Source organism: Huintestinicola sp. (assembly GCF_050874005.1).
GTDB lineage: Bacteria > Bacillota > Clostridia > Oscillospirales > Ruminococcaceae > Huintestinicola.
This window is the reverse complement of record NZ_JBNMJV010000002.1, coordinates 56,771-149,477: the sequence shown is the minus strand read 5'-3', so window position 1 is coordinate 149,477 and position 92,707 is coordinate 56,771. Positions and strand designations below refer to the sequence as shown.

General features: G+C 47.2%; 89 protein-coding genes (1 of these 89 only partly in view). 52 read left to right on the top strand and 37 right to left on the bottom strand.

Annotated elements, in window-relative coordinates; translation table 11 throughout:
- Positions 1 to 321: 321 nt before the first annotated feature.
- Genes ACR0QN_RS01720 through ACR0QN_RS01705 form a run of 4 tightly spaced genes read left to right on the top strand, consistent with a single transcriptional unit; the run spans position 322 to position 2,204 of the window.
- A complete protein-coding gene (locus ACR0QN_RS01720; protein ID WP_432649458.1) occupies positions 322 to 621 on the top strand; it encodes a DUF2087 domain-containing protein in 300 nt (99 codons plus the stop codon).
- Positions 614 to 1,603 (top strand): phosphotransferase enzyme family protein, encoded by a 990-nt coding sequence (locus tag ACR0QN_RS01715; protein WP_432649457.1) that lies wholly within the window; start codon positions 614 to 616, stop codon positions 1,601 to 1,603. The genes ACR0QN_RS01720 and ACR0QN_RS01715 overlap by 8 nt, the downstream gene beginning before the upstream one ends.
- Before the next feature lie 6 nt (positions 1,604 to 1,609).
- Positions 1,610 to 1,849 (top strand): hypothetical protein, encoded by a 240-nt coding sequence (locus ACR0QN_RS01710; RefSeq protein WP_432649456.1) that lies wholly within the window; start codon positions 1,610 to 1,612, stop codon positions 1,847 to 1,849.
- Positions 1,850 to 1,901: 52 nt separating this feature from the next.
- The gene (locus ACR0QN_RS01705) at positions 1,902 to 2,204 is read left to right on the top strand and encodes an NUDIX domain-containing protein (RefSeq protein WP_432649455.1); all 303 of its coding nucleotides are present in this window, start codon (positions 1,902 to 1,904) and stop codon (positions 2,202 to 2,204) included.
- A 148-nt stretch (positions 2,205 to 2,352) separates the two neighbouring features.
- Here the strand turns inward: ACR0QN_RS01705 and ACR0QN_RS01700 are convergent, their stop codons facing one another.
- The 3 genes from ACR0QN_RS01700 to ACR0QN_RS01690 all read right to left on the bottom strand — a co-directional run bounded on the left by ACR0QN_RS01700 (position 2,353) and on the right by ACR0QN_RS01690 (position 4,854).
- Positions 2,353 to 2,769, bottom strand: coding sequence for a hypothetical protein (locus tag ACR0QN_RS01700; protein ID WP_432649454.1), 417 nt, complete (start codon positions 2,767 to 2,769; stop codon positions 2,353 to 2,355).
- 173 nt (positions 2,770 to 2,942) lie between these two features.
- Positions 2,943 to 3,122 carry a hypothetical protein gene (locus ACR0QN_RS01695; protein ID WP_432649453.1) on the bottom strand — a complete coding sequence of 60 codons (180 nt, stop codon included), beginning with the start codon at positions 3,120 to 3,122 and terminating at the stop codon, positions 2,943 to 2,945.
- 46 nt (positions 3,123 to 3,168) lie between these two features.
- The gene (locus tag ACR0QN_RS01690) at positions 3,169 to 4,854 is read right to left on the bottom strand and encodes a GspE/PulE family protein (RefSeq protein WP_432649452.1); all 1,686 of its coding nucleotides are present in this window, start codon (positions 4,852 to 4,854) and stop codon (positions 3,169 to 3,171) included.
- A gap of 247 nt (positions 4,855 to 5,101) precedes the next feature.
- Here ACR0QN_RS01690 and ACR0QN_RS01685 point away from each other — a divergent pair, with 247 nt between their 5' ends.
- The 5 genes from ACR0QN_RS01685 (at position 5,102) to ACR0QN_RS01665 (ending at position 9,160) form a co-directional block, all read left to right on the top strand.
- Entirely contained in the window at positions 5,102 to 6,283 is a 1,182-nt protein-coding gene (locus tag ACR0QN_RS01685) for a type II secretion system F family protein (protein WP_432649451.1), read from the top strand.
- A 25-nt stretch (positions 6,284 to 6,308) separates the two neighbouring features.
- Positions 6,309 to 7,220 (top strand): type IV pilus biogenesis protein PilM, encoded by a 912-nt coding sequence (pilM, locus tag ACR0QN_RS01680; protein ID WP_432649450.1) that lies wholly within the window; start codon positions 6,309 to 6,311, stop codon positions 7,218 to 7,220.
- A gap of 51 nt (positions 7,221 to 7,271) precedes the next feature.
- Entirely contained in the window at positions 7,272 to 7,892 is a 621-nt protein-coding gene (locus tag ACR0QN_RS01675; RefSeq protein WP_432649449.1) for a hypothetical protein, read from the top strand.
- Between the two features lie 15 nt (positions 7,893 to 7,907).
- Positions 7,908 to 8,582, top strand: a complete 675-nt coding sequence (locus tag ACR0QN_RS01670; RefSeq protein ID WP_432649448.1) for a hypothetical protein — start codon at positions 7,908 to 7,910, stop codon at positions 8,580 to 8,582.
- 125 nt (positions 8,583 to 8,707) lie between these two features.
- Positions 8,708 to 9,160: a helix-turn-helix domain-containing protein gene (locus ACR0QN_RS01665; RefSeq protein ID WP_432649447.1), complete on the top strand. Its 453-nt coding sequence runs from the start codon at positions 8,708 to 8,710 to the stop codon at positions 9,158 to 9,160.
- Positions 9,161 to 9,208: 48 nt separating this feature from the next.
- Here the strand turns inward: ACR0QN_RS01665 and ACR0QN_RS01660 are convergent, their stop codons facing one another.
- The 8 genes from ACR0QN_RS01660 to ACR0QN_RS01625 form a co-directional block, all read right to left on the bottom strand.
- Positions 9,209 to 10,453 (bottom strand): galactokinase, encoded by a 1,245-nt coding sequence (locus tag ACR0QN_RS01660; protein ID WP_432649446.1) that lies wholly within the window; start codon positions 10,451 to 10,453, stop codon positions 9,209 to 9,211.
- 16 nt (positions 10,454 to 10,469) lie between these two features.
- Positions 10,470 to 11,033, bottom strand: coding sequence for a DUF4364 family protein (locus ACR0QN_RS01655; protein WP_432649445.1), 564 nt, complete (start codon positions 11,031 to 11,033; stop codon positions 10,470 to 10,472).
- 40 nt (positions 11,034 to 11,073) lie between these two features.
- Positions 11,074 to 12,165: a chorismate synthase gene (gene aroC, locus ACR0QN_RS01650; protein WP_432649444.1), complete on the bottom strand. Its 1,092-nt coding sequence runs from the start codon at positions 12,163 to 12,165 to the stop codon at positions 11,074 to 11,076.
- Between the two features lie 30 nt (positions 12,166 to 12,195).
- A complete protein-coding gene (gene aroA, locus ACR0QN_RS01645) occupies positions 12,196 to 13,422 on the bottom strand; it encodes a 3-phosphoshikimate 1-carboxyvinyltransferase (RefSeq protein WP_432649443.1) in 1,227 nt (408 codons plus the stop codon).
- 25 nt (positions 13,423 to 13,447) lie between these two features.
- The gene (aroB, locus tag ACR0QN_RS01640; protein ID WP_432649442.1) at positions 13,448 to 14,503 is read right to left on the bottom strand and encodes a 3-dehydroquinate synthase; all 1,056 of its coding nucleotides are present in this window, start codon (positions 14,501 to 14,503) and stop codon (positions 13,448 to 13,450) included.
- Between the two features lie 96 nt (positions 14,504 to 14,599).
- Complete coding sequence (locus tag ACR0QN_RS01635; RefSeq protein WP_432649441.1) at positions 14,600 to 15,640, bottom strand: leucine-rich repeat domain-containing protein; 1,041 nt, start codon at positions 15,638 to 15,640, stop codon at positions 14,600 to 14,602.
- Positions 15,641 to 15,821: 181 nt separating this feature from the next.
- Positions 15,822 to 16,097, bottom strand: a complete 276-nt coding sequence (locus ACR0QN_RS01630; protein ID WP_432649440.1) for a zinc-ribbon domain containing protein — start codon at positions 16,095 to 16,097, stop codon at positions 15,822 to 15,824.
- Positions 16,098 to 16,235: 138 nt separating this feature from the next.
- Positions 16,236 to 16,844 carry a sigma-70 family RNA polymerase sigma factor gene (locus tag ACR0QN_RS01625; RefSeq protein ID WP_432649439.1) on the bottom strand — a complete coding sequence of 203 codons (609 nt, stop codon included), beginning with the start codon at positions 16,842 to 16,844 and terminating at the stop codon, positions 16,236 to 16,238.
- Between the two features lie 299 nt (positions 16,845 to 17,143).
- Between ACR0QN_RS01625 and ACR0QN_RS01620 the strand changes: the two genes are divergently transcribed.
- On the top strand, positions 17,144 to 17,869 hold the full coding sequence (locus ACR0QN_RS01620) for a tRNA threonylcarbamoyladenosine dehydratase (protein ID WP_432649438.1): 726 nt from the start codon (positions 17,144 to 17,146) through the stop codon (positions 17,867 to 17,869).
- A 386-nt stretch (positions 17,870 to 18,255) separates the two neighbouring features.
- The gene (locus ACR0QN_RS01615; protein WP_432649437.1) at positions 18,256 to 20,001 is read left to right on the top strand and encodes an ammonium transporter; all 1,746 of its coding nucleotides are present in this window, start codon (positions 18,256 to 18,258) and stop codon (positions 19,999 to 20,001) included.
- Positions 20,002 to 20,054: 53 nt separating this feature from the next.
- On the opposite strand, the gene ACR0QN_RS01610 is transcribed toward ACR0QN_RS01615, so the two are convergent.
- The 4 genes from ACR0QN_RS01610 to ACR0QN_RS01595 form a co-directional block, all read right to left on the bottom strand.
- On the bottom strand, positions 20,055 to 21,998 hold the full coding sequence (locus ACR0QN_RS01610) for a M56 family metallopeptidase (protein WP_432649436.1): 1,944 nt from the start codon (positions 21,996 to 21,998) through the stop codon (positions 20,055 to 20,057).
- 106 nt (positions 21,999 to 22,104) lie between these two features.
- Complete coding sequence (locus ACR0QN_RS01605; protein ID WP_432649435.1) at positions 22,105 to 22,458, bottom strand: BlaI/MecI/CopY family transcriptional regulator; 354 nt, start codon at positions 22,456 to 22,458, stop codon at positions 22,105 to 22,107.
- A gap of 155 nt (positions 22,459 to 22,613) precedes the next feature.
- On the bottom strand, positions 22,614 to 23,285 hold the full coding sequence (locus ACR0QN_RS01600; RefSeq protein ID WP_432649434.1) for a phage head-tail adapter protein: 672 nt from the start codon (positions 23,283 to 23,285) through the stop codon (positions 22,614 to 22,616).
- Between the two features lie 9 nt (positions 23,286 to 23,294).
- Positions 23,295 to 23,921: a hypothetical protein gene (locus ACR0QN_RS01595; RefSeq protein WP_432649433.1), complete on the bottom strand. Its 627-nt coding sequence runs from the start codon at positions 23,919 to 23,921 to the stop codon at positions 23,295 to 23,297.
- A 188-nt stretch (positions 23,922 to 24,109) separates the two neighbouring features.
- Here ACR0QN_RS01595 and ACR0QN_RS01590 point away from each other — a divergent pair, with 188 nt between their 5' ends.
- The 4 genes from ACR0QN_RS01590 (at position 24,110) to ACR0QN_RS01575 (ending at position 28,471) form a co-directional block, all read left to right on the top strand.
- Positions 24,110 to 24,553, top strand: coding sequence for a hypothetical protein (locus ACR0QN_RS01590; protein WP_432649432.1), 444 nt, complete (start codon positions 24,110 to 24,112; stop codon positions 24,551 to 24,553).
- A 444-nt stretch (positions 24,554 to 24,997) separates the two neighbouring features.
- Complete coding sequence (locus ACR0QN_RS01585) at positions 24,998 to 26,260, top strand: hypothetical protein (protein ID WP_432649431.1); 1,263 nt, start codon at positions 24,998 to 25,000, stop codon at positions 26,258 to 26,260.
- 426 nt (positions 26,261 to 26,686) lie between these two features.
- Positions 26,687 to 27,712, top strand: coding sequence for a glycoside hydrolase family 130 protein (locus ACR0QN_RS01580; RefSeq protein ID WP_432649430.1), 1,026 nt, complete (start codon positions 26,687 to 26,689; stop codon positions 27,710 to 27,712).
- A gap of 147 nt (positions 27,713 to 27,859) precedes the next feature.
- Complete coding sequence (locus ACR0QN_RS01575) at positions 27,860 to 28,471, top strand: helix-turn-helix domain-containing protein (RefSeq protein WP_432649429.1); 612 nt, start codon at positions 27,860 to 27,862, stop codon at positions 28,469 to 28,471.
- Positions 28,472 to 28,545: 74 nt separating this feature from the next.
- On the opposite strand, the gene ACR0QN_RS01570 is transcribed toward ACR0QN_RS01575, so the two are convergent.
- Both ACR0QN_RS01570 and ACR0QN_RS01565 read right to left on the bottom strand, forming a co-directional pair.
- Positions 28,546 to 28,986, bottom strand: coding sequence for a nucleoside deaminase (locus ACR0QN_RS01570; RefSeq protein ID WP_432649428.1), 441 nt, complete (start codon positions 28,984 to 28,986; stop codon positions 28,546 to 28,548).
- Between the two features lie 5 nt (positions 28,987 to 28,991).
- Positions 28,992 to 30,194, bottom strand: coding sequence for a signal peptidase I (locus tag ACR0QN_RS01565; RefSeq protein WP_432649427.1), 1,203 nt, complete (start codon positions 30,192 to 30,194; stop codon positions 28,992 to 28,994).
- A gap of 230 nt (positions 30,195 to 30,424) precedes the next feature.
- Here ACR0QN_RS01565 and ACR0QN_RS01560 point away from each other — a divergent pair, with 230 nt between their 5' ends.
- The 3 genes from ACR0QN_RS01560 (at position 30,425) to ACR0QN_RS01550 (ending at position 34,094) form a co-directional block, all read left to right on the top strand.
- Positions 30,425 to 31,663: an alanine/glycine:cation symporter family protein gene (locus tag ACR0QN_RS01560; RefSeq protein ID WP_432649426.1), complete on the top strand. Its 1,239-nt coding sequence runs from the start codon at positions 30,425 to 30,427 to the stop codon at positions 31,661 to 31,663.
- Between the two features lie 254 nt (positions 31,664 to 31,917).
- Entirely contained in the window at positions 31,918 to 33,609 is a 1,692-nt protein-coding gene (locus ACR0QN_RS01555) for a [Fe-Fe] hydrogenase large subunit C-terminal domain-containing protein (RefSeq protein ID WP_432649425.1), read from the top strand.
- A gap of 92 nt (positions 33,610 to 33,701) precedes the next feature.
- Positions 33,702 to 34,094 carry a hypothetical protein gene (locus tag ACR0QN_RS01550; RefSeq protein WP_432649424.1) on the top strand — a complete coding sequence of 131 codons (393 nt, stop codon included), beginning with the start codon at positions 33,702 to 33,704 and terminating at the stop codon, positions 34,092 to 34,094.
- Positions 34,095 to 34,214: 120 nt separating this feature from the next.
- On the opposite strand, the gene ACR0QN_RS01545 is transcribed toward ACR0QN_RS01550, so the two are convergent.
- The 12 genes from ACR0QN_RS01545 to ACR0QN_RS01490 form a co-directional block, all read right to left on the bottom strand.
- Positions 34,215 to 35,492 carry a permease gene (locus ACR0QN_RS01545; RefSeq protein WP_432649423.1) on the bottom strand — a complete coding sequence of 426 codons (1,278 nt, stop codon included), beginning with the start codon at positions 35,490 to 35,492 and terminating at the stop codon, positions 34,215 to 34,217.
- Positions 35,493 to 35,799: 307 nt separating this feature from the next.
- The gene (locus ACR0QN_RS01540) at positions 35,800 to 37,401 is read right to left on the bottom strand and encodes an FAD-dependent oxidoreductase (RefSeq protein WP_432649422.1); all 1,602 of its coding nucleotides are present in this window, start codon (positions 37,399 to 37,401) and stop codon (positions 35,800 to 35,802) included.
- A gap of 15 nt (positions 37,402 to 37,416) precedes the next feature.
- A complete protein-coding gene (locus tag ACR0QN_RS01535; protein ID WP_432649421.1) occupies positions 37,417 to 38,082 on the bottom strand; it encodes a 4Fe-4S dicluster domain-containing protein in 666 nt (221 codons plus the stop codon).
- A gap of 28 nt (positions 38,083 to 38,110) precedes the next feature.
- On the bottom strand, positions 38,111 to 38,938 hold the full coding sequence (locus ACR0QN_RS01530; protein ID WP_432649420.1) for an FAD/NAD(P)-binding protein: 828 nt from the start codon (positions 38,936 to 38,938) through the stop codon (positions 38,111 to 38,113).
- Positions 38,939 to 38,944: 6 nt separating this feature from the next.
- On the bottom strand, positions 38,945 to 39,964 hold the full coding sequence (locus ACR0QN_RS01525; protein WP_432649419.1) for a 4Fe-4S dicluster domain-containing protein: 1,020 nt from the start codon (positions 39,962 to 39,964) through the stop codon (positions 38,945 to 38,947).
- Positions 39,964 to 40,941 (bottom strand): 4Fe-4S dicluster domain-containing protein, encoded by a 978-nt coding sequence (locus tag ACR0QN_RS01520; RefSeq protein WP_432649418.1) that lies wholly within the window; start codon positions 40,939 to 40,941, stop codon positions 39,964 to 39,966. The genes ACR0QN_RS01525 and ACR0QN_RS01520 overlap by 1 nt, the downstream gene beginning before the upstream one ends.
- A complete protein-coding gene (locus ACR0QN_RS01515) occupies positions 40,926 to 41,372 on the bottom strand; it encodes a hydrogenase iron-sulfur subunit (protein WP_432649417.1) in 447 nt (148 codons plus the stop codon). Before ACR0QN_RS01515 ends, ACR0QN_RS01520 begins: the two co-directional genes overlap by 16 nt.
- Positions 41,363 to 43,375 (bottom strand): 4Fe-4S binding protein, encoded by a 2,013-nt coding sequence (locus ACR0QN_RS01510; RefSeq protein ID WP_432649416.1) that lies wholly within the window; start codon positions 43,373 to 43,375, stop codon positions 41,363 to 41,365. The genes ACR0QN_RS01515 and ACR0QN_RS01510 overlap by 10 nt, the downstream gene beginning before the upstream one ends.
- Positions 43,376 to 43,390: 15 nt before the next feature.
- On the bottom strand, positions 43,391 to 43,768 hold the full coding sequence (locus tag ACR0QN_RS01505) for a 4Fe-4S dicluster domain-containing protein (protein ID WP_432649415.1): 378 nt from the start codon (positions 43,766 to 43,768) through the stop codon (positions 43,391 to 43,393).
- Between the two features lie 12 nt (positions 43,769 to 43,780).
- Entirely contained in the window at positions 43,781 to 44,563 is a 783-nt protein-coding gene (locus tag ACR0QN_RS01500) for a CoB--CoM heterodisulfide reductase iron-sulfur subunit B family protein (protein WP_432649414.1), read from the bottom strand.
- 21 nt (positions 44,564 to 44,584) lie between these two features.
- Complete coding sequence (gene fumC / locus ACR0QN_RS01495) at positions 44,585 to 45,961, bottom strand: class II fumarate hydratase (RefSeq protein ID WP_432649413.1); 1,377 nt, start codon at positions 45,959 to 45,961, stop codon at positions 44,585 to 44,587.
- A gap of 134 nt (positions 45,962 to 46,095) precedes the next feature.
- Positions 46,096 to 47,037 (bottom strand): L-lactate dehydrogenase, encoded by a 942-nt coding sequence (locus ACR0QN_RS01490; RefSeq protein WP_432649412.1) that lies wholly within the window; start codon positions 47,035 to 47,037, stop codon positions 46,096 to 46,098.
- Positions 47,038 to 47,571: 534 nt separating this feature from the next.
- Between ACR0QN_RS01490 and trkA the strand changes: the two genes are divergently transcribed.
- The 3 genes from trkA to ACR0QN_RS01475 are packed head-to-tail and all read left to right on the top strand — an operon-like array spanning position 47,572 to position 50,686.
- The gene (gene trkA / locus ACR0QN_RS01485) at positions 47,572 to 48,933 is read left to right on the top strand and encodes a Trk system potassium transporter TrkA (RefSeq protein ID WP_432649411.1); all 1,362 of its coding nucleotides are present in this window, start codon (positions 47,572 to 47,574) and stop codon (positions 48,931 to 48,933) included.
- Between the two features lie 11 nt (positions 48,934 to 48,944).
- Entirely contained in the window at positions 48,945 to 50,378 is a 1,434-nt protein-coding gene (locus tag ACR0QN_RS01480; RefSeq protein ID WP_432649410.1) for a TrkH family potassium uptake protein, read from the top strand.
- The gene (locus ACR0QN_RS01475) at positions 50,378 to 50,686 is read left to right on the top strand and encodes a DUF1294 domain-containing protein (protein ID WP_432649463.1); all 309 of its coding nucleotides are present in this window, start codon (positions 50,378 to 50,380) and stop codon (positions 50,684 to 50,686) included. Before ACR0QN_RS01480 ends, ACR0QN_RS01475 begins: the two co-directional genes overlap by 1 nt.
- Positions 50,687 to 50,761: 75 nt before the next feature.
- Here the strand turns inward: ACR0QN_RS01475 and ACR0QN_RS01470 are convergent, their stop codons facing one another.
- Genes ACR0QN_RS01470 through ACR0QN_RS01460 form a run of 3 tightly spaced genes read right to left on the bottom strand, consistent with a single transcriptional unit; the run spans position 50,762 to position 55,718 of the window.
- Complete coding sequence (locus ACR0QN_RS01470) at positions 50,762 to 51,040, bottom strand: hypothetical protein (protein ID WP_432649409.1); 279 nt, start codon at positions 51,038 to 51,040, stop codon at positions 50,762 to 50,764.
- 56 nt (positions 51,041 to 51,096) lie between these two features.
- On the bottom strand, positions 51,097 to 53,766 hold the full coding sequence (locus ACR0QN_RS01465; RefSeq protein WP_432649408.1) for an ABC transporter permease: 2,670 nt from the start codon (positions 53,764 to 53,766) through the stop codon (positions 51,097 to 51,099).
- Between the two features lie 26 nt (positions 53,767 to 53,792).
- On the bottom strand, positions 53,793 to 55,718 hold the full coding sequence (locus ACR0QN_RS01460) for an NAD(+) synthase (RefSeq protein WP_432649407.1): 1,926 nt from the start codon (positions 55,716 to 55,718) through the stop codon (positions 53,793 to 53,795).
- Positions 55,719 to 56,007: 289 nt separating this feature from the next.
- Between ACR0QN_RS01460 and ACR0QN_RS01455 the strand changes: the two genes are divergently transcribed.
- The 18 genes from ACR0QN_RS01455 (at position 56,008) to tsf (ending at position 72,143) form a co-directional block, all read left to right on the top strand.
- The gene (locus ACR0QN_RS01455; RefSeq protein ID WP_432649406.1) at positions 56,008 to 56,886 is read left to right on the top strand and encodes a YicC/YloC family endoribonuclease; all 879 of its coding nucleotides are present in this window, start codon (positions 56,008 to 56,010) and stop codon (positions 56,884 to 56,886) included.
- Between the two features lie 15 nt (positions 56,887 to 56,901).
- The gene (locus ACR0QN_RS01450; RefSeq protein ID WP_432649405.1) at positions 56,902 to 57,171 is read left to right on the top strand and encodes a DUF370 domain-containing protein; all 270 of its coding nucleotides are present in this window, start codon (positions 56,902 to 56,904) and stop codon (positions 57,169 to 57,171) included.
- A 28-nt stretch (positions 57,172 to 57,199) separates the two neighbouring features.
- Positions 57,200 to 57,802, top strand: a complete 603-nt coding sequence (gene gmk, locus ACR0QN_RS01445) for a guanylate kinase (RefSeq protein ID WP_432649404.1) — start codon at positions 57,200 to 57,202, stop codon at positions 57,800 to 57,802.
- A gap of 67 nt (positions 57,803 to 57,869) precedes the next feature.
- Positions 57,870 to 58,100, top strand: a complete 231-nt coding sequence (locus ACR0QN_RS01440) for a DNA-directed RNA polymerase subunit omega (RefSeq protein ID WP_432649403.1) — start codon at positions 57,870 to 57,872, stop codon at positions 58,098 to 58,100.
- Positions 58,101 to 58,107: 7 nt separating this feature from the next.
- Entirely contained in the window at positions 58,108 to 60,540 is a 2,433-nt protein-coding gene (priA, locus tag ACR0QN_RS01435; RefSeq protein WP_432649402.1) for a replication restart helicase PriA, read from the top strand.
- A gap of 28 nt (positions 60,541 to 60,568) precedes the next feature.
- Positions 60,569 to 61,102, top strand: coding sequence for a peptide deformylase (def, locus tag ACR0QN_RS01430; protein WP_432649401.1), 534 nt, complete (start codon positions 60,569 to 60,571; stop codon positions 61,100 to 61,102).
- An 18-nt stretch (positions 61,103 to 61,120) separates the two neighbouring features.
- Positions 61,121 to 62,038, top strand: a complete 918-nt coding sequence (gene fmt, locus ACR0QN_RS01425) for a methionyl-tRNA formyltransferase (RefSeq protein ID WP_432649400.1) — start codon at positions 61,121 to 61,123, stop codon at positions 62,036 to 62,038.
- Positions 62,039 to 62,050: 12 nt separating this feature from the next.
- A complete protein-coding gene (locus ACR0QN_RS01420; protein ID WP_432649399.1) occupies positions 62,051 to 62,731 on the top strand; it encodes a zinc metallopeptidase in 681 nt (226 codons plus the stop codon).
- A gap of 21 nt (positions 62,732 to 62,752) precedes the next feature.
- The gene (rsmB, locus tag ACR0QN_RS01415; protein ID WP_432649398.1) at positions 62,753 to 64,081 is read left to right on the top strand and encodes a 16S rRNA (cytosine(967)-C(5))-methyltransferase RsmB; all 1,329 of its coding nucleotides are present in this window, start codon (positions 62,753 to 62,755) and stop codon (positions 64,079 to 64,081) included.
- On the top strand, positions 64,071 to 65,105 hold the full coding sequence (gene rlmN / locus ACR0QN_RS01410) for a 23S rRNA (adenine(2503)-C(2))-methyltransferase RlmN (RefSeq protein ID WP_432649397.1): 1,035 nt from the start codon (positions 64,071 to 64,073) through the stop codon (positions 65,103 to 65,105). The genes rsmB and rlmN overlap by 11 nt, the downstream gene beginning before the upstream one ends.
- Before the next feature lie 32 nt (positions 65,106 to 65,137).
- On the top strand, positions 65,138 to 65,857 hold the full coding sequence (locus ACR0QN_RS01405) for a Stp1/IreP family PP2C-type Ser/Thr phosphatase (protein ID WP_432649396.1): 720 nt from the start codon (positions 65,138 to 65,140) through the stop codon (positions 65,855 to 65,857).
- Positions 65,858 to 65,904: 47 nt separating this feature from the next.
- Positions 65,905 to 68,166: a Stk1 family PASTA domain-containing Ser/Thr kinase gene (gene pknB, locus ACR0QN_RS01400; protein WP_432649395.1), complete on the top strand. Its 2,262-nt coding sequence runs from the start codon at positions 65,905 to 65,907 to the stop codon at positions 68,164 to 68,166.
- Between the two features lie 79 nt (positions 68,167 to 68,245).
- Positions 68,246 to 69,106, top strand: coding sequence for a ribosome small subunit-dependent GTPase A (rsgA, locus tag ACR0QN_RS01395; RefSeq protein WP_432649394.1), 861 nt, complete (start codon positions 68,246 to 68,248; stop codon positions 69,104 to 69,106).
- On the top strand, positions 69,085 to 69,711 hold the full coding sequence (locus ACR0QN_RS01390) for a thiamine diphosphokinase (protein ID WP_432649393.1): 627 nt from the start codon (positions 69,085 to 69,087) through the stop codon (positions 69,709 to 69,711). The genes rsgA and ACR0QN_RS01390 overlap by 22 nt, the downstream gene beginning before the upstream one ends.
- 68 nt (positions 69,712 to 69,779) lie before the next feature.
- Entirely contained in the window at positions 69,780 to 69,872 is a 93-nt protein-coding gene (spoVM, locus tag ACR0QN_RS01385; protein WP_432649392.1) for a stage V sporulation protein SpoVM, read from the top strand.
- A 57-nt stretch (positions 69,873 to 69,929) separates the two neighbouring features.
- Complete coding sequence (locus tag ACR0QN_RS01380; RefSeq protein WP_432649391.1) at positions 69,930 to 70,217, top strand: YlmC/YmxH family sporulation protein; 288 nt, start codon at positions 69,930 to 69,932, stop codon at positions 70,215 to 70,217.
- Positions 70,218 to 70,379: 162 nt separating this feature from the next.
- Positions 70,380 to 71,114 (top strand): 30S ribosomal protein S2, encoded by a 735-nt coding sequence (rpsB, locus tag ACR0QN_RS01375; protein ID WP_432649390.1) that lies wholly within the window; start codon positions 70,380 to 70,382, stop codon positions 71,112 to 71,114.
- A 105-nt stretch (positions 71,115 to 71,219) separates the two neighbouring features.
- Positions 71,220 to 72,143: a translation elongation factor Ts gene (tsf, locus tag ACR0QN_RS01370; RefSeq protein WP_432649389.1), complete on the top strand. Its 924-nt coding sequence runs from the start codon at positions 71,220 to 71,222 to the stop codon at positions 72,141 to 72,143.
- 66 nt (positions 72,144 to 72,209) lie between these two features.
- On the opposite strand, the gene ACR0QN_RS01365 is transcribed toward tsf, so the two are convergent.
- The 3 genes from ACR0QN_RS01365 to ACR0QN_RS01355 form a co-directional block, all read right to left on the bottom strand.
- Positions 72,210 to 73,121, bottom strand: a complete 912-nt coding sequence (locus ACR0QN_RS01365; RefSeq protein ID WP_432649388.1) for a hypothetical protein — start codon at positions 73,119 to 73,121, stop codon at positions 72,210 to 72,212.
- A gap of 13 nt (positions 73,122 to 73,134) precedes the next feature.
- Positions 73,135 to 73,593 (bottom strand): hypothetical protein, encoded by a 459-nt coding sequence (locus tag ACR0QN_RS01360; RefSeq protein ID WP_432649387.1) that lies wholly within the window; start codon positions 73,591 to 73,593, stop codon positions 73,135 to 73,137.
- Positions 73,594 to 73,667: 74 nt separating this feature from the next.
- A complete protein-coding gene (locus tag ACR0QN_RS01355) occupies positions 73,668 to 74,480 on the bottom strand; it encodes a DUF6597 domain-containing transcriptional factor (protein WP_432649386.1) in 813 nt (270 codons plus the stop codon).
- A 215-nt stretch (positions 74,481 to 74,695) separates the two neighbouring features.
- Between ACR0QN_RS01355 and ACR0QN_RS01350 the strand changes: the two genes are divergently transcribed.
- From ACR0QN_RS01350 to ACR0QN_RS01335, 4 genes are read left to right on the top strand one after another with little or no spacing between them, the layout of a single operon-like run.
- Positions 74,696 to 75,601: a carbohydrate ABC transporter permease gene (locus ACR0QN_RS01350; protein ID WP_432649385.1), complete on the top strand. Its 906-nt coding sequence runs from the start codon at positions 74,696 to 74,698 to the stop codon at positions 75,599 to 75,601.
- A complete protein-coding gene (locus ACR0QN_RS01345; protein ID WP_432649384.1) occupies positions 75,598 to 76,503 on the top strand; it encodes a carbohydrate ABC transporter permease in 906 nt (301 codons plus the stop codon). Before ACR0QN_RS01350 ends, ACR0QN_RS01345 begins: the two co-directional genes overlap by 4 nt.
- A 17-nt stretch (positions 76,504 to 76,520) precedes the next feature.
- Positions 76,521 to 78,440, top strand: coding sequence for an HlyD family efflux transporter periplasmic adaptor subunit (locus ACR0QN_RS01340; protein WP_432649383.1), 1,920 nt, complete (start codon positions 76,521 to 76,523; stop codon positions 78,438 to 78,440).
- 10 nt (positions 78,441 to 78,450) lie between these two features.
- The gene (locus ACR0QN_RS01335; RefSeq protein ID WP_432649382.1) at positions 78,451 to 79,518 is read left to right on the top strand and encodes an ABC transporter permease; all 1,068 of its coding nucleotides are present in this window, start codon (positions 78,451 to 78,453) and stop codon (positions 79,516 to 79,518) included.
- A gap of 115 nt (positions 79,519 to 79,633) precedes the next feature.
- On the opposite strand, the gene ACR0QN_RS01330 is transcribed toward ACR0QN_RS01335, so the two are convergent.
- Both ACR0QN_RS01330 and mtaB read right to left on the bottom strand, forming a co-directional pair.
- Complete coding sequence (locus ACR0QN_RS01330) at positions 79,634 to 83,341, bottom strand: phosphoribosylformylglycinamidine synthase (RefSeq protein WP_432649381.1); 3,708 nt, start codon at positions 83,339 to 83,341, stop codon at positions 79,634 to 79,636.
- A gap of 20 nt (positions 83,342 to 83,361) precedes the next feature.
- Positions 83,362 to 84,690: a tRNA (N(6)-L-threonylcarbamoyladenosine(37)-C(2))-methylthiotransferase MtaB gene (gene mtaB / locus ACR0QN_RS01325; protein ID WP_432649380.1), complete on the bottom strand. Its 1,329-nt coding sequence runs from the start codon at positions 84,688 to 84,690 to the stop codon at positions 83,362 to 83,364.
- A 223-nt stretch (positions 84,691 to 84,913) separates the two neighbouring features.
- Here mtaB and ACR0QN_RS01320 point away from each other — a divergent pair, with 223 nt between their 5' ends.
- From ACR0QN_RS01320 to plsY, 9 genes are all read left to right on the top strand, one after another.
- Positions 84,914 to 85,144, top strand: coding sequence for an HPr family phosphocarrier protein (locus ACR0QN_RS01320; RefSeq protein WP_432649379.1), 231 nt, complete (start codon positions 84,914 to 84,916; stop codon positions 85,142 to 85,144).
- A 116-nt stretch (positions 85,145 to 85,260) separates the two neighbouring features.
- Positions 85,261 to 86,415 (top strand): D-alanyl-D-alanine carboxypeptidase family protein, encoded by a 1,155-nt coding sequence (locus tag ACR0QN_RS01315; RefSeq protein ID WP_432649378.1) that lies wholly within the window; start codon positions 85,261 to 85,263, stop codon positions 86,413 to 86,415.
- Between the two features lie 143 nt (positions 86,416 to 86,558).
- A complete protein-coding gene (locus tag ACR0QN_RS01310; RefSeq protein WP_432649377.1) occupies positions 86,559 to 87,899 on the top strand; it encodes a glucose-6-phosphate isomerase in 1,341 nt (446 codons plus the stop codon).
- 153 nt (positions 87,900 to 88,052) lie between these two features.
- Entirely contained in the window at positions 88,053 to 88,463 is a 411-nt protein-coding gene (locus ACR0QN_RS01305; protein ID WP_432649376.1) for a hypothetical protein, read from the top strand.
- A gap of 85 nt (positions 88,464 to 88,548) precedes the next feature.
- Positions 88,549 to 88,992, top strand: coding sequence for a YceD family protein (locus tag ACR0QN_RS01300; protein WP_432649375.1), 444 nt, complete (start codon positions 88,549 to 88,551; stop codon positions 88,990 to 88,992).
- Positions 88,993 to 89,092: 100 nt separating this feature from the next.
- Positions 89,093 to 89,275 carry a 50S ribosomal protein L32 gene (gene rpmF, locus ACR0QN_RS01295; RefSeq protein ID WP_178724691.1) on the top strand — a complete coding sequence of 61 codons (183 nt, stop codon included), beginning with the start codon at positions 89,093 to 89,095 and terminating at the stop codon, positions 89,273 to 89,275.
- Between the two features lie 74 nt (positions 89,276 to 89,349).
- Positions 89,350 to 90,663, top strand: coding sequence for a DUF512 domain-containing protein (locus tag ACR0QN_RS01290; protein WP_432649374.1), 1,314 nt, complete (start codon positions 89,350 to 89,352; stop codon positions 90,661 to 90,663).
- A gap of 30 nt (positions 90,664 to 90,693) precedes the next feature.
- Complete coding sequence (gene der / locus ACR0QN_RS01285; protein WP_432649373.1) at positions 90,694 to 92,022, top strand: ribosome biogenesis GTPase Der; 1,329 nt, start codon at positions 90,694 to 90,696, stop codon at positions 92,020 to 92,022.
- A 188-nt stretch (positions 92,023 to 92,210) separates the two neighbouring features.
- On the top strand, positions 92,211 to 92,707 hold the 5' portion of the coding sequence (gene plsY, locus ACR0QN_RS01280; protein WP_432649372.1) for a glycerol-3-phosphate 1-O-acyltransferase PlsY. 211 nt of this gene lie beyond the right edge of the window; only the first 497 of its 708 coding nucleotides appear in the window; its start codon is at positions 92,211 to 92,213; its stop codon lies beyond the right edge, outside the window.

The window sequence follows — 92,707 nt, the reverse complement described above, 5'->3', positions numbered from 1 at the left end:
CCCTCCGCAGAGGGCGAAATCCCCTTTTATCCTTCAAAAACGGTGCAAGGGGTGAGAAATGCGACAGCATTTCGAGGGGAGGCGGACACGACCGCCTCCCCTTGTAGAGCGCTCAAGCACACTTACCCTCAAAAACGTTCCGGTGGAACGTTTTTGACAAAGCAAATTCCTTATAAGTTTGTGCAGATTATACAATTGTCATTTCTTTTTCGACAGACTGAGTTTGAAAATCAAAGATTTTCAAAACGAGTTTTGTTTCTTCGGCTGTCGCCTCGATTTGCTTCGAAAACACAAAACTCTCATAAAAGGATGGCTATAAAAATGACTGAAATACTAAGAAGCTTTCTTGATGAAAACGGGGTGCTGACCGCCTATCCCGCCAAACGGAAAATGAAGCTTTATGCGCTTATCTACCTGTCGAAAAAGATTGAAGCGGACAGGATATATACGGAAAAGGAAATAAACGAGCTTCTTAACAGGTGGCACAGCTTCAATGACCCCGCCACCCTCCGCAGGGAGCTTTTCACTCACCGTTTCATAACCCGAACTCCCGACGGCACGAAATACAGCCTTGAAAAGGTGCAGCCTACAATAGAGGAGCTTGAAAAAAGATATGGATAAGCTTCTGAAAAAAATGTATGGTCTTAATGTGACAAAGCTTGAGCGCTCAGCTAACGGTGCAGGCTCCGAAACCTTTTTTGCAGACTGCCAAGAGGGAAAATTCGTTGTAAAATTCCCGTCACTAAGCGAGATGAACGACCCCTGCGCCGAGCCTGCCCTTTGCGAATATCTGCAAAATAAGGGAATAAGCGTCTGTCGGTTTGTAAAGAACAAAAACGGGGAATATATCAGCACCGATGAAAAAGGGCGGCTCTTTCACGTTCAGGAATACATTTCGGGACAGGTTTTCGATTGGAACACCGCCCCGCTTTCTATTCTACGGGAGTCAGCGGAAACTCTGGGCAGAATACACGCCGCTCTGAAAAATTACAGCAGACTGAAATCGGGGATCGGCGAGGACTTTTTCAGATATATGACCCCCGAAAATGCCCTGCGCTCCTATGAAATCACCCTACTGACCGCCGAAGCACGAAGTGATGAAAAAACGGCAGAGAAACTGAGATACCGTATCGAAATGATAAAGCGTTTCCCGAGCTTCACCTTTGACCTTCACAGGCTCACCCTGACGCCCACTCACGGCGATTATTTCATCAGCCAGCTCATCTGCTCCGAGAATAAGATAAACGCCGTTATCGACTGGACAACAGCCTGCATTCACCCTGCCGTATGGGAAATAGTCCGTTCCTATGTCTATGCCGCACCCGAGTGTGCTAAGGGCGAGATATCTCCCGAGGGACTTCGGGATTATTTTTCTCATTATCTTTCCTTTGGGGAGCTTAATGAGTATGATATAAAAATGTCGGTAAAACTTTTTTATTATCAGCTTGCGGTATGCGATTATTATGCACAGTATTATGCATCTGATTCCCGAAACAGCGTGATATATCTCAGACAAGCAGAATTTTCCACCGCCCTTCTGAGGTGGTTTGAAAAGAATGAAGAAATGCTTACGGAACACCTTGAAAAAAATTTAAGGAGCTGAGTAACAATGCCCGAGCTATGGGATCTATACAATGAAAAACGTGAACCCTTAGGTGAGACCCACGAAAGGGGAAAGCCACTTCCCGACGGCAAATTCCATATTGTGGCAAATGTCCTGCCTGTAAACCTTGATGGAAAAATACTTATCACCAAGCGCAGCCCGGAAAAAAATTTCGGCGGAATTTGGGAGACCACGGGCGGGGAACCCCCGCTGGTAAGTCGTTTATACTTTTGTATGGACTGTTAGTTTGTGGCTCGGTAATGAAAATTAGGTGTGCAGAGGGAAGTTAATAGGAGCGGTGATATCGGGAGAAACACCTCTTGAAGCCGCAGTAAGGGAGCTATATGAGGAAACGGGACTTTCCGCCGCCTCCGAGAGCCTTGAATATCGGGGCGAGATAGTGAGACGGGGAAGATTCGGCGGCAATGCCATTCACCTTTTCTATCTATTCCGAGGGGACTTTTCGGAAAAGGATATCAGACTGCAGGAGGGGGAGACCTGCGATTTCAAAATATGCACACCCGCCGAAATAAAGTCAATGACCGACAGCGGCGAATTTATTTCCCACGTATATGACAGAAACAGGGCAATGTACCCTTAGGAGACGGAAATGTAAATCGAATAAACGTTCCTCACAAATATATTATAGCACAAATATTCTAATTTGTCAAGCCTTTTTTCAAAAAAACAGAACAAAAAAATCAAGCCTGTTCCGCTCCTTTTTTACGGAGCGGAACAGGCTTTGCTGTTTAATTAAATTCAACCGAGTTTAAAACGCCGAAAGCATTTTCGGGGGAGCTTACCGTCATATTCAGATAATATGGCGTGTCAAGGTCGTTCTCATTAAAGAACATAAAGAATACGCTGTAACAAGTGTCGCCGCTTTCCCCGTCGTTTTTGTAACTCCGAGCCTCATTTATGGAAACAATACCCTTCACATTCCCACGTTCATAAACAAAATTTTCCTCTCCCTCGCCGCCGCCGAAATATATTCCGCCCAATTCGGCAAGCTTGCAGAAAGCAAGAGCCTTGTCAATATCCCAGAAGCTGTAATCTGATTTTTTTAGGAGAACAGCGCTCTTGAGGGAGCCGAAAACCGTATCTCCGCCTCCTGCGCCCACCGCTCTGTACGCTTCGGAAAGGTCATTCCTTTCGGGAAGCTTCACATCAAAAAACTCACTCAGATCAATTGTATCAAGGGTCTCGGGCAGCTCGGGAGACTCGGACGAGATCTCGACATATTCGCCCTTCCCGTTTGAATAATTTCCCTCATCATCGGGGGCGTAGCCTTCGGGCAGCGTCAGACGGAAAATATCGTTCTGTACTTCCGTACCCGAAATTATCTCTGCCCCGTAATCCTCAAAATATCCGCCGCTTTTAGGTGTAATCTCAAAGGTGGGAAAAATGTAATCTTCCGCAAGATTTTTATCTGTATCCTCGGCAGCAGTATGAATATCCCTGCGGCGATAAGAACAATAATTGCGGAAATAACAGTTAAAAGCACGGTCTTTTTCTTCATATCACATATGTCCTTTCAAATGACGAAAATTTTTGTAAAGTAATTATCAGTCCACCGAATATGTCACTCTCAGAAGTTCCTCCACCGATGTAATGCCCATACTTACAAGTTCTGCGGCACTTTCTTTAAGTGGCTTCATACCCTGAACGGTCTTTGCATACTCCTCAATTTCCTCTCTGGGGGAGCCTTCGGTTATCATACGGCGTATCTCGCTGTCCACCGTAATCATTTCGTGGATAGAAGTTCTGCCCTTGTAGCCCGAGTTGTTGCATTGGCTACAGCCACGGCTCCTGCGTATTTTGAGGACTTCTCTGCCTCCAAGCGCCGCAAGCTCTTCTTTGGTGGGAGTGTCGTAATAGCCGCAGTTTGGGCATATCCTGCGCACAAGCCGCTGAGCCACAACGCCCACCAATGTGGCGGATATCATATACTCGGGGATACCCATTTCCCTGAGCCTGATAATTGAGGATACAGCGTCGCCGGTGTGCAGGGTGGACAGCACCAGATGACCCGATACCGCTGCCCTTACGGATATCTGAGCAGTCTCCTCATCACGGGTCTCGCCCAGCATAATAATGTCGGGGTCCTGCCTCAGAAGCGCTCTCAGACCCTTTTCAAAGGTCAGACCCGCCTGATTGTTCACCTGCATCTGGTTTACTCTCGGGATAGTCCTTTCCACCGGGTCCTCAATTGTGGAAATGTTCACCTGCTGCTTAGCAAGATGCTCGAGAGCCATATAAAGCGTGGTGGTCTTGCCCGAACCGGAGGGACCCGTAATGTAGATAATGCCGCCGGGGGAGCGGAGCATTTCAAGGAATTTTTCGCTGTTCTCATCTGACATACCGAACCGTCCGCTGCTGTCGGAAACAACTTCGTTGGAGAGAAATCTCAGCGCCGCCTTTTCACCGAATACCGTAGGTATCACCGAGACTCTGACGTTCATCATATATCCCTCGATAACAGTCTTGAAATGCCCCTCCTGGGGAAGCCGCTTTTCGGCAATGTCAAGATTTGCCATAATTTTGAGCCTTGAGATAAGAGCGGCGTGAACGGCGGCGGAGATATCCACATAATCAAGCACTACGCCGTCAATTCTCATACGCACCGAGGTGCTTTTCTCAAACGGCTCAATATGAACATCGCTTGCCCCCGTGGAGCAAGCCTTCACAAGCAGACTGTTGATAAGTTTCACAACGGGAACATCGCTGTCTGTCTCGAGATCCTCAAACACACCTTTGGGTGGAATGTAAGAAGCGTCGGGGAGCCTGTCGGCAGCCATAGCCGCAGAACGGGCATTCACATCGGTGTAATTGTAGTCGATGGCTCTTTTTATCTGGTCGGACTCCGCAAGGACTATCTCAAGCTGAGCGCCCGTTATCTGACGGATATCCTCGATAGCATAGAGGTTTAATGGGTCGCTGACAGCCACAATAAGCCTGCCCCCCGCAGTATCTATAACGAGAGCGCAGTATTTTTCAGCAAGCTGTCTCGGAAGCTTGCCCACCACCTTGGGATTTACCTTTGTGGCGTCAAGATCAATGACCTTGCAGCCAAGCTTTTTTCCCATAGCGTCCAGTATCTGTCCCTCGGTAACGAAGCCCATATCCAGCAGTACCGTTCCCAGACGGCGTTTGCCGTCCTTTTTCTGCTCTGAAAGAGCCTGAGAGAGCTGTTCTTCTGTAATATAGCCGTACTCCTTGAGGACCTCGCCTATGGGGATAATTTTGCTCATTCACGGCACACCCTTTATGAAAAAATTTGATATAGTTTTATTATAAAATATTTTTGTACAGATTTCAATATGCAGGAGCAAAATTTATGAGAAAATTAAATTTTTCTGACGTGAATGTGTAAAAATACCCGAAACTTATTCAAGGGTATTGACGATTTATGGGGAATGTGGTAAAATTATATTCAGAAAATTTTTGACAAAAATAGCCGTATATCGGGAGATGTCCATCGGTGGGAAAGGAGTTTTTATGCCTGCCTATAAATACAAGGCTGCCGCACTGAACGGCAGGGCTGTCAGCGGCAGGCGTGAAGCCGCCGATGAAAGTGATCTGAGAGATGTTCTGAAAGATGAACAGCTTTTTCTTATAAGCTGTACGGAAGCAAATGAAAAACATTCATCAAAGAGGCTGACCTCGGCGGAGCTTATTGATCTTTTCCGTCAGACAGGCTCAATGCTTTCCGCAGGGCTTACTCTCACAACAGTCCTCGGCATAATGCTGAAAGAGGAAATGAGCAGCAATATGCAGCTTGCGGTAAAGAGCGTTTTCCAAAGCATAAAGCTTGGCGCACCCTTGTCGGAAGCAATGAGCTACACAGGCGGAGCTTTTCCTCGGGCTGCCTGCCGTATGATAGCCGCCGCAGAGGAAAACGGCACCGTTCCCGAAGCCTGCAAACGGCTTGCAGAGCATTACGAAAAAGACGAAAAAAGCAGGTATGATATCAAAAGCCGCCTGGCATTTCCTTTAGCGCTTCTCGGACTTCTTGTGCTTCTGCTTTTTGCAGCGCTGATATTTGTTATCCCCGTGTTTGCCGAGATGTACGGCGGAGATACCTTTCCGCCATTTACGGCATTTCTGCGGCAGATCAGCAGCTTTCTCAGAGACAGATGGCTGTATGCCCTGCTTATTATCGGTGCAGCGGCGGCGGTCATACGGCTTACCTTTGCAATTCCCTCGGTGGAGATGTATTTTTCAAAACAGCTTGTTACAAGGAAAAGGGCAGGCAGGCTTTTTCGGATAATATACACATCACGTTTCTGCCGCACCTTTTCGGCAATGTACAGCGGAGGACTTCCGGTGATCTCCGCCTGCACCGCCGCAAAGGAAGATATCGGAAATGCGTATATCGAAAAGCAGGTGGACGAAGCAATAAAGTCTGTACGCCGTGGCAGCACCCTTCGTGCGGCATTTGAAAGTGCCGACGGCTTTGACGGAAGGCTCAGATCTGCTGTGCTTGCAGGAGAAGAATCGGGCAGACTGGGAGATATGCTTTCAGCGGCGGCAGAGGCGTTGGAGCACGAATCGGAACGTGCGGTAAAGAAGCTGTCTGAGAATGCGGAGCGTGTGATATTCGGTTTGGCAGCGTTTCTGACCCTGCTGATATTTGCTTCGATAATGCTCCCCGTTTACGAGCTTTATCTTACAATCTGAATCCATAAAAGGAATGATCGTGAAAATGGATATATCGGTTTATTTTTCTCCCGGAGGAATACGTATCGCAGCGGGCAGCTTTTCAAAGGGCACCATTGTCCTGAAACGGCTCATTACCGTCCCCACCGAGCGGGACGCCATTATCGGCGGAGTTATCACCAACGACAGGGCGTTGAAGAACGCTCTTGCCGACGCCTGGAGACAGTATAAGCTCCCCAGAAAGAATATAAGGCTCACAGTAGACGGGGGAGCCGTTCTGTTAAAGCCAATGACAGTACCCGTCACAAGCGAAAAAAATCTCCTGAGCATTATCAGAGGGGAATTTTCCGATGTTGAAAATGCGGACGATCTGCTTATCGACTACACGGTGGACGAGCCTTCGTTAAAGGAGGGGGGAGCTTCGGTTTTCGCCTATGCCGCAGGACGGAAGTTCATCGGCAGCTATGTTGACCTTTTTTCCGAGATAAAGGGCAGTATAAAGTCTATAAACACCGCTCAGAACTGCTGTATAAGCTATATGAAGTTCACGGGAGCGGCGGAGGGCGGCACTTTTGTTCTCGCCTGCGCCGACGGGAATATTCTTCTGCTTCTGCTCTTTGTTAACGGTAAATACAGCTTTTCAAACAGGGTGCGCCTCTTTTCCGAGAGCGGAACACGGGAATATGCCGAGGAGATCTGTGCGGCAGTTTCTTCAATGATACAGTTTCATAAAGCACAGAGATACGGCACGGAGCTTCGTGACATTTTCTTCTGCGGTCTGGGAGAAGATCACGCAGAGGTATTTCACGCCGCCGAATCGGTATTTGAAAATCAGAAAATATCCGATCTGCCCATACCTGTGGGCTGTATCGTCAGAAGAGGAAACGGCATTTCCGATGTGGACGCCGGCTCAATGGCGGATTATATTTACTGTCTTGGAAATCTCATTTCATTATGACAGGCGGCTTTTTCAACAGATGTCAGCCGCAGGAAAGATGGTAGCTAAATTATGAGAACGCTTAAAAAGCACGAACTGAATTTTTATACAAAATATCTTGAAGATCCGAAAAAGAAGCGGCGCAGGAGAGAATTTGCCGCAGCATTTTTCCCTGCTCTGGGAATTGCCCTGCTCATAATCGGCTCTGCCCTTTCCCTTAAAATTCAGGAAAGGTCTCTTACAGAGCAGATAGCACAGCAGCGTGCGGCAGCTGAGGAGAGGAGAGATACGGCAAGAGCGGCGGAGGAGTATGCTTCGGGAGCAAGTGTCCTGCAAACTGAAACGAACAGGGTATCACTTTTCAAGCTTATCAGAGAGTCATACCCTGTTATCGGAACAAACGAGATAGAAACGGTCATATCCTGTTCGTCTCCGGATATGAGCGTTACCGATATTTCCTGCACCCAGAGCGAGGGCGAGATGATTTTTACTCTGCAGGTACGGAATGTCGCAAATATCCCCGATTATGTGAGAAAGCTCAAGGCAACGGAGCTTTTCAGCCAGGTCACATACAGCGGATATTCCGAAAGGGCGGACGGCTCATACACCGTTGAAGCGGTAATGAAGCGGCAGCCTGTTTACGATGATTCAAGCTTTTACGGATACATTAACGAGTCGGTGAAAAACCGATGAGAAAGGGGAATTGAAATGGCACTTACAGGCAGCGACAAAAAGCTGATATATTTCGGAGCGCTGCTGGCGGCGGCTTCGGCGTCCTATCTGCTGCTTATTTCCCCTATGGCAGACAGGGTGAATTCGCTCCGCCACGAGCTTGACAAATGCTCCGATGAGGCAAGCGTTCTTATCTCACGCAGCGAGGAGTATGACAGATCGAAGAAAAACTATGAAAGAGCAGAGGATGATTATAACGATTCTTTCTCGGGATTTTGCCGGGCAGGAAACTATGAGTCCATTGACGAGCTGCTTACAGACAGGCTTCTGAATATGAATTTATCGCCCGTTTCTCTAAATATGAGCGACAGCGAAAGCGGTGCCCTTATCCCATATAATTTCGCAGGCAACAAGCAGGCGGAGGACTATGCCTTTGACTACTCAAGCTACATCGTGCCCATTGATGTGGAGCTTTCCTTTGAAGGCTCATTCAGCGGCTCCCTGAGATATGTGGATCTCTTAAACGAAACGGAAGGCGTTTCCGTCCGTTCGGTAAGCTTTAAGGAGCTGTCTCCGAACGGCGCATATTCCTCGGGGCTTATCGGTTCAATGGTTCGCACGGATATCGTTCTCACTGTTTATACATATGACAGCGACAGCTTTTTTAAAAGCGTAAGCCCTGTTGACAAAAAGGAAGATATTGTAAATTAGTGCAGGAATTTTCCGAAAAATGCCCTGTGCAACCTGCAGTTTGCAAAAAGAACGCCCCGATCTATAGCCATTTTCCGAGAATATGGTATGATAAGAGCATAATAAAAATTCAGGAGGCGTTTTATATGACCATAGGCGAAAAAATTTCCAAGCTCAGAAAAGAGAACAATTACACCCAGGAGCAGCTTGCAGAGATACTTAACGTATCAAGGCAGTCCGTATCAAAATGGGAGACCGACCTGACATATCCGGAGACCGAAAAGATAATAGCACTCAGCAAGCTATTTGACTGCTCTGCCGATTATCTTCTCAAGGAGGACGCAGACGAAAGCGGACGGGAGGTAAAGGTCAGGATAGTCGAGGTGGATTCGTCAGCAAAGAACCGTGAATATTTAAATTCGGTAATGCTCACGTATTTGTCCTTTCCGCCGCTGTTCGGATTTATAGTGGCGTTCTTTGCGGTAAAAAATGCCGAAAGGATCGGCTCTAAAAAAATGAAGATACTTTCATTTGTGGGAATGGCGGTGTCGCTTATTCTGACAGCGCTGATGGGAATAGGGATCATTTTTGAACTATAATGCAAAAAAGCGGTCTGCATTCGGTTTTGAATGCAGACCGCATATTTTTTACTTTACCTCGGTTCCGCCTACGGGACGGATATACAGCTTGTAGCAGCTGCCCTTTCCGAAGACCTTTTCCATTGCTTCGGAATATGTATCAAGCAGATCGTGTGGAACGAATGCCTGGATAGTGCCTGCAAAGCCGCCGCCGTGAACTCTCACAGCGCCTCTGCCCCGAAGCAGATCTTCGGAAATGTACAGACCCATAACAAGTCCCTGCTCTGAAGGAGTCTTTACAGCGAAAACATTCTGAAGATATTTGAAGGAGCTGTTTCCGCTTTCGCTTACAAGCTTCAGGAAGCTGTCAATATCGCCGCTTCTGAGCGCCGCCGCTTCTTTTCCAACTCTTTCGTTGTCATCAAAGAAGTGGAATGCCCTTGCCACAGCTCTGTCGCCGCAAGCCTTGCGGACCTCCGCAATATTATCAAGAAGCTGCTTCTTTGTGATATCACGAAGCTCCGACTTTCCGAAGAATTTTGCAACTGATTTCATTTCCACGGGAATAGCAGCATATTCGGGGGTAAGGTCGGCGTGATTTCCCTTGGTGTCCACAATGCAGAGAGTGTAGCCAGAGGACGCAAAATCGTAGGAGATTGAGTCGATAACGGGATTTTCGGTATCCTTGAAATCAATGGTGATAAATCCGCCTACCGATGAAGCCATCTGATCCATAAGACCCGAGGGCTTGCCGAAATATACATTCTCGGCGTACTGTGCTATCTGAGCGATCTTCACTGCCGAAACGCTTCCTTCATTGCAGAGATAGGAGAATATTGTCCCGATAAGCACCTCAAATGCCGCCGAAGAGGAAAGACCGCTTCCTTTCAGCACATTTGATGTTGTATAAGCCTTAAAGCCGCATACCTTGAGACCTGCATTCTTAAATCCTGCCGCAACTCCTCTGATAAGGGAGGCGGAGGAGTTTTTCTCGTTTTCCTTAACGGAAAGGTCGGAGATGTCCACTACGTCCTCGGGGAAGCCCTCTGATTTTACCGATACAATATTTCCCTCGCAGGGGGAAACAACGGCGATAACATCAAGTCCCACCGCCGCTGCCATAACGCAGCCTCTGTTATGGTCGGTGTGGTTTCCGCCTATCTCGGTACGTCCGGGAGCGGAGAAAAGCCTGATGTTTTCCTGCTTGCCGTAAATATCTTCAAAGCTTTTAAGAGCGTTCTCATATCTGCCTTTCTGCATAGAAACTGCGTTTGCTCCGTAGAGCTTTTCAAGTGTGCTTTCGCTGACAGTCATAGTGATTTTCCTTTCATCAAAGGTATTTTTCAACGTCTATTTCTTCCTCGGGATTATCAAGAAGAAAGCCCAGTATTTTTTTGTATGCGCCGGTGGGATTAGATTTTATCTTTTCGGCGATAAGGTCGCCCTGTGACATATCGGGTGCAAAGAAGCTCATATTTATAAGCTCTCTGCCGCCGTCCGAGAGCACAAAGTTTACCCTGCACCCGTCGTCGGTCTCGGAGACGGTGCAGGAGCACATATCCTCGTTCTGTTCACGGATAAAAAATCCGAACGCCGCTTTCAGAAGCTTTTTTCTGAAAACAAGGGGAATGTAGCGGTTAAAGTATTCCGAGCCCAGCCTGCCCTTTTCGGTAAGCACAATGCTTCCGCTTACCGAAATGACAGAGCCGTTTTCGGTAAGCTCTGTAAGAGCGTCGGAATAGTAAAAGTAGTTTATAACGCCGCTGTCCTCCGAAATGAGTCTGAGCTGCTCCTCGGTGACGGGGCGGTTAAGCTTTTCTAAAATATAGCACAGCAGAATTTTAACGCTGTGAACGGAGTTAAGCTCCGGGTTTGTCATCTGCTGACCCGACATTTTTCTTTTCTCCTTTTTCCTCTGTGCTATCCTTACCCTTTCAGAAGTTGGGGTAATCCAGCATATGCGAAAGTATTGCGATATTTGCCGCCGCCTCCACTACAGGCACCGCTCTCAGCACAACGCAGGGATCGTGTCTGCCTTTGATCTCAATGGTGGAATTTGTGAGATTTGAATAGTCAATGGTGTCCTGAGGCTGGGCGATGGAGGGGGTGGGCTTGAATGCCACTCTGAAAATTATGGGCATACCGCTTGAAATTCCTCCGAGAATACCGCCGTGATTATTGGTCTTTGTCTTGACGTGACCGTGGTCGTCAACGTAGAAATCGTCATTATTCTGGCTTCCCAGCATTTTTGAAGCATTGAAGCCTGCTCCGAATTCGATGCCCTTTACCGCAGGGATACCGAAAACCAGCTGTGCAATGGTGTTTTCAAGTCCCTCGAACATAGGTGAGCCTATGCCCGCAGGAACGTTTGTAATGGCACATTCCACTATACCGCCCACGCTGTCGAGACATTCTCTTGCCTTGGCGATGTCGTTGTACATTGCCGTACCCTTTCTGTCATTGATAACGGGAATTTTTTTGTGACGGATATTGATAATTGTCTCCCTGTCAATATTGCAGGGGTCGAACATGGTATCCTTGATATTGTGTATCTGAGCGATGTGAGCGCCTGTGTAAATGCTTCTGCGCTCGAGTATCTGACCGCAGACTGCTCCTGCGAACACGATAGGAGCGGTGAGTCTGCCCGAGAAATGACCGCCGCCTCTCACATCGTTAAATCCCCGATAACGTACAGCACCCGTATAATCGGCGTGACCCGGACGGGCAAGGTGGGACACGTTTTTATAATCATTTGAGTGCTGGTCGGTGTTCTGAATGAGCGCCATAAGGGGAGTGCCGGTGGTGCGGTTATTGAGCATTCCCGACATAATGCTGGGCATATCCGCCTCTTTGCGGTGGGTGGAGGTTGCATCATTGCGGGGAGCACGGCGAGCCATAAACTCCTTGAGCTGCTCTAAGTCGATATATTCCCCGGGGGGAAGATTATCAATGGTCACGCCAATAGCAGGACCATGGGATTCCCCGAAAAGGGAAATGCTGATATTGTGGTTCCAAAATGAGGACATCGGTTAGTTTCTCCTTCCTTTTCAAACGGCTTACAATATTTCAAACTGTCCGCCGAGCGACTTGAAGTCGTCAAAGAATCGGGGATAGCTTTTTTTTACGTCCTCCGCACCGTGAATGATTACGGGGGAATCTGAGGCTGTGGCGGCAATGGCGGCTGCCATTACGATACGGTGATCCTTGCAGGAATCCACCTCGCCGCCTGTGAATGTATCAATATGCTCCATTGTGAGAAAATCGTCTCCTGCGGTGACTTTGCCGCCTATGGCGTTGAGTGCGTTTGCCACGCAGGTGAGACGGTCGCTCTCCTTGAGCTTTAAGCGAGCGGCATTAACGATTTTTGATGTTCCCTTTGTGAATGAGCCTAAGACCGCAAGAATGGGAACAAGGTCGGGAATATCGGCAACATCGGCGGTGAAAGGCTTCATATCATCGCCGCAGGAAGAGATAATGTCAAGTATCGCCTTGTCGCCCTGAACGGAATTTGGGTCAAGGTTTGTGACCTTTACCTCCGAGCCAAGCGCATTTGCGGTGAAGAAGAACGCCGCCTGTGAATAATCGCCCTCAACGGCTGTGCGGCAGGGCTTGTATTTCTGACCGCCCTTGATAAGATAAATGGGCAGACTGCTTAAAGACATTTCTCTTATGTCAATGCCGAATTTTTTCAGCGCCGCAATGGTCATATCCGCATAGGGCTTTGACTGGAGAGGGGAGGTGAGCTTTATCACCGAGTCCTCCTCACACATAGGCAGCGCCAGCATAAGACCTGTTATAAACTGTGAGGAAACGTCTCCCTCAAGGTTGTATTCGCCTGCTCTCAGCTTTCCCGTCAGGGTAATTGGCAGACCGCTCTGAGGCTCAAAGGTAACGCCCTTTGAGGGGAATTCCCTTGTGTAGGGGGTAATGGGTCTCTGAGGGAGCTTTGCGTGACCGTTTAAGGTCGCTGTAGTTCCCAGGGCTGCCGCAACGGGTATGATAAATCTAAGGGTCGAACCGCTTTCGCCGCAGTCTATCTCGGCTTTTTCAGCAGGAGTTTTTATGCCTCTGACGGTGTATGTGCCGCTGTCGGCAAGCACATTCGCTCCGAGAGCCTCCATTGCTTGAGATGTGACGGTGATGTCATTGGAGTCGGTGACGTTTGATATTTCCGAGACACCGTCCGCAAGGGCGGCGGCAATTATCATACGGTGGGAATAGCTTTTCGAGGAGGGGGCGCTTACCGTTCCGATAAGCTTTGAGGGGTAGATCTTAACGTCCATAAGAGACCTGCTTTCAAGGAAAATTTTACTTTAAGAAGCTTTCAAAATCATCAACTGTCATTTTTACTGCCGAGGAAACGCCGATATCCGAGCAGATTATTACACTTATGCTGCTGCCTGCTCTTTTTTTGTCATTAAGACAAGCGCCGCCCAGGTCCTTTGCTTCCGGTTCAACGGTAATGTCAAGGCAGTATTTTTTGAGAGCTGTCAAAAGCTCGTCCGTAAGACCGCTTCTGCACATATTTTTGCTCTCGGCAAGACGGGTGATCATTTCCATTCCCTTTGCCACCGCTCTGCCGTGGGAAATTCCTGTGTAATGGTAATACTGTTCTATGGAGTGACCGAGGGTGTGACCAAAATTGAGGAGCATTCTCTCGCCCTTGTCAAATTCGTCCGCCTCCACCACGTCACGCTTTATTGAAACGCAGCGGGCAATGATATCCTCCATAACCTCCCAGATGCTGTCAATATCGTGATTTAAAAGGATATCGAAAAGAGGTGCGGACTTTATCATTCCGTATTTAACGACCTCGCCCATTCCGTCAATGAGAAAATCACGGGGGAGAGTCCTGAGGGCTTCGGTATCGCATAAAACAAGCTTGGGCTGCTTGAACGCACCCACAAGATTTTTTCCCTCGGGAATGTCGATGGCGGTCTTTCCGCCGACGGAAGAATCCACCTGTGCAAGGAGAGAGGTGGGGAGCTGTATAAAATCCATTCCTCTGAGGTATGTGGCAGAAGCGTAGCCTGCCATATCGCCCGTAACGCCACCGCCAAGGGCTATGATGCAGTCTGTTCTTGTGAAATGATTTTGTGCAAGGAAACCGTAAATCTTATTTAATGTGTCCGAGCATTTTGAAGCCTCCCCGTGAGGAAATACAAAGCTGCAAACGTCAAATCCCGCTTCGCTGAGGGATTTTTTCACCTTGTCCGAATGTATCCCGCTTACGTTGTCATCGGAAATGAGGGCTATCTTTTCGGCTTTTGTGACCTTTCTTACGTATTCACCGCAGTTTTTCAGCAGTCCGCCGCCGATGATAACGTCGTATTTTTCGGAGGCGTTCACGGTAATGGTTTCCATAAACTAATAACATCCTTTCGGAAAAAATCAAGTGATTTTGAAAAAAATCAAGTGACTCTGTTAAAGCGGGCAGAGTCACATTTTTATCTCATAAAGCTAATTTGTCACAATAACACAGTCGGGAAGATGAGTTTCCAGATACTCATACTCGTTGAAATCAGATGTGTATCTGAGGTCAACGTTGATGATGTACAGCTTTTTAAGACTGTCAAGCTCATAAACGGGACTGAGATCTTCGATGGGATTGTCGGAAAGCTTGAGCCAGCCCATAGTTTTAAGCTCCGCAAGGGGAGTGATGTCGGTTATCTGATTGCCGTCTATGTATATTTCGGTGACAGCATTCATACGCCACAGAGGGAAAATGTCGGTGATGTTATTATTCTGCAGATGGAGACGATCCATCATCACCATACCCTCAAGGGGCGATATATCGCTTATCTTATTATCGTTTAATTTAAGGAGCTTCATACCCTTCATACCCTCGAGAGCGGAAATGTCCGTTATCTCGTTGTCGGAAAGGTCAAGATTGGTAAGATTTACCAGATTTTTCAGGGGCGAAATATCCTTTATCTCGTTATCTCTCAGATAAAGAGTGCGGAGATTTGTAAGCCCTGCGATTGGAGTAAGGTCGGAAATGTTATTCTTGAAAAGAGAAAGGGTCTGGAGATTGGTAAGACCCATTATGGGGGTAAGGTCGCTGATGTTGTTCTGGTAAATGTGAAGCTCGGTGAGGTTCAGCATATATTTCAGATCGGCTATATCCTCGTTGGTAAGCCCCATATTGTTCAGAGTAAGAGATGTGAGAGATGTGGAATACTCCACGCCTTTTATGGTGATGGTCTCGGGGATATCCGCCATAGCGCTTTCTTTGGCGCTGACAGCGGCGCTGACCTCGGGAAGGTCGGAGCCGTTCAGATAATCAAGCTTTGACTTTGGTATCAGAGTGGGAGCAGCTTCGGTCTGAAGCTCGGCAAGCTGACTTTCAAGGCTGTCAACCTTGGACACAAGCTCGTCCTTGGAAAGCTCCGCATTGCCTGCCTCTGCGGCGGAAACATCGTTGGAGTCAGAACAGCCTGTGAAAAGGAAAAGCATTGATATGACCGTAAGAGCAGTCAGAACAAGATATCGTATTTTCACCCGGAGCACCGCCTTTCTCACTTGATAATTCCAGATATAAGCAGACACCTATACAAGTTTATTATAAAATATTTTTTCCTCATTGTCAATAGTTTTGAAAGATAAAAATCAAAACAAAAAACCCGACCTGCCGCCACAAGACGGCAAATCGGGCAAGACTCACAAATAAAGTCCTCCGGAATTATTCTTCCTTCATCTTAGCGAAGCACTCGCTGCAGTAAACGGGACGATCTTCTCTGGGTCTGAAAGGAACTCTTGCTACTCCTCCGCAGGAAGCGCAGGTAGCCTCGAACATCTCTCTTTCACCCTTTGCGCCGTTCTTGCGTGCGCTGCGGCAGCTCTTACATCTCTGAGGCTCGTTCTCAAAGCCCTTTTCAGCGTAAAATTCCTGCTCGCCTGCAGTGAATACGAACTCCTGGCCGCATTCCTTGCATACTAATGTCTTGTCTTCGTACATTTTAATTTCCCTCGCTTAAATAAATTTTGATTGGACCTGAGGACGGACTCGCACCGACACCTTTGATAAACAACGCTCTGAATGATTAAGCTACTTGGCCGCATATATACAGATGAGCATTGCTCAAATGCACGTAAATTATCCGTCGTTTCCGACGAGCTTCCCACGAAGCTTTGCTCCTGCACGGCTTTCGGCATTTTTTGCGGATCTTTCCGAAATCCCGAGCCTTGCTCCGATCTCCTCAAAGGACAGCCCCGAGAGGTGAAGGAGAAAGCAGCGCTTTTCCATAGGAGATAATGTGTTTTCAAGCTCCTTGAAGATCTCCCTCTGAATGATGATGCTTTCGGGAGTGAGAGAGCTTGCAGGTTCTTCGCTGTCGCTGTTATCCTCGGCAAATTGCTGACCTCTCAGCTTTGCCGCCGCAGTCTTCATACGGTTCACAACGCAGGTGTAGGCATATGAGGAAAATTTTGAGCTTTTATCGTCCTTGAAGCTTCTGACTGCGCTCAGCAGCCCGAGCATACCCTCCTGAATAAAATCGTCATAGGCGGAAGGATCGGGACATATTGCCGCCGCTTTGCTCTTTACAAGAGGAAAATAGCGGTAGACAAGCTCGCTGTAACAGGAAACGCAAAGCTTGTTTTCACGGCAGAGCATTACCAGCTCCTCGTCGGAGCGCTCGGACAGCACATCGCATCGTTCTGCGCCGCACAGATTATCGTTATTATCGCTGCGGTCAGCAGTCATAGCATTGCCCCCGTGAAAAAACACATTGACAGCAAAAGGGTATAACCTTTGCTTTTTCTTATTCTAACCTATTTATTCCTTTTTGTCAAGAGCCTTTTTAATAAATTTTAAACGTAATACAAATATTTGTTATAAAAGTTATTATTTATACATTGCTTTTGTGCATATTGCTGATAGAAAAGGCGTATGTTACATATTTTCTTTTATAAAATGCAAGAGGACATTATAAAACATTGACAAAGTTCTGAAAAGAATGATATACTATATTAAAGTAAATCAAAGAAAGAGGACGAATGAAAATGCTGAATGAATTTTCAAGGACGGAGCTGCTGCTGGGCGGCAAAGCTATGGACAGGCTGAAAAATTCACGTGTGGCTGTGTTCGGTGTAGGGGGAGTGGGCGGATATGTGGTCGAAGCCCTTGCACGAAGCGGAGTGGGAGCAATTGACCTTATTGACAGCGACAGGGTGAGCCTTACAAATCTGAACAGGCAGATAATAGCCCTGCAAAGCACCGTAGGAATGCTCAAGACCGACGCTGCCGAGGCTCGCATCAAGGATATTGCTCCCGAATGCAAAGTGGTGAAGCGCCCTGTTTTCTACACTCCCGAGACTGCAGGAGAGTTTGATTTTACGGAGTTTGATTATGTGGTGGACGCCATTGATACCGTTTCTGGTAAAATTGAACTTGTGATGAATGCGGACAGGTGCGGCACGCCTATCATCAGCTCTATGGGTGCAGGCAACAAGCTTGATCCCACAGCTTTTGAGGTGGCGGATATTTACAAGACCTCCGTATGTCCCCTTGCAAAGGTTATGAGATATGAACTTCGCCGCAGAGGGATAAAGCACCTCAAGGTGGTTTATTCAAAGGAAATTCCCGTTACACCCAACGGAACTTCCGACTGTGAGGAAGAGGACTGCAAAAAGAGAATGATACCCGGGTCGGTGGCTTTTGTACCCTCGGTGGTGGGGCTTATTATTGCGGGGGAGGTCATTAAGGATATTGCGGGTATTAAGAAATAACAGGTGAAATTTGATAAATGCCGTAATAGTATAAAACTGCTCTGCTAAAAATGCAGGGCAGTTTTATTTTGCTTGCAACCAAGACTATATCAAGCACATTTATGCGGATCTGCAGGAAAAGACTTCAAAATATGCAATTTATCAAAATACAAAATTCATAAAATATCATAAAAGTGTGAAAATGCAATAATAGCAGATATAAAATGCAGGAACAAATATGATTTATTGCATAAATTTTCAAAAAGCCCTTGACAAACGGTAAATAACAATGTATAATTAAACCATAGAAAAAACAGCAACGGCGCTGTAAAAAATGCAAGAGCAATCTCAGGGAATTGCATTTTTTATATCGCCGTTTTTGTTTTAAAAAATGGAGGGTGATTTTTATGACAGAAGAACTTATGACCGTTCAGGAGTCCGTTCTGGGCGAAGTGTTCGGTATCTGGTTCCTCATCGGCGCTGCATTGGTATTCTTTATGCAGGCAGGCTTCGCAATGGTAGAAACGGGCTTCACAAGAGCCAAGAACGCAGGAAACATCATAATGAAAAACCTGATGGATTTCTGTATCGGTACGGTAATGTTTATTGCGATAGGCTTCAGTCTTCTCCTCGGTGAAGACTATATGGGTCTTATCGGAAAGCCCGGCTTCGATATTTTCACAAGCTATGAAAATTTCGACTGGTCCAATTTCGTTTTCAACCTTGTGTTCTGTGCGACCACAGCGACTATCGTTTCGGGTGCAATGGCTGAAAGAACCAAGTTCCTTTCCTACTGCATCTATTCAGCAGTTATCAGCGGTCTGATTTATCCCATTGAAGCACATTGGATATGGGGCGGCGGCTGGCTCGCACAGCTTGGCTTCCACGATTTCGCAGGCTCCTGTGCAATTCATATGGTCGGCGGTATCTCCGCTCTCATCGGCGCAAAGATCCTTGGCCCGAGAATCGGTAAATTCGTTACCGACAAGGACGGCAAGGTTACAAAGGTAAACGCTATCCCCGGACATTCACTTACAATAGGTGCTCTCGGCTGCTTTATTCTCTGGTTCGGCTGGTACGGCTTCAACGGCGCAGCAGCAACCACAGGTTCTCAGCTCGGCTCCATCTTCCTTACAACAACAGTAGCTCCCGCAGTTGCAACAGTTGTATGTATGATCTTTACTTGGTTAAAATATGGCAAGCCCGATGTTTCAATGTGCCTTAACGCTTCTCTTGCAGGTCTTGTTGGTATCACAGCAGGCTGTGATGTAATGGACTGCTTCGGTGCTGCAATGGTCGGCGTTGTTTCGGGTCTCTTAGTAGTATTCGGCGTATGGCTCCTTGACCACGTTCTCCACATTGATGACCCCGTTGGTGCGGTTGCCGTACATATGATGAACGGTATCTGGGGTACTCTTGCAGTTGGTCTTTTCGCAACAGAAACTGCTCCCGAGTGCACAATGAATGGTCTGTTCTACGGCGGCGGATTTGGACTTCTCGGTCTCCAGGCACTTGGTGTTGTATCGGTTGCAGCTTGGACAGCAGTTACCATTACAATTACTTTCATCATCATCAAGTCCACTATCGGTCTCAGAGCTTCCGCAGAGGAGGAGACAAGAGGTCTCGATATCACAGAGCACGGTCTTCCTTCCGCATATGCAGACTTTATGCCTGCTAACTCGTCCATCTCCATCTTCACAGGCAAGTCTACAGTTGAGGATCCTGCTCCCGTTGCAGCGGCTGTTCCCGTTGTGGAGAACCGTCCTCATATCGAGAGAGATCCCAACGCAAAGAACAAATACACCAAGGTTTCCATCGTCTGCAAGCAGGGCAAGTTTGATGACCTCAAGAATGCTCTCAGCGATGTTGGTGTAACAGGCTTTACAGTAACCAATATCCTTGGCTGCGGCACTCAGAAGGGTGCAGGCGAAATGTATCGTGGTGTTCCCATCGAGACCACGCTCCTGCCTAAGATCAAGGTCGAGGTAGTTATCTGCAAGGTTCCCGTTGAAACAGTCGTTGAAGCCGCAAGAAAGGCTCTCTACAGCGGTCATATCGGAGACGGTAAGATATTCGTTTACGATGTTGAGGACGTTGTAAGAGTAAGAACAGGCGAGAATGGCTATGACGCTCTTCAGGACGCTGAAAACTGATAAAACTTAAAAGTTTGCTCCCTCTGTCAATACAGGGGGAGCTTTTGCATTTGCTATCTGATATTTTCTCTTGCTTTTATAATATCAACATATTGCAGGTCGGAAGGTTCATCATATATTCCTTCAATTCCCAATTCTTCAAGCCACGCACCCCACATATCATATTGACGGTAAACTTTCATATCATCTCCCGAGCCTTCAAGCTCGAAATAAACGGTATAGCAGTTATAGTGTTCATTGTCTGTGCTTCCGTCCTCAAGGGTAGGCTCTAAATCGTATGTAAATGAAAGCCATACTCTTCCCTCGTAGGTTATTCCGCTGCGGACCTTTCCAATGCTGCTTTTTGCTTCAAGCGATTTTACCCCACGTCCAAAAGTGTCTTCATTGACTTTCTTTTTTGCATTGGCATACATGATCATATCGTGGTCGGAGATGTATTCCTCGGGAGCAAAATCGCCTATCTTCATAAGGTCATTCCAGTAATCGGTGAGGTAGCTTAAGCAGAATTCAAGCTGCTGCTCAAGCTGCCGTTCAAGCTGCCGTTCAGTCTCCTGTTCACGCTGCCGTTCAGTCTCCTGTTCACGCTGACGTTCAATCTCCTGTTCACGCTGATGTTCAAGCTCTTCTCGTTCACGCTGCCGTTTAGTCTCCAGCTCAAGCTGTCGTTCAAGTTCCTCATTCCCGGGCGCATCTGAGAGCAGTCCGCAAAGCTCATTATAGCACTCCTCCGACATCTTATAATATTCCGTACTGCCCTCCGACTCATAGACCGCATAAAATACATCTCCCAAGCGGCATACGGTAAGGCTGTCATATTCTCCCGTGAAGTCTGAGCTTTTGTACATTCTGAAAGCGTAGTCAAGATATATGCCGCCCGAAGTGTCGGGCAGATCGCTTTCACGTATTTTTTTAAGCCTTGCTCCGTTTATATTGTCTATCACCTTTTGTATATATACACCGTCGGAAAGCTTTGTCTCGGTTTCACCATTATAGGTTATCGCCGCCACAGAATATGAGCCTGCATTATTTTCAAGAGTAATTCCCGATTTTTTCGCATTCGTAAGCAGGCAGACCGCCGCAGCGGCAAGAAGTATCACAGCGGATATTGTTGCAATGACCGTAGGCTTTTTAAGGCTCAGAACGCCCTTTATCCTTGACTTGATACCCGTCTCCCCGAACCCGAGCAGACCGTAAAGCCTGTTCTGCCGCAGAGACATATTCAGAAGTGCATTTGCGTATTCCCGCCTTACGTCTCCCTCAAAGCTTCTTACCGCCCTTTCGTCGCAGGAAAGCTCCATATCCTTTGACATAAGCCTGTAAGACAGCCACACCATTGGATTGAACCAATGAATGCTCAGAGCCGCAGTTGCCAGAAGCTTGATGATGTGGTCGCCCCGCTTTATGTGAGTGTTTTCGTGGGCGGCAATGTATTCTATGTCCTTTTCCGAAACGCCTTTGGGAATATATATCTTCGGTCTTATATATCCGAAAACAAAGGGCGAGCCGATATTATCGCAGAGATAAATATTGTCCCTGAGATTTTCGCTGTCCCTTACAAGCCGCCATACCTTTATAAATGATACAGCTGTATATATAAGCATTGCCGCCACGCCGATAAGCCATATTACAGAGCAGACGGACATTATTATCTGCATAGGGTCTGCGCTGTATTCGGGGACGGGCGCAGGCAGGGAATTATTTATGGTGTCGTTAACCTCGGATACGGAAACCGTAACCGCAGGAGATGGGGAATGTGCAATATCATCGGGGATATAAGTCATACGGCTCTCTTTTGTCTCGGTGCGGATAAGATTAAAAAGGCTTGCCGCCGACGAAAAGGAAAAGGGGCAGAGCAGTCGTATGCCTAAAATGCTCCAGAGAGCATAGGAATATTTTTTCGGCAGCTTTTTCATAAAAAGCCTTATGACCATAATTGCGGCGGCGATATATGCCCCCGTAATGCTCATATTAAGTATTGTTCTGAAAATGCTTTCCATTATACTACGATCCTTTCTTGAGAGTTTTGTGGTTTTCGTCAGAAAATTTCGGACGGCAGTCCGAAAAACAAAACTCGGGTTGAAAATCTTTGATTTTCAACCATCATCACTCCTCTGTATGTTCGTCAATAAGTTTTTTAAGCTCCTCGGCTTCTTCCTTTGTGAGCTTTTCACGGCTGAGGAAAGCGGTTAGAAACATAGGCAGAGAGCCGCCGCATACCTTGTTTACAAGGCTCTCCGACCTCTCACCGATAACCTCTCCCCGAGGGCGCAGGGAGGTTATGACCGCATTCTCGTTTTTTATCGCCTGCTTGTCAGTAAGCTTTTTTATAACGGTGTAAACGGTGGATTTTTTCCAGCCAAGCTTTTCAAAGGCAAGGCTTACAAGCTTTCCCGATTTGACAGGCTCGTTGTCCCAGATTATTTCAAGCAATCTCTGCTCGCTGTCGGATATGTTCATTTGTGTGACCGCCCTTCTTTTATTTTGCCGGTCTATATCTATAGACCTTGATGCTTATACATAGTCTATCACAATAGACCAAAAATGTCAAGGGTGAAAATAAAAAATCTGCATTATGCCGTAAAAGCATAACGCAGATCTGAAATATAATATTATCAGCCTTTGAGCCACAGCTTTCTGAGCCTATCCTCAATTCTGAGACAGGCTTCAATGTGCATTATCCAGTGCCTTGACAGAGGCATTTTAATAAGTCCGCAGATGTCCTTGCCGCACCAGTAATCAATGAGCCACAGGGCATTTTCCGAGCTGCTGACTACGTTCAGATTTTCGAGTGCAGTTCTTCTTTCATCTGTGACCTTTTTCTTTAGATCATCAAAGGACAGAGAGCTCAGAAGCTTTGATGTTGATTTGTCCACCTCGGATATGTAAGCATACAGCTCATCAATATCCAGAGCCTCGGAAAATCGGACTATTTCCTCTTTAATAAGCTCGTTGCCCGTTGTTATGATAGGAGAATTTATCCTCTTTTGGAAATCCTGCTTAAAAAACACCTGCTCGTCTCCTGCAATAAGAGTGTGGGCTGTGATATCCTCAATTCGGAAAATGTGCCACAGGGAATATGCGATAGTCTTGCTGTGATATCCGTCGGCGTTTATAAAAGGAGCGGCGCAGAATTCCACGCCGGAAAGCTCGTCCTTAAAACGGAAAATTTCCTTTTTCAGCTCGCTTCTGAGCGTAAGAAGCGTTTCAATGCCCTGAGAAAATGTCTCACGCTTTTTTAGCTGCCCCTGCATAGTTTTGTTAAACTCGGACCATTCCTTATTCATTGCGGCTCCTTATTCGGGTCTGAGAACGCTCGTATCAATTGCGCCGATGTCTATCTCGGAAATATTTCCAAGTCCCTCGGTGACTATTCCCGTCTTGTCAATAAGCCCGTCGGTGCTTACATCGGCAATATTTCTTATTGCGCTGTCGGGAGGCGGCAGGGGAGCCTCTCGCAGCCCCGTTACCTCGGGAACGGCAATATCCGACTTAACTCTGTTTCGCCTCTTGTCGATGTCTTTGAAGAAATCATCGGGGTTCTGAGAGGCAAGGAGTTTTTCTTCTTTAAGGCGTGCCTTTTCCGCCTTTTCCCTTGCGAGAGCGTCATCAACATCAATAACATCTGTGTTTACGGTAACGATATTTCCGTGAATAAAGCTGTCGTCAAAGCCTGATTTGTCGGCAAGTCCGTCGGTGCTCATCTCGGCTATATTTTTAATTGAGCTGCCCGGAGGAGGGAGAGGCTCTTCTCTCAGACCCACGATCTCGGGACAGTCTATATTTACATCCGTCTCACGCTTTTTCGGCTTTCTGCCCATATCCTTGAAAAAATCGTCGGCGCTTACAGGCTGATTGAGTCCGGGAGCGGGAGAGGGGCTTACAGAGGCGGTATCATTTTTTTTAGTTCCGAAAAAAAGCATTATTCATCTTCCTTTTATATTTATTTTGCAGGAAATTTCGTCTGTGATATTATGATTTATGTAAATTATACCATATATTTCAAAAATGTGCAATAGTTTTTGGCAAATTTCTTTAATGACCTTTTGTGATAATTATTTAAATCAAGAAAGGGTAAAATAACCGTAAATAAATGGGGAGGAAATAAAGTATGCCTTATGAAAACGAACACGATACCTCAAAGCTTCTGAGAGAATGTGACGCAGGGATAAAAATGGGCATCACGTCCCTTGAAGATGTGATACCGCAGACCGACGATCCGAGGCTTGAGCATATACTGAAGCAGAGCAGGCAGGAGCATATACGACTCAGAGCCGAGGCGGAAAGGCAGCTTAACCGCATAAAGGATAAGGGAAAGTCGCCCGCTGCAATGGCTAAGTCAATGTCATCGCTCAAAACGCAATTTACAATGCAGACAGGGGACGATACCGATGCCGCAAGGCTTGTGACAAAGGGCTGTGAGAAGGGTATCGGTTCTCTTAACAAGTACCTGGACAAATACCGCTATGCCGACGAGAAAAGCAAGCGGCTCACAAATGAGCTGATCGCTGCAGAGCAGAAGCTTGTTTCCGAGCTGAACAGGTTCAAAAGCTGAGATTTTAGTAATGTGAAATTCTGCCGGAAATTTGTAATAGCAGGATTTGAACAAAAAAACTCCTCTGATCATGCGTACCTGAAGCGCTGATATGGGGAGTATTTACATAAAAAATAATAGATCATACGGTTTTTCAGAACAATATGACCAAACAGCGGACGTTATGTGCCGGTATCCCAAAAAGGACATATATAGTATTTGAAAAATAATTGTACATATGAATGTCTAAATTTGTGTATATTGTACGTCATATCAAAATATAGGGATATATAATTGTAATTCCTGCCCAAAAAAATGACGACAAGTTTATGCATATTTTTTTTCGGAAATTGGTTGCTGTATTTTGAACAATGTGTTATAATAGAAATATAGTAACAGCAGACCATACATATTCGCTGTAAAGCTTCTGCGTCTGCTAAGTTTATTTTTTGGAGGTATCATACCATGGCAGAAAACGGATTCCTTAAAACGGTCAATTTCGGCGGATTTGACAAGAAGGATGTACTTGCATACGTAGATCAGCTCAATACTAAGATATATACGCTTGAGAACGAGCTTGAGGAAAAGAAAGCCCTCCTCGAGAACAGCGGCGGAAATATGGAGGACAAGGAGAAGTATGAAAAGCTTCTTGAGTCCGACAAGGCTAAGATCACCGAGCTCCAGACAAGCAATGAGTCCCTCAAGAACCAGCTCTCCAACGCCGAGGCAGAGGCAGCCGAGAAGGACAAGGAGATCGCAGATCTGAAGAAGAAGATCAGCGATATGGAAAATGAGCTTATCGAGGCAAAGAACGCAGCTGCTGCAGCTTCTCCCGCAGAGAGCAGCGCAATGGACCTCACAAACGTATTTATGGAAGCTCAGAGAACCGCTACCACTATCGTTACCACCGCCAAGGAAAATGCGAGAAAGATGGACGAGGACGCAAAGAAGCTTGCTAATCAGGTCGTTGACGACGCTAACAGCAAGGCTTCCACCATCGTTAAGACTGCAGACGAAAAGGCTAACAAGATACTCACCGATGCTGAGGATAAGTCCTCCAAGATGATGAGCGACGCCGAGGGCAAGACCTCCGAAATGAGACGTGCTGCCGATAATATGAAGGCAGTAGTTCTTGCAGAGATCACCGAGATCGAGGGTCAGGTAAATTCCATCAAGGAAATGCTGGAAAATATCTCCAAGCAGAGCCTTACCGAAAGCATTGCAAAGATCACAGAGACAGCAGGTCTCCTTACAAATACCCAGGATACTCTCAAGAAGGACGGTATTCCCGAGTTTACTCCTCCTAAAGGCGTAAAGATGGCTGCATCTGCTCCTACACCTGCACCTGCGGCAGCAAAGCCTGCACCTGCACCCGCACCTGCGGCAGCAAAGCCCGCACCTGCTCCTGCACCTGCAGCAGCAAAGCCTGCACCTTCTCCCGCACCTGCAGCAGCAAAGCCTGCACCTTCTCCCGCACCTGCGGCAGCAAAGCCTGCATCTGCTCCTACACCTACACCTGCAGCAGCAAAGCCTGCATCCGCATCTTCAACTGCTCCCAAGCCTACTCCCAAGCTCAATAACAACTTCGGCTTTGACCTCAGCGAGATCGAAGCAATGGCTAAGGCTATCGAGGCTGACGCTTCCAAGCATAACAAGGGCACACCCCTGAACGACGGCTATGACGGAAACGTTGATCCCAAGTCTATCAAGCTTTCCAATATGGGCTGATAAAGTAAATTCACAGGTCTGCGTCATAACGGCGCAGACCTTTTTTATTCCGATTAAATTTAATTTCAGCTTGATTAAATTAAGTTAAATTTAAAATAAATAAAAAGTTTGCGTAAAATAATTATTTGATATTTTGTGCATTTATAACAAATTTGTATGAGCGATTTCTTATTGCCAGACTTACAGACAGTTAAAAATAAGCTTCGATAACGTTTAAAAAGGGCTGTAAATAGGCAAATGGCACTTGGGTTTCGTCATAAATAGTGCTAATTGTACAAAGTTAACAAAATTAAACTGCATTAAATAGCAAAACTAACATCATTGACAAACGGAGAAATTTTTGGTATAGTAAATATAGTGAACAGCACAGATAAAACGTGTGTTGAACCATTTTATCTTTATTATAATGAAAGGCGGTTTTACCCTATGAAAACAAAAGTTGTAAACGGTGTATCAATGCCCAACATTCCCTGGATGGACAAGCCCGAGGGCTGCAAGGACGTGGTTTGGCGCTATAACGCTAACCCCATCATCAAGCGTGACCAGATAATGGTCAAGAAGGCTAACGGCTACAGAGAGCCTTCCAACTCTATCTTTAACAGCTCCGTAGTTCCTTTTGAGACAGGCGACTACAAGTTCGCAGGCGTTTTCAGAGTTGACGACAGAGAGCGTAATATGGAGCTTCACGCAGGCTTCTCCAAGGACGGCATCAACTGGGATATCAATGAGGAGCGCATCCACTTCCAGTGCGATATTCCCGAGGTCGCTGAGTGGCAGTACGGCTACGACCCCAGAGTTTGCAAGCTCGAGGACAAGTACGTTGTTACCTGGTGCAACGCTTATGGCTGGAAGCCCACTATCGGCATTGCTTATACATACGATTTCAAGACCTTCACACAGCTTGAGAACGCTTACCTGCCTTTCAACAGAAACGGCGTTATGTTCCCCAGAAAGATAAACGGCAAGTATATGATGATGAGCCGTCCCTCCGACAGCGGTCACACTCCTTTCGGCGATATGTTCATCAGCCAGTCTCCCGACCTTACATTCTGGGGTCAGCACAGACACGTAATGGGTCCCTCCAAGGGCTGGGAGTCCACTAAGATGGGCGCAGGTCCTATTCCTATCGAGACAGACAGAGGCTGGCTCATGTTCTACCACGGTGTTCTTACTTCCTGCAACGGCTATGTTTACAGCTTCTCCGCAGCTCTCCTCGACAAGGACGAGCCATGGAAGGTTCTCAAGAGAGGTGCTTCCTACCTCCTCAGCCCTCAGGAGTACTATGAGCTTGTTGGTGATACAGACGCAGTAACATTCCCCTGCGCTAACCTTGTTGACGCTGACACAGGCAGAATTTGTATCTATTACGGCTGCGCAGATACCTGCACATCTCTCGCATTCACAACTGTTGACGATGTTATGGATTTCCTTGACAACAACAGCCAGGTTTGATCTGATCATAACATAAAATGAGTTATCCCCGTGAGAAGCAATTGTTTCTCACGGGGTTTTCTTGCATTTTAAACCAACTCAACCTACAGTATGTTTACTTTTTAACACTTTTATTATATAATAATTATCAGAAAGGGGTGCTATGAAATGGATATGGAGAAAACAGGAAAATTTATTGCAGAGTGCAGAAAGGATCTGGGGCTTACCCAGGCAGCTCTTGCCGAGAAAATAGGAATAACCGACAGGGCAGTTTCTAAATGGGAAACGGGAAGAAGTCTGCCCGATGCTTCAATTATGCTTGAGCTTTGTGATATTCTCGGAATAAGCGTAAACGAGCTTCTTACAGGTGAGAAAATTGCAAATGAAAATTATAAGGAATTAGCCGAAAAAAATCTGAATGAGATCGTAAAAATCGAGAAGGAGAAGAACACAAAGCTTGAAAAAGCGGAAGCATTTATAATCTGGTCAGGCGTGGCTGTATCGCTTTTTATGATAGTCTGCGGTTTTTTGATAGCATCAGACAACAGCATTGTGAGTATCGCCCTTATGTATTTTGGCGGGGCAGTAATGCTTGTTGACGTTTTTTATGCAGCTGTACTTGAGCACGACTCGGGATATTATGAATGTCAGAACTGCAAATACAGATATGTTCCACCAACAAAAGCAGTAATATTTGCAATTCACGTGGGAAGTGACCGTATTCTCAGGTGCCCTAAGTGTTCAAAGAAGGATTGGCATAAAAAAGTTCTGACTAAGTGAAAGCATTTCCCAAAATGAAATATCGTAAGAAGAAAAAATATCGGCAGAAAAAAACATCTGCCGATATTTTAATTTTAGTATCGCTGTGCTCTGAGCCCGTCATATTCCCTGAAAAGTTCAAGGCATTCGTCCCTGTTCTCACATTCAAGAGGAATAGCCTCGCCGCTCTTTATAGCCTCGTAAAAATTATCGTCATTAAAGCCGATATCTGCGGTGTCCTTAACGGTGCAGCCGTAAATTATCCTGTCGATCCCTGCCCACAGCGCCGCACTCATACACATAGGACAAGGGTAAGCCGTTGTGTAGAGGATACAGCCCTTTAAGCTGTGCGAACCGATATTCTGACAGGCGTTCCGTATAGCCGCAACTTCCCCGTGCATAGTGGGGTCGTGGTCGGCAAGCACTCTGTTGTGACCCTTGCCGATTACCTCTCCGTCCTTGACGATAACAGACCCGAAAGGACCGCCCTCGCCGTTTCTGATACCCTTGTAGCCTTCATCTAAAGCAATTTTCATATAACTCATTTTTTCAGCTTTGACTCCTCTGCGTCGATAATGCTCATAAGCTCGCTTATTGCCTTGCTGTTGTTCTTCTTTTTCGAGGGAGCAAGCTTTTCCTTGGGAACGACTGCCTGTTCGGGAATATTGTTTGCTTCCTTGACAATCTTGTCCTCTCTCACAGCCTTAGGCTCATAGGTCTTTACAGGCTCGGGAGCATTTTCCTCGGCAGGTATCTCCGCCTTTGCGGCAGCTTCGGCAATGTTTTTGGGAATGACATTGCTCATAAAATCAACGCTTTTCTCCTCTTCTGCCGCAAGCTGTTCAGTTTTGCTCTCATAAAGAGGAGCTTTTTCATCTTCGGAAACATATTCGGAGAAAAATTTATCATTATGGGGAGCCTTAACAGGCTTCACCACAGAGCTGCCCTGCTTTGCTTCGGTGCGTTTGTTTTTATTGCCTGCAAACCCGTCATAGGTGAACAAGGGCGTTCCTTCTTCACGGACAGCAGTAAGACCGGCTTTGCCGTTCTTATCGACGCTGAGAACAGATCTTTCCTGAACCGGTGCAGGTTCCGGTTCGGGTTCGGGAGTTGAGAACGAAGCAGGCTCCTCAAAGAAATCGTGACCATCCTCATCATCGTTTATCATTATCTCGTCCAGCTCGTCAAGGGAAACCGCTTCCTCCTGGGTGCGCTTCACATTAACTATCCTTACGACCTGGAACACGATTATAATAAAGCTGGGGATAATGATGACCAGCATAATTCCGAACGTAGACGTTGCAAAGTTAAGTATGGAACCGAAAATGCTGCTCTGGTTTGTGGCTTTGGCAATAATATTTTCGGCAGGTATCTTGAATGTGTCATTGGCAGGAGAGGTGTCGAATTTTACAACATAGGACATCTGACCGTTTTCGCTTACAAGCTGAACGACTCTGGTAAGCACTGTATCCTCTCCGATCTTGCATACCACAACGCTGCCCACCTTGATATCTTCCAGATCGCCCGTTTTACCGATGACCACCGTATTTTTAGGGATCTTAGGCTCCATCTTTACTGCATTTGTGTGATAAAAAGTGTATCCGAAAATGTTCGGAGCGGCACCGTTGTCGCTGAACGAAAAATACAAAAAGAGCATTCCTGCGATAAGGAGTATAAGAATACCGATCACAATGCCCTCGATTATGTTAACTGCCGAACTCTTCTTATTTTTTTTATTAGCCATAGCAACCTCCGCCAAATGAACATATTTTTTCGTTTTACCGATATCTTATTTTATTATATCATATAACGGAATAAATTTCAAATGTTTTTTCGATATATTTATATTTTTTTCGCAGAAGTGAGAAATGGGGTAATAAAGCCGATTTACAGAGCATAAAATCAGATAGAACATTTCGGGAGAAAAAGTTTGAAAAGCAAAGATTTTCAAACTCTCAAAGAAGGGTCATAATTATGGAAACTATAAACGCCGTTCTCTGGGGACCATTTACCGTGGGAGCCATACTTCTCTGCGGTATCTATCATACATACAAAAGCGGATTTATCCAGCTTAGGCTTAAAAAATATCTGAGCGGCGGAAAGAGCAGCGGCAGAGCGGTAATGTCAGCCCTTGCGGCTTCAATGGGAACGGGCAATATCACAGGCTGTGCCGCCGCCATATGTACGGGTGGACCGGGGGCTGTGTTCTGGATGTGGATATCGGCTGTTCTCGGAATGGCTCTGGCATACTCGGAAAACCGTCTTGGCGGAGAGTACGCCGAAAAATATCCCTATGAAGCCAAAGGACCTATGCTGTATATCGAAAAGGGGACAGGTTCAAAGAAGCTTGCTGTGATATACGCTGCCGCTTGTCTCTGCGCCGCATTTGTTATGGGCTGTATGAGCCAGACTGCCGCACTTTCCGAAGCTGTAGGCGAGCAGGGGATAATTCCAAAATGGGCAGCAGGGATAGTTTCTTCTGTTGCCGCCGCTTTCGTGATATTCTCCTCCGAAAAGGCAGCCGACGCCGCTATGAATGCCGCAGAGAAGCTTGTACCTTTTATGGGGCTTCTCTATGCAGGCGGCTGTATTGCTTTGATAATACTCACAGACAGCAGTCTGACGAGCATTTTCCGTGAAATATTTACCGAAGCATTCACATTCAGAGCAGCGGCAGGCGGAATATTTGGTGCGGCAATGTCAAAGGCGGTGTCCGTCGGGCTGAGGCGGGGTATATTTTCAAATGAAGCAGGAATGGGCAGCTCGGTGCTTGTCCACAGTGACGGAGGGTTTTCTTCTCCCGAAAGTATGGGTGCCTGGGCGGCGCTGGAAGTCTTTCTTGATACTATTGTCTGCTGTACTCTCACAGCTTTTGCTATCCTTTCCTCAGGCAGGGAGACCCTTGCCGAAGCATTCACACTCTGTTTCGGGATAGGCGGCGGAATTTTCATATGTCTCTGTGTATGCCTGTTTGCCTGGGCGGCGGTGCTGGGCTGGTGCTGTTACGGGGAAAAATGCCTCGATTATCTGTCAAACGGCAAAAGTCCTTCTGTTTTGTACAAGCTTGTATTCTGTATATGCGGAGCTGCGGCAGGATTTATTTCTCTGGAACTTCTTTTTGGGCTTTCGGATATCATAAATGTGTTTCTCATTTTCCCAAATCTCATTGCTGTGACCGTATTGACAGCCCGTGGGGATAAGGAAAATAACTGAATTTTACTGTTGTGCTGTGCGTCTCTCCGAATTAAGCAGGGGAGACGCATAATAAGTGCAGATTTCTTGAGGTAAATCATATATATTTTTCGTTAAGAATTTATTATAATATAAATGTAATCGTATTCTTTATTCAAAAAAATTCGTCGAAATATTGACAAATATAAAAAATATGATACAATTATATTATATCATAAATATTTTGATAATAAAAAGGTAAAGAATGCTATACTTTTGTAAAATGGAGTGAGCTTATGAATGATATCATTATTGTAAATCCTGAAAAATGCGTGGGCTGTAATGCCTGTGTAAGAAACTGTCCCGCTCAGGAGGCGAATGTCACCAAACGCCGTGATGACGGAACCTTTGTTACTACCGTTAATCCCGATAAATGTATTTGCTGCGGTGAGTGTGTCCGAAGCTGTCAGCACGGAGCAAGAGATTACAAGGATGATACAGAAGCTTATATCGACTATCTGTCCCGCAACAAGACAGCTCTTCTGGTGGCGCCTGCTATCAAGACGGTATTTCCGACAAACTGGAAGGGTGTTCTCAACTGGTTCAAAAAGAAGGGCGTGCTGATATATGACGTGTCCTACGGTGCTGATATCTGTACCTGGGCGCACCTTCGTGCAATTGAAGGCAAGCGTGTGGGCAATGTGATAACTCAGCCCTGTGCGGCAATAGTAAACTATATTGAGACCTATCAGCCCAAGCTGATAAATAATCTTTCCCCCGTTCACAGTCCCATTTCCTGCGAAGCGATATATCTTAAAAGATATATTGGGGTAAAGTATCCTCTGGCAGTTCTGTCCCCCTGTATCGCCAAAAAGACCGAATTTCTCGAAACAGGTCTCGTGGATTTCAGCATTACATTCGGAAAGCTGAAGCAGTATTTTGAAAAGAATAACATTCACGTGGAAATGAATCAGGCAAATGACGATTTTGATTATCCCTTTGAGGATCAGCAGGGTCAGGTGGGAGCAGTTTATCCTCGCCCCGGCGGACTGAGAGACAATTTATGGCTTCACGACCCCGATCTTAACATTACCACCTCTGAGGGCGTACATAAAGTATATCCGGAAATAGATATGTATGCAGAAATGCCTGAATTCAAGCACCCCGAGGTATTCGATGTACTTTCCTGCGAATTCGGCTGTAACGTAGGTCCTGCTTCCGCTACCGACCAGACTGTATTTGACGTTATGGCAGTAATGAGAGACGTGGAAAAGGCGGCAAAGAAAAAGAGAAAAACAGGTCTTTTCGGCGGCGGCGAGGACAAGCTTTTCAAGAAATTTGACGACACTCTGAACATCTCCGACTTCCTCCGTTCATACAAGCCGAGAGCAAGAACTATAACACCAACAGAAGCGCAGCTTGAACCTATCTATGTAAGTATGGGCAAGATAACCGACGAGGACAGGCATTATGACTGCCACGCCTGCGGCTACAGCTCCTGCCGTGAAATGGCAACAGCTGTCTACAGAGGACTTAACGTTCCCGATAACTGCATAGTTCACGCAAAATCCGTGCTTAATGAAAAGCATAAGGAACTGAGTCATCAGCACGATGTGATGTATATGATGGCAAATAAATGCCGTGAATTTTCCGATAATCTGGTGCAGGATATTGATTCAATTACCAGGAGCCTGCACACTATTGAAGAATCTGCCGCTCAGACAGGCGGAAGGACCGTCACGGTAAAGCAGCTTATCGAAAGCGTTATCAAATTCTGTTCCGCCAATGAAACAATGGATGTTCAGACCGTTAAGCAGCTTATCAGCATTATGGAAAGCATATGCACCGCCTTTGACGCTCTGGACAAGAGCGTAAGCGATACCACCAAAGGCTCGGGAGAGATCAGCGGCTCTGTTTCTGAGCTTACCCGTCTTGTAGAGGAGCTTAACGTTATGCTCCACGAGACTACGGCTGTGGACAAGTATTGATAAAAGGCAGATATTGACAAATTCCTCCTGCTGTGGTATAATCAGAGTATGCAGTAAGTGAGCTGCAAATAAAAAAGCAATGAGGAAAAAGAATGAGAAAACTAATAGACATAACCTCCGTCCTGTGCGCCATAATTGCCATAGTATCCCTGATAATGGGTGTCAGGGTACTTACAGGTCACGGATATTTTATGGGGCTTGCCATTTTTTCAATGGCAAAGCAGGGAACAATGTTGGGATTTATCGGAAATATTCTTGGAATTGCCGTTACCTGCGGCGGTTTCGGAGCAATGGGCTTTTACGGATTAACATCATATCGCAGCTCCTCTTCCAGAAAGAATGCCTTTATATGGGGGCTGGTAATGTCTGCCATATGTCTGCTCTCACTTGTGTGCAGCATATTTGCACGAAGCTTTAATTTCGGCGATATCCTCCTTCTTGCCCTGCCCCTTCTTTACACATTCGGAATATTCAAGTCGGCGTAACTTATAAAATTCCCCAAAAAATAAATGCTGTCGTACAAATTTCTGTACGGCAGCATTTTTCTTATTCATACAAAAAAAGGAGCTGCCTGGTATCAGACAGCTCCTGATTTTATTTTGCAATTACATTCCAACCACCGAAAGGGGATCGGGGAAGAATACGATGATAAACTGAGAAACAAGTACAACAGCAATGAGAGCGATGGGATAAGCTGCAGCATATGCGGAAGCAACATCGTCAGTCTTTGCAACGTTGATAAGAGTTCCGAGAGCGGGAGTGGAGGTCATACCGCCTGTAATACCGCCCAGATTGTTGAAGAGGGGAAGCTTGATAATATACTTTGCAATGAGGAAGCCTACGATCATAGGAACCAGGGTCATAAGTGCGCCATAGAGGAAGTATGCGGGCTGGAAATACTGAACGAAGCTTGCTCCGCCGGGGATACCTGCGCCGATAAGGAACGCCATAAGACCGAACTCACGGAATATTTCAAGCATTCTCTTTTCGGGTCTCATACTGAGGGGACCAAAATGACCGAAATGAGCGATGACAAGAGAAGAAAGGAGGCAGCCGCCTGTTGTTCCCAGAGAGAATGTGGAGGAACCCATAGGGATCTTGATGCCGCCTACAAACACGCCTATAACAACAGCAATTGCAAATGCAGCAAGACCGAAGTTGTCGATATCGAAAAGCTTTTTGCCTTCAGCGACAGTCTTTCCTGTATCAACGGAGGATATCTTCTTTCTTTCCTCGTCAAGGTTAGCCCCCAGAAGCTTGGGAACTATCTGAACGAAGAGAACAACGCCTACAACGCCGAAGAGATATGCGATACCGTGACCTACAGTAACAATATCCTCAAATGCGGAAATTGCATCGGGAGTGTCCTTGTAAACAGCGCTTACCGTATCCTTTGCGGCAGAGAATGCAGGTGTGGAAGTAAGAGCGCCCGAAAGGAGACCTACTGCCATAGATGTACCACAGCCAAGGACCTTAATGCAGAAAATAGTGGTAAGTCCGCCGAGGATAATGATAATAAGTGAAAGAAGTGCATAGGATTTGAAGTTTTTCTTGAGGCTTGAGAAGAAGTTGGGGCCTGCAATAAAACCTACAGATGTAACGAACATTATAAGACCGAGATTTTCAATGATCTTGAGGAAGTTCTTTGAAAATTCAGCAGGCGCTCCCTTGTTGAGAGCAAATGTTGTAACAAGATTTCCTCCGTCATTTGTGAAAAAGAATGCGCCGATGAGAAGAGCAACGATAAATACGCCTGCAGTTCCCAGAGAAACGCCCTTTATTGTGACACGTCCGAGAAGATAACCCAGACCGGCAACAATAAAGATGATGAACATCAGGAAAGTGATACCTGTAATTGATATCACGCCGTTAAAAAGAACCATTGGGCTGATACCTCCATAATTTTGATTGATACTAATCCCACATCAACCTATAGCCTAATACGACAGCTATAATTTGGTCACTCGTCGTCAAGTTCCTTTGCCGGGCGGCAAGCCCGCCTGCAGTCGCTTTCCTGGATTGGCGAAATTCTATCTGCCGTCCTTGTCTATAGAACGATGTGGAATTAGTATTACACAATTTCAAACCCCCGCAAAAGCAGGGGTTTGAAAAGTACCTATGAAATTATACAACAAAACAATGTTAAAATAAAGTACCTGAGTAAAATTTTAACAGTATTTTTACGCTTTGTTAGTTACTCCTTCTTGCGTAGTCGGGAAGAAGCTTGGGAGATACAACGTCAGTCTCAATGCCTGCAGACTTCATCTCAGCAGCGAACTTGTTAACGTGGTCAAGAGTGAGCTTGCCAACAGTAACGTCCTTGTACTTAGCAGCAACGCTTCTTCCTGCATTTCTGCCGAATACGATAACGTCAAGGAGAGAGTTGCCCATAAGTCTGTTTCTGCCGTGGATACCGCCTACAGCCTCGCCGGCAACGTAGAGGTTCTCAATTCCGCTCATACCGTCATCGGTGATGTCGATACCGCCGTTCTGGTAGTGGAGGGTAGGATATACGAGGATAGGCTCCTTGCGGATATCAATGCCGTATTCCATAAACATTCTGAGCATAGCGGGAATTCTCTTCTCGATAGTGCCCTCGCCGTTTTTCAGTTCAATCATAGGAGTATCGAGCCATACGCCTTCACCGTCGCCTGTGCTGATGCCCTTGCCTCTTGCCTTGCACTCTCTGATAATGGAGGATGCACAGATATCACGAGTCTCCAGGGGGTGCATAAATACCTCGCCGTCAACGTTAACAAGCTTTGCACCGAGAGAACGTACCTTCTCGGTAACAAGTGCACCGAAGATCTGCTCGGGGAATGCAGCACCTGTGGGGTGATACTGGAGGGAGTCAGCATAGAGGAGCTTTGCACCTGCACGGTATGCAAGAACAAGTCCGTCTGCTGTAGCGCCGTAGTGGTTGGAGGTGGGGAAGCCCTGGTAATGAAGTCTGCCTGCACCGCCTGTTGCGATGATAACAGTCTTAGCCTTAGCGACCATAAGCTCCTTGGTCTCCATATTCATAAGAACAGCGCCTGCTGCCTTGCCCTGATCGTCGAGAATGATCTCAACTGCCGCAGTAAAGTCAACAACAGGGATCTGACGGTTGAGAACTTCGTCTCTGAGGGTCTTCATGATCTCAGCGCCGGAGTAGTCCTTACAAGCGTGCATTCTCTTTCTGGAGGTTCCGCCGCCGTGAGTTGTTATCATTGTTCCGTCGGGAGCCTTGTCGAATTCAACGCCCAGCTCATTGAGCCACTTGATAGCGTCGGGAGCCTCGTTAACAAGCTTATAAACCAGCTCGTGCTTGCCCTTGAAGTGACCGCCGCCGTAAGCGTCTATGTAGTGGATAGCAGGGGAGTCGTTGGGCTTGTCAGCAGCCTGGATACCGCCCTCAGCCATCATAGTGTTAGCGTCACCGATACGGAGCTTTGTAACGATCATAACGTTAGCGCCGCCGTTGTGAGCCTCGATAGCTGCGGAAGAACCTGCTCCGCCGCCGCCGATAACGAGAACGTCAACATCGTACTTAGGATGCTCAAGGTCGATCTTTGCGGGATCGATACGGCTGTTAGCCTGGAGAAGAGCAGCCAGCTCGTGGGGAACCTTTTCGCCCTTGTTGGGACCGATCTTCAGCTCCTCGAACTGTGACTCAATGTAGTCGGGGTGATATGTCTTCAGAACTTCGTCCTTCTGCTCAGCGGTCATTCTAGCAGGCTCGTATGCTGCGTTTGCAGCTCTGTTGGCTTCGACCTTCTTTATCGAAGCAAGCATTTCTTCACTTGTGTACATTGTAAACAGCCTCCCTTACTTCTCAATATCTCTGTTATTGTAGCGTTCCATAAGCTGCTCATCGGATTCAGCCATAAGGGTATCAAGGAATTCCTTGAAATCGCCGTTGTGGATCTCCTTGACTCTGTCCTCGAGGTGCTGGCTCTTGGGCTGGAGATACTTGCCGTTGATTCTTCTTGCAAGCATACCGACCTGAGGATGAGAGATACCTGCGGGACATCTGGACGAGCAAACGCCGCACATTACGCAGTCAAAGGACTCCTCGGCGCACTTGTCGAACTCACCTCTCTGAGCGTAAGCGATGTACTGCATAACGTTGAGCTTCTGAGTACAAGCCTTAGTGCAGGCATTGCAGCCAACACAAGCATATATCTCGGGATAAAGCTGCATCATAACAGCCTGAGTTGTAGGGATCTTGTTGATATCATATATCTGCTTGACCAGGGGGAAGAAGGGCAGAGTAGCGATGTACATACCCTCCTGAACCTGTGTCTGACAAGCGAGACAGGTCTTAAGCTCCTGCTCACCCTTGATCCTGTAGATGGTCGCACAAGCGCCGCAGAAGCCGTTGCGGCAGCCGCAGCCTCTGATAAGCTGATATCCGGCATATTCCATAGCCTTCATAATTGTGAGGCTTGCAGGTACGCTGTACTGCTTGCCGAACAGATAAATATTTACCATATTTTCCATCGTGAACTTCACTCCTTAATCAATATTCGTTAGGCAGCTCGTCGAGCTGGTCAAATCTGAATACAGGTCCGTCCTTGCAGACATACTTGTTGCCGATATTGCATCTGCCGCATTTGCCGATAGCACACTTCATACGAAGCTCCATAGTGGTAAATACCTGAGTTTCGTTGAAGCCCAGCTCTTTAAGACCTGCAAGTGTGAACTTTATCATAATAGGGGGGCCGCACATAACAACGGTCTTGCTGATATCGGGATTAAGCTCCTTAACGTAGTTGGGAACGAAACCAACGTGACCGTCCCAGCCTTCCTGCTCACGGTCGATGGTGAGGTTGACCTCAATGCCGTCGTCCTTCATCCACTCGTCGATGATCTCCTTGTAGTCAACGAGATCGTCCTTGGAACGGGAGCCGTAAATGATCTGAACGCTGCCGTAATTAGCACGGTTGTCACGTACATAATTGATAACGGAGCGCAGAGGAGCAAGACCGATACCGCCTGCGATGAACAGCAGATTTTTGCCCTTGAAATCGGACTCAACAGGGAATCCGTTTCCGTAAGGACCTCTTACTGTGATCTGCTGACCAACGTCCATCATATGGAGCCAGGAGGTAAGGCAGCCGCACTTCTTGATGGAAAATTCCATAAATTCCTTGTTTGTAGGCGAAGAAGTGATGGAAAACATACCCTCGCCTACTCCGGGGATAGAAAGCATAGCGCACTGTCCGGGAATATGTTCAAAAAGCTTTTTTCCGTCTGTTCCCACAACACGGAAGGTCTTGACGTCGGGAGTATCCTGACGGATATCGGTAACAACGCCGAGTTTTGGGATCAAAGTTTCATTCAGCATTATTCATTACTCCTCTCCGAAAGTCTTGACGACCTTAACGATATTCATAGAAATGGGACATCTGGACAGGCATCGTCCGCAGCCTACGCAGCCGAACTCGCCGTTATTGTTATCGGGGAAATAAACGAGCTTGTGCATAAATCTCTGTCTGAAACGCTGAAGCTGAGTGTTTCTGGAGTTAGCAGCAGCCATTTTTGTGAAATCGGAATACATACAGCTGTCCCAGGTGCGGTAACGCTTGATACCGTGACCTGTGTCGTAGTCCTTGATGTCGTAGCACTGGCAGGTGGGACATACGAATGTGCAGGTTCCGCAGCCGAGACAAGCTTCGGAAAGCTTAGCCCACTTGTCGGAGTTGAATATATCGAGAAGAGTGTTCTTTCTGAAATAATCGGTGGAAATTCCTGCAAAGGGGAGCTTTTCCATAATAGCCTTGGTCTCTTTCTGCTGAGCCTCAACAGCCTCGCTGCCGCATTCTGTAAGCAGGCTCTTTACGGACTGGGTGAACTTCTCGCCCTTTTCGTTGTTAGCCTTGATGTAGAGAGCGTCCTCAGTCATCCAGCAGGCAGCGTCTCCCTCGGGAGCAGCAGCGTCAATGCCGAAAACATTGCAGAAGCAGTTTTCCTCGGGTGCAGTACACGCCATAGTAACGATAGTGCCGTGCTCTCTGCGTGTAGCATAGTAGCTGTCCACAGGGTCAACCAGGAAAACCTTGTCAAGGATAGTGAAGCTTCTTGCGTCGCAGGCACGAACGCCGAATACAACGAAGTCCTCACTTTCGGTTCTGTTGTCGATTATCTCGATGTTCAGACCGTTTCTGTTGAAGTCGCAGAGATTTTCGGTCTGGGGGAAGAAGAAGTCCTTAGCGCTTCTTACGGTGTTGAGAGCCTTGCTGAGGGTCACGCCCTCGCTCCACTTCTTGTAGCTTGCTCTGCCGTCATTGCCGTCAACAGGCAGATAAAGTGACTGAGAAGCGGAAACAGCCGCAAAGAAGTCGTTTAATTTATCAATAGGAAGCTTGAACATTATTCGTTACCTCCTCTTTTGTATACGATATTAGGCTCGCAGTCATCGAATGTGTAAGCGTTGAGAGGAGCTCTTGTCTCAAGGTCGGAGCCTGCCTGGTAATCACCGTAGAACTCGTTTATATCCTTGATGTACTTGCGGTTGATAAGGTGGAGAGGAATGTTCTGAGGACAAACTCTTGTACATTCGCCGCAGTCTGTGCATCTGCCCGCAACGTGGAAGGAGCGGATAAGATGGAACATATTCTCCTCAAAGGAATCGGTAGCCGCTCTCTGAGCGATGCCTGAATTCGGGTTATCGAATACGCAGTTTTCGCAGGAGCAGGCAGGACATACATTGCGGCAGGCGTTGCAGCGGATACACTTGGAAAGTTCGCCTCTCCAGAAATCGTAACGCTCATCGGCAGTCATCATTTCAAGCTTTTCAACAAGCTCAAAGCGTGCGCCGTCGTCATTGACCTCGCCGTCCTCGCCGATTATCTCATCGAAAATAACGTGCTTCTTGCTCTTGCAGGTGCGGCATTTGTCACCGAGAGTTTCGGACTTGGGCATAGTTTTGTCGCCGTAAAGAGTGTGGATAGTAACGGTCTCGCCGTCGCTCTCCATGCCTGTGATACCCTTAACGCCCTTGGACTTAACGGTGTCAGCGTCAACCTTGCCTGTGCAGGGAACAGCGATGATATATACGTTTTCACGGATAATTCTGTGCTCCTTGAGAAGCTGGTTGAAGCTGTAAGTATCGCAGGGCTTCAGGAATACAAGGAGCTTGCCCTCCTTGCGGGATTCCTTGATGATGTATTTTGAAAGATTGGGCGCACAGAAATCGTTGTAGATGAAGTCTGCGTCCAGCTCCTCAGCTGATGTGAAAACAGCAGGAGTCGTATCGTAAGCAAATTCGCCTGCTTTCCAGCCAACAACACGGTTAACGGTACCGTCAGCCAGAAGCTCTTTGGCACGCTTTATCACTGCTTCTTGCATCTCAGATCCTCCAATCTCTTGTTTTCGCCGAGCTTAGCAACGGTCTCGACGAACTCATTCATTGTGGCTGCAAATTTTGCGCCTTCTGCAGCGGATACCCATTCAACTCTTGTTCTTTCTCTCTCAATGCCCATAAAGTCAAGCATAGAGAAGAGGAGAGTCATTCTGCGTCTTGCGAAGTAGTTGCCCGATGTATAGTGGCAGTCTCCGGGGTGGCAGCCGCACATAATAACGCCGTCAGCACCTCTCTGGAAAGCACGGAGGATAAACATAGGGTTAACACGGCAGGAGCAGGGTACACGGATGATCTTCACATCTGCGGGATAATTAAGTCTGTTGGTGCCTGCCAGGTCAGCGCCTGCATAGGAGCACCAGTTGCAGCAGAATGCAACGATCTTGGGTCTGAATTCCTTGTTTTCGTTTACTTGCATATTGCATCTACCTCCGCCATAATCTGTTTATTGGAGAAGCCCTTCAGATCCATTGCTCCCGAAGGACAAGCAACAGTACAAGCTCCGCAGCCCTGACAAACAGCTTCGTTAACGGAAGCGACACGGCGAATAGCCACAGTTCTGTCAGGCTGTCTGAATTCCTTGTCGGAATAGGTGATAGCGCCGTAGGGGCAAACCTTTTCGCAGGAGGAGCAGCCGTTGCACATAAGCTCGTCGGGCTGAGCGACGCAGGGGTTACCTGTGAGCTTGTCCTTGGCAAGAAGACCAATTACCTTAGCGGCAGCGGCACTTGCCTGAGAAACAGTCTCGGGGATATCCTTAGGACCCTGACAAACGCCCGAGAGGAAAACGCCTGCAGTGGGGCTTTCAACGGGACGAAGCTTTGCGTGAGCCTCGGTGAAGAAATCGTTTGTATCCATACTTGCTCTGAGCATAGTAGCAACGGAGCGTGCAGTCTTATCAGGCTCGATAGCGGTTGCGAGAACCACCAGATCGGCATTGATATGAAGCTGCTTGTTGGCGATAAGATCGGAAGCCTGAACGGAAAGAGTGCCGTCGGGCTGAGGAGCTACCTTTCCGACCATACCCTTGATGTAGTGAACACCGTACTGTTCAACAGCTCTGCGATAGAACTCATCAAAGAGCTTACCGGGAGTACGAACGTCAATGTAGAATACATAAACATCTGTATCGGGATATTTTTCTCTGATAAGCATAGCGTGCTTAGCAGTGTACATACAGCATATCTTGGAGCAGTAGGGCTTTCCGCAGCCGTCATCCGATCTGGAACCAACGCACTGTACGAATACAATGGTCTTGGGGTGAGCCTTGGGGTCGTCCTGCTTGTCAAGGTAAGAGGGTCTGATAAGAGTACCGCTGGAAGGACCTGCAGCATTCATCAGTCTCTCAAGCTCGAGAGAAGTAACAACGTCCTTGCTCTGAGAATATGCAAACTCGTCGTATTTTTCGATATTGATAGGATTGTAGCCTGTAGCCGCAACGATTGCGCCGTACTTTTCCTCAATGATCTCGTCCTGCTGCTTGTAGTCGATAGCGCCTGCTGTGCAGACCTTTGAGCAAACGCCGCACTTGCCTGTCTTGAGCATTGTGCAGTAATCAGCGTCAATAGTAGCTACCTTGGGAACAGCCTGAGCAAAGGGAATGTAAATAGCACGTCTTGTGTTCAGACCAAGGTTGAACTCGTTGGGGACTTCCTTCTGAGGACATTTCTCGGTACATACGCCGCAGCCTGTGCACTTTGTGGTGTCAACATAGCGAGCCTTTTTCCTGATCTTAGCGGTGAAATTGCCAACAAATCCGTTGACCTCCTCAACCTCGCTGTAAGCGTAGATGTGAATTTTTTCATTCTGAGCGCAGTCAACCATTTTAGGTGTCAGGATACAGGAAGCACAGTCGAGAGTGGGGAAGGTCTTATCTATCTGAGTCATCTTGCCGCCGATAGTGGGCTGCTTCTCAACGATATCAACCTCAAAGCCTGCCTCAGCAATATCGAGAGCAGTCTGCATACCCGCAATACCGCCTCCGATAACGAGAGCACGCTTGGTAACGGGGCTTTCGCCTGCAACCAGGGGAGCGTTCAGCTGAACCTTTGCAACAGCAGTTCTTGCGAGAATGATAGCCTTTTCGGTGGCAGTCATAATATCCTTATGTATCCAGGAGCACTGCTCACGGATATTGGCGATCTCCACCATATAAGGGTTGATGCCGGCTTTGGAAGCTGCCTTTCTGAAGGTAGCCTCGTGCATACGGGGCGAGCACGAGCAGACAACAACGCCTGTGAGCTTTTGTTCCTTGATAGCGTCCTGGATCATAGTCTGACCGCCCTCGGAACACATATACTGATAATCTACGGAGAAAACTACGCCCGGCTCCTGCTTCATAGCCTCGGCAACAGCCTTGACATCAACAGTTGCAGCAATGTTTGTACCGCAGTGGCATACAAATACGCCTATTCTATGCATTGATTTTTCTCCTCCTTACTTACTGAATTTACGGAATGCGCTGACGAGAAGCTGCTGAGGAGTTTCATCGTCTAAAAGCTCGGGAACCATTTCTGCCTTGAGGTGATTGTTGCCCTTCTGTCTTATGGCAGCGAGACGAACAGCCTCAACTACCTTAGCAGGCTCAACGCCTCTCGGACATCTTTCGACGCAGGCAAAGCAGGAAAGGCACTTGTAAAGAGACTCACTCTTTAACAGAGGCTCAATATCACCGGACTCTACCATATAAACGAACTGATGAGGATGATATTCCATCTCGTCATAGGAAGGACAGGTGCCGGAGCATTTGCCGCAGCGCATACACTTGCGTACATTGACGCCGCTTATGCGGAGAATTTCTTCTTTTTTATCCATCTTCCTGCCTCCTTAGTTATCTTTTACGCCGAGAGCTTCAGCAAGCAGCTCGGTAAAGTAGTAAACGGGAACGCTGCTGTCGTTCTTCTTTAAGTTGTACATACAGAGAGGACAGGCAGTGACCATCATCTCAGCCTCGAAGCCTGCAGCGCTTGAAGCAACAGCGTTTCTTCTCTTTGCAGCAGCGTCCTTGTCCTCAAGAGCAACATATCCGCCGCAGCACTCGTTTCTCATAGGATAGATAACAGGCTCAGCGCCGATAGCACGGATAAAATCTTCCATTATCTTGGGATTTTCGGGGTCGTCCATCTGCATAACCTTGCCGGGACGGAGGAGCAGGCAGCCGTAATAAGCGCCTATCTTCTTGCCTGTAAGGGGATTAACGACTTTCTCTTTGAGCTTGTCAAATCCCACAACATCACGAAGAACTTCAAGGAAATGAATGACCTTGGTCTCGCCGTGATATTCCTCGTCAAGCTTCAGGTAGTTGTTTGCTCTGGTGCAGATGTCCTCGTCGGTGAGCATATCGTTGTTCACCTGCTTGAGAACATTGTGGCAGGCGGAGCAGAGAGTAACAAGGTCTCTGCCGTGTGCCTTGGCGTCGGCAAGGGCTCTTACCGAGGAAAGCTTTGTAGCGATCTCGTCCTTTGCCATCGGATAAACGCCGCCGCAGCACTGCCAGTTTTCGATTTCCTCAAGCGTGAAGCCCAGCGCCTGTGCGGAAAGACGGGCATATCTGTCAAGGTCCTTAGCCTTGTTTTTCAGAGTGCAGCCCGGATAGTAACTGTAAATCATAGCTTTTATCCTTTCATTAAATTATATCATCTGCTCGGGGTGGAACACCTCGTCAAATTTTTCAGCAGTAAGGAAACCAAGCTCTACGCAGGCTTCCTTGAGGAAAATGTTGTCCTTGAACGCCTTCTTGGCAGTCTTAGCCGCATTCTCATAGCCGATGTAGGGGTTGAGAGCAGTAACGAGCATAAGGGAGTTGTGGAGATTGTGGTGCATCTTTTCCTTGTTAGCCTTGATTCCTACAGCGCAGTTCTTGTTGAAGGAGGTGATGGACTCGGCAAGAAGTCTTGCGGACTGGAGGAAGTTGTAAGCGCATACGGGCATAAATACGTTAAGCTCAAAATTACCCTGGCTTGCAGCCATACCAACAGCCACATCGTTGCCCATTACCTGAACAGCGACCATAGTAACCTGCTCGCACTGAGTGGGATTTACCTTGCCGGGCATAATGGAGGAGCCGGGCTCGTTCTCGGGAATGGTAATCTCGCCGAGACCGTCTCTGGGACCGCTGGCAAGCCATCTTACGTCATTAGCGATCTTCATCATATCGGCAGCGAGAGCCTTGAGAGCGCCATGAGCGAATACGATCTCGTCCTTGCTGGTAAGAGCGTGGAACTTGTTGGGAGCAGTCTTGAAATCCTTGCCTGTAAGCTGGGAAACAGCCTCTGCAACCTTAACATCAAAGCCCTTGGGAGTGTTAAGACCCGTTCCAACGGCGGTACCGCCGAGAGCCAGTTCTTTAAGCTCGGGGAGAGCTATCTCAAGAAGCTTCTTGTCCTTTTCAAGGGAGGAACGCCAGCCGCTTATCTCCTGGGAGAAAGCAATGGGAGTAGCGTCCTGAAGATGAGTTCTTCCGCTCTTGACGATGCCCTGATTTTCTTCCTCAAGGCGCTTGAAAGTAGCGATAAGCTCGTCTACAGCGGGAATTACCTTGTCCTCAATAGCAATAACAGCGGAGATGTGCATTGCTGTAGGGAATGTGTCGTTGGAGGACTGGCTCATATTGATGTCGTCATTGGGGTGAAGCAGCTTGCTGCCTGCGATCTCATTGCCACGGTTGGCAATTACCTCGTTGGCGTTCATATTGGACTGAGTGCCGCTTCCTGTCTGCCATACAACGAGAGGGAAGTGGTCGTTCAGACTTCCGCTGATGACCTCGTCGCAGGCCTTGGAGATAGCCGAAAGCTTTTCGTCGGTCATTTTTTCGGGCTTCAGAGCGTGGTTAGCCATAGCAGCCGCCTTTTTCAGATAACCGAAAGCCTTGGTGATCTCTCTGGGCATAGTTTCGATACCAACGCCGATAAGGAAGTTCTCGTGGCTTCTCTCGGTCTGAGCAGCCCAGTACTTGTCGGCAGGAACCTTGACTTCACCCATAGAATCGTGTTCGATACGGTATTCCATTGGTTATGTACTCCTTTATGTAAAGATAAATTTTAAACAAATTGAAACGAAATCGTATACAGCCTTCATAGCTGTATACATAACTTACGGCGGCAGTTATTTTCAGACTGCCGCCTGTTAAGTTACAGACTATATCAGAAATCCAGGTTCTTGATAACGTCCTTGAGGCAATCAGCGCTGTGTCTGAGCTTAGCGATCTCCTCGTCAGTGAGGGGAACGTTCAGCTTGCTTTCAACACCGTCTCTGCCCACAACGGAAAGTGTGCTGAGACAAACGTCGCTGATGCCGTATTCGCCGTTCATCATAGTGGAAACTGTAAGGTTAGTGTCTATTCCGCTGAACAGGCACTTGCAGATATGACATACGGAAATAGCGATAGCATAGAAGGTAGCGCCCTTGTTTGCAATGATCTTTCCGCCGGACTTTCTTGCATATTCCTCAATAGCGGCATAGTCCACAACAGGACGTCTGTCCTCGGGGAGACAAGCGATATACTGGTCGATGGGAATGCTGGAAACATTAGCGAGGGACCAGGGAACGAAAGAGGAGTCGCCGTGCTCGCCGAAAACGTAAGCGTGAACGTTCTGCTGGCTGATATTGAAGGTCTCGGCAAGACCTGTGCGGAGACGGGAGGTGTCGAGAGTTGTACCCGAACCGATTATGTGGTTAGCGGGAATGCCTGAGGTCTTGTGGAACTGATATGTGAGTATGTCGATAGGATTGCTTACGATGATATAAATAGCGTTTGGAGCGTATTTAACGATCTGGGGGATAATGGACTTGGTGATGTTAACGTTTGTCTGAGCAAGCTCGAGACGAGACTGACCGGGCTTTCTTGCCACGCCTGAGGTGAGGATAACAACGTCAGAATCCTTGGCGTCCTCATAGCTGCCTGCATAAATGGAACAAGGTGAGCAGAAGGGCACACCCTGAACGATATCCATAGCCTCGCCGAGAGCCTTGTTTTCGTTGATATCAACAAGAACGATCTCGGAAGCTATGCCGTCTACGACCATAGTATAGGCAATTGTGGAGCCGACGCTGCCTGCGCCGATAATAGTGACTTTGTTGCTCATAAATCATTTCCCGCTTTCTGTGAGTATTTTTTTGTGCGAGGCGAAAATTGCGTTCGCATACCATCATTTTGCGAAGATCCTGTCCCATATCATCATAATTTCAGACAAAAAGACAGAATTTTCTCGTTAAATATATTCTATCACACTTGCGAAGAAAAATCAAGAGAATTTGCTCATAAAATATGCACTTGTCAAAAATTTAACAAACTACATAGCAGACTGTGGCACATTTAACAATTTAAACTCTTTTTCGTTACGCAAAATAATGATATCATACAAAAATATGGCTATATTCCCCCTTGCCTTGGGAGTCAGACAGCATTTGTTAAAAGAATTACAGATTTATTATAGCACAAAGGTTTCTGAATGTCAATTGACAGAATAAACAAATTTTTCGCTGTAATGATTTTACCGATTTTCTTCACACCTTTTTCACATCTCTTTTTGCCATATACTTGACAATTCTTCCCGAATGGTATAAAATGTACCGTAGAAGTTCATTACAGAATTTAAAGCGCAAAAAGGAGCTGCTTTATGGATATAATCATCGTGGGCTGCGGCAAGGTCGGACAGACTCTTGCGGTGCAGCTCAACAACGACGGAAACAATATTACGGTCATTGACCTGAGCGCCGCAAAAGTAAACGAGGTCATCAGCCGTCACGACATTATGGGGGTCGTGGGAAACGGCGCCACCCACCTTATCCAGCAGGAAGCGGGCATTGAAAAAGCCGACCTGCTTATCGCCGTAACAGGCTCGGACGAATTAAATCTTCTGTGCTGCCTTATCGCCAAAAAAGAGGGCAACTGCCAGACCATCGCCCGTGTGCGAAATCCCCAGTACAGCTCGGAAGCAAACTTTTTGAAGGACGAGCTGGGACTTGCAATGATAATAAATCCCGAGTACGCTTCTGCGGCGGAGATAGCCCGTATCCTGCGCTTTCCCTCTGCAATAAAGATAGACACCTTTGCCAAGGGCAGGGTGGAACTTATAAAATTCCGTCTCCCCGAGGGCAGCCCTATCGTTAATATGGCAGTCAAGGAGGTCATTGCAAGGCTCAAATGCGACGTGCTTATCTGTACAATCGAGCGTGACGGCGAGGCATATATCGCAAACGGTGATTTTGTTTTCCGTGAAAAGGATGTTATTTCAGTGGTTGCGTCTCCCCGAAAGGCAAATGATTTCTTTAATAAGATAAAGTATAAAATGCGTTCGGTAAGAGATGTTATGATAGTGGGCGGCGGAGAAATAACCCATTATCTTGCGGATATCCTTCTTCGCTCTGACATTGCCGTAAAGGTCATCGAAAAGGATATGAAGACCTGCGAGGAAATGTGCACCACCCTTCCCGACGTTACGGTCATCAACGGAGACGCAGTTGACCAGGAGATCCTTCTTGAAGAAGGACTTGAAAATGCGGACGGCTTCGTGGCGCTTACCAATCTTGACGAGGAAAATATCCTGCTGTCACTTTTTGCCAAAAACAAGAGCAAGTGCAAGCTCATTACTAAAATAAACCGTATCGACTTTGACGATGTGGTAAATCAGCTTGACCTTGACACTATAATCTACCCCAAGCACCTTACCGCCGAGAGCATCGTGCGCTACGTCCGAGCAATGAAAAACACCATCGGCAGCAATGTAGAAACGCTTTACAGCGTTATCAAGGACAAGGTGGAGGCGGCGGAGTTTATAGTCCGTGAAAGATCGCCCATCGTGGGAATACCTCTCAGCGAGCTTAAATTCAAGAAAAACGTTCTTGTGGCAGCCATTCTCCGAGACAGAAAGGTCATCATTCCCAGAGGTCACGATGTTTTTATGCCGGGGGACGCAGTTGTTATCGTGTCTGAGATAATGGCTCTCCACGACATCACCGACGTGCTGAAGAAAGGATAATCGGGGGACATATGAATTTCCGGATGATAAAATATATACTTGGGTGGATACTTGTTTTTGAAACGCTTTTTCTGCTTATCCCCCTTGTGACTGCTGCGGTGTATGGTGAAAGCTGCATAACGGCGATACTTCTTTCAATGGCGGTGTGCCTTGCTGTGGGGGGACTGCTAATTTTAAAAAAGCCGAAAAATACGGAGCTGTATTCCCGTGAGGGCTTTGTTATCGTGTCAATGAGCTGGATAGTTCTCAGTATTTTCGGAGCGCTGCCCTTTTTCTTTTCGGGAGCCATACCTAATTTCATCGACGCCCTTTTCGAGACTGTTTCAGGCTTTACCACCACAGGCGCCAGCATACTTTCCGAGGTGGAAAGTATGCCCAAGGCAATGCTTATGTGGCGCAGCTTTACTCATTGGGTAGGCGGAATGGGTGTCCTCGTTTTCATAATGGCGTTTATCCCCCTCAGCGGCGGACAGAATATCCACATAATGAAAGCGGAAAGCCCGGGTCCATCTGTAAGCAAGCTTGTGCCCAAGGTCAAGACAACCGCACTTATTCTATATTCCATTTATTTCGTGCTGACCCTTACGGAGTTCGTTCTTCTGCTTTTCGGAGGAATGAACGTTTTCGAGGCTCTTAATACATCTCTTGCCACCGCAGGAACGGGCGGCTTCGGAATTAAAAACGACAGCCTCGGCAGTTACTCGCCTTATATCCAGATAGTGGTAACTGTCTTTATGATAATGTTTGCCATCAATTTCAGCTCTTATTATTTTATTATTTCAAGCAAGCTGAAAGAGGCGTTCAATAAAGAGGTCAGAGTATTTCTGACCATTGTGCTGTCGGCAATTGTGATAATCACATTAAACGTGAGAGGACTTTTTGACAGTATCGGAGAAGCACTCAGGCACGTAAGCTTTACCGTAGCCTCTATAATTTCCACCACAGGCTTTTCAACGGTGGATTTCGACCTCTGGCCCGAGCTTTCACGCACCATAATAGTCCTGCTTATGCTTGTGGGCGGCTGTGCGGGAAGTACGGGCGGCGGTATCAAGGTCACAAGAATAATCATTCTTGTAAAGGGTCTTGCCAAGGAGCTGGAGGTTATGATACACCCCAAGCAGCTCAAAAAGATAACCGTTGATTCAAAGCCTATTGAGCACGAGATAGTCCGCTCGGTAAACAGCTATATGGTCTGCTACGTGCTTTTGTTTATGGCATCGGCTCTGGTCATTTCCGTTGACGGTCACGACCTTATCACCAACTTTACCGCAGTAAGCGCAGCCGTAAATAATATCGGTCCGGGACTTGAGCTTGTGGGACCCACACAGAATTTCGGCTTCTTTTCGCCTATATCAAAGCTTGTGCTTATCTTTGATATGCTTGCGGGCAGACTGGAGCTTTTCCCGATGCTCCTGCTGTTTTCAAGGGCAACCTGGAAAAAGTGATGAGGTGGGAAATGCTTTCGGAAAACAGGTGGATATGGCTTCTGCTGCTTGTATATTTTCTTTCGATAAGCTTTTATTCGGCAGCAATAACCTGCTCGGACAAACGCCTTGCGGTAAAGGGCGGCAGACGGATACCCGAGAAAAAGCTTTTCTGTGCCGCACTCCTGGGCGGCGGGGCGGCAATGTACATAACAATGAGAATTATCCATCACAAAACCCTTCACAAGCGGTTTATGATAGGTCTGCCTCTGATAATTCTCGTTCAGACCGCTTTGGTGTGCTTTATTTTGATAAAGTTCGTGATATAAAAAATCAGCCTGAGAAGATTTATGATTTCTTCTCAGGCTGATTTTATTTTACAAAGTTATCTCAATGAAGCATTGTTATAATCTAAACAATATTTCTATAGCTCCGCCGGATCCGCTCAAACATATTACTTTGTATTCCCCGCCCTTACGAGTTCTTGTTAGGGTATTGGAATAATTACCTTTTGGACTTTCCGAAAAAAAGACAACATAATAGGTTTCATCGGGCAATGACCCGACATTGCCGAATGACTCGATCGTATTGCCTTTTTTCAATTCATTTTCAATGATTTGAGCGGCTTCTTTACAGCAAGGTAACCTTCCTGTTTGAATAAGCAGCATTAACTCTTCCGGCATAAAAAATCCACCTTTGTGAACAGTCATTTACTAAAATATCTGATAGGACGATATTCTTAATTTTCCGTATTTCTGATATTCTCCACAATGGGCGATCTTATTATCCGCTTTGCAGGAACAAAAGAGGCGGCGGCTGCGATAACAAAGGAAACTGCTGCGGCAATGAGAATGTATTTGAGAGGTGCGGCGGCAGACAGCGTAAATCCCATATCTTCCATTTCCAGATCGTGGAAATGGGTCTTGAAGGGTATCTGTATAACAAGTACCGCCGCTTCCACAACGAGGAGTGAGGAGAAGCTTGCCAGAGCCGCATAAATAAGGCTTTCTGATAATACGAGCTTATGAAGCTGCTTGTCGGACATTCCGCAGGCTCTGAGCATTGCAAACTCCGATGTCCTTCCGAGAACGTTTGCCGAAATGATATTAACGATATTTACAGCGGCTATCAGGGCAATGATAAATACTGCGAAATATCCCACAGTCTTGACGATCCCGAGGGTTGAGACCGATCGTGACATATCTGCGGCGTTGTCGGTAAAGCTGTTGTAGTAATTTCTGTTAAGGAAATTCCTTGCTTCTGTTTCCATACCCGCAGCAGCGTCTGCATAGATCGTTCTTGAGAACAGAGTATATTTTCCCCCGTTGTATTCGATCTGAGCGGAGGAGCTGTCAATGCCAATGTAAGAGACAAGCTGTTCATAGGGAGCTTCAGCCATTATCGCCAGACACATCCCGTCGCAGGAGAAATATGTGCGAAGGTCTGTTGAATATGTTCCTGCCGTTTCAATGGTCACAGGATCAAGGAAAAATACCATACTGTCGATAAACGGACCGGAGGTAAGGCTTCCGGGCAGACTGTCATTATCAACAATGCGGTAAAGTTCCATTCCGCTCTTGTCTTTCATAACAGGGTCGATAAGTATTGCTCCCGACTGCTCAAGCTCGTCATAGGTAATGCCGCTGTCGGCGGTGATGTATTTTTCAAATGTCTCACGGCTGACGGGGTGGATACCGAAAGGAAGTCCGCCGTCCTCGTATGCTTTAGTTCCGGGAAGAATGTTCAGAGTCTCATTGTCCATATAGAATTTCAGAACGCAGTCATACTGAACATTTTCAAAATATCCCGAGGATATCATTTTCTGAGTATTTCCGTGAATGTCCGAGGGCGAGAGGGAATAGGTCCGGACCGAAAAATCATTGGGCACCCTGTTTTCCTCAAATTCTGTTGTGATCTTGTTATTTGCAAGCTCAGCGCCATAGGAGAATGTGGTAAAGAGAATGATGCTCATTATCATTGATACCATAGTTATGATATATCTTTTTTTGCTGCGCTTTATGCTGAGTGAGGAATATGCTCCGATAAAGCTCCTGCCCTTTTCAAGTCCCGAGGGGTGTTTTGGTATTCTTATCTTTTCATTTTTTCCTGCGGCGTTCATAGCGTCCACGGGAGAGGATCTTATAGAGCGCATACCCGTAGAAACGGCGGAGACTACCACCCAGAGTATGCCGATAAGCGCTGATGAGATGAATACATAAGGCTTCAGCTCAAAGATAAGCATATCTCTCATATTGAATGCCGTGCTGCTGTCGCTCAGATACGGCAGATTTTTAACTATGGTGAAAAGTCCTGCGGCACAGCCTGTTCCCAGCAGTATTCCCACAATAACTCCGGGAACCGCAAGATATATCGCTTCCCAAACCACCATTGCGAATACCTGTTTTCCCGAAGCGCCCACCGCTTTGAGAAGTCCGAACTGCTTTATCCTTTCCTTTGAGGACAGCTCAAAGGAGTTGTCGATGACCATTCTTACGCAGAACATAAGGAAAATTACAACAAGATAAACCAGAGCGAAGAATATCGCCTGAGAGAATTTTGCCGTAACGCCCTTGCCCTCAAGGTCTAAAAGCTCCTGATTCATACCGTAGCTGAAATCGTCTATCTCATAGCCTGCGTCCCGGAAAGCATAATGCATATCCCAGTAAAGGTCGTTTGCCTTATCGGAGAAGCGTGCAAGGACATTATCTGTAAGATATGAGTAGGATCTGAGACGTGTATCCGAATAATCGACAATGTTGCTTTCTTCGGAAAAGCCTACGACCGTAAAGCTTATTTCAGAAACGTCCGCTATGTCAAAAGCTTCCGACAGACATTCGGGAACATTATCATAGCTTTGTGATGTGCCTGTTTTTGCCTTGCAGGTCACAAGCTCTGCGGTAACGGTATCGCCGATCTCGGGATATCCCCACATATAGGCGCTTTTTGCGCTGAGAACTATCTCGCCGTCCTTTTCGGGCAGTCTGCCCTCAAAAACGCTGTTCATACTGCTCGGCAGCATTGTAAGCTCTCCTGCCTTAAAGCGCAGGAAAACATCGTCAACAGGAGCTCCGTTTAAAACGAGATATTCTATCTGAGCGTCCTGTGATTTCATCTGACCGTAATCCACATCGGTGCTGCTTGTATAGGAGGAAACGCTGTAGATCTGCGTTTCCTCAAATATATCCATACTCCGCACCGAAACAAGCTGATCCTTGTCAAGACCGTTAAAGACCACGTGATATGTACCGTTCGTCTCCCTGCAGACATTCAGGGAGGCGGCACGGTAGACCGATACGGCAGCAAGCATTACCGTCATAAAAGCGGTGGCGGTGATTATGGCAATGATCGTCATTATTGTGTGTTTTTTCTGACCCCGCAGATAGCGCAGGGAAATTTCTCTCAGTTTCATATATCAGATTTCCTTTCAGGACGGTATCAGTTTAGTTTGATATCCTCAAGCTCCTTTTGCCAAAGTGCGGCGGAAGCGTCCGAGGGCATTCTCCAGTCGCCTCGTGGAGAAAGGGTAACAGAACCGACCTTTGGACCGTCGGGGAGACAGGAGCGCTTGAACTGCTGGGCAAAAAATCTTCTTACAAAAATTTTCAGCCACTTGAGGATAACATCATCGGGATAGGTACCTTCAAATGCGATTTTTGCAATGCGGAATATCTTTTTAGGTGAAAATCCGCAGCGTACCATATAGTAAAGGAAAAAGTCGTGAAGCTCGTAGGGACCTACGATATCCTCTGTTTTCTGAGAAATGGTGCCGTCCTCGGCAGGAGGGAGAAGCTCGGGCGATACGGGGGTATCGAGAATGTCTTTAAGGACAGCCGAAAGCTCTCCCGAGACCCTTTCAGCCTCATAGGAAACAAGGTGGCGTACAAGAGTTTTGGGAATGGAGCAGTTTACTCCGTACATCGACATATGATCGCCGTTGTAGGTAGCCCAGCCCAGAGCAAGCTCGGAAAGGTCTCCCGTTCCGATAACGATGCCGCCTGTCATATTGGCAATATCCATAATTACCTGCGTGCGCTCTCTTGCCTGTCCGTTTTCGTAGGAAACATCGTGAACGTCCTCGCTCTGACCGATGTCCTTAAAATGCTGACGGACGGAGGCGGAAATGTCTATCTCCCTGATAGAAGCGCCATAGGCTTCCGCAAGAGTAAGTGCATTGCTCTTTGTGCGCTTTGTGGTGCCGAAGCAGGGCATTGTAACGGCAATAATTCCCTTTCTGTCCAGAGACAGCATATCGAATGCGTGAACTGTGACGATAAGGGCAAGAGTGGAGTCAAGCCCCCCCGACAGACCGATAACGGCGGTCTTTCCGTGAATGTGTCTGAGCCTTGTGGCAAGACCTGTTGCCTGCATTGTGAGTATCTCCTCGCAGCGTGCGACAAGGTCGTTTCTGTCGGCGGGAACGAAGGGCATAGGCGCAAACTTCCTGCACAGCTTAATATCGGGAGTGTTCAGATTGAAATACATAATGCGTTCACTAAGACAATTATTTTCGGGCGCCTGCGGATAGGTGTTCATACGGCGGCGCTCGCCCGAGAGCTTTTCAAGGTCGATATCGCCGTAAATTATGCCGCTTGTAAATGGCTTGCTTTCACAAAGACGGCTGCCGTTTTCGCAGATAAGACTGTGACCGGAGAATATCATATCCTGTGTTGACTCCCCGAAGCCGCAGTCGGTGTAGACATATCCGCATACAAGCTTTGCGCTCTGCATTTCAACCAGCTTGCGGCGGTATTCTTTTTTGCCTATGACCTCGTCCGAAGCAGAGGGGTTGCAGATAATAAGTGCGCCGTTTACGGCAAGTTCTTCCGATGGAGAACTTGGCACCCACAGATCCTCGCATATCTCAACTCCGAAAACAAAGTCGGGGTCATCAAAGCTGCCGAATAACATTTCGCCCATAGGAGCATTGAAACGCCGGATAGCGGCAGCGCTGTCCCTGCCGTCCCAAGGAGTAAAATGCCTTGCCTCGTAAAATTCGGAGTAATTGGGTATATTTCTTTTGGGAACAAATCCCAGCACACGGCCCTTTAAGCACACAGCGGCACAGTTATAAAGCTTGCCCGAATGAGACAATGGCAGACCGACGATAAAAATTATCTCAAGGTCTTTGGTCTCCTCAAGAATATGCAGCAGAGCCTTTTCTGCGCCTTCCGTAAGAGTTTTTGACAAAAACAGGTCGCCGCAGGTGTAGCCCGTAATGCAAAGCTCGGGGAGGGTGAGCAGGGAGCAGTCGTTAGCGGCGGCTTCCTTTACAGCATTTATTATCTGTTCGGCGTTATATTCGCAGTCAGCCACTTTAAGGTCAGGCACTGCACAGCCGCATCTTATAAATCCGTCCTTCATAATAATAAGCGTCCTTTCGTATATCAGACTATTTTTAAAACAGTAATTTTGTACATATGTTTATAAATATAATTACACATTTTAATTTTAACTCAGAGAGCAATTAAATGTATTGCTGATTTGTAATGTTTTTATGAATAATTGGTATCAAAAGCTTGATTTATATGGGAGAGTATGGTATAATATAATAAGCTATGGCAAAGCATACGCAATGTGCGGAGGATTTTGCCGTTTCGAGTAAAACAAGGCGCTGTGGGTCGCTTTACCGCAGCGCATTAAGGAGATTTTTATGATAAAAAGTATGACAGGTTTCGGCAGAGCCGAGGAGATCATTGAGGGCAGAGACATCATTGTGGAAATTCGCTCGGTAAATCACCGCTACTACGAGTTTTCCGCAAGAGTTCCCAGAGCTTACGGCTACATCGAGGAAAAACTTAAAAGCTATCTTAACGGCAGGATATCCAGAGGCAAGGTGGAGGTAAGCGTTTCCATCACCGCCATTGAAGCGGCGGACACTCAGATCGAGATAAACAAAGCGGTGGCAAAGGGCTATGTGGACGCTCTCCGCAGCGTTGGCGAGGAGCTGGGTCTTGAAGATGACCTTACCCTTTCCCAGCTTGTAAGGCTGCCCGATGTGTTTACCGTCAGAAAGGCGGCAGATGACGAGGAGCTTATCTGGAACAGCGTCAGGACCGTTGCAGACGAGGCAGTTTCAAGGTTTATCGCTATGCGTGAGACCGAGGGACTTAAAATGAAGGAGGACGTTCTCGAACGTGCCGACATAATTGAAAGGCTTGTGGACGAGGTTGAAAGTCTTTCACCTATTTCTGCTGAGAATTACCGCAACAAGCTTTATGCCCGTTTATGCGAGGTGCTTGCGGACAAGAATATAGACGAGCAGCGGCTTGTTACCGAGGCTGCCATATTTGCGGACAAGACCGCCGTTGCAGAAGAGACCGTAAGACTCAAAAGCCATATCCGACAGCTGAGGGATATGCTTTCTCTTAACGAGCCTGTGGGCAGAAAGCTTGATTTCCTCATTCAGGAGTTCAACCGTGAAGCAAACACCATCGGCTCCAAGGCACAGGATATCGCTGTTACAAAGATAGTGGTCGATCTTAAATCCGAAATTGAAAAGATAAGGGAACAGATACAGAATATCGAATAATAAGGAGAGAAAGCTATGCAGCTTATTCCCATCGGATACGGAAACGCAGTCTCCGCAGAGCGGCTGGTGGCTGTGGTAAGCCCCGAGTCCGCACCCATCAAGCGTATCGTGCAGGACGCGCGTGACAGAGGTATGCTAATTGACGCCACCTACGGCAGAAAAACCAAATCGGTGCTTATTATGGACAGCGATCACGTGGTTTTATCCGCCGTTCTTCCCTCCTCAATTGCAGGACGGGCAGAGACCGTTCCCGATGATGATGGGAATGACACAGATACAGAATAAAAAAATCACCCGAAAGGAATGTTAAAATATGTCAAAGGGACTTCTTATCGTTGTTTCCGCTCCCTCGGGCTGCGGAAAAGGAACTGTCCTTGCGGAGGTCTTAAAAAACGATAATTTCTATTATTCCGTTTCCGCTACCACCCGTGCACCCAGAGAGGGCGAGGTGGACGGAGTGAATTATCATTTCCTCACAAAGGAAAAATTTGAGGAGCTTATTGCTACAGGCGGCGTTCTCGAGTATGCGCAGTACTGCGGCAATTATTACGGCACACCAAAGAAGGCCGTGGAGGACAAGCTCTGCGAGGGCAGAGATGTTATCCTTGAGATAGAGGTGCAGGGGGCTATGAAGATAAAGGAAGCCTGCCCCGAAGCGGTATTCATCTTCATTCTTCCCCCCTCTGTGGATACTCTGAAGCAGCGCCTTGAAAAGCGTGGAACTGAGACCGCCGAGGTCATTGAAAAGCGTGTTTCCGAGGCAAGGGGCGAGATAGAAAAGGCGTATAATTACGACTATGTTATCGTTAATGACGATCTGAACGAGGCGGTAAGCGATTTTATCAAGGTCGTTGAAGCCGAGAAGCTCACCGTCAGACGTTCAAGGCAGCTCATTGATAATGTCCTCGGAAAATAAAACAGTTGCATTTTTCATAAATGTATGGTATAATAATATAATATGTTTTTAAAAGGAGATTTTGATTATGTTAAGACCAGCTATGAATCAGATCGCTACTCACGGCGAAAGCTATTATTCCGTTGTTATCGGCGTTGCAAAGCGTGCGAGAGAAATTGCGGACGAGCTTGCCGAGAAGAATATGACTCTTGAGGAAAAGCCTGTCAAGACTGCTGTGGACGAGTTTGCGGCAAGAAAATTTTCCATTGTGGAGGATCCTTCCGTAAAGCCCGGCAAGTCCACCGAGGGAACATATTGATAATAAAGTGAACGGTTTATCTGTTCAGGTGGGCGTAAGCGGCACTTCCTTCGCCTTCGATCAGGCATACAGCTACAGCGTTCCCGATAACCTTGCGGACAAGGCTGTTCCTGGCTCACGGGTCATTGTACCCTTTGGCCGCTCGGACAGGCGCAGGGTGGGCATTATTGTGGGTGTGTGCACCGATACGGAGAATGTGGAGGGATTAAAGGCTGTAAGCTCTGTGGTGGATAATACCCCCATCATCGGAGATGAACAGCTGAAGCTGCTTCTGTGGCTCAGAGATACTGTGTTCTGCACATATTATGAGGCATTCCGCACACTTATTCCTCCGGGACTGGGCGTAAGCTTTACTCAGAAATACAGGCTTTCCCCGAAAAAGCCTAAAAAGGGCGAGCTGTCTGACAAGGCTATGGGGCTGTATCTTTCAGCCTCGGAGACCGATGACGGCGGCGAGCTTGCTGTGATGATATCCGAGGACGGAAAATCCGCTTCGGAGCTTATTGAAAAGGGCTTTCTTGAGGAGATCGACCTTGCAAAGCAGAGGGTGAGAGATGATACTGTAAGTATGGTAAGGCTCACCGACCATTATTCGGAGAAAAACATAAAGCTCACTCCCAAGCAGAAGGCAGCGGCTGAGATACTTGAGAGAGAGGGCTGTGCTTCGGTAAGAGAGCTTTGCTATATGTGCGGCTGTACTTCCCAGGTGGTAAAAAATATGGTGAAGAGCGGAGCCGCCGAGCTTTTCGATTACGAGGTGCTTAAAGCTCCCGAAACCATAGAACGGGACAGCGTTGACGATATTGTGCTAAACGGCAGTCAGCAGGCGGCTTTTGACGGTATCTCGCAGATGATATCCGAGAAAAAAGCGGCGGCGGCGCTGCTTTTCGGCGTTACGGGAAGCGGCAAGACTCCCGTTTTTGCAAAGCTTATCGACCATACTCTCCGTATGGGCAGGAATGTGATAATGCTCATTCCCGAAATATCTCTGACCCCACAGACATTAAACCGCTTCCGCAGACTTTTCGGTGAAACTGTGGCGGTGCTTCACAGCGGCTTGTCCCTTTCTATGCGCTCAAATGAGTATAAGCGTGTAAAATCGGGACAGTGCAGGATAGTTGTGGGCACAAGAAGCGCAGTTTTCGCTCCTCTCGACAATATCGGTCTCATCATTATGGACGAGGAGGGGGAGCGCACCTATAAATCCGAGTCAAGCCCAAGATATCACGCAAAGGACGCAGCGGCGCAGAGATGTCTTTATCATAACGCCCTGCTGCTCACCGCTTCTGCCACACCTTCAATAGAAAGCTATTACAGCGCCGAGAAGGGCAGGACAAAGCTTTTTGTTATGCCCGATAGATACAGCCCCGACCCAAGTGTTAAAGCGGCAATGCCAAGGGCTGAGATAATTGATATGACAGGCAGCGGACGCGTGCTCAGCGAGGAGCTTGTAAGCGGCATAAACGATAATCTGTCAAGAGGGGAGCAGTCTATACTTCTCCTTAACCGCCGAGGCTATCACACCTTCATAACCTGCTCCGAGTGCCGAGAACCTTTAGCCTGCCCCAATTGCAGCATACCTCTTACATATCACAAGGTGAACAACCGCCTGATATGCCACTACTGCGGATATAGTCAGGATTATACGGACAAATGTCCCAAATGCGGAAGCACTAAGCTCAAACTTTCGGGAATGGGTACACAGCGCCTTGAGGACGAGCTTGCAGAATTTTTCCCCGGCGCAAGGATACTCAGAATGGACGCTGACACCACATATTCAAGATATGCCTATGACAAGCGCTTTACGGCTTTCGGCAACGGCGAATATGACATAATGGTGGGCACTCAGATGATAGCCAAGGGACTTGATTTCCCGAATGTAACGCTGGTGGGCGTGCTGAATGCGGATAAATCTCTTTATTCGGGGGATTTCCGAAGCTATGAACGCACCTTTTCCCTTATCACACAGGTAGTGGGAAGAAGCGGACGGGGAAATTCAAGGGGACGTGCTTTGATACAGACCTTTGCCCCCGACCATTATGTCATAAATCTTGCCGCCCAGCAGAATTACACCGCATTTTACGAGCAGGAGATAGCAATGCGCCGTGCGCTCATATATCCGCCCTTCTGCGATATCTGCGCTGTGGGATTTTCGGGTGAGGACGACAAAAAAACGGGAGCGGCGGCAGATATTTTCGCCGAAAAAATTGCAGAGGGGATAAAAAACATTCCCGAAAAAATGCCCGTTCGTGTTCTCGGACCCTCAAAATGCGTTTTTGAAAAGATAAACGGAAAATTCAGATACAGGATAATCATCAAATGCCGAAACAATTCACAGTTTAGAAGCTTTATAAGCGGTGTGAGGACGGAGACTGCACGGCTCCCCGAATTCAGAGGAATATCGGTATACCTTGATATGAACGGCGATATTTCGCTTTAAATAACTAATAAGGAAAGGAATAATTGCAATGGCACTTCGCAATATATATATTGACGGCGACCCCATACTCAGAAAAAAATGCAGACCCGTTGAGAAGTTTGACGAGAAGCTTCACATTCTTCTTGACGATATGCACGAGACCCTTGACAAGGCTGAGGGCGTGGGACTGGCAGGACCCCAGGTGGGAATGTGCAGACGGCTTTTCATTATGCACCTTGAAGACCCCGAAACTAAGCAGGTGCGCCGCATTGAAGCCATAAACCCCGAGATAAAGGAGCAGAGCGGAAAGCAGCGTGTTATGGAAGGCTGCCTTTCCTGCCCCGACAAGTGGGGATATGTTACCCGCCCGAAGCACGTTGTTCTGAAGGCTCAGGACAGAAACGGCGAATGGTTCGAGGAAAGCTTCGACGACCTTGGCGCACAGTGTGTATGCCACGAGAACGCTCATCTTGACGGTCAGCTTTTCGTTGACGTTGTTGAGGAATTTGTACGTCCCGAGGACGTTTCGGAAAACAGAAGCAGAAGAAAGAAGATAAAGGTCAGGGCAAAAAATCAGAAATAAACTTCGTGAGGTATCAAAATGGATATTGTATTTATGGGAACGCCCGATTTTGCGGTTCCCTGCCTTAAAGCTCTCGTGGAGAGCGGCGAGAATGTTAAGGCGGTATTCACTCAGCCCGACAAGCCCAAGGGCAGAGGATACAAGCTGGCTCCGCCTCCTGTGAAGGAATATGCCGTTTCAAAGAATATCCCCGTTTATCAGCCTGTGAGTATGAAAAAGGGCGAGGAAGCAGATAAGTCCTATGAGCTGCTTAAAGAGCTTGCTCCCGACCTTATCGTGGTTGTGGCTTACGGTCAGATACTTACAAGAAGGGTGCTTGATCTTCCCAAGACCTACTGCATAAATATCCACGCTTCGCTGCTTCCCAAATACCGTGGCGCAGGACCTATACAATGGTGCATTTTAAACGGCGAGAAGGTCACGGGCGTTACCTCTATGATAATGGCTGACGGTATCGACACGGGAGATATGCTTCTGAAAGCCACCCTTGAGATAGGCGAGAACGAAACTGCCGACGAGCTTCACGACAGACTTTCCGAGCTTGGGGCAAAGGTGCTGCTTGATACGGTGAGTGCCATAAAGTCGGGAGATGTTCACCCCGAAAAGCAGGACGACAGCCTTTCAAATTATGCTCCGAGACTTACTAAGGAGCTTTGCCCCATTGATTTTTCAAAGTCTGCACAGGAGATACACGATCAGATAAGAGGCCTTTCCTCCTGGCCCTGCGCTGTTGCCGAGATCGCAGGCAGACGGCTTAAAATTTACCGCAGCGAACTTGACGGAGTACATCACAGCGGCTCTGCGGGGGAGATATGTGACAAGGATAAATTCACCGTTATCTGCGGCGACGGCTTCGGCATTACCTTTACCGAGGTGCAGGCAGAGGGCGGAAAGAGAATGAAAACAGCCGATTACCTGAGAGGAAATAAGCTTTAAGGAGAGTTTGCTATGTATTGGGACAGCACAATTATTATCCTTATCCCTGCAATAATATTCAGTCTTGTTGCCCAGCTTATGGTCAAATCCACTTTTTCAAAGTACAGCAAGGAAAAAAACAGCAGAGGTCTTACGGGAGCGGACGCTGCACGTGAGATACTCGACAGGAACGGTCTTACAAATGTAAGGATAGAGCGCATAAGCGGCAGCCTTACCGACCATTACGACCCGAGAGCCAATGTAATAAGGCTTTCCGATGATGTTTACGGCAGCGCCACCGTTGCGGCTGTGGGTGTTGCGGCTCACGAGGCAGGTCACGCTGTTCAGTATGCAACGGGATATGCTCCCATCAAGATGAGAAACGCAATTATCCCTATTACACAATTCGGTTCAAGCCTGTCAACTCCGCTTGTTCTTCTGGGACTTGTTTTCTCCTGGGATTTTCTTATTACTGTCGGCATACTTCTTTTCTGCGCTGTGGTGCTTTTTCAGGCGGTAACTCTTCCCGTTGAATTTGACGCAAGCGGCAGGGCAATAAGATCCCTTCGCTCGTCTCATTTCCTTGAGGACGATGAACTGAGAGACGCAAAGAAAGTCCTTACTGCGGCAGCTATGACCTATGTTGCCGCTATGATAACAGCTTTTCTGAGCCTTGTTCGTCTGCTGCTTATTTCCGGCAGACGGAGAAGATAATTTTATTTCGGGAGTGATACTATGTCCGCAAGGCTTGCCGCTTATAAGCTCATTGAAAGAGTAGAGGGCAGCGCATATTCAAATATTGCCCTTGACAGCGCTTTCAGGGACAGCTCTCTTTCCGAGCGGGACAAGGCGTTTGCGGCAAGGCTGTTTTACGGCGTTACCGAAAGGCGTATCACCCTCGAGCATCTGCTTTCCGCATACGTATCAAAGCCTATAAGCAAGCTGGACAAGCAGGTTCGCATCGCTCTGATGATGGGCGCATATCAGCTTCTGTATATGGACAATGTTCCCGATAACGCAGCTGTCAGCGAGTCGGTGGAGCTTGTAAAGAAGCTGAAAAAGGCTTCGGCTTCGGGAATGGTGAACGCTGTTCTGCGGAGCATTATCAGAGACGGAAAGAAGCTTCCCGAGGTAAAGGGTGACAAATATAAGAAAATGTCTGTGGAGTATTCCTGCCCCGAGGAGCTTATCAGACGAATATGCGAGGGCTACGGCGAGGAAAATACACGCTCACTTCTGGAGAATGCTCTTCTGCCGTCGATCTGCACACTGAGGGTCAATACTCTTAAAACAAGCGGTGCTGCTCTTGCGGAAAGCCTTTCGGGAAGGAGCGTTAAGGCATATGTAAGCGGTCTTGACGAAAATACGGTCATTTGCGAAAATCTTCGTGATGTGGAAAAGGACGAGGATTTTATTAAGGGCAATTACCACGCTCAAGATTATTCCTCTCAGCTTTGCTGCAAGGCGGTTGATCCCGAACCGGGGGAGACGGTCATTGACCTTTGCGCCGCACCCGGGGGAAAGACCTTTACTATGGCGGAAATGATGGGCAACAAGGGTAGGATAATTGCCTGCGAGCTTCACGAGAAGCGGACGGGGCTTATCAGACAGGGTGCGGAGCGCCTTGGGCTTCACATTGTTGAAACAATGACCAATGACGCAAGGGTACATAACCCCCAGCTGCCCATTGCGGACAGAGTCCTCTGCGATGTTCCCTGCAGCGGCTACGGCGTTATCAGGGGAAAACCAGAGATACGCTACAAGCCCTTATCCGACGCTGACGGACTCCCGAGGGTGCAGCTGGAGATACTTACTGCTGCTGCGGATCACGTTAAAGAGGGCGGTCTGCTTGTCTATTCAACCTGTACGGTGAATATAAATGAAAACGAGCGTGTGGTCGAGGCTTTTCTTGAGAAGCATAAGGATTTTTCGGGAGAAAATTTTCCAGAGGAAATGGGTGGCTTTTTCAAGGGAAAATATATGACCGCAGTTTTTGCAAAGGATTTCGGCGGAGACGGTTTTTTCATCTGCCGTTTAAGAAAGGGTGGCTCTCGTGGAGACTGAAAAGCTTGATATTTTATCTCTCTCGTTAGACGAGATCATAATAGAGCTTGACTCTATGGGCGAGAAAAAATTCCGTGCCGAGCAGATATTTAACTGGCTTCATATAAAAAAAGTTACCGATTTTTCAGAAATGTCTAATATTTCATTGGAACTTCGCACAAAATTATCTGAAAAATTTTATATAAATCGACTAAATATCGTCAAAAGACTTGAATCTTGTGTAGATAATACGATAAAATATCTTTATGAGCTTGAAGACGGCAATCACATTGAGTCTGTTTTAATGGATTACAAGCACGGAAACAGCATATGCATTTCCACACAGGTGGGCTGCAAAATGGGCTGCAATTTCTGCGCTTCCACTATCGCAGGGTTCAGAAGAAATCTTACGCCCTCCGAAATGCTTATGCAGATCTACCTTGCGGAAAAGGACAGCGGACGGCACGTTGACAGCCTTGTGCTGATGGGCATAGGTGAGCCGCTGGATAATTATAATAACGTGATAAGGTTTCTGGAGCTGCTCAGTTCACCCAAGGGTCGGAATATGAGCCTCAGACACGTGTCCCTTTCCACCTGCGGCATTGTCCCGAGAATTAACGATCTGGCAAAGCTTAAAACAGGGCTTACTCTGTCGGTATCGCTCCACTCTGCGGACAACAAGCGCAGGAGCGAGATAATGCCTGTGAACCGCTCCTGGGATATAAACGAGCTTATCGCCGCCTGCAGGGAGTATATAAAGGAAACAGGCAGACGCATTTCCTTTGAATACGCCGTGATAAGCGGCGTGAATGATTCTCCCGAGGACGCCGAGGCTCTGGCACGGCTCCTAAGGGGTATGAATTGTCACATAAATCTTATCCCTGTCAATAAGATCAAGGAAAGAAGCTACAGCGCAGACAGAAGGTCTGTGGAACAGTTTTCAAAACGCCTTGAAAGGCTTGGAATGAACGTTACCGTCAGAAGAACGCTTGGCGCAGATATAAACGCTGCCTGCGGTCAGCTCAGACGGGAATATGAAATATAGGCAGCGATGCCTCTTGAAAGGACTGAGACAATATGATGGTTTATACTCACACCGATATCGGGCACGGACGCTCCGAAAATCAGGACAGCGTGGATTTTGCGCTGCTTGAGGACGCTGTGTTTGCTGTGGTGTGCGACGGAATGGGCGGCTCAAATGCGGGCAGGGAAGCCAGCAGCAGGGCAGTTGCCATCATAAAGGAGCGTATCGTTAAGAGCTATCGCAGCGATTACGACAGCAACAAGATAAGAAATCTTCTTGTTGCGGCTGTCAAGACCGCAAACGCCGTTGTCTACGATTTAGGCTCGGCTGTTCCCGAATGGAACGGTATGGGCACGACCTGCGTTGCCTCCCTTGTGAGAAACGGGCTTGTACATACGGTGAATGTGGGGGATTCCCGTGCTTACCTTGTTACCCACGAGATAAAACAGATAACCAGAGACCATTCAATGGTAATGAACCTTTACGAGCGTGGGGACATTACAAAGGAAGAACTGAAAAATCACCCGAAGCGCAATGTTATTACCCGTGCTGTGGGTGTTGCCGAAAATGTGGAGCCGGATTATTTTGAAAACGAGCTTCCCCCGAACGGCGCAGTCATTCTATGCACAGACGGTCTGTCCAATTACTGCGACGAAGGCTTGATGTTCAGAATGACAAAGGATATGTCTTCCGAGGAGCTTCCGAATGCTCTTGTACAGACAGCGCTTGACAATGGCGGCGGCGATAATATCACCGCAGCTGTTATAAGATAAATTTCCCATAATAATCGGATTTTCCGAGGTCAAACGGAGTGGATCAGATGGATAAGAATATCGGCAAGAAGCTTGACGGCCGCTATGAGATCACCGAGCTTATCGGCATTGGCGGAATGGCGGACGTTTACAAGGCTGTGGATCTGGTTGAAAACAGAACTGTTGCCGTTAAAATTCTGAAAAATGAATTTGCAGACAATGACGATTTTGTAAGGCGGTTCAGAAATGAATCAAAGGCTATCGCCGTTCTCAGTCACCCCAATATCGTGAGGATATACGATGTGGGCTTCAGCGACCGCATACAGTTTATCGTTATGGAGTACATTGACGGTATTACTCTCAAGGAGTTTATGGAGCAGCAGGGCGTTCTGAAATGGAAGGATTCAGTTCATTTCATCATTCAGATACTGAGAGCTTTGCAGCACGCTCACGACAGGGGAATCGTTCACCGTGACATCAAGCCTCAGAATATTATGCTTTTTCCCGACGGCACCATCAAGGTCATGGACTTCGGAATTGCGAGATTTGCCCGTGAGGAGGGCAAGACCATTTCCGACAAGGCTATCGGCAGCGTTCATTACATCAGTCCCGAGCAGGCAAGGGGAGACGTTACCGACGAAAAGAGCGATATTTACTCCGTCGGAGTAATGCTCTACGAAATGCTCACGGGCGTCAAGCCCTTTGACGCAGATACGCCTATAGCAGTTGCGCTTATGCATATGCAGAATAATCCCAAGCCGCCCAGAGCCATAAACAATACCATTCCCGAGGGGCTTGAGAGCATTGTTATGAGGGCAATGCAGAGAGACGCTTCCAAGCGGTATCAGTCCGCTTCGGAAATGATAAAGGACATTGAGGAGTTCAAGCAAAATCCCAGCATTGTCTTTGAATATAATTATCTTGACACATCATCGGGAGACGCTGAAAAGACTCAGTATTTCCAAAGACCCGAAGCCTCGGGGGGAGAAAAGAATAATTCCGCCCCTGCCCACAGGTTCAAGGAAGAAACACCGAAGAAGGTCTATAAGGACGAGGTGAGAAAAACGAAGCCTAAAAAATCCAAAGAGGAAGTTTACGAAAACGAGGATATTGACGATTACGACGACGATGACGAGGACGACGGCGAGGTATCAAAGTCCTCTTACTTTGTTGTTGCTCTTACGGCTATTGCAGCTGCGGTAGTCATTATTGCAATGGTATTCATCACCGTTGTTATTATGAATACGTTTGTTGACGATAAAAAAACCGAGCCGATGGTCAATCTGGTGGGTCACGAGTATCAGTACTGCAAGACCTACTATTCCGAGTACTTCACTCTTGTGGTCGGCGGAGAGCAGTATGATTCCGAGATACCCAAGGGATATATCATTTCCCATACTCCCAAGGAGGGTGCGCCTATCGTTCGTGGAAGCACGGAGGTAAAGGCAATTGTCAGCAAGGGACCTCAGATGGTCATCGTTCCCAATGTGTACTCTCTTGAAGCAAATACTGCCGAGAGTATGTTAAACGGAAACAAGCTGAAAGTAAGCATCGTAATGCAGAACAGCGACGCTGAAAAGAACACCGTTATCAAGACAGAGCCTGAAAGAAATACAGAGGTGGAGATCGATTCTACCGTTATTATGTACGTAAGCCTGGGTCCTGAGATATATGACGTTATTATGCCTAATCTTGTAGGCGAAAACAAGGACACAGCCAAGTCCAAGCTTGAGGCACAGGGCTTTACTGTTCAGCTTCAGATGGAGGATTCCGCCGAGCCGGCAGATACCGTTATTGCACAAAGTATTCCCGCTCTTGACTCTGAGGGTCAGTCCAATATCGTAAGCCCCAACCAGACGGTGGTGCTTACCTACAGCTCCGGCAAGGCTCCCAAGCAGGAGGTCAATATCACCTTTGCAGTTCCCGACGGCTTAAAGGGCAAGGCTGTATTCAACGCTTATGTAGGCGGAAATATGGCAGGAACTATTTCGGTCGACAATATCGGATATGTTTCCACTATCTCCATTCCCGTTGAGGGCAGCGATACTCAGAAAACCGTTGTGGAGGTTGCAGACGACAAGGGCAATACCGAAATTCTGGGTGAATACAATGTTGACTTCAACACAATGACTGTTTCGGAAGTCAGATTTGATAAAAATGTTCTTATAACGCTGTTCGGCGTTCCCGAGCCTGCCGAGACTCAGGCACCTGCCGTACCCGATCAGCCGGGCGGACAGAATACAGCGTTCTCCGATCCCTATAATGATGCCGATATCATCGACAACAACGATTACGAGGATTGGTGGAACAGCATTATTAACAGTTATTGATTTTTACGGGCGGGTAAGGCATATGTCTTGCCTGCCTGTTTGATATGGGAGAGATGGTATGGACAGCGGCATAAAAGGTTTGATACTTGAATCGCTTGGCGGACTTTACACGGTCGAGACTGAGGACGGGGCGCTTTTAAAGCTTAAAGCGAGAGGCATTTTCCGCAAGGATGGTCTGTCTCCCTGTGCAGGCGACCGCTGTGTTGTGAGGGACGGCGTTATCAGCGAGATAGAGGAGCGGAAAAACAGCATTATCCGTCCGCCTCTGGCAAATCTCGATGTTATGGTATTTGTGGTATCCACCTGCGAGCCTGCGCCTAATCTTACGTTGCTTGACAAGTTCATTGCCGTATGCGAATATAAATCTATAGAGCCTGTTATCGCCGTTACTAAGGTGGATCTAAAGGCAAACGAGATGATACCCGAGATATACGGGAGAATAGGCATTTCCGTCGTGGTATGCGACTATGGCAGCAGCGAGGGGCTTGACATCATCAGAGAGAAGATACGGGGCAGGATATGCGCATTTACGGGAAATACGGGCGCAGGCAAGTCCACTCTTTTAAATCATCTTGCTCCCGAGCTTGAGATCAAAACTGCTGAGATAAGCCATAAGCTTGGCAGAGGACGTCATACCACCAGAGTTTCAAGGCTGTACAAGCTTTTTGACGGTTATGCTGCCGATACTCCGGGCTTTTCAAGCTTTGACACGATGCAGTACGCCGTTATCTTAAAGGACGAGCTGAAATACTGTTTCAGAGAATTTGAGCAGTATGAGGGAAAATGCCGCTTTGCAGACTGCAGTCATATCAAGGAAAAGGGCTGCGAGGTGCTTGAGGCGGTAAAGAGGGGAGACATTGCCCGTTCAAGGCACGAAAGCTATTGTCAGATGTATGAGGAAGCTAAGAATATCAAAGAATGGGAGATAAACGGCAGATGATGTGCGTTATTTTCGGAGGAGCGGACATTGAGGATTACAGCAATGTTCATATTCCCGAGGGAGCCGTTGTTATAGCTGCGGACGGGGGATACCGTCACTGTGTTAGGCTGGGGATAAAGCCCGACTGCATTATCGGCGACCTTGACAGCAATGAGGAAGAGCTTCCCGAGGACTGCGAGATCATTACCGCACCACGGGAAAAGGACGACACGGACCTTATGATGGCTGTCAAAACTGCCTTTGATGAGCATATAAGCGTTTTTCATATTTACGGAGCAGACGGCGGCAGAATGGGTCACACCTTTGCTTCTGTTCAGACCTTGGCATATATTGACAGTCACGGCAGAGAGGGTATTCTTCACGGAAACGGCTTTGTTATGCGGGTGTGCGGCGTTGGCAAGGTCAGTTTAAATAATGACGGATATAAATATGTTTCCCTGTTTTCTCTTGCACAGCGTTCCGAGATTTCCGCAAAGGGGCTGAAATATGGTGGAGATATTGTTCTAACGTCGGATTTTCCGCTGGGTGTCAGCAACGAGTTTACGGGCAGCTCTGCGGAAATTGAAGTGAAGTCGGGGCAAATTCTTGTTATTCTTGAAAAATAGTGTGTCAAAACGCCGTTATCCGAATAATATGAACTATACACTCGGTCATATTAAACGGAGGTGTTTTTATGAAAATGGTAGTGGTCAAGAGCCCGAAGCTTCTTGCAGGTCTTTTCAGAATTATTTTCAGGATAAAAAAAGAATCTGCCGATTCGGAATAATCTCTATGACTGCTTCATATGTATGTGTGAAGCAGTTTTTGTTTTGGGGGTATCGGTATGAAATGCACATTTTCGGAGCTTCGGGAAAGAGAGGTCATAAGCACAAGGACGGGCGCACGTATCGGGTTTATCGACGACCTGCTGATAGACACCGAAACGGGGAAAATTCTATCCCTTATTATCTATGGCAGGTCTCGTATGATGGGGATAATGGGCAGGGAGGACGATGTGGTCATATCCTGCTCGGATATCGAAAAGATAGGCAGCGATACAGTGCTTGTTTCGGCAGATGATGATGTTTTGTGCAGAATAAATAAAGACAGACGGAATAATTTGTTTGAATAATGTGAAATTGCCACTTGAAAAATGATGGAATGTATGGTATAATATTAAAGCAATTCGCACGTCGGAGTTTTCGGCGGTGGTGTTTCCGTAATGCGGAAATAAAAGCCGAGCTAAACACGGCGGAGGAAAATTTTATTTTTATTAACCAGGAGGAAATTTAAAATGGGCGTAGTATCAATGAAGCAGCTTCTTGAAGCAGGCGTACACTTCGGTCACCAGACAAGAAGATGGAACCCCAAAATGGCACCTTACATCTTTACAGAGAGAAACGGTATCTACATTATCGACATTCAGAAGACTGTAAAGAAGCTTGACGAGGCATATGCATTCATCAAGAGCGTTGCTGCAAACGGCGACAATGTTCTTTTCGTAGGCACAAAGAAGCAGGCAGGCGATTCCGTTAAGGAAGAAGCTCTCCGTGCAGGTGCTTACTATGTAAATGCAAGATGGCTCGGTGGTATGATGACCAACTTCAAGACCATTCAGAGAAGAATCGCAAGACTCGAGCAGCTCCACACAATGCAGGAGGACGGCACCTTCAACCTTCTTCCCAAGAAGGAAGTTGTTAAGCTTGAGCTTGAAATAGAGAAGCTTGAAAAGTACCTCGGCGGTATCAAGGATATGAAGAAGCTCCCCGGCGCTCTCTTTATCGTTGACCCCCGCAAGGAGAAGATCGCTGTTTCCGAGGCTAAGAAGCTCGGTATCCCCGTTGTTGCTATCGTAGATACTAACTGCGATCCCGACGACGCTGATTATGTTATCCCCGGCAATGATGACGCTATCAGAGCTGTAAAGCTTATTGCAGGCGCTATGGCTGACGCTATCATCGAGGGCAGACAGGGCGAGCAGCAGGCTGCAGAGGCAGAGAAAGCTGTCGAGGAAGAAGCAGCTGAGTAATTATAACTCATAATTATTACAGATTTCGGGCAGACTTTATAATAATAATGTCTGCCCATATTTCGGTATAAACTTGATTTTAAAATAATACAGGAGGAATTTAATATGGCAAAGGTTTCACCTTCCGAGATCAAAGAACTTATGAAAGCAACAGGCGTTGGTATGATGGACTGCAAGAAGGCTCTTGAGGAAGCTGAGGGCGATACAGAAAAGGCTGTTACCATTCTCCGTGAGAAGGGTCTTGCTACACAGGCTAAGAAGAGCGGCAGAGTTGCTGCAGAGGGTATCGTTACCGCTGTAGTTGAGGGCAATGTAGGTGTTGTTGTTGAAGTTAACATCGAGACTGACTTCGCTGCTAACAACGACGAGTTCAAGGCTTTCGTTGCAGCAGTTGCTAAGACTGTTATCGAGAAGAACCCTGCTGATGTTGACGCACTCAAGGCTGCTACTATCAGCGGCGGCGACAAGACTGTTGAAGAAGCTCTCCAGGATCTCTTCATCAAGATCAGAGAGAATATGGTTATCCGTCGTTTCAAGAGACTTGAGGGTGTTCTCGTTCCTTACGTTCACGGCGGCGGAAGCATTGGTGTTATGGTAAAGCTTGACACCGATCTCCCTGCTGACAAGGTATTTGAGTGCGGTAAGGACTGCGCACTCCAGGTTGCAGCTATGAACCCTGCTTACCTCAACAGAGAGTCTGTTCCCGCAGAGGTTCTCGAGAACGAAAAGACTATCGTTATGGCTCAGATGGCTGAGGATCCCAAGATGGCTTCCAAGCCCGAGCAGGTAAGAGCTAAGATCGCTGAGGGCAAGGTTGGCAAGTACTATTCCGAAAACTGCCTCCTCGAGCAGGCTTTTGTTAAGGACGACAAGATCTCCGTTGGCAAGTACGTTGAGAACTGCGCTAAGGCTCTCGGCGGCAAGATCGCTGTTGCTGAGTATGTTCGCTTTGAAAGAGGCGAGGGCATCGAGAAGAAGGCTGATAACTTCGCTGAGGAAGTTGCAGCTATGGCTAAGGGCAACAACTGATTTTTGCAATAACAAAGTATTAAAAAAACTCCTCTCTGCTAATCGGCAGGGAGGAGTTTTTGCGCATTAAAGCTTATTCATATTTCTAAGGAAGAGCATATTGTTTGTGGTGATAATGGACTTCCACCAGTTTTCCGCAAGGGTAAATTCTTTGTAAGGAGTACACCATTGCCAGGGAACGTTATAGGAGCCGTCGGGGAACTGATTTTTGGATATAAACTCACATTCGGCAAGGCAAAGTTCTTCATATCCCGAAATAAATTCGCTGTCTGTCCCGCTTATGAATGTGGAAGGGAGGGAAACGTATTCCTTGCCCCATTTTGATGTGTCACGGCAGATAAGCTTATCCATATATGCGGATATTGCGGATTTAAGTTTGTCAAGGTCAAATTCAGAGACATTGGCTTTTTTCAGAGCATTGTACAGCTCAATAAAGCAGGAGGTAACGTGCTGTTCGGGTTCGGTATCGGGTGAGCAATAATACTCAAGCGCTTCGCCAGTAATGTCAATGGCTTTATTGTACAGGGGACTGTTTTTCGGGCTGTGAAGAAGGATAAAGGCAGCAAGTGCGGCGGTGGGGTTGTAGTTAAACAGACTGCTGCCGCTGTATTCCCACCATATTGCGTGGGGATAATCGTTATTTGAGGGAACGGTGTTCAGCCATTGGCGTTTGTCATTGTCAAAATCCGCTCCGCTTTCAAGGAAACGCAGCATTCCCGAAATTACGGGGTGTTCGCCTTCGAAGCCTATTCCGTCAATGATATTTGCCGCCTTCCAGGTCTGCATAGGAGCTGAATTGGGATTGAAGTTGTCCGCTTCAAGTCCGTGACCGAAGCCGCCGTCGGGGTTCTGATAGGCGGAGAGGGCGTGCATTACCCCTTCTTTTGAGCCGTTTTCAAAGTGATACTGCCAGATGGCAAGGTCTAAGGGGCGGGCGTTTCGGTAAACAAAGGTGCGTGCTTTTTCAAATGTGTTCATATTTTTATTCCTTTCACGTGAGGCGTGATTTTTCGTAATTATAGGGAATGCTTGTGCCTTGGAGAACGTCCTCGATTTTCTCGATAATGAGCCAGTCGTCCATATTATTCTGCTTTTCAAAGCAAAGGGGAGGGTCGATGGGAGTAACGCTGTCAAACTCTGTGAGACATATGCACTTTTTATGCCAGCGCTGACGCTGCTTTTCGGAAAGGTCAAGCTTTTCGGCATTATCGCTTAAAACCTTATCAATTTCCTCTTCGGACAGCTTGACGAAATTCTGGACGCTTTTTACTTTTGCTTTGGCGGATATTTTTGCCGAACCCTTTTCCATAAAGTAAAGAGTTTCGCCCTCAAATACCCTGCTGTGAGGTATTTTCCGCCCTGCGGCGCTGCGGATTATCATTGTTTTTGTGCCGCTCATAATTTTGCTCAGCACTTTTTCTTTATCGTCGCAATAAACGAGGTGGACCATAATTTGACATTCCCTTCTGTTTTTCTTTAATTATATAGCAAAAGCGTAAATATGTATTGGAAAAATGCGACATTTTATCCTTTTATATGGAGATATTTTACAGCTTCGGCAGGGGTCATAAGGTGCCGCTTTCGGAAATCTCCCAGCAAATGGGACTGGTCATAATAGCCGTATTTTTCCACAGCGTCAAGTATGGATATCCCGTTTCCCAGAGCTATTTCCTGCCACAGAAGCTGATATCTGATAAGGTCACAGAGCACCTTCGGGGACATTCCCGTCTGAACCGCAAATTTCCTCTGGAGCGTTCTTGGGAAAAGGACGGTGTAGGCGGCGAGGTCGGATATTTTTATATTGCCGCCCAAAATAATTGTCAGGTAAAGGGCGTTCATTACATCGTCGCTTTGATTTTCGGGTCTGAGAAAATCATACAGCACAGCTTCGGCTGCTTTGGAACGTTCCATAATGGCGTTTTCACGTGAGACAACTTCATATAGTTTTCGGGTGAGGTTCGGGAAAATATCCTCGGGTCGGTCGGTGGGTATGTTCATATCGGGATATTCCGCAAATGCGGCGGCTGACCATGGGTAAAAGCGGACTGCAAATGTGGAATATTCCGCAGAATTTGAATTGCTTGAGGGAATATGTGCTGTCTCGTCAATATGACAGAAAAAGCTTGTGCTGCTCTCTTCGTAGAAATGAAAAATTATGTCCATACAGGTGTCGGGGATAACGATTCCCGAGGATTTTTGCTTTACCGGGCGTTTTGTTCCCCAGAAGCAGCGGATATATGGCCTCAGGGGAGCTGAGGGCATAATTTCGGTATAGCTGTCATTATTCTCAAAGGGGTCGGCGGTAATGGGCATATAAATCTTGCTGAGATCGGTCATTTTTTTCGGTCTCCTTTTGGCTTTGTACTCAATATTATAGCATATTTCGACGCCTCTGGCAACGAAATTTTTACAAATGACATAAATGGTTAAGATTTGATTACAGTTTGGTACAGCTATAGCTTTTTTCGGACGTATAGGCTATAATGAGATTATGGAGATTTGTTCCCCGCAAAAAAAATTCCATTATCTGACAAAAGGAAGGCAATATACATATGGAAAAGAAAATAAAGGAGAAGAAGCTCCGACCGTCTAAGCTTACGGATACCAATACGGTTTTTGCAAAACTGTCATTGCTCCCAAGCTTTTTAGGCGTTTCGGTTTTCTTTATTATCCCGTTTATCATAATTATATGGTACTCATTTCTCGATAACCCCATAAACAAGGAATTCGTATTCTTTAAGAATTACGAGATACTTTTCAAGAATAACGCATTTCTTACGGCGGCAAAGAACACCTTGCTCCTGTCGGCGGTAGCGGTGCCGCTGGCGGTGGTGCTGTCATTGGGGCTTGCATCTCTGCTTGACTCGAAAATACCCTGCAAGAGCCTGTTCAGAACATTTTTCCTCTGCCCGATGATGGTTCCCGTGGCTTCGGTTGTGCTTATATGGCAGGTGGTATTCCATTATCACGGAACTCTCAATGCTGTGCTTGGGGAATGGTTCGGTGCGGCTCCTGTGGACTGGATGAAGTCGAGCAAATGTATGATAGTTGTTGTGCTGCTGTTTTTATGGAAAAATCTGGGATATAATATGATACTGTTTCTGGCGGCGCTTAACAATATCCCGAAGGATCTTCTTGAAGTGGCAGAGCTTGAAGGAGCAGGCAGGCTCTACAGACTGCTGCACATTAAGCTCAGATATTTATCACCCACGATTTTGTTTGTGACTATCCTGTCTCTCATAAATTCCTTCAAGCTTTTCAGAGAGGTATATCTGCTGACGGGTGATTATCCCTTTGAGGATCTGTATCTGCTGCAGCATTTTATGAACAACACCTTCAGGTCGCTCGATTATCAGAAGCTGTCGGCGGCGGCAATGATAATGTCCCTTGTTATGGTGCTCATTATCGGCATAATGTTCATTGCGGAAAACAAGTTCGGGGGTGACGTTGAGGAATGAAAAAGATACGTTCCCCGCAGAAAGCCGCTGAGAAGGTAATACTTGCGGTAATGACCCTGTTTGCGGCGGTGGCTTCGGTCATATTTCTCCTGCCTACGCTGCTTACCATCACCAATTCCTTTATGGCTCAGTCGGAGATAAACGCAAACTACGGAGTGGTTTTCTCATCAATAAGCGGCGGCAGCAAGACGTTTATCTCGGAGAAGGTAAATCTGAAATTTATCCCCGATATAGTAAGCTTCAGCCAGTATTTTTCGGTGCTTTTCAAAACTCCCGATTATCTGCTGAAATTCTGGAACTCGGTGATACTTACGGTGCCTGTGGTCATATTCCAGACGGCGGTGGCGCTGTTTGCCTCCTACGGCTTTGCGAGACTTACAGGGAAACTGAAGGAAATTCTCTTCTTTTTCTACATCGTGCTTATGCTTATGCCCTATCAGGTAACGCTGGTGCCAAATTACCTTGTTGCCGATAAGCTGGGACTTCTGAACACGAGATGGGCGATAATACTCCCCGGAATTTTCTCGCCCTTTGCGGTTTTCCTGCTGACAAAGGCGATGAAGAGGATACCCAAAACATATTTCGAGGCGGCAATGCTTGACGGGGCAAGCGAGCTGCAGATATTTACGAATATCTGTTTCCCGATGGTGCGAAGTGCTGTTTTCTCGGTGCTTATGCTGGTGTTTATCGACTACTGGAATATGGTTGAGCAGCCCCTCATTCTTTTAAATGATGAGCAGCTTCACCCGCTGTCAATTTTCCTGTCAAAGATAAATACGGGAGATACGGGACTTGCCTTTGCGGTGGCTGTTATCTATATGACCCCGTCCCTGCTGATGTTCCTCTACGGTGAGGAATATCTTGTGGAGGGCATTACATATTCGGGCGGAATTAAAGGATAAGAAAGGATATAACGGTTATGAACAACGAAAGAACGCCGAGAAAGGAGATCATCAAGAACATTGCCATTGTTTTTCTGGCGGTGCTTCTGGTGCTGACTTTTTTCTCAAATACAATTATGAATTACTCTCTGCCTCAGGTGTCTGCTGTTTATGTTAATCAGGGCACTATCTCCGAGCAGATACGTGGAAGCGGCACGGTAGAGGCTGCCGAGAGCTATGAAGTAAAGTTCGAGGAAACCAGAGAGATTAAGAGTGTGGCTGTAAAAACGGGTCAGACCGTTTCAGCGGGAGACATTCTCTTTGAGCTTGCAGATGAGGACTCCGCAGAGCTTACAGAGGCTCAGAATACGCTTGACTCTCTTGAGCTTGAGTATAAGAAAGCCGAGCTTACCCTTGCTGCAGGCTCGGGTTATGAGACGGATTATCTTACGATATCACGTGCCGAGGACGAGCTGCAGAAGCTTAAAAATCAGCTTACGCTTGCAGAAAGCGGTTCGGACCCTCTGAGCGTGGCTTCCGCAGAGTATAAAGAGGCAAAGGCTCTTTCTGATAAGCTTACAAGAGAGAAGGAAGAGTTAAGCGCCGCACTTGCTTCCGTTGATACGGAGGATATGCTTGACCTTACGGGAGATTACTACGACCGTATGAGAGCTGCAAAGGACAGCGTTACAGCTGCCGAAAAAAAGGCAGAAAAGGCAAAAACTACATATGACGATCTTGTCAAGGATATCGGCGACAACACAGATTACAATGATGCGATCACATCAAAGCAGTCAGAAATAGAGTCTGCAAGAAACCTTCTTAATGAGTATTATGTTTCTCTTTATAATCTCAAGCCTGACGAAGATACCTCCACGATTTCCCTCCAGATCGACTCGCAGAAAATTGAGATAACAAAGCTTGAAAGAGAGCTTTCAAACCTTATGGTGAAGGCGTCATCAAGCTCTGTTTCAAAGACAAAGCTTAAAAATGCGGAAGATGCTTCAAAGAAAGCCCAGGATAAACTTAACGACGCAAAGGATAATCTGAGCGAGGTAACAAGAACCGTAAAGCTTGAGATAAAGGCACAGCTTGACGAGATAAACGACAAGCTTATTGCCGCAGCTGACAGAATGTCGGCGGCAGAAGAGGATAAGTCTGAGGCTGAGGCGCAGGGTCTGCTGTCTGCGGCGCAGCTTACAGCCAAGATAACCGAAAAGGAAGACGAGATAGCAAAGCTCAGAGCCGATCTTGAGGTAAAACAGTCCACTTCAAATGTGGAAAACGAGACCGCCAAGCTTGATCTTGAGGCAAAGGCAAAGGCTATCGAGCAGCAGAAGGAAAAGGTGGAGAAGCTCAAAAGCAATTCCTATGACGCTGTTGTGAAGGCAAAAATGGGCGGTGTTGTTGAAAGCATTTCCGTGACTGCGGGAAGCAAGGCGGAGGCAGGAACTACAGCGGCTGTCATCAATGTATCCGATATGGGCTATGTAGTTGAGTTCCCCGTCAAGACCGAGCAGGCAAAAAAGGTCAAGGTGGGCGACAAGGCTGAGATAACAAGCTGGTACTGGGGAGAAAATTTCTCCGCAGAGCTTTCCGAGATACGTCCCGATACTGCTAATCCCCAGTCTCAGAAAATACTCGTTTTCAAAGTTTCCGGTTCGGATATCTCAACGGGTCAGACCATTACACTTTCAATGGGCAGCAAGGGTCAGAACTACAGTACGGTAGTTCCCAACTCGGCTGTGAGGGAGGATTCCAACGGTAAATTCGTCCTCGTAATGGAGGCAAAGAGCAGTCCTCTCGGAAACCGATACAAGGCTGTGAGATACGATGTGGAAGTCATTGTCAAGGACGATAACAATACTGCCGTAAACGGTCTTTCGGGCAGCGAATATGTTATAACCACATCTACAAAGCCCATTTCCGCAGGCGAGCAGGTTCGTCCCGCTGAGTGATGGAGGACATATGAGCAGGCTGAAAAAATTCAACATTATCCTTGCCGCAGTAAATGCCGTTCTGCTTATTGCGGCAGGGCTTCTCACAGGAAAAACGGTCTCGCTTAAAAACGAGTATTCCTCAGACAGCGCAAAGCAGGCGTGGGACGGGGAAAAATACAGCTACTCCCAGATATCCCTGTTTCTTCCCACGGATAACTCTCTTGATGTGTTAGGCGTATATTCTCTGAGGCAGTCTGTGGAGGAAAAGCTAAAGGAAAGCTCTGTGACTGCCGATAAGGATAACCCCGAGGGCAGGCTGTGGATAGATTGTGCAGGCGGCGAAAGCTCCCTTTCAATGACGGGAAAGCTTGGAAGCTGTACAGCAGCGGTTACGGGCACCTTCGGAGATTACTTCATTTTCCATCCCGAAAAGCTTATGAGCGGCAGCTACTATACCGAGGACGACATCAACATTGACAGGATCATACTTGACAGAGAATGCTCCTGGCAGCTTTTCGGATCTATGGATACGGTGGGTATGCCTGTAAACATTGGAAATAAGGTCTTTTATGTGGCAGGAGTGGTTGAGTCGCCCGACAGCAAGCTTGACAAGGCGGCTTACGGCGATACGCCCAGAGCGTATATGCCCTTTGAGTCCCTGAAAGCGCTTAATGAAAGCACAGTTCTCACAAGCTATGAGGCTTGCCTGCCGAATGTTGTTAAGGACTATGCGTATACGGTGATAAAAGATATCAATCCTGCGGGTGAGAATGCTGTTGTAGTTGACCAGAGCGGACGCTTCGGGCTGATAAAGCTTATTAAAGGCGCCTCTGAGATATCCGAAAGCGTTATGATAAAAACGAAAATGGCTCTGCCCTGGTATGAAAACCGCCTTAGAAGCGCCGAACTGACCGCAAGGCTGGCGGCGGCACCTATTCCCTACCTAATGATAATACCTGCCATATCGCTGGTTTACGCTTTGTATATGCTCACAAAGCTTGCAGGCAGGGGAGCAAGGGCGATAAAGGACAAGGCAGAGGAGAGGTATCAGAAAAAAATATCGGAAATTTATTATAAGAAGCATAATGAAAAATAACTCAAAATATGCCGCAGAAAATCCAAAAAATTCTGCGGCATATTTTATCCCATATCAAAAAACTGCCTGCACAGCTGAAAAACCGTGCAGGCAGTTTGTGTTTTATGATAATATATTACTTGAAATAAGCCACGCCGCTCTCAAAGATCTTCTGATCCTTGTTGCCGGGAACGTTCTTGCAGATGTCTGTGCCGATACGCTCGCTGTGACCCATCTTTCCGAGAACACGTCCGTCGGGCGATGTGATACCCTCGATAGCGTCAAAGGAGGAGTTGGGATTGAAGCGGATATCCATAGAAGGCGCACCGTTAAGGTCAACGTACTGAGTAGCAATCTGACCGTTGTCCGCAAGCTGCTTGATAAGCTCGGGAGAAGCGATGAAGCGTCCCTCGCCGTGAGAAATGGCGATCTTGTGGATATCGCCCACCTCGCAGCCTGCAAGCCAGGGAGACTTGTTTGAAGCAATTCTTGTGGAAACCATCATTGACTGGTGACGGGCAATGGTGTTGAATGTGAGGGTAGGGGAATTGTCCTCCATATCAACTATCTTTCCGAAAGGCACAAGACCCAGCTTGATAAGAGCCTGGAAGCCGTTGCATATACCCAGCATAAGACCATCTCTGTTATCGAGAAGGTCGGTAACAGCCTCCTTGATGGAAGGATTGCGGAAGAATGCGGTAATGAATTTGCCTGAACCGTCAGGCTCGTCGCCGCCCGAGAAGCCGCCGGGTATCATAATTATCTGAGACTTCTTGATAGCCTTCTGAACATACTTTACGCTGTCCTCAAGTGCGGAAGCGGAAAGGTTCTTGATGACCACGATCTCGGGAACGGCACCCGCTCTTTCGAATACACGTGCAGTATCATATTCACAGTTTGTGCCGGGGAATACGGGGATAAGCACCTTGGGCTTTGCAAAGGTGGAAGCGTGCTGAACGGTGTCGTGAGCGGTGTAGGTGTATATCTTAGCAGGCTTGCTCTCTGTCTTTATGTTGCAGGGGAATACAGGCTCAAGCTTGTCCTCCCACGCCTTCTGCAGGTCAGCCATATCAATTACATAATCACGGCAGTCAATGGTGTAAGAGTCTGTTGTTGTACCGATCACCTTTTCAGCAGTAAAGGGGTCTCCGTCAAGCTCGATAACAAAGGAGCCGTATCTTGAATAGAACATAAGATTTTCATCTAACTTCTTTTCAAACTTAAAGCCTATCCTGTTTCCGAGGGACATCTTTGCAACAGCCTCAGCAATGCCTCCGAAGCCTACAGACCATACCGAGAGAGCCTTGCCCTCTGCAATAAGAGCCTCAACACGCTCAAATACGCTTCTTACGCTGTCCCACTTGGGCAGACCGTTCTCGTCATAATCGGGAGTGATGTAGATTACCTTATTGCCTGCCTTCTTGAATTCGGGGGAGATTATCTTCTTGCTGCTTGCGGTGGAAACTGCAAAGGAAACCAGGGTAGCGGGAACGTCGATATTCTCAAATGTACCCGACATAGAATCCTTTCCGCCGATAGCGCCGCAGCCAAGCTCGATCTGAGCCTTGTATGCGCCGAGAAGAGCAGCAAAGGGCTTGCCCCATCTGGTGGGATTATTCTGAGTTCTCTCGAAATATTCCTGGAAGGTGAGCCAGCAGTTCTTGTAGCTGCCTCCTGCCGCAATTACCTTGGAAATTGATTCGATAACAGCAGCGATAGCGCCGTGATAAGGGCTCTTGTCGCTTACATAGGGGTTATAGCCCCAGCCCATAATTGAGCAGGTGGTAGTCTGACCCTTGAGAACGGGAATTTTAGCAGCCATAGCCTGAGTGGGAGTGAGCTGATATTTTCCGCCGTAGGGCATTAAAACGGTTCCTGCGCCGATGGTGGAGTCAAAGCGCTCAACAAGACCCTTCTGAGAGCAAACGTTAAGGTTAGTCATAAGAGTGTACCAGCTGTCGGGGCAGTCGGTGTAGGACTTAGGCTGTAAGGTAACAGGCAGGGAAACCTGAACATTGGTATGCTTTTCTGCGCCGTTTGAATTTAAAAATTCTCTTGAAAGATCAACAATGACCTTGCCGTTCCACTTCATTCTGAGACGAGGTTCTTCCGTAACATCGGCAACCTTAGTAGCCTCAAGATTTTCCTTAGCGGCAGCAGCCATAAATTTCTTCATATCGGATTTTCTGACAACAACAGCCATTCTTTCCTGGCTTTCGGAAATAGCAAGCTCGGTTCCGTCAAGGCCGTCATACTTCTTGGGAACAGCGTTCAGGTCGATAATAAGACCGTCTGTCAGTTCGCCTATGGCAACGGAAACACCGCCTGCACCGAAGTCGTTGCAGCGCCTTATCATATGAGTAACATCGGGGTCTCTGAAAAGTCTCTGAAGCTTTCTTTCCTCGGGAGGATTACCCTTCTGGACCTCTGCACCGCAGCTTTCGAGAGACTGCTCTGTGTGGGACTTGGAGGAGCCTGTTGCACCGCCGCAGCCGTCACGTCCCGTGCGTCCGCCGAGAAGAATGATAACATCGCCGGGCTCGGGAGTTTCTCTGATAACATTCTCAATGGGAGCAGCACCCACAACTGCGCCTATCTCAAGTCTCTTAGCCACATAGCCGGGGTGATATACCTCGGAAACGTGACCCGTTGCAAGACCTATCTGATTTCCGTAGGAGCTGTAGCCGTTAGCTGCACCCACAGTAATCTTTCTCTGAGGGAGCTTTCCGTGAATGGTGTCCTCAACGGGAACAAGGGGATTTGATGCGCCCGTTACACGCATTGCCTGATAAACATAGGAGCGTCCCGAAAGGGGATCTCTGATAGCTCCGCCGAGACAGGTAGCCGCACCGCCGAAGGGTTCGATCTCGGTGGGGTGGTTATGGGTCTCGTTCTTGAACATAAGGAGCCAGTCCTGAAGCTCGCCGTCAACATCGACCTTTATCTTTACGGAACAAGCATTTATCTCCTCGGACTCGTCAAGATCCTTGAGAATGCCGTCTTTTTTCAGCTTCTTAGCGGCAATGGTGGCAATGTCCATCAGAGTGATAGGCTTGTCCTCTCTGCCCAGCTCTTTTCTTGCGTCAATGTATTCGTTGTAGGTCTTTCTGATGTAATCGGCGTCGATATTAGCCTCGTCGATAATTGTGGAGAATGTGGTATGACGGCAATGGTCGGACCAGTATGTGTCGATCATACGAATTTCTGTAATTGTAGGGTCACGCTTTTCTGTATCACGGAAATAGTCACGGCAGAACTTGAGATCGTCAAAGTCCATAGCAAGTCTGTACTTTGTGACAAAATCCGCAAGACCCGGGTCGTCCATAGTGATAAAGCCCGTAAGTGTCTCAACGGACTCGGGGATATCATACTTTACAGCGAGGGTGTCGACCTCTGCAAGTGAAGCCTCACGGCTCTCCACAGGGTTGATGATATATTTTTTCAGAGCTTCAAATTCATCGTCCGAGATAATGCCCTTGGTGATGTAAACACGTGCATTGCGGACCTTGCAGCGTTCACCCTGAGTAAGTATCTGGATACACTGCTCGCAGGAATCGGCTCTCTGGTCGAACTGACCGGGGAGATATTCCACAGCGAAAACTCTCTCGTCGGGAGCAAGCTCGGGCAGAGTACGGTAGGTAACATCAACAGCCGGCTCGGAGAATACGTTCCCTGCCGCATAGTCAAAGTTTTCCTCGGAAATATTCTCAGCGTCGTAGCGGTTCAGAACACGCAGCGAGCGGAGGGAATCCAGTCTGAGGGCTGTTTTCACATCCGAAAGAAGCGTTTTTGCCGATGAGGCAAATTCAGGTTTCTTTTCAACATAAATTCGGTAAACTGGCATAAGTAAGATACTCCCCTTTATCATATGTTGGTGTCGAGATCGCCGCCGTCCCGGATAATTTCACCGTAACAGCAATTATCTCCTATCTTATCTATTTTAACATAAAAAATCATTTTACGCAAACTTTTTTCTGAATTTTTTGTTAAAATTTTTATATGAGCGTAATTCGGCGCATATCCGTGATGAACGCCGTCGGATTTTTCACGCTCAAAAAGAACGGGAAACTCTTTTCCCACAAGGCTTTGCAGGAATTTTCCCCGACATTCGGCTCCCGCATCGGCAAGTTCCCTTGCTCTCCGCTTTTTTATGTCACCCGGCACCTGATCCTTCATAAGGTCGGCTTTTGTGCCTTTCCTTCGTGAATATGGAAAAACGTGGATATCGGAAAAGCCGATTTTTCTGATAAATTCCACCGACTGCCTGTGATCCTCCTCGGTCTCTCCGGGAAAGCCCGCCATAACGTCCGCAGTAATTCCACAGTCGGGAAAAATGCTCCGTATACGCTGTACAAGTGCGGCATATTCATCTGCTGTATAGCGCCTGTTCATTGCCCTCAGCGTCCTGTCACAGCCGCTTTGGAGCGACAGATGAAATGAGGGACAGAATTCGGGTACAGCCGCAAGCCTGTGAAGGATCTCATCGGTCATTCTCTCAGGTTCAAGGGACCCGAGCCTTATCCTGTCAATGCCTTTTATACCGCTTATAGCCTCTACAGCGTCTGCAAGTCCCAAACCAAGCTCCGCACCGTAAAACGCAAGATTTATCCCCACAAGGACTATCTCTCTGTAGCCGTTTTCGGCAAGCCTTTCTGCTTCGGAAACAATGTCGGGAAGAGGCTTAGACCTTATCCTGCCTCTTGAATAGGGGATTATGCAGTAGGTGCAGAAAGCATTGCAGCCGTCCTGTATCTTCATAAAAGCACGGGTATGCCCTTCAAGATGTTCGGCGGACATCGCTTCAAAGCTGTCGTGAGATGAATATGGCGCAACGGCGCAGACACGCTCTCTGTCCTCGAGATATTCTTTTACAAGCCTGACGATATCGCTCCTGTTTTTTGTTCCCGTCACGATATCGGCGCAGCTTTCGGCGGCGGCTTCCTCTGGAAATGCCTGAGGAAAGCAGCCTGTGAGAACAATGACCGCCTGCGGGTGGTCACGTCTCAGACCTCTTAAAGTCTGCCGAAGCTTGCTGTCGCTTTCGGAGGTGACTGTGCAGGAGTTTATCACAAAAATATCCGCAAGATCTTTTTCGAGAGTTGTTGTAAAACCCTCGGCTTCAAAAGCTGCAGTCATACAGGCAGTTTCGTAGGTGTTGACCTTGCAGCCGAAGGTCATAAAGTGAATATACATAAAATCCTCCGCAAAAAGTTGTGCAATTTGTACACTTAAAACCTTTCAGTTTTTTTTAACTATATGCTATTATACAATAAAATAAAAAAAATTGCAAATCCTCTTGACTTAATCGGAAAAAACTGCTATTCTTAATACTAAGGAAACTGCAAGTAAAGAAAAATCAGGCGGTTTTCTCAGGGACAAACCTAATTTAATGAACACCACGAAAGGATGGGTTGTTATGAAAAAGACTACTATTATGCTTGCAACTATCAATGATGTTAAGAACTTTGTTTCCGAGGTTTCTCTGTGCGATTACGACGTTGATCTCCTTTCCGGAAGATACGCTGTAGATGCTAAGTCTATTATGGGTATTTTCAGCCTCGATCTTTCCAAGCCCATCACTCTTGAGGCTCACACAGATGACGCTTCCGAATTTTTTGAGAACATCAAGCAGTTCATTGTAGAATGAGTTCTATAACTTAAGTCTATGGCGGCTGTCCCGTTTGCTTCGGGGCAGCCGTTTTCTTATGCATAGATGTTTGTCCTAATTATCCCGTCATCGGCATAGAATGTACGGGTGATAGAATGAAAAAAGCATTTACAAAAGCTTCCGCAATATTTTTAGGCATTGTAATGATAATGACCTGCACATCGGAAATATCCGCCGAGGATAAGCCTGTGAGGGACTATAAGGAAAGCTATGTCCTGATGGAGCCTTATACGAAAACGGTCATTCGTGAGAAAAACGGCGATGTGCCTGTGCAGATGGGTTCCTTCAATAAGCTTATGACCGTCCTGCTGGCCGCTGAGGCGATGGACAGGGGAGAGCTTACCTTTGATACGGTCATCACCGCAAGCGAGAATGCCAATTCCAAGCAGGGCGCACAGATTTGGCTTATGCCCGGGGAAAAATCAACTCTGTCTGAGCTGTTAAAGGGCGTTATCATCGGAAATGCCAATGATGCCGCCTGCGTTATTGCCGAAAAAATAGGCGGCACCGAGGAGAAATTCACCGAGCTTATGAACGCACGGGCGGCGGAACTTGGTATGAAAAACACCCTGTTCACCGAATGTACGGGCTACTATGACGACGGCAGCCAGCATACCACCGCCTATGACGCCGCCCTGCTCCTATGCGAGCTTTCAAAGCACGAGGAACTTACGGAAATATTTGTCACAAGGCTTGAGGATATCAAGGACGGCAAGGTTCAGCTTGTGACCTCAAATCCTATGGGACACAGATACAAAGGCTCAGTAGGCTTCAAATGCGGCACAGGACCTTCATCGGGATATTTTGCCGCCGAAGGCGCCTGCCGTGACGGATTTTCTCTTGTCTGCGCCGTAATGGACTGCAGGGACGAGGACAGAGCCTTAGGACTTGCAAAGGAGCTTCTTGACATAGGTTTCGGTGGCTATACGGTCATTTCCCTTGATATCCCCGAGGATATGCCCGATGCTGTAAAGGTGAAAAACGGCTGCGGCACAGAGGTCTCCATATCTGCAGAACAGACGGGAAACGCTCTCATAAGCAAAGGTTCGGAAGACGCTGTGGAAGCCCGTATCATCCTGCCTTCCTTCGTGTATGCTCCCGTCGGACGGGGCGACAAGATAGGCGAGCTGAGATTTTACTGCAAAGACAGGCTATTAAAGACCGTACAGCTCAGAGCAGCGGAGGATATCCCGAAAAAAAGTGTTCTTAGCGTATTGTCAGATATGCTGAAATATATCACTGAATTTTAGTTAAATCAACTAATTTTTCGATAATTGAGTTAATGTTGCCAAAAAATCTTGCAAATTCTCTGAAAATATAGTAATATAATATTTGTATATGGATTGATTGTCACATTTGGAGAGAAATGTGAATTTTTAGGAGGATACAAACAATGGCACCTTTTAAACTTAATACCAAATATCTTGAAGGCTATATCGCTCCCCACGAGATGGAAGCAGTCAAGGCTCAGGCTGAGCTTGCTGCAAAGACTCTTGAGGAAAGAACAGGCGCAGGAAACGACTTCCTGGGCTGGCTCGACCTCCCCGTAAACTATGACAAGGACGAGTTTGCAAGGATCAAGGCTGCCGCAAAGAAGATACAGTCAAATTCCGATATCCTTATCGTTATCGGCATCGGCGGTTCCTATCTGGGCGCAAGAGCAGCTATCGAGCTTATGAAGTCGCCTCTTTACAATAACCTTAAGAAGGACACACCCGACATCTACTATGTGGGCAACAATATTTCCCCCACATACCTGAATGAGATTCTTTCCATCTGTGAGGGCAAGGATATCTCGGTAAATGTTATTTCCAAATCGGGAACAACCACCGAGCCCGCTCTTGCATTCAGAGTATTCAGAGAACTCGTTGAAAAGAAGTACGGCAAGGAGGGCGCAAAGGAAAGAATTTTCGCCACCACCGACAAGGCAAGAGGAACCCTCAAGGAGCTTTCCGACAAGGAGGACTATGAGACCTTCGTTATCGCCGACGACGTAGGAGGCAGATATTCCGTCCTCACCGCAGTAGGACTTCTTCCCATTGCAGTTTCGGGCTGCGATATCGACGCCGTAATGGCAGGCGCAGCTCAGGCAAGAGAGGAGCTTAAAGCAGGCTTTGATAATAACGACTGCTATAAGTACGCAGCTATCAGAAATATCCTCTACAGAAAGGGCAAGTCCATCGAGATACTTGAGGCATATGACCCCTCTTTCGCAATGATGGCAGAATGGTTCAAGCAGCTCTTCGGTGAGAGCGAGGGCAAGGACAACAGAGGCATTTACCCCTCTTCCTGCATCTTCTCCACCGACCTTCACTCTATGGGTCAGTTCATTCAGGACGGCTCAAGAGTAATGTTTGAGACTGTTGTTGATATAAAGAAGCCCAAGCAGGACTTCTTCCTCGAGGACGACGCTCAGAACCTTGACGGACTGAACTTCCTCACAAACCAGAATATGTCCGTAGTAAACAGATGTGCATTCGAGGGCACTATCCTTGCACATACCGAGGGCGGCGTTCCCAACATCGTTCTCGAGCTTGAGGACACCACCGAAAAGAGCTTCGGTTATATGGTATATTTCTTCGAGAAGGCTTGTGCCGTAAGCGGCTATATGCTTGGCATCAATCCCTTCAATCAGCCCGGCGTTGAAAGCTACAAGAAGAATATGTTCGCACTTCTGGGAAAGCCCGGATATGAGGATCAGAAATCGGCTCTTGAAGCAAAGCTCGGCAGATAAAAAGGCTTCTACCCTTATAAAGGGTGATGATATAAGGAATATGGCGCTTTGACGGGATCATCCTGTCAGCACCCGGAGCTGCACAGCGGCGCTCCGGGGGTCTTGCACCGATATTCCGCAAAATAATTTTCCGCCGCTGAGAATGGAGTTATTATGGTAAAGATTATTACAGGTAATAAGGGCTCAGGTAAGACTAAGATACTCATTGATATGATCAATGCAGCTTCCCAGAACACCGACGGCTATGTTGTCTGCATTGATAAGAGCGATAAGCTCAGATATGATATCGGTCACAGCGTAAGAATTGTTGATACCGACGTAAACTGCATCTATTCCTTTGAGGCATTCTTTGGTCTCGTTGCAGGCCTTCTTGCAGGAAACTATGATATCAAGGATATCTTTGTTGATTCTATCCTCAAGATCGGCGGAGCAGATTACGAAGCTCTCGGTGCACTCCTTGCAAAGATCGACAAGCTCACAGGCAGCGATGTAAATGTTGTATTTACAGTATCCGCTGACAAGGCAGATCTTCCCGAGAGCGTTACAAAGTACGCTATCAAGTAATTTCTGAAAAAAATTTCTGCAGGCTATTGACATATCCTTTTGAATATGTTATAATATAGCTTGTGTGTTGGTGCAGGAGCGTATTATGGTTATAGGCTTAAAGCAGCTTTACGAGATAATCGGCGAGAAACAGGATATCTGTTGCGAGCTTTCCCGTGAAAGGCTGGATGAAATACGTGGTTATAGCTTTATCGGTCCTGTAAGTCTGAAAGGCGTGGTGTATAACCGTGCAGGCGTGGTAACACTCAGCTACACCGCCAAGTTTACAATAAGCGCCGAATGTGACAGATGTCTCAGCAAGTTTGAACGAAGCCAGTCATTTGATTTCGAGCATATTCTTGTCAGAAGCCTTAACAGCGACAACGACGAATATGTAGTTACCGAAAATGACAAGCTTGATCTGGACGAGCTTGCAGTAAACGACATTCTGCTGCAGATGCCGACAAAGCTGCTCTGCAAAGAGGACTGCAAGGGATTGTGTCCTAAGTGCGGTGCGGATCTGAACATTTCCGACTGTAACTGTGAATAACAGAAATGCCTGATGACTGTTTGACATATTCGCAAATATGTCGGGTCAAATCGGGCTGTCAGGAATTTGATTATCTTAAATGTTAAGGAGGTGCTGAATAATGGCAGTACCAAAGAGAAAAGTATCCAAGGCAAGACGTGACAAGAGACGTTCCGCTGTCTGGAAGCTGGACACCCCCGCTTTTTCAAGATGCTCACACTGCGGCGAGCTTACCGCTCCTCACAAGGTTTGCAAGAACTGCGGATATTACAAGGGCGTTGAGGTAATTAAGAAGGAAGCGTGATTTGTTTCCTCAAAAAGCAGAGCAGGAGCGATCCTTCTCTGCTTTTTTCTTAAAGTGATAATTGCGGAGGTACTATGTCTGCTGAAATTACGGGCGTAACAGCCAATTCTCCCGCTGCAAAATGCGGTATAAAAAGCGGCGATATCCTTGAAGCCATAAACGGCCATAAGATATCCGATGTGCTTGATTATATGTACTACTCCTCGGAAAATACCGTCACCCTGCTCTTAAAGCGTGACAAAAAGCACCTTATGCTTAAAATACGCAAGAGCGAGTATGACGACCTTGGACTTGAATTTAATACCTTTCTTATGGACAAAAAGCAGAGCTGCTGCAATAAATGCGTTTTCTGCTTTATCGACCAGATGCCCGAGGGAATGAGACAAACTCTATATTTCAAGGATGATGACGCCCGTCTGTCATTTCTGCTGGGAAATTATGTCACTCTTACCAATTTAAAGCAGGAGGACATAGACCGCATTATCGAAATGAAGCTGAATATCAACATTTCCGTGCATACCACCAATCCCGAGCTTCGCTGCAAAATGATGAACAACCGCTTTGCAGGGGAGAAGATAGACTATCTCCGTCAGCTTTCCGAGGCAGGCATTTCAATGAACTGTCAGATAGTCCTCTGCCCGGGGCTGAATGACGGTGACGAGCTTCGCAGAACACTTACAGATCTCGGCAGCTTAATGCCGAACATCAGCAGCGTGGCAATTGTCCCCGTAGGACTTACCAAATTCAGAGAGGGACTATACCCCCTTACAATGTTTGACAAAGAGGGCGCAGGCAGGACTATCGACATTATCGAGGAATTTCAGCAGAAATTCTTATCCGAATACGGTACCCGTCTCGTTTTCCCCTCGGACGAGTTTTATCTGAAAGCAGAACGCCCCCTTCCCGAATCAGATTTTTACGAGGAATACCCTCAGTATGAAAACGGCGTGGGAATGATGCGTTCCCTTTACGATGAATTTTTCGCCGCCCTGAACAGGGAGGACGCACTCGAAGCGGAAAAATATGAAAACATAAACCGTGACATATCCATCGCCACAGGTGCGGCAGCCTATGATATGATATCGGAGCTTGCAGCGGCAGCCGAGAAAAAATTCGGTCTTAGGTGCAAAGTTTATAAAATAATAAATCACTTTTTCGGAGAAACAATAACCGTCACAGGGCTTCTCACAGCAGGGGACATCATATCCCAGCTTGAGGGCAAAGAACTGGGAACAGAGCTTCTTCTGTCAAAATCAATGATAATCCACGACGGAGACCTGTTCCTTGACGATTATACCATTTCAGATGTGGAAAAAAAGCTTGGCGTTAAGCTCCGTTTTGCCGAAAACGACGGCGGCTCGCTGCTTGATGCCATTCTCGGAAGATAGATCAAATTCGATAAGAAAGAAGGTAATAAAATGCTGCCTATTCTTGCAATAGTGGGTCGTCCCAACGTGGGAAAATCCACCCTTTTCAATAAGCTTACAGGCAAGCGCCTTTCCATTGTTGAGGACACTCCCGGCGTTACCCGTGACCGCATTTATTCAAAGTGCGAGTGGCGCAACAGGGAATTTATGATAGTCGACACGGGAGGAATAGAGCCTGCCAGCGACGATGTTATCCTCGCTCAGATGAGACGTCAGGCGCAGGTCGCCATAGAAAAAGCGGACGTTATCGTGTTCCTCACCGATATCCGCTGCGGCGTTACGGCAGATGACTATGAAGTGGCTTCAATGCTTCAAAAAAGCGGAAAGCCCATCATTCTTGCCGTAAATAAATGCGACAGTATCGGTGAGCCGCCCCCTGAGTTCTATGAATTTTATAACTTAGGCGTGGGAGACCCCTTTCCCGTTTCCGCCCAGCACGGTCACGGCTCGGGAGACCTTCTTGACGAGGTGTTCAAGTATTTCCCCGATGATGATACCGACGAATATGACGATGAATATATCAAGGTAGCAGTCATCGGCAAGCCCAACGTGGGAAAATCCTCACTTATCAACCGCATCGCAGGGGAGGAGCGTGTGATAGTATCGGATATCGCAGGCACCACCCGTGATGCGACCGATACCGTCATAGAAAATGAAAACGGCAAATACGTGTTCATTGACACCGCAGGCATACGCAGAAAGTCCAAGGTAACGGAAAAGATCGAGCATTACAGCGTTCTCCGAGCCTATATGGCGGTAGACCGCTCCGATGTATGCGTTATCGTTATCGACGCACTTGTGGGCTTTACGGATCAGGACTCCAAGGTGGCAGGCTATGCCCACGAGCAGGGCAAGGCTTGTATTGTAGCCGTAAACAAGTGGGACGCCGTTGAAAAAGACTCAAACACAATGGACGAGTTCACAAACGACCTGAAGGAAAAATTCAGCTTTATGTCCTATGTACCATTTATTTTCATCTCCGCAAAAACAGGTCAGCGTATCGACAAGCTTTTTCCCCTTATAAACAGCGTAAATTCCCAGAACAGTATGAGAATAACTACAGGAATGTTAAACGATGTGCTTTCCTATGCCACCACAAGAGTTCAGCCCCCCTCCGACAAGGGCAGAAGGCTGAAAATTTACTATATGACACAGGCGTCCACCAAGCCCCCCACGTTCGTGATATTTGTAAACCGTGCGGATCTTTTCCATTTCTCCTATCAGCGATATATCGAAAACCAGATCCGTCAGACCTTCGGACTTACAGGCACACCCGTCCGCTTTGTTATCAGAGAACGAGATAACAGCGATACAAAATAAAGGGAACCTCGTTTAAACCTCCTTCTCGGCAAATTTTCTATGACTTTATTCATCTGCGTCGTTAACAAACCTTGTAATACATAAAGTATTACTGCGGTTTGTTGCCTAGCAGCTGAATAAAGTCATGGACGAAAATTTGCTCGAGTCCCGGTTTAAACGAGAACCCCTGATTAAGAGGTTGATTATAAATGTTGATAGTCACATTGCTGATAACAGCGGTCATTTCCTATCTTCTGGGAAGCTGCAACAGCGCAATCATAACCGTAAAGCTTTTAAAGCACGAGGATATCCGTGAGCACGGCAGTAAAAATGCAGGACTTACGAATACCCTTCGCTGCTACGGCAAAATACCCGCACTCATAACCCTTATCGGAGACCTTGCCAAGGGCGTAATCGCCGCATTTGTCTCCATCTATATCGCAAAGCTTCTCTTAGGAGCCGATTTTGAAAGCGCCTATTTCATCGACAGGCGCACGATCGGCTACATATCGGGACTTTTCTCCATTCTCGGACACATCTTTCCACTCTATTACGGCTTCAAAGGCGGCAAAGGAGTGCTTGTTTCCTGCTCGATACTGCTTGTGATAGACCCCATAACCTTCTGCATAGTTATTCCTTTCTTTGCCATAGTTGTGGCAATATCAAAATATGTTTCCTTAGGCTCCATACTTGCGGCAGCAGTATA

Bases quoted from the DNA above. Each gene is read 5' to 3' on its own strand.
- ACR0QN_RS01310 (WP_432649377.1), top strand. From the start codon at position 86,559: ATGGCACCTTTTAAACTTAATACCAAATATCTTGAAGGCTATATCGCT.
- ACR0QN_RS01695 (WP_432649453.1), bottom strand. From the start codon at position 3,122: ATGAAGAAAAAGACCGTGCTTTTAACTGTTATTTCCGCAATTATTGTT.
- rsmB (WP_432649398.1), top strand. From the start codon at position 62,753: ATGTCCGCAAGGCTTGCCGCTTATAAGCTCATTGAAAGAGTAGAGGGC.
- trkA (WP_432649411.1), top strand. From the start codon at position 47,572: ATGGATATAATCATCGTGGGCTGCGGCAAGGTCGGACAGACTCTTGCG.
- mtaB (WP_432649380.1), bottom strand. From the start codon at position 84,690: ATGTATATTCACTTTATGACCTTCGGCTGCAAGGTCAACACCTACGAA.
- rpmF (WP_178724691.1), top strand. From the start codon at position 89,093: ATGGCAGTACCAAAGAGAAAAGTATCCAAGGCAAGACGTGACAAGAGA.
- ACR0QN_RS01545 (WP_432649423.1), bottom strand. From the start codon at position 35,492: ATGGTTCTTTTTAACGGCGTGATATCAATTACAGGTATCACTTTCCTG.
- ACR0QN_RS01675 (WP_432649449.1), top strand. From the start codon at position 7,272: ATGAGAACGCTTAAAAAGCACGAACTGAATTTTTATACAAAATATCTT.
- ACR0QN_RS01660 (WP_432649446.1), bottom strand. From the start codon at position 10,453: ATGACTGTCAGCGAAAGCACACTTGAAAAGCTCTACGGAGCAAACGCA.
- ACR0QN_RS01505 (WP_432649415.1), bottom strand. From the start codon at position 43,768: ATGGATAAAAAAGAAGAAATTCTCCGCATAAGCGGCGTCAATGTACGC.
- ACR0QN_RS01685 (WP_432649451.1), top strand. From the start codon at position 5,102: ATGCCTGCCTATAAATACAAGGCTGCCGCACTGAACGGCAGGGCTGTC.
- ACR0QN_RS01515 (WP_432649417.1), bottom strand. From the start codon at position 41,372: ATGCAAGTAAACGAAAACAAGGAATTCAGACCCAAGATCGTTGCATTC.
- ACR0QN_RS01360 (WP_432649387.1), bottom strand. From the start codon at position 73,593: ATGGTCCACCTCGTTTATTGCGACGATAAAGAAAAAGTGCTGAGCAAA.
- aroB (WP_432649442.1), bottom strand. From the start codon at position 14,503: ATGGAAACCATTACCGTGAACGCCTCCGAAAAATACGACGTTATCATC.
- fmt (WP_432649400.1), top strand. From the start codon at position 61,121: ATGGATATTGTATTTATGGGAACGCCCGATTTTGCGGTTCCCTGCCTT.
- ACR0QN_RS01440 (WP_432649403.1), top strand. From the start codon at position 57,870: ATGTTAAGACCAGCTATGAATCAGATCGCTACTCACGGCGAAAGCTAT.
- ACR0QN_RS01450 (WP_432649405.1), top strand. From the start codon at position 56,902: ATGCAGCTTATTCCCATCGGATACGGAAACGCAGTCTCCGCAGAGCGG.
- pknB (WP_432649395.1), top strand. From the start codon at position 65,905: ATGGATAAGAATATCGGCAAGAAGCTTGACGGCCGCTATGAGATCACC.
- ACR0QN_RS01465 (WP_432649408.1), bottom strand. From the start codon at position 53,766: ATGAAACTGAGAGAAATTTCCCTGCGCTATCTGCGGGGTCAGAAAAAA.
- ACR0QN_RS01420 (WP_432649399.1), top strand. From the start codon at position 62,051: ATGTATTGGGACAGCACAATTATTATCCTTATCCCTGCAATAATATTC.
- pilM (WP_432649450.1), top strand. From the start codon at position 6,309: ATGGATATATCGGTTTATTTTTCTCCCGGAGGAATACGTATCGCAGCG.
- tsf (WP_432649389.1), top strand. From the start codon at position 71,220: ATGGCAAAGGTTTCACCTTCCGAGATCAAAGAACTTATGAAAGCAACA.
- ACR0QN_RS01715 (WP_432649457.1), top strand. From the start codon at position 614: ATGGATAAGCTTCTGAAAAAAATGTATGGTCTTAATGTGACAAAGCTT.
- ACR0QN_RS01530 (WP_432649420.1), bottom strand. From the start codon at position 38,938: ATGCTGAATGAAACTTTGATCCCAAAACTCGGCGTTGTTACCGATATC.
- ACR0QN_RS01335 (WP_432649382.1), top strand. From the start codon at position 78,451: ATGAGCAGGCTGAAAAAATTCAACATTATCCTTGCCGCAGTAAATGCC.
- ACR0QN_RS01380 (WP_432649391.1), top strand. From the start codon at position 69,930: ATGAAATGCACATTTTCGGAGCTTCGGGAAAGAGAGGTCATAAGCACA.
- ACR0QN_RS01720 (WP_432649458.1), top strand. From the start codon at position 322: ATGACTGAAATACTAAGAAGCTTTCTTGATGAAAACGGGGTGCTGACC.
- ACR0QN_RS01480 (WP_432649410.1), top strand. From the start codon at position 48,945: ATGAATTTCCGGATGATAAAATATATACTTGGGTGGATACTTGTTTTT.
- ACR0QN_RS01390 (WP_432649393.1), top strand. From the start codon at position 69,085: ATGGGAGATAAACGGCAGATGATGTGCGTTATTTTCGGAGGAGCGGAC.
- ACR0QN_RS01625 (WP_432649439.1), bottom strand. From the start codon at position 16,844: ATGACTGCTGACCGCAGCGATAATAACGATAATCTGTGCGGCGCAGAA.
- ACR0QN_RS01590 (WP_432649432.1), top strand. From the start codon at position 24,110: ATGCCTTATGAAAACGAACACGATACCTCAAAGCTTCTGAGAGAATGT.
- der (WP_432649373.1), top strand. From the start codon at position 90,694: ATGCTGCCTATTCTTGCAATAGTGGGTCGTCCCAACGTGGGAAAATCC.
- ACR0QN_RS01555 (WP_432649425.1), top strand. From the start codon at position 31,918: ATGAATGATATCATTATTGTAAATCCTGAAAAATGCGTGGGCTGTAAT.
- ACR0QN_RS01665 (WP_432649447.1), top strand. From the start codon at position 8,708: ATGACCATAGGCGAAAAAATTTCCAAGCTCAGAAAAGAGAACAATTAC.
- ACR0QN_RS01315 (WP_432649378.1), top strand. From the start codon at position 85,261: ATGAAAAAAGCATTTACAAAAGCTTCCGCAATATTTTTAGGCATTGTA.
- ACR0QN_RS01510 (WP_432649416.1), bottom strand. From the start codon at position 43,375: ATGCATAGAATAGGCGTATTTGTATGCCACTGCGGTACAAACATTGCT.
- ACR0QN_RS01470 (WP_432649409.1), bottom strand. From the start codon at position 51,040: ATGCCGGAAGAGTTAATGCTGCTTATTCAAACAGGAAGGTTACCTTGC.
- ACR0QN_RS01570 (WP_432649428.1), bottom strand. From the start codon at position 28,986: ATGAAAATTGCTTTAGATGAAGGCTACAAGGGTATCAGAAACGGCGAG.
- def (WP_432649401.1), top strand. From the start codon at position 60,569: ATGGCACTTCGCAATATATATATTGACGGCGACCCCATACTCAGAAAA.
- ACR0QN_RS01615 (WP_432649437.1), top strand. From the start codon at position 18,256: ATGACAGAAGAACTTATGACCGTTCAGGAGTCCGTTCTGGGCGAAGTG.
- fumC (WP_432649413.1), bottom strand. From the start codon at position 45,961: ATGGAATACCGTATCGAACACGATTCTATGGGTGAAGTCAAGGTTCCT.
- ACR0QN_RS01500 (WP_432649414.1), bottom strand. From the start codon at position 44,563: ATGATTTACAGTTACTATCCGGGCTGCACTCTGAAAAACAAGGCTAAG.
- ACR0QN_RS01550 (WP_432649424.1), top strand. From the start codon at position 33,702: ATGAGAAAACTAATAGACATAACCTCCGTCCTGTGCGCCATAATTGCC.
- spoVM (WP_432649392.1), top strand. From the start codon at position 69,780: ATGAAAATGGTAGTGGTCAAGAGCCCGAAGCTTCTTGCAGGTCTTTTC.
- ACR0QN_RS01630 (WP_432649440.1), bottom strand. From the start codon at position 16,097: ATGTACGAAGACAAGACATTAGTATGCAAGGAATGCGGCCAGGAGTTC.
- rpsB (WP_432649390.1), top strand. From the start codon at position 70,380: ATGGGCGTAGTATCAATGAAGCAGCTTCTTGAAGCAGGCGTACACTTC.
- ACR0QN_RS01670 (WP_432649448.1), top strand. From the start codon at position 7,908: ATGGCACTTACAGGCAGCGACAAAAAGCTGATATATTTCGGAGCGCTG.
- ACR0QN_RS01575 (WP_432649429.1), top strand. From the start codon at position 27,860: ATGGATATGGAGAAAACAGGAAAATTTATTGCAGAGTGCAGAAAGGAT.
- ACR0QN_RS01655 (WP_432649445.1), bottom strand. From the start codon at position 11,033: ATGTCGGGTCAGCAGATGACAAACCCGGAGCTTAACTCCGTTCACAGC.
- ACR0QN_RS01540 (WP_432649422.1), bottom strand. From the start codon at position 37,401: ATGTACACAAGTGAAGAAATGCTTGCTTCGATAAAGAAGGTCGAAGCC.
- ACR0QN_RS01345 (WP_432649384.1), top strand. From the start codon at position 75,598: ATGAAAAAGATACGTTCCCCGCAGAAAGCCGCTGAGAAGGTAATACTT.
- ACR0QN_RS01595 (WP_432649433.1), bottom strand. From the start codon at position 23,921: ATGCTTTTTTTCGGAACTAAAAAAAATGATACCGCCTCTGTAAGCCCC.
- ACR0QN_RS01490 (WP_432649412.1), bottom strand. From the start codon at position 47,037: ATGAGCAACAAAGTCACTATTATCGGCGCAGGCAGCGTCGGCTCCACA.
- ACR0QN_RS01340 (WP_432649383.1), top strand. From the start codon at position 76,521: ATGAACAACGAAAGAACGCCGAGAAAGGAGATCATCAAGAACATTGCC.
- ACR0QN_RS01525 (WP_432649419.1), bottom strand. From the start codon at position 39,964: ATGTTCAAGCTTCCTATTGATAAATTAAACGACTTCTTTGCGGCTGTT.
- aroA (WP_432649443.1), bottom strand. From the start codon at position 13,422: ATGGACGTTAAGATCTACCCCTCAAAGCTTATCGGAACGGTAAGCGCC.
- ACR0QN_RS01300 (WP_432649375.1), top strand. From the start codon at position 88,549: ATGGTTATAGGCTTAAAGCAGCTTTACGAGATAATCGGCGAGAAACAG.
- ACR0QN_RS01330 (WP_432649381.1), bottom strand. From the start codon at position 83,341: ATGCCAGTTTACCGAATTTATGTTGAAAAGAAACCTGAATTTGCCTCA.
- ACR0QN_RS01305 (WP_432649376.1), top strand. From the start codon at position 88,053: ATGGTAAAGATTATTACAGGTAATAAGGGCTCAGGTAAGACTAAGATA.
- ACR0QN_RS01455 (WP_432649406.1), top strand. From the start codon at position 56,008: ATGATAAAAAGTATGACAGGTTTCGGCAGAGCCGAGGAGATCATTGAG.
- gmk (WP_432649404.1), top strand. From the start codon at position 57,200: ATGTCAAAGGGACTTCTTATCGTTGTTTCCGCTCCCTCGGGCTGCGGA.
- ACR0QN_RS01610 (WP_432649436.1), bottom strand. From the start codon at position 21,998: ATGGAAAGCATTTTCAGAACAATACTTAATATGAGCATTACGGGGGCA.
- ACR0QN_RS01690 (WP_432649452.1), bottom strand. From the start codon at position 4,854: ATGAGCAAAATTATCCCCATAGGCGAGGTCCTCAAGGAGTACGGCTAT.
- ACR0QN_RS01460 (WP_432649407.1), bottom strand. From the start codon at position 55,718: ATGAAGGACGGATTTATAAGATGCGGCTGTGCAGTGCCTGACCTTAAA.
- ACR0QN_RS01290 (WP_432649374.1), top strand. From the start codon at position 89,350: ATGTCTGCTGAAATTACGGGCGTAACAGCCAATTCTCCCGCTGCAAAA.
- ACR0QN_RS01355 (WP_432649386.1), bottom strand. From the start codon at position 74,480: ATGACCGATCTCAGCAAGATTTATATGCCCATTACCGCCGACCCCTTT.
- ACR0QN_RS01365 (WP_432649388.1), bottom strand. From the start codon at position 73,121: ATGAACACATTTGAAAAAGCACGCACCTTTGTTTACCGAAACGCCCGC.
- aroC (WP_432649444.1), bottom strand. From the start codon at position 12,165: ATGTCCTCATTTTGGAACCACAATATCAGCATTTCCCTTTTCGGGGAA.
- ACR0QN_RS01350 (WP_432649385.1), top strand. From the start codon at position 74,696: ATGGAAAAGAAAATAAAGGAGAAGAAGCTCCGACCGTCTAAGCTTACG.
- ACR0QN_RS01405 (WP_432649396.1), top strand. From the start codon at position 65,138: ATGATGGTTTATACTCACACCGATATCGGGCACGGACGCTCCGAAAAT.
- ACR0QN_RS01320 (WP_432649379.1), top strand. From the start codon at position 84,914: ATGAAAAAGACTACTATTATGCTTGCAACTATCAATGATGTTAAGAAC.
- ACR0QN_RS01585 (WP_432649431.1), top strand. From the start codon at position 24,998: ATGGCAGAAAACGGATTCCTTAAAACGGTCAATTTCGGCGGATTTGAC.
- ACR0QN_RS01560 (WP_432649426.1), top strand. From the start codon at position 30,425: ATGGAAACTATAAACGCCGTTCTCTGGGGACCATTTACCGTGGGAGCC.
- ACR0QN_RS01475 (WP_432649463.1), top strand. From the start codon at position 50,378: ATGAGGTGGGAAATGCTTTCGGAAAACAGGTGGATATGGCTTCTGCTG.
- ACR0QN_RS01620 (WP_432649438.1), top strand. From the start codon at position 17,144: ATGCTGAATGAATTTTCAAGGACGGAGCTGCTGCTGGGCGGCAAAGCT.
- ACR0QN_RS01600 (WP_432649434.1), bottom strand. From the start codon at position 23,285: ATGAATAAGGAATGGTCCGAGTTTAACAAAACTATGCAGGGGCAGCTA.
- ACR0QN_RS01520 (WP_432649418.1), bottom strand. From the start codon at position 40,941: ATGCAAGAAGCAGTGATAAAGCGTGCCAAAGAGCTTCTGGCTGACGGT.
- ACR0QN_RS01565 (WP_432649427.1), bottom strand. From the start codon at position 30,194: ATGGCTAATAAAAAAAATAAGAAGAGTTCGGCAGTTAACATAATCGAG.
- ACR0QN_RS01605 (WP_432649435.1), bottom strand. From the start codon at position 22,458: ATGAACATATCCGACAGCGAGCAGAGATTGCTTGAAATAATCTGGGAC.
- ACR0QN_RS01710 (WP_432649456.1), top strand. From the start codon at position 1,610: ATGCCCGAGCTATGGGATCTATACAATGAAAAACGTGAACCCTTAGGT.
- ACR0QN_RS01580 (WP_432649430.1), top strand. From the start codon at position 26,687: ATGAAAACAAAAGTTGTAAACGGTGTATCAATGCCCAACATTCCCTGG.
- ACR0QN_RS01535 (WP_432649421.1), bottom strand. From the start codon at position 38,082: ATGGTAAATATTTATCTGTTCGGCAAGCAGTACAGCGTACCTGCAAGC.